At 41.0% G+C, this 83,736-nt stretch carries 76 protein-coding genes and 7 pseudogenes; 57 read left to right on the top strand and 26 right to left on the bottom strand.

All coding sequences use genetic code 11. From position 1 onward, the window contains the following. The first annotated feature begins 113 nt into the window (after positions 1–113). Positions 114–2,198 carry an Ig-like domain-containing protein gene (locus L2D08_RS17480; protein WP_242235653.1) on the top strand — a complete coding sequence of 695 codons (2,085 nt, stop codon included), beginning with the start codon at positions 114–116 and terminating at the stop codon, positions 2,196–2,198. 555 nt (positions 2,199–2,753) lie between these two features. Here the strand turns inward: L2D08_RS17480 and L2D08_RS17475 are convergent. Together L2D08_RS17475 and L2D08_RS17470 are read right to left on the bottom strand one after the other, a co-directional pair. Further along, on the bottom strand, positions 2,754–2,894 hold the full coding sequence (locus tag L2D08_RS17475) for a YolD-like family protein (protein ID WP_242235651.1): 141 nt from the start codon (positions 2,892–2,894) through the stop codon (positions 2,754–2,756). Between the two features lie 128 nt (positions 2,895–3,022). Then, positions 3,023–5,572 carry a leucine-rich repeat domain-containing protein gene (locus tag L2D08_RS17470; RefSeq protein WP_242235649.1) on the bottom strand — a complete coding sequence of 850 codons (2,550 nt, stop codon included), beginning with the start codon at positions 5,570–5,572 and terminating at the stop codon, positions 3,023–3,025. Between the two features lie 538 nt (positions 5,573–6,110). Between L2D08_RS17470 and L2D08_RS17465 the strand changes: the two are divergent. The 10 genes and pseudogenes from L2D08_RS17465 to L2D08_RS17420 form a co-directional block, all read left to right on the top strand. After that, positions 6,111–6,506, top strand: a pseudogene (locus L2D08_RS17465) (flagellin N-terminal helical domain-containing protein); the annotation flags it as partial. A 66-nt stretch (positions 6,507–6,572) separates the two neighbouring features. Continuing rightward, positions 6,573–7,556, top strand: coding sequence for a flagellin (locus L2D08_RS17460; RefSeq protein WP_309241402.1), 984 nt, complete (start codon positions 6,573–6,575; stop codon positions 7,554–7,556). 886 nt (positions 7,557–8,442) lie between these two features. Next, the gene (locus L2D08_RS17455) at positions 8,443–9,468 is read left to right on the top strand and encodes a Bug family tripartite tricarboxylate transporter substrate binding protein (RefSeq protein WP_242235647.1); all 1,026 of its coding nucleotides are present in this window, start codon (positions 8,443–8,445) and stop codon (positions 9,466–9,468) included. Between the two features lie 82 nt (positions 9,469–9,550). Next, positions 9,551–10,012: a tripartite tricarboxylate transporter TctB family protein gene (locus L2D08_RS17450; RefSeq protein ID WP_242235646.1), complete on the top strand. Its 462-nt coding sequence runs from the start codon at positions 9,551–9,553 to the stop codon at positions 10,010–10,012. Between the two features lie 10 nt (positions 10,013–10,022). Next, positions 10,023–11,549 (top strand): tripartite tricarboxylate transporter permease, encoded by a 1,527-nt coding sequence (locus tag L2D08_RS17445; RefSeq protein ID WP_242235643.1) that lies wholly within the window; start codon positions 10,023–10,025, stop codon positions 11,547–11,549. 19 nt (positions 11,550–11,568) lie between these two features. Then, complete coding sequence (locus L2D08_RS17440; RefSeq protein WP_375337610.1) at positions 11,569–12,204, top strand: RraA family protein; 636 nt, start codon at positions 11,569–11,571, stop codon at positions 12,202–12,204. A 227-nt stretch (positions 12,205–12,431) separates the two neighbouring features. Continuing rightward, on the top strand, positions 12,432–12,599 hold the full coding sequence (locus L2D08_RS17435; RefSeq protein WP_242235641.1) for a hypothetical protein: 168 nt from the start codon (positions 12,432–12,434) through the stop codon (positions 12,597–12,599). Positions 12,600–12,722: 123 nt separating this feature from the next. Further along, positions 12,723–14,027 (top strand): CitMHS family transporter, encoded by a 1,305-nt coding sequence (locus L2D08_RS17430; RefSeq protein ID WP_242235640.1) that lies wholly within the window; start codon positions 12,723–12,725, stop codon positions 14,025–14,027. A gap of 351 nt (positions 14,028–14,378) precedes the next feature. Continuing rightward, entirely contained in the window at positions 14,379–14,864 is a 486-nt protein-coding gene (locus tag L2D08_RS17425; RefSeq protein ID WP_242235638.1) for a C40 family peptidase, read from the top strand. 52 nt (positions 14,865–14,916) lie between these two features. Continuing rightward, positions 14,917–15,090: pseudogene (locus L2D08_RS17420) on the top strand (transposase); the annotation flags it as partial. A gap of 161 nt (positions 15,091–15,251) precedes the next feature. On the opposite strand, the gene L2D08_RS17415 reads toward L2D08_RS17420, so the two are convergent. Continuing rightward, positions 15,252–16,115, bottom strand: a complete 864-nt coding sequence (locus L2D08_RS17415; protein WP_242235637.1) for a LysR family transcriptional regulator — start codon at positions 16,113–16,115, stop codon at positions 15,252–15,254. 168 nt (positions 16,116–16,283) lie between these two features. Between L2D08_RS17415 and acnA the strand changes: the two genes are divergently transcribed. Continuing rightward, positions 16,284–19,013: an aconitate hydratase AcnA gene (gene acnA, locus L2D08_RS17410; RefSeq protein ID WP_242235635.1), complete on the top strand. Its 2,730-nt coding sequence runs from the start codon at positions 16,284–16,286 to the stop codon at positions 19,011–19,013. Between the two features lie 63 nt (positions 19,014–19,076). Next, complete coding sequence (locus L2D08_RS17405; protein ID WP_255822013.1) at positions 19,077–19,328, top strand: HPr family phosphocarrier protein; 252 nt, start codon at positions 19,077–19,079, stop codon at positions 19,326–19,328. Positions 19,329–19,445: 117 nt separating this feature from the next. Here L2D08_RS17405 and L2D08_RS17400 read toward each other — a convergent pair whose 3' ends face one another. Continuing rightward, complete coding sequence (locus L2D08_RS17400; protein WP_242235633.1) at positions 19,446–20,324, bottom strand: LysR family transcriptional regulator; 879 nt, start codon at positions 20,322–20,324, stop codon at positions 19,446–19,448. A gap of 165 nt (positions 20,325–20,489) precedes the next feature. Here L2D08_RS17400 and L2D08_RS17395 point away from each other — a divergent pair, with 165 nt between their 5' ends. From L2D08_RS17395 to L2D08_RS17380, 4 genes are all read left to right on the top strand, one after another. Then, positions 20,490–21,176: an aspartate/glutamate racemase family protein gene (locus L2D08_RS17395; protein WP_242235631.1), complete on the top strand. Its 687-nt coding sequence runs from the start codon at positions 20,490–20,492 to the stop codon at positions 21,174–21,176. Beyond that, a complete protein-coding gene (locus tag L2D08_RS17390) occupies positions 21,169–22,617 on the top strand; it encodes an aldehyde dehydrogenase family protein (RefSeq protein WP_242235630.1) in 1,449 nt (482 codons plus the stop codon). The genes L2D08_RS17395 and L2D08_RS17390 overlap by 8 nt, the downstream gene beginning before the upstream one ends. 12 nt (positions 22,618–22,629) lie before the next feature. Continuing rightward, on the top strand, positions 22,630–23,811 hold the full coding sequence (locus tag L2D08_RS17385; protein WP_242235628.1) for an iron-containing alcohol dehydrogenase: 1,182 nt from the start codon (positions 22,630–22,632) through the stop codon (positions 23,809–23,811). Positions 23,812–23,875: 64 nt separating this feature from the next. Continuing rightward, positions 23,876–24,640, top strand: a complete 765-nt coding sequence (locus L2D08_RS17380) for an SDR family NAD(P)-dependent oxidoreductase (RefSeq protein WP_242235626.1) — start codon at positions 23,876–23,878, stop codon at positions 24,638–24,640. Positions 24,641–24,906: 266 nt separating this feature from the next. On the opposite strand, the gene yyaC is transcribed toward L2D08_RS17380, so the two are convergent. Continuing rightward, positions 24,907–25,416 (bottom strand): spore protease YyaC, encoded by a 510-nt coding sequence (gene yyaC / locus L2D08_RS17375; RefSeq protein WP_242235624.1) that lies wholly within the window; start codon positions 25,414–25,416, stop codon positions 24,907–24,909. A gap of 319 nt (positions 25,417–25,735) precedes the next feature. On the opposite strand from yyaC, the gene L2D08_RS17370 reads away from it, so the two are divergent. From L2D08_RS17370 to L2D08_RS17360, 3 genes and pseudogenes are all read left to right on the top strand, one after another. Further along, positions 25,736–26,755 (top strand): SDR family oxidoreductase, encoded by a 1,020-nt coding sequence (locus L2D08_RS17370; protein WP_242235622.1) that lies wholly within the window; start codon positions 25,736–25,738, stop codon positions 26,753–26,755. 31 nt (positions 26,756–26,786) lie between these two features. Next, positions 26,787–26,966: pseudogene (locus L2D08_RS17365) on the top strand (MFS transporter); the annotation flags it as partial. Positions 26,967–27,151: 185 nt separating this feature from the next. Continuing rightward, a complete protein-coding gene (locus L2D08_RS17360; protein WP_242235621.1) occupies positions 27,152–27,283 on the top strand; it encodes a GapA-binding peptide SR1P in 132 nt (43 codons plus the stop codon). A gap of 126 nt (positions 27,284–27,409) precedes the next feature. Here the strand turns inward: L2D08_RS17360 and L2D08_RS17355 are convergent, their stop codons facing one another. Further along, entirely contained in the window at positions 27,410–28,111 is a 702-nt protein-coding gene (locus tag L2D08_RS17355; RefSeq protein WP_242235659.1) for a FadR/GntR family transcriptional regulator, read from the bottom strand. A gap of 305 nt (positions 28,112–28,416) precedes the next feature. Here L2D08_RS17355 and L2D08_RS17350 point away from each other — a divergent pair, with 305 nt between their 5' ends. Both L2D08_RS17350 and L2D08_RS17345 read left to right on the top strand, forming a co-directional pair. Then, complete coding sequence (locus L2D08_RS17350; RefSeq protein WP_242235619.1) at positions 28,417–28,542, top strand: GapA-binding peptide SR1P; 126 nt, start codon at positions 28,417–28,419, stop codon at positions 28,540–28,542. A 167-nt stretch (positions 28,543–28,709) separates the two neighbouring features. Then, positions 28,710–29,089, top strand: a pseudogene (locus L2D08_RS17345) (RpiB/LacA/LacB family sugar-phosphate isomerase). Positions 29,090–29,284: 195 nt separating this feature from the next. Here the strand turns inward: L2D08_RS17345 and tpx are convergent. After that, positions 29,285–29,785, bottom strand: coding sequence for a thiol peroxidase (tpx, locus tag L2D08_RS17340; protein WP_242235617.1), 501 nt, complete (start codon positions 29,783–29,785; stop codon positions 29,285–29,287). 337 nt (positions 29,786–30,122) lie between these two features. Here tpx and L2D08_RS17335 point away from each other — a divergent pair, with 337 nt between their 5' ends. From L2D08_RS17335 to L2D08_RS17290, 11 genes are all read left to right on the top strand, one after another. Next, entirely contained in the window at positions 30,123–30,590 is a 468-nt protein-coding gene (locus tag L2D08_RS17335) for a spore coat protein (RefSeq protein ID WP_242235615.1), read from the top strand. Positions 30,591–30,625: 35 nt separating this feature from the next. Then, positions 30,626–31,057: a spore coat protein gene (locus L2D08_RS17330; RefSeq protein WP_242235614.1), complete on the top strand. Its 432-nt coding sequence runs from the start codon at positions 30,626–30,628 to the stop codon at positions 31,055–31,057. A gap of 31 nt (positions 31,058–31,088) precedes the next feature. Next, positions 31,089–31,316: a hypothetical protein gene (locus L2D08_RS17325; RefSeq protein WP_242235611.1), complete on the top strand. Its 228-nt coding sequence runs from the start codon at positions 31,089–31,091 to the stop codon at positions 31,314–31,316. Between the two features lie 396 nt (positions 31,317–31,712). After that, complete coding sequence (locus tag L2D08_RS17320) at positions 31,713–31,961, top strand: HPr family phosphocarrier protein (RefSeq protein ID WP_242235609.1); 249 nt, start codon at positions 31,713–31,715, stop codon at positions 31,959–31,961. A gap of 274 nt (positions 31,962–32,235) precedes the next feature. Further along, positions 32,236–33,600: a D-alanyl-D-alanine carboxypeptidase family protein gene (locus L2D08_RS17315; RefSeq protein WP_375337611.1), complete on the top strand. Its 1,365-nt coding sequence runs from the start codon at positions 32,236–32,238 to the stop codon at positions 33,598–33,600. Positions 33,601–33,722: 122 nt separating this feature from the next. After that, positions 33,723–33,959 (top strand): YgiT-type zinc finger protein, encoded by a 237-nt coding sequence (locus L2D08_RS24545; RefSeq protein WP_369335180.1) that lies wholly within the window; start codon positions 33,723–33,725, stop codon positions 33,957–33,959. Positions 33,960–34,104: 145 nt separating this feature from the next. Next, positions 34,105–34,305 carry a helix-turn-helix transcriptional regulator gene (locus L2D08_RS17310; RefSeq protein WP_242235605.1) on the top strand — a complete coding sequence of 67 codons (201 nt, stop codon included), beginning with the start codon at positions 34,105–34,107 and terminating at the stop codon, positions 34,303–34,305. A gap of 4 nt (positions 34,306–34,309) precedes the next feature. Beyond that, positions 34,310–34,750: a hypothetical protein gene (locus L2D08_RS17305; protein WP_242235604.1), complete on the top strand. Its 441-nt coding sequence runs from the start codon at positions 34,310–34,312 to the stop codon at positions 34,748–34,750. A 26-nt stretch (positions 34,751–34,776) separates the two neighbouring features. After that, complete coding sequence (locus tag L2D08_RS17300; protein WP_242235602.1) at positions 34,777–35,253, top strand: small multi-drug export protein; 477 nt, start codon at positions 34,777–34,779, stop codon at positions 35,251–35,253. Between the two features lie 503 nt (positions 35,254–35,756). After that, positions 35,757–37,229 carry a protein adenylyltransferase SelO gene (locus tag L2D08_RS17295; RefSeq protein WP_242235600.1) on the top strand — a complete coding sequence of 491 codons (1,473 nt, stop codon included), beginning with the start codon at positions 35,757–35,759 and terminating at the stop codon, positions 37,227–37,229. A 98-nt stretch (positions 37,230–37,327) separates the two neighbouring features. Continuing rightward, a complete protein-coding gene (locus L2D08_RS17290) occupies positions 37,328–37,741 on the top strand; it encodes a YflT domain-containing protein (RefSeq protein WP_242235598.1) in 414 nt (137 codons plus the stop codon). A gap of 131 nt (positions 37,742–37,872) precedes the next feature. Here L2D08_RS17290 and L2D08_RS17285 read toward each other — a convergent pair whose 3' ends face one another. Further along, positions 37,873–38,463, bottom strand: coding sequence for a zinc metalloprotease (locus L2D08_RS17285; protein ID WP_242235596.1), 591 nt, complete (start codon positions 38,461–38,463; stop codon positions 37,873–37,875). Positions 38,464–38,806: 343 nt separating this feature from the next. On the opposite strand from L2D08_RS17285, the gene L2D08_RS17280 reads away from it, so the two are divergent. Both L2D08_RS17280 and L2D08_RS17275 read left to right on the top strand, forming a co-directional pair. Then, complete coding sequence (locus tag L2D08_RS17280) at positions 38,807–39,946, top strand: NADH:flavin oxidoreductase (RefSeq protein WP_242235593.1); 1,140 nt, start codon at positions 38,807–38,809, stop codon at positions 39,944–39,946. 164 nt (positions 39,947–40,110) lie between these two features. After that, positions 40,111–40,881, top strand: coding sequence for an SDR family NAD(P)-dependent oxidoreductase (locus L2D08_RS17275; protein WP_242235591.1), 771 nt, complete (start codon positions 40,111–40,113; stop codon positions 40,879–40,881). Positions 40,882–40,944: 63 nt separating this feature from the next. On the opposite strand, the gene L2D08_RS17270 is transcribed toward L2D08_RS17275, so the two are convergent. Further along, entirely contained in the window at positions 40,945–41,559 is a 615-nt protein-coding gene (locus L2D08_RS17270) for a YczE/YyaS/YitT family protein (protein WP_242235589.1), read from the bottom strand. 11 nt (positions 41,560–41,570) lie between these two features. Next, a complete protein-coding gene (locus L2D08_RS17265; RefSeq protein ID WP_242235587.1) occupies positions 41,571–42,017 on the bottom strand; it encodes a GNAT family N-acetyltransferase in 447 nt (148 codons plus the stop codon). A gap of 126 nt (positions 42,018–42,143) precedes the next feature. Here L2D08_RS17265 and L2D08_RS17260 point away from each other — a divergent pair, with 126 nt between their 5' ends. Further along, complete coding sequence (locus L2D08_RS17260) at positions 42,144–42,596, top strand: MarR family winged helix-turn-helix transcriptional regulator (protein WP_242235585.1); 453 nt, start codon at positions 42,144–42,146, stop codon at positions 42,594–42,596. Between the two features lie 205 nt (positions 42,597–42,801). Next, positions 42,802–44,415: a PTS sugar transporter gene (locus tag L2D08_RS17255; RefSeq protein WP_242235583.1), complete on the top strand. Its 1,614-nt coding sequence runs from the start codon at positions 42,802–42,804 to the stop codon at positions 44,413–44,415. Between the two features lie 253 nt (positions 44,416–44,668). On the opposite strand, the gene ggt is transcribed toward L2D08_RS17255, so the two are convergent. The 3 genes from ggt to L2D08_RS17240 all read right to left on the bottom strand — a co-directional run bounded on the left by ggt (position 44,669) and on the right by L2D08_RS17240 (position 48,377). Beyond that, positions 44,669–46,750 (bottom strand): gamma-glutamyltransferase, encoded by a 2,082-nt coding sequence (ggt, locus tag L2D08_RS17250; protein WP_375337609.1) that lies wholly within the window; start codon positions 46,748–46,750, stop codon positions 44,669–44,671. A 191-nt stretch (positions 46,751–46,941) separates the two neighbouring features. Then, the gene (locus L2D08_RS17245) at positions 46,942–47,154 is read right to left on the bottom strand and encodes an STAS domain-containing protein (protein WP_242235582.1); all 213 of its coding nucleotides are present in this window, start codon (positions 47,152–47,154) and stop codon (positions 46,942–46,944) included. Between the two features lie 392 nt (positions 47,155–47,546). Continuing rightward, positions 47,547–48,377 carry an STAS domain-containing protein gene (locus L2D08_RS17240; protein WP_242235580.1) on the bottom strand — a complete coding sequence of 277 codons (831 nt, stop codon included), beginning with the start codon at positions 48,375–48,377 and terminating at the stop codon, positions 47,547–47,549. A 645-nt stretch (positions 48,378–49,022) separates the two neighbouring features. Here L2D08_RS17240 and L2D08_RS17235 point away from each other — a divergent pair. From L2D08_RS17235 to L2D08_RS17215, 5 genes and pseudogenes are all read left to right on the top strand, one after another. Then, on the top strand, positions 49,023–49,871 hold the full coding sequence (locus L2D08_RS17235) for an STAS domain-containing protein (RefSeq protein WP_242235577.1): 849 nt from the start codon (positions 49,023–49,025) through the stop codon (positions 49,869–49,871). Between the two features lie 187 nt (positions 49,872–50,058). Then, on the top strand, positions 50,059–50,682 hold the full coding sequence (locus L2D08_RS17230; RefSeq protein WP_242235575.1) for a LysE family translocator: 624 nt from the start codon (positions 50,059–50,061) through the stop codon (positions 50,680–50,682). 159 nt (positions 50,683–50,841) lie between these two features. Next, positions 50,842–51,870 (top strand): ROK family transcriptional regulator, encoded by a 1,029-nt coding sequence (locus tag L2D08_RS17225; protein ID WP_242235573.1) that lies wholly within the window; start codon positions 50,842–50,844, stop codon positions 51,868–51,870. A gap of 67 nt (positions 51,871–51,937) precedes the next feature. Beyond that, on the top strand, positions 51,938–52,567 hold the full coding sequence (locus L2D08_RS17220) for a DUF1349 domain-containing protein (RefSeq protein WP_242235571.1): 630 nt from the start codon (positions 51,938–51,940) through the stop codon (positions 52,565–52,567). Between the two features lie 50 nt (positions 52,568–52,617). After that, positions 52,618–53,000: pseudogene (locus L2D08_RS17215) on the top strand (VOC family protein). 371 nt (positions 53,001–53,371) lie between these two features. Here L2D08_RS17215 and L2D08_RS17210 read toward each other — a convergent pair. After that, positions 53,372–53,458, bottom strand: a pseudogene (locus tag L2D08_RS17210) (hypothetical protein); the annotation flags it as partial. Positions 53,459–53,845: 387 nt separating this feature from the next. Here L2D08_RS17210 and L2D08_RS17205 point away from each other — a divergent pair. Then, positions 53,846–54,082 carry a hypothetical protein gene (locus L2D08_RS17205; protein WP_242235569.1) on the top strand — a complete coding sequence of 79 codons (237 nt, stop codon included), beginning with the start codon at positions 53,846–53,848 and terminating at the stop codon, positions 54,080–54,082. A gap of 120 nt (positions 54,083–54,202) precedes the next feature. Then, entirely contained in the window at positions 54,203–55,057 is an 855-nt protein-coding gene (locus tag L2D08_RS17200; protein WP_242235567.1) for a YitT family protein, read from the top strand. Between the two features lie 283 nt (positions 55,058–55,340). On the opposite strand, the gene L2D08_RS17195 is transcribed toward L2D08_RS17200, so the two are convergent. Continuing rightward, complete coding sequence (locus L2D08_RS17195; protein ID WP_242235565.1) at positions 55,341–56,918, bottom strand: glycoside hydrolase family 10-like protein; 1,578 nt, start codon at positions 56,916–56,918, stop codon at positions 55,341–55,343. 272 nt (positions 56,919–57,190) lie between these two features. On the opposite strand from L2D08_RS17195, the gene L2D08_RS17190 reads away from it, so the two are divergent. The 7 genes from L2D08_RS17190 to xerS all read left to right on the top strand — a co-directional run bounded on the left by L2D08_RS17190 (position 57,191) and on the right by xerS (position 65,716). Further along, a complete protein-coding gene (locus L2D08_RS17190) occupies positions 57,191–57,505 on the top strand; it encodes a helix-turn-helix domain-containing protein (protein ID WP_242235562.1) in 315 nt (104 codons plus the stop codon). 996 nt (positions 57,506–58,501) lie between these two features. After that, on the top strand, positions 58,502–58,942 hold the full coding sequence (locus tag L2D08_RS17185; protein ID WP_242235560.1) for a CPBP family intramembrane glutamic endopeptidase: 441 nt from the start codon (positions 58,502–58,504) through the stop codon (positions 58,940–58,942). Positions 58,943–59,040: 98 nt separating this feature from the next. Next, positions 59,041–59,910, top strand: a complete 870-nt coding sequence (locus L2D08_RS17180) for an AraC family transcriptional regulator (protein WP_242235558.1) — start codon at positions 59,041–59,043, stop codon at positions 59,908–59,910. A gap of 357 nt (positions 59,911–60,267) precedes the next feature. Beyond that, positions 60,268–61,686 (top strand): sugar porter family MFS transporter, encoded by a 1,419-nt coding sequence (locus tag L2D08_RS17175; protein WP_242235655.1) that lies wholly within the window; start codon positions 60,268–60,270, stop codon positions 61,684–61,686. A gap of 89 nt (positions 61,687–61,775) precedes the next feature. Further along, positions 61,776–62,699, top strand: coding sequence for a sugar phosphate isomerase/epimerase family protein (locus tag L2D08_RS17170; RefSeq protein ID WP_242235556.1), 924 nt, complete (start codon positions 61,776–61,778; stop codon positions 62,697–62,699). Between the two features lie 30 nt (positions 62,700–62,729). Continuing rightward, on the top strand, positions 62,730–63,917 hold the full coding sequence (locus L2D08_RS17165) for a Gfo/Idh/MocA family protein (RefSeq protein WP_242235555.1): 1,188 nt from the start codon (positions 62,730–62,732) through the stop codon (positions 63,915–63,917). A 683-nt stretch (positions 63,918–64,600) separates the two neighbouring features. Beyond that, entirely contained in the window at positions 64,601–65,716 is a 1,116-nt protein-coding gene (gene xerS / locus L2D08_RS17160; RefSeq protein WP_242235552.1) for a tyrosine recombinase XerS, read from the top strand. A gap of 92 nt (positions 65,717–65,808) precedes the next feature. Here the strand turns inward: xerS and L2D08_RS17155 are convergent, their stop codons facing one another. The 3 genes from L2D08_RS17155 to L2D08_RS17145 form a co-directional block, all read right to left on the bottom strand. Then, positions 65,809–66,339: a methylated-DNA--[protein]-cysteine S-methyltransferase gene (locus L2D08_RS17155; RefSeq protein ID WP_242235550.1), complete on the bottom strand. Its 531-nt coding sequence runs from the start codon at positions 66,337–66,339 to the stop codon at positions 65,809–65,811. A 75-nt stretch (positions 66,340–66,414) separates the two neighbouring features. Next, the gene (locus L2D08_RS17150) at positions 66,415–66,870 is read right to left on the bottom strand and encodes a putative immunity protein (RefSeq protein WP_242235549.1); all 456 of its coding nucleotides are present in this window, start codon (positions 66,868–66,870) and stop codon (positions 66,415–66,417) included. 245 nt (positions 66,871–67,115) lie between these two features. Continuing rightward, on the bottom strand, positions 67,116–68,135 hold the full coding sequence (locus L2D08_RS17145; protein WP_242235547.1) for a glycine-rich domain-containing protein: 1,020 nt from the start codon (positions 68,133–68,135) through the stop codon (positions 67,116–67,118). 303 nt (positions 68,136–68,438) lie between these two features. On the opposite strand from L2D08_RS17145, the gene L2D08_RS17140 reads away from it, so the two are divergent. After that, positions 68,439–70,178 (top strand): glycoside hydrolase family 13 protein, encoded by a 1,740-nt coding sequence (locus tag L2D08_RS17140; RefSeq protein ID WP_242235545.1) that lies wholly within the window; start codon positions 68,439–68,441, stop codon positions 70,176–70,178. A 105-nt stretch (positions 70,179–70,283) separates the two neighbouring features. Here L2D08_RS17140 and L2D08_RS24330 read toward each other — a convergent pair whose 3' ends face one another. The 3 genes from L2D08_RS24330 to L2D08_RS17125 all read right to left on the bottom strand — a co-directional run bounded on the left by L2D08_RS24330 (position 70,284) and on the right by L2D08_RS17125 (position 74,679). Then, positions 70,284–71,099 (bottom strand): STAS domain-containing protein, encoded by an 816-nt coding sequence (locus L2D08_RS24330; RefSeq protein ID WP_242235543.1) that lies wholly within the window; start codon positions 71,097–71,099, stop codon positions 70,284–70,286. Between the two features lie 357 nt (positions 71,100–71,456). Then, positions 71,457–73,421, bottom strand: a complete 1,965-nt coding sequence (locus tag L2D08_RS17130; RefSeq protein ID WP_242235540.1) for a hypothetical protein — start codon at positions 73,419–73,421, stop codon at positions 71,457–71,459. A gap of 40 nt (positions 73,422–73,461) precedes the next feature. Next, complete coding sequence (locus L2D08_RS17125; RefSeq protein ID WP_242235538.1) at positions 73,462–74,679, bottom strand: ATP-grasp domain-containing protein; 1,218 nt, start codon at positions 74,677–74,679, stop codon at positions 73,462–73,464. A gap of 278 nt (positions 74,680–74,957) precedes the next feature. On the opposite strand from L2D08_RS17125, the gene L2D08_RS17120 reads away from it, so the two are divergent. The 3 genes from L2D08_RS17120 to L2D08_RS24325 all read left to right on the top strand — a co-directional run bounded on the left by L2D08_RS17120 (position 74,958) and on the right by L2D08_RS24325 (position 77,820). After that, complete coding sequence (locus L2D08_RS17120; protein WP_242235536.1) at positions 74,958–75,524, top strand: GNAT family N-acetyltransferase; 567 nt, start codon at positions 74,958–74,960, stop codon at positions 75,522–75,524. Between the two features lie 81 nt (positions 75,525–75,605). Then, positions 75,606–76,964 (top strand): alanine/glycine:cation symporter family protein, encoded by a 1,359-nt coding sequence (locus tag L2D08_RS17115; protein WP_242235534.1) that lies wholly within the window; start codon positions 75,606–75,608, stop codon positions 76,962–76,964. A gap of 37 nt (positions 76,965–77,001) precedes the next feature. Further along, positions 77,002–77,820 (top strand): SIR2 family protein, encoded by an 819-nt coding sequence (locus L2D08_RS24325; RefSeq protein WP_242235532.1) that lies wholly within the window; start codon positions 77,002–77,004, stop codon positions 77,818–77,820. A 131-nt stretch (positions 77,821–77,951) separates the two neighbouring features. Here the strand turns inward: L2D08_RS24325 and L2D08_RS17105 are convergent. From L2D08_RS17105 to L2D08_RS17095, 3 genes and pseudogenes are all read right to left on the bottom strand, one after another. After that, positions 77,952–78,161: pseudogene (locus L2D08_RS17105) on the bottom strand (His/Gly/Thr/Pro-type tRNA ligase C-terminal domain-containing protein); the annotation flags it as partial. Between the two features lie 414 nt (positions 78,162–78,575). After that, entirely contained in the window at positions 78,576–79,433 is an 858-nt protein-coding gene (locus L2D08_RS17100) for a metallophosphoesterase (protein ID WP_242235530.1), read from the bottom strand. A gap of 247 nt (positions 79,434–79,680) precedes the next feature. Continuing rightward, positions 79,681–80,259, bottom strand: a complete 579-nt coding sequence (locus L2D08_RS17095; protein WP_242235528.1) for a class I SAM-dependent methyltransferase — start codon at positions 80,257–80,259, stop codon at positions 79,681–79,683. 295 nt (positions 80,260–80,554) lie between these two features. Between L2D08_RS17095 and L2D08_RS17090 the strand changes: the two genes are divergently transcribed. Further along, positions 80,555–80,932 (top strand): hypothetical protein, encoded by a 378-nt coding sequence (locus L2D08_RS17090; protein WP_242235527.1) that lies wholly within the window; start codon positions 80,555–80,557, stop codon positions 80,930–80,932. 98 nt (positions 80,933–81,030) lie between these two features. Here the strand turns inward: L2D08_RS17090 and L2D08_RS17085 are convergent, their stop codons facing one another. Then, on the bottom strand, positions 81,031–81,831 hold the full coding sequence (locus tag L2D08_RS17085; RefSeq protein ID WP_242235525.1) for a GH25 family lysozyme: 801 nt from the start codon (positions 81,829–81,831) through the stop codon (positions 81,031–81,033). Positions 81,832–82,141: 310 nt separating this feature from the next. On the opposite strand from L2D08_RS17085, the gene L2D08_RS17080 reads away from it, so the two are divergent. Next, positions 82,142–82,525: a hypothetical protein gene (locus L2D08_RS17080; protein ID WP_242235523.1), complete on the top strand. Its 384-nt coding sequence runs from the start codon at positions 82,142–82,144 to the stop codon at positions 82,523–82,525. 98 nt (positions 82,526–82,623) lie between these two features. On the opposite strand, the gene L2D08_RS17075 is transcribed toward L2D08_RS17080, so the two are convergent. Next, a complete protein-coding gene (locus L2D08_RS17075; RefSeq protein ID WP_242235522.1) occupies positions 82,624–82,836 on the bottom strand; it encodes a hypothetical protein in 213 nt (70 codons plus the stop codon). Between the last annotated feature and the right edge of the window lie 900 nt (positions 82,837–83,736).

Below are 83,736 nucleotides of genomic sequence, written 5' to 3'. Positions count from 1 at the left end.
ACTAATATGTATATAACAATGGTAAAAAAGTATAAGCACCTATACTTGAAATGTAATAGTTACTTTCAAGTATCTATAAAATACCTTTTAGATTTGTGCGATGGAGGGATTATATGAAAAAGATTATTCGTCTATTTTTATTAGTTATGCTATTGCTTCCTTTTTCTACTTCAAATGAGTCGGTCTTTGCATATACAGATGACGAAACTGCTAAAAATTTAATAACTGAAGAGGTGTCTAACTCGGGACTAATGTCCAAAACAGGAATTACCGTAGGATCATACTCAATTCTAGGCACTCCCGATTTTTATACAGTTCGTTTCAGGGATACAGATGAAATTACAAATTGGTTAGTGTCTTTACACGCATCTAAGTTAATTCTTGAGGCGAGTATGGCAGGGGAGTCTCAAAAAACGTTTTGGGAAACCTTAGCCCCGCACCATCCAGTTGAGCATTTGCTAAAGTACGGCGCTCTTTCCCTGTATGAAGGAGATAATGGGTACGATTTAACAAATGCATCAATAATGCTTCCACTTGCTGATCAGTTAAAAAATATAGATCAAGATATAATTGAAGCTCTAGGAGAAGAATTCATTAGGCAAAAAATGCCTAGCCAAGAATTACTTTATAAAATTATTACTGGAAGCTATATGGAAATTGGAGAAGAGATTGGAAACTCTCTTAACATCGACTTTAACAGTTCAAATGAAATTCGTAATATCTTGGGCTTCATACTTGTTAAGTCGACTTGTCCTGATTATGAATGGAAGAACGGGATATTTTATTGTGAGGGTAATGAGTTTGCTAGAATGCATTTCACTGAGGTTGATGGAAAACAAAATGATATGGGCTTTATCCCCATAACCAATTTTGGTGCCCTTGATATACGATTTAATTCTGATCATAAATTCCCTGAAATAGGAAATGGAGCAGCGCCAGAATTTTCAGCAGATAATTTAAGATACTTTATTCTGGATGCTTATAATATACTGACAAACCGACAACCTGAAACGAAAATAAAAGCATATGTTCAAGAGGCAATGGAAGCTTATAAATTCAATAAATTTTTTCATGAATACGTGGATACTCATTTAACAGAGTATAAGGATAAGATTAAAATTAATAGCGAGTTAGGAAATAACGATCAGTTGTATAATAGTCAAACGGTCACCTTATATTATAAAGATACCATATTATTAAAGGAGGAAGTATTTCTAGCGCGTATTACTAAAATAAGCGAAGAAGATTGGGAGAAACATGAGCTTGATTCTTCGATTGGTCCTGATATTGTTGTTAAAAGAGGCAAATGGGTATATAAATGGACGGTCCCTGGTGAATATCCCTACCAGCTGTATAATCACCAAAGTACGGAGGCTCAGGAGTGGCTGGAAATATATAATGAGGTAGAAAAAATTATAGAAGAATCAGATGATTACGGAAAGGAAAAGGTGCTAGAGTGGGAGCCTAGGGACAATATTGCCTTTAATCACAACTGGACCATTAAATTTAATAATCAATTAGATGAAGCCACAATAAACAACGATAATATTTTTATTTTGCACAATCAGGAAAAAGTAAACGGCTTTAAAGTTTCTTTAAATGAGGATAAAAAATCAGTTAATATTGAACCACCTAAAGAAGGGTATATACCTGGAGAGACCTATTCTTTATATATTAGTACATCTGTTCACTCAGATACAAATAAAGACTTAAAGCAACCAGTTAAGATGGAATTTAAAATCGCAGAGTCGGATCAAAAAAGCTTAAACTATGTTTTAAAAAGACTACATGAAGGTTCTATAGAAATCAATTCATTAATTTTTAATCTAGGCGATCCTTATTTAAAAATAAAAAATTCGATTGATCACACGCCTTATGATTATTATTATCCTAACAATCAAACTCGGGGAATATCTGGGGCTTTTCATGAAGGATATGAGTATGCTTTTGAATTTAATCAGGAAGCACTTACAAATGTAACTGCTTATGTTCCCAACATAGTTATTCAAAATGAAAAAGAGTTGGAGCTAATATTAAATAAATATAAACCAGTAGATAAACAGGCTTATTTTAATCATTTAATTGAAACGAGAGTTTATCAAAAAGTGACTTACTATTTCTATGAAATAGGAGAATATAAATTGCGTATCAGTTATATAAACGATTCTAATCGAATATATTCTATTTCTATTCAGTAAAACTTGTCAAAGTTGAAGCACCTGAGGGAGGTTATGATCCAGGAAAAACGTATGTTATTTATGTAGATCGAGAAATTAAATCAGATTCAGGAAAAGTATTGAAACAGCCTGTAAAAATGGCGTTTACAATTACACCTTAAAAATTAAATTAGTCAAAGAAAGCACCTTTCGAAAAATGAAAGGTGTTTTTTTATGAAGAAAAAGTGATCGTACCTAGTCACAAATACTTTTTCGATATATCTTTAAAGTTTCCTTCGTTGATTACCTGTTCACCTGGCCGCGGCCAAGCACCGCAATATAAATGCACAACACTGTGCATCTGAGTGATGCCTACATGATCCGTCTCCTGAATTTCCTCCTGGCAAAAAGGACACAACATAACGATCTTCTCTTTTTTCTTCCACGTATAATCAGCGCCTTTACGGATAAGATAACAGGCAGCCTTTTAATCTGTAAAATCACGATAAATCAATCAGCATCTTTTCCACAGTAAGAGCCATCTGTAAGGTATAATCGGCCATTTTGAGGCTGAAGGGAAGTTACGACTCCTATTCATTATATATAAGAAAGACCAAATGTAGTCACCTGTAGCTCAATCATCCGCTGCTCATGGTAAGACTCCATTACAATTCGTTGTATTTCTTCCAGTGCCTGTTCATCCAAATAAAGAGGGGCGCTTCTTTTTCTTCTTTTCATTTTAATTCAGGACACAGTTTAGTAGGATTGGATTAGTAAATAAAATGTAAAAGATTGTGCTACTATCTAGATTTATATATAAAAAAGAACCGTCTAAATAAGACGATTCTTTAAAAGGAAGAAGCTAATTAATAAAATACAATAACTCCTCTTTCTTTAAGGTCATTTATAATTTCTAGTGCGGTTTGATCCAAGGGATTTTGTTCTAAATAAAGGTATTTCAAATTCCATAAACCTTCTAATGCATTAATATCTGATATTTGATTTCGATTTAATAAAAGTTGCTCTATTTTCTTTAAGTTTTTCAGTGAATTAGTATTGGTAACCTGTGAGTGAACCAAAGTAAGGCTTTGTAAATTTGTTAAGTTCGCCAACGCGTCAATATTTTTGATTTGTGGTCCAAATAAAGTCAAGTCCGTTAAATTGGTTAAACTAGCCAAAGGATTAAGATCTGCTACGTAATTTCCGAACAAGTCAAGCTCCGTCAGATTTTTTAAGTTTGCTAGTGCCTCGACATTTGAAATTAAGTTTTCCCTTAAATCGAGATTTGTCAAATTTGTTAAGCCAGCCAAGGCGCTAATATCAGAAATTTGGTTTCTGGATAAATAAAGCTCTTTTAAATTGTGTAAGCTCGCCAACGCGCTGATGTCTAAGGGTCCAGAATGATACAAATCGAGTATCTTTAAATTTTTTGCAAATTCTAATCCTTTTAAATCGGTAATATCTGCATAGCGTGCCTCCAATTCCTCTATCTCCAACATATCTTCTTTTGTGATGTCCCCAGTTGGCTTCGACAGCTTTTCTCGGATAAGAGCTTCAAGATTTGGATCAGGAAAAGTGACGATAGGAGAATCTTTTTCAAGGACATGAATAGCCAGCGAAGCGGATTTTGTTATATCTCCGTATTTGTATGTTGCTTCAATGGTTGCTTTCTTATTGTTTAGGCCTGGTTTTACTCGTATCTCTCCGATTGGTGAAACCGTTACGTCTTCGTCACTTGATGAAAATGTAACGTCTCTTGTAACGTCTCTCCTGTCTGAAGCACTTTTGGTTAAATTAAAAATATCAGCGAAGACTTGTGTTTTTTTTGTCTCTCCACTTTCAATTTCCATAGTATCTGCCTCGAATGCAAGCGATTGGAGAAAATTACAATTATTAAGTTCAAATAGTTTAAGCTTAAAACCTGCTATATTTTTCTTCCATATTGTTAATTTGTCCCACTGTAGCTTGAAATAAAAGTCATCGAAAAAACCAGTTTCACCAGCAGCACACCACCCTAAATTCGTCATTTCCTCGTCCAAATTGGAGTAGACAGATCCTGTGATTGCACTGGCATTACTGTAAACACCAAAGTCGTTAGATAGACTCGCGAATTTTACTAAAAGATAAGAAGCACTAAGAGAAGCCCTTATGCCGTACTTTAATTCAAGAGTAAAAGATCCTTTAGTAGAGAAATCTATTTTCTCAGTTTCAAAAGAGTGGATTGGTTTAATATCATTATTATCTTTAATGACACCCACTTCAACTTTTGCAGTATTGGCCATTGTAGCATTTACACTACCGATACCTCCTACTATAACAACTGTGCTGATTGAGCCATCCAGTGTTAGCCCCGGTAATTGTGGAATTGGTACCTTTAACTTTCCCATTGGTAAACTTATCTCTTCAAACGTCTTTACAGGAATCGCTCCACCACCTTCGAGTTCAAGTGTCAACTTAGAAACAACGGTGGTCTCTAATGTAAAAGAAAAATTGTCTTTATTAATTCCTGTAAAATCCATTTTGAAATCTGGATTTAATATTGGATTTTGAAGTTCAATAGACCCGTTTAAGAATAACAATTGACCTTCAAGCGTAATAGGAAAGTCATTGAATGAATATTCAAGACCACTGACCGGGTCACCGCTCGCTTGGCTTTGTCGTGTAAAATCCTTTACGGTTATTTGTTTTGGCAGAGAGTCTTTTTCAATAAACTCAGATGTGACAGGTATAGAATCAGTAAATTCAAAAAGGTCTACCATATCTTCTAAATATGGAACAGAAGTAGTGACAATTAACTTTCCATTTTTTTCTTCAACATTCTCTACTTTACGAGCTAGTCCTTCGGGATATTCTTCATTTGGTTCAATAGTGATTACATCTCCTGACTGCACCAAAGTGTTTTCTTTTAGCTCCAGTGTCCCGCCATTTTCGCCAGGATTTGTTGCTATTAGACCAGAAGATTCCAAAATAGAATTTAAAGCAATCTTATTTATGTCTGGGCTTTCTTCAATATTTGCTATGCGTTCTCCAGCAACCATAAAAGTTTTTGTTACAGGGGTAGGCAACGTACGGCCTTTTGAATTTTTTACATTTTTTATATGTAATGTGTAGATGTTACTTGGTATGTAACCTCCTGTAGGTGGTTGCACGACTATCTGGTTTTCACTATCTCCTAAAGAAACTTCTGTGTCTATTTTTATTTTATTTTCGTCTTCTACATAAACTGTTGTGCTGTTTACACTATCAGGATCAAGGAACGAATTAAAAGTAACAGTCCATACTTTGTCGGTTACTATTCCGGCTGAGTTCTCAAATTCTGTTGTCTTTAGTTCTTCAGCCCTCACTTCACTAGAGACATACGGTAAATAATAACTCATTAAAAAAATACAGATAAAAAAAACTATCTTTTGTTTCATTTTATAACTCCTTCTTTAAAAATTACATCAATCCATATAGTATCATTGACCTATGAACATATACTACATATTTTTTTGAAAAGCTAAATTTTTCTATAGATCATATATTTTGAGAGGATTCCGGAACAATTGCGGAGAAGAAGAGAAGGTTTGGTGAAAAGTAAAAACAGAGTCATTTTACATATACCGAATAGGGAAGTCCAAACGTGTTCAGCGTAAGTTTCTATTTGTTCAGAAAAGAGTAACCCTCATCATTTCAGTATGCCGCGATCTTCATATAATTTCTTCACTAAGATCACTCCTTATAATAGGAATGTACGTTCTTGTTTGGTTATTGGTGATTGGAATAAATCATATTAGTAAATGTAAAAGAAAAAATAGTTGCAGAATTAATTTTCGGGAAAAAATTTTCTGTAGGTCTTTAAAGTGGAAGTATTTAGTCGATGTTATATAAAGGAGTGTATTGACACCAATTTACGAGGGGTGAAAAGGCTTTTCAACCGATAAAAGAATAGGCGACTTTAAGGAGACGTGACAAGTGAGAATCAACCATAACATTCAAGTATTAAATTCATATAGAAATTTATCTGCAAACCAAACTAGCTTATCAAAAACACTAGAAAAGCTGTTTTCAGGGCTGCGTATTAATCGGGCTGCTGATGATGCAGCTGGTTTAACGATCTCACAAAAAATGAGAGGGCAGATTAGAGGATTAGATCAAGCAGCACGGAACATACTTGATGGGATTTCTTTAGTGTAGACAGCTGAAGGCGGCCTAGCTAATATTCAAGAAATGTTACAGCGTGCGAGGGAGCTGACTGTTCAGGCTGCAAACGGGACATTGACTATGCAGGATCGTGAATCGATTCAAATGGAAATTGATGAAATAAAAAAGGGAATTGATTCGATTGCCAATGAGACACAATTTAATTCCATTGAATTGCTACGGCCTCCCAAGCTGACAGCACCTCCTTCACCGGGTGAAATAGGCGATCAGCCAGTGGATATCGTCTTTTTTATTGATGATTCGGGGACTATGCAGGAAGAGATCGATGAGGTAGTGGAAGGTATTTCAGACTTTGTTAGTGGCCTGTCCCAGTATGGTGATGTAAAAGTGGCAACAGTAAGTACAGTTCATTCAGGAAGGACGCTTCCTTTAACATCGGATGTAGCGGTGATTCAAGAACATTTAAAAGAAAATCATCAAGCAATGGACGGAACGAATTATGCTTATCAAAGGATGACTACATATACACTGAATGGTTCGCAAGCAAGTGAAATCGAATATCGAAACGATTCTAAGAAGATATTTGTTTTGTTGACGGATACTTCTGATGAAGGGTCAGTTCAAACTGAACCGGAAGTCAAACAAACATTAGAGGATAATGATATTTATTCATATGTTTTTGGGATAGATATCTCTATCGGATCATCTACTAATACTTTTAGTTATTCCGATCGGTATGATGATTTTGCGAATGAAATTTTTATTCCGGCTTCTTCAGATGAAATCGCCAGCAACATTTCTCCTGGCCTTGTCGATAAGATAGTGGAAGATGCAGGATTGGGAGGGGAGCAAGAATTAGTATTTGAGCCGGTCATTCTTCAGGTGGGACCAAACAGTGGTGATCAATTCACGATACATTTATTTGATGCACGGACACAAAATCTTCAAATTGATGATGTCTCTGTAACCTCGGAGGGAAAAATTGGTGAAGCCCTGGGAAAGTGGGATCAGGCCTTGAATACAATTCAATCTGAGCGAAGCAAGTTTGGGGCTTATCAAAATGCATTGGAATATGTTCATACAAACGTTTCAAATTCCGGTGAAAATGCTACAGCCTCTGAATCACGTATATCAGATGCAGATATGGCATTAGAGATGACGGAATTTACGAAACGGAATATTCTAATACAATCCGGGCAAGCAATGCTGGCACAATCGAATCAATTACCTCAAGGTATACTGGAATTGTTGAAATAGAGACTAAGGCTAGAGTAGTCTTCGCAGAGTTGCTTGAGTGATGACCAAAATTTTGTCCAAGCAATGACCAAAATTTTTGGTTATAAGATTCTTTAAAATAATGAGGAGTTTTAAGCAGCTGTTGGTATAGAGGGATTTTGAAGATAAGATTGTTTAAGAATTTATGGCAGTATGTGTTCCGCACACAAGTACACCCTTGGAAGTGCGAATAGTACATCTAAATATACTAAGATGAACAACCCCTTAAGTATTGACTTTAAGGGATTGTTTTGTTTTTAAAAAAACTAGCTTCTTTTTATCATAAAGTCGCGATAAATCAAGCAATTACCATCTGCAAATTCGATTCTAAAAACGTTTTTTATACAGAATAAAAAAAGAGTCCATGTAAGGACCCTTTTTTTAGAGCGCCTGTCCTGAGTTTAAATGTCCCCCACACGTTCCCCCAGAATAATGGGGGAGGATACAGAAAACCACAAAGCACAAGTTAAGTCAGAATTCTAATGAACCTTGATATAGCAATGTTTTTCGGCTCTTTCTTAGATATTTTACAAGCCATAATAAATTAGAATATGTAATCATGAATTATCACTATTTTTCAAAGGATTTATGAATCGAGTACACTTTAATCAGAGAAAACAAATCTTCATTTGCAAAAAAAATGAAAGCGTTATCTCGATAATTGAAGGGAGGTTTGTTCTACGCTACGATCCCCAATAGAGATCGATTGAAAGAATAGTCAGGTGAGCCTGGCTCTCTTCAAAACTTAAGAGAGAAAGAAGTGTACCGGGGGAGGAATGAGCGTTTCAAATCAAGTCCATCGCTTTTAGAAACAGAATAAAAGAACCGAAAAGATTTACTGATTATTCTGATAGACAGGGGGATTTTGATGAAAAAGTTGATGGTACCTATTCTAGCTGCGGCTTTAACGCTGGGAACGGCCGCCTGCAGTAATAGTGGAGGAGAAAAAGCTGCCGGTGGTCAGGGCGGATCAGGCAGCAGCTATCCGGAAAAAGCGATAAGCTTTTCTGTTCCATCCGGTGCAGGAGGCGGGCTTGATACAACAGGAAGGGCGCTGGGCAACCTTTTTTCTTCTGAAGGAATTGTAGACAGTACCATTACCGTTGAAAATAATCCGGGCGGCGGACAGGTTGTCGGCACAGTTGATTTTGCCAATAAAGACAAAGGGAATGACTACCGGCTGCTCATTGCATCTACACCCTTTATTTTGAATCACATTAAGAAAGAAGGAAACAGCCCGGTGTCTTTCCGGGACATTACGCCGATTGCCCGGCTGGTGACAGAATACGATGTACTGGCAGTCCCGGCAGATTCTAAATATGACACATTGGAGGCTTTATTTGCGGACTTGAAAAAAGATCCAAAGTCTATTTCATTTGCGGGCGGTTCTGGTCCGGGCTCTTTTGACCACTTAAATGCCATTTATCCGGCCATGAAAGCCGGCGTAGATGTCAAAGCGCTTAAGTATATTTCCTTTGATGGCGGTGGAGAGGCGCTTACTTCTCTGCTTGGCGGAAACGCTGACGTTATTTCTTCTGATGTCTCTTCTGTAAATGAGTATGTAAAAGCCGATAAAGTGAAAATTTTAGGCATTTCCGCTCCTGAACGCCTGGAAGGAGAATTTGCAGAGATTCCAACGTACAAAGAGCAGGGCATAGACGCAGAATTAACCAACTGGCGCGGTATTTACGGGCCGGCTGATATGTCAGAAGATGCGAAAGCCTACTGGGAAGAAAAAGTAGCCCAGCTAGTAGATACAGAAGCCTGGAAGAAAGAACTTGAAAAGCAGGGCTGGCAGGATGGCTATATGGCATCGGAGGACTTTATCAAGCTGATGGAAGAAGAAGAAGCGATGTATAAAGAGATTTACGAAGATCTCGGCATGGCAAAATAATGTTCCTCAAACAGGAGAAAAGCAGCGGCATGATATTTCTTGATGAGCTGCTGCTTTTTTCCGAGGCAGGGAGGGGAAAACAATGAGCAAAACATTTGACCGCTATACAGGCATTTTGTTTTTGGCGATCGGCGCCATGTTTGTAGTTGAAAGCTTTAAACTTTCTCAAAGTGCCTATGGCAGTGAAATTGGTCCGAATATTTTTCCGATGTCTTTAGGCATTGCCCTAATCTTGCTGAGCATTCGTCTTGTTTATGAAACGTTTCGCTACACAGAAGTGAAAAATAGCGGTACGAAACTGGATTATAAGCGGTTTGGCATTATCCTGGCTGCGGCTATTTTATATGCCGCACTTTTAGAAACACTTGGATATGTGATCACTACTTTCTTGTTTTTGCTCATTGGTTTCCAGACGATGCAGAGAGGAAAGGTTTGGGTATCTGTTTTGATTGCCGGAGTATTCTCACTAGGCGTTTACTATTTGTTTGTTGTACTTCTGCAAGGTTCACTGCCGCCATTTCCATCATGGATGAGTTTCAGTTAGGAGGGGTTAGATGGGCACGCTGGATTACTTACTGCAGGGTTTTGCAACAGCCCTGCAATGGCATAATCTTTTATTCGCTTTTTTCGGAGTGTTGATTGGAACGGCTGTTGGCGTTCTTCCTGGGATTGGCCCGATGAGCGGAATCGCTCTTTTAATGCCGATTACCGCATCCATTACAAGCGGACTTCCTGCTGAAGCAGCAGCCACAAGCTCTATTATTTTACTGGCCGGCGTGTACTACGGCGCCATGTATGGCGGTTCTACTACATCTATTCTCTTGAACACGCCAGGTGAATCATCCTCGGTTGTCACGACACTTGATGGGCATCAAATGGCTAAAAACGGCCGGGCGGGAATCGCTTTGGCTATTTGTGCAATCGGCTCTTTTGCTGCCGGATTAATCGCTTTGATCGGTCTGATTTTGCTGGCTAATCCGCTGGCCAGTATTGCGTTAAAATTTGGCCCGGCTGAATATACGTCTCTTATGCTGCTTGGCCTCCTGGCTGTAAGCGGCCTTGGCGGTAAATCTATAACGAAAGCTCTGATGATGACTGTCTTCGGCCTGCTTCTGGCGACAATTGGCATCGACTCTGTATCGGGTGTGACCCGTTTTACATATGACATGCCGGTTCTTTATTCTGGATTAGAATTCTTAACGATCGCAGTTGGTCTTTTTGCGGTAGGAGAAGTGTTTAAAGCCATTTTAGAGCGAGAAAGTAATGATGGTGAAATCGCCAAAATTACGCGGATCATCCCGACTAAACAGGATTTAAAAGACAGCTCTCTTCCGATTGCACGGGGATCGGTTTTAGGATTTTTCATCGGCGTTCTGCCTGGTGCAGGAGCCACTCTTGCTTCATTCTTTTCTTACATTATGGAAAAGAAATTAAGCAAAAATCCTAAGAAGTTCGGGACAGGTGCCATTGAAGGAGTAGCGGCCCCGGAATCTGCAAACAATGCAGCGGCCGGAGGGGCCATTGTTCCCCTGCTCACGCTCGGTATTCCAGGATCCGGTTCCACAGCGATTTTAATGAGTGCGTTTATTATGTTTAATATTACCCCGGGCCCGCTTCTTTTTGAAGAACACCCGGATGTTGCCTGGGGATTGATTGCCAGCATGTTTGTCGGAAATGCGATTCTGCTAATCTTAAATCTGCCTATGGTCAAAGTGTTTGCCAAAGTAGTCGAAACACCTGCCAAATATTTGATTCCGTTAATCATCGGCTTTTCTTTCTTTGGCGTTTACGCAGTCCAGTTTTCTGTTTTTGATTTAGGCCTGCTGATTGCCTGCGGAGTATCCGGCTATTTTCTTTCAAAAAATGACTTTCCGATTGCCCCTCTTGTACTGGGATTGGTATTAGGGCCGATGATTGAAAATAATTTACGGAGAGCGCTGACGCTGTCTAATGGCGATGTGATGATTTTCTTCCAAAAACCGCTTTCCCTGGCTTTTATTATTGTCGGGATTTTATGGATTTTAACTCCTCTGTTTTTAAAACTGAGAGGGAAGAAATTGATTTTAAATGAAGAAGGATAAATAAAGGAGAGAGAGACAAATGACTGTTGAAAACCAAGTGAAAATGAATATTGTGGAGCAATTTGAGGACATCCCAACAACTTGTATTTCAGATGCACTGCAGGGGATGAACAATTTATCATCAGCGATTCAGCCGCTTAAAGAAGAGTACCGTGTTGCCGGGCGGGCTTTTACAGTGAAAATGCCGGTTGGGGATAATTTAGTCGTACTGAAAGCCATCAGAGAAGCAAAACCAGGTGATGTTTTAGTGATTGATGCAAAAGGAGACACATATAGGGCGATAGCAGGCGACTTTATTGTCGGGATGGCGCAGACACTTGGCATTAAAGGCATCATCGTAGATGGCGTAATTCGGGATGTAGTCGGCATCAAAGAATTAAATTACCCCGTTTTCTGCAAAGGGACAACCATTGCTGCAAGCGGAAAAGCAGGGCAGGGAGAAATCAATGTGCCGATTTCCTGCGGCGGTGTAACGATTCAGCCAGGTGATATTATTGTGGGAGACGCGGATGGCGTCACTGTTATTCCACAGGAAGCAGAAGAAGAAGTGTTAAAACAATCGATAGAAAAAGCAGACAAAGATATTAAACGAGCTCAAAAAGTATCAGGCAACAGAGAAGAAATTCTTGCGTATTTAGATCGCTTCTTATCATAAGAAAACAGGCCGAAACTGGCCTGTTTTTCTTTTTAATGACAGAACAGCCTGCTGCATGTGTGTCAATATTTTTATGATTAGCTGTTTCACCTTAAAAATAAGAAAATGACTGTCTTTGTAAAACGTCGTTTTACAGAATGGCATGAAGGGATTAAATAATGAGGCGGTCAGAATGGGTTAAAACGCCGGAATAAACTATGATCAATGGAAATTGGTGATGCTTCACTATGAAAAATCGCTATTTTTACAGAGAAGCGCCATTCAGTATGATAGAAACAAGCCTGCTTGATGCAAAAACAAAAGAGGAAAAGGGGGCAAAAACGAACAAAAACGTCACAAAAGAAGGTGGAAAATGGTACATAGAGCTGGAATCATCCAGTTTCAAGTTCAGATGAAGCAGCCATTTAACAGAATAAAAGACTTGCAAACAATGAATGAAGGGTCAAGGGCAGCTTGTTTCAAAGCAGGATGGTGTGCAAGTTGTTGTAAGCGTATACAAAGATAATAGGAGGGATTGGATGGTTTCGTTATTGGGTTTTGTTATGATGCTGGTGTTTATTATTTTGATCGTTACTCGAAAGATGTCAGCTTTACTCGCTTTAATTGTGGTGCCTTTGTTTTTTGCGATCATTGGCGGTTTCGGAAAAGAATTGGGCCCCATGATACTGGAAGGGCTTAGCGGGGTAGCGCCGACAGGGATTATGCTCATGTTTGCGGTTATGTATTTTGGCATTATGATAGATGCCGGCTTGTTTGAACCGCTTATCAAGAAAATATTAGCCATCGTTAAAGGAGATCCTTTAAAAATTGTCATCGGAACAGCGGTTCTTTCTGCCCTTGTTGCCTTTGACGGTGATGGGACAACTACTTATATTATAACCGTTTCAGCGATGCTGCCTCTTTATACGTACCTTGGGATGAACCCGCTTATTTTAACCTGTGTATCCATGATGGCTTTTGGGGTGATGAATATGCTGCCGTGGGGAGGGCCAACGGCAAGAGCTGTAAGCGCATTAAATTTAGATGCGAATGATGTGTTTCTTCCTCTTGTTCCAATCATGGCGGCAGGTTTGGGTTGGGTGTTTTTTACAGCATATGTGCTGGGGAAAAAAGAACGCACCAGACTTGGAATCCTGGATTTGGATATGTCGAAGCTTCCGCTGCAGTTTCAGGAGGAAGCAGCTACTGTAGTAGATTCAGAGTTAAAACGGCCCAAGCTAATCTGGTTTAATTTTCTTCTTACGCTGTCGTTAATCACAGCGCTGGTTATAGGGATTCTTCCTCTGCCTGTTCTGTTTCTAATTGGGTTTGCTTTGGCACTGTTAGTAAATTATCCAAACCTTGAAATTCAAAAAAAAGTATTGGCTTCTCATTCTGACAGTGTCCTAATTGTAGTTGCGTTAATTTTTGCTTCAGGCGTTTTCACAGGTATTCTTTCTGGGACGCATATGGTGGATGAAATGGCGAACAGCCTCATATCCATTATCCCTGAAGAACTTGGCTCGTCTTTCGCTTTAATAACTGCGATCACCAGTATGCCTTTAACATATGTCATGGCAAATGATCCATATTATTTTGGTGTAGTACCTATTATTGCGCAAACCGCGGCAGCGTACGGGGTGGAACCGGTTGAAATTGCCAGAGCATCCGTGCTCGGCCAGCCGCTTCACGCCATGAGCCCGCTTATTGCTTCCACTCATCTGTTAGTCGGAATGGCAAAAGTAGATTTTGGAGAGCACCAGAAATTTATTTTAAAGTGGGCAGTCGGAACTTGTGTGGTCATGATTATTGCAGCACTATTAACAGGGGCAATTTCTATGTAAATACCCGGTTGCTGCTACTTTTGTTCACATAAAAAACAGGCCAGTTTCTCTGGCCTGTTCAGAGTGTAGACAAACCCTGTTTTCGAAAAGAACTTCTACGAAAATGGGGATTTCTTCTTTTTGTTTTAGCTTATTTAGTTGGCTTCTGACTAAAACAACACAAAATCATGATCGCTCATTCAATATTAAAAAAGACTGTCTCTTTCTTAAGAGGCAGTCCTATTTATAAAAAAACATACATTTGTATAAAATAATCTATTATGGTAAAAATTTCATAATTGAGTCATGTAACTGAATCAAGCGTAATATATTTACTTTTGTAGTTGATTTTTATTTAAGGGAGGAAAACAGTTGAGCCCTGGTGTAGCGAGTCCAAAGTGGGTAGTGAAAGTTTTGGCAATTTTTTCGATGGTGGCAGCATTTCTCTTCGGTTCAAGCTCGGCATTTGCGACAATTAACTATGGGGAAGAAGTATCAGCCACAGCTGAAAGATACGTAGGAAGCCCGTTTAAATACGGTGGAACAACACCAAAAGGATTTGACGCGAGCGGATTTACTCAATACGCATACAAAACAGCAGCGACAAAAATGAAAATTCCGCGCACAAGTGTAGAACAGTATAAACTAGGAAAAGCTGTTAGCCAAGAAAACTTGCAACTTGGGGATTTAGTTTTCTACGCGACATCGGGCAAAAAAGGAAAAGTTTCTTTTGTGGCGATTTATAGAGGAGATGGCAAGTTTGTCGGGGCTACATCAAAAGGTGTGAAAATCGTGAAAATGAGCGATAAATACTGGAAAGACCGTTATGTGGGAGCCAAGCGGATCATCAAAAAATAAACGTTCTTCATAAAAGCTTTATCCATCCTTATTGAATACAAATTAAATAGTGAAAAAGAAGGAGCCCATCGAGCGTGTCTTTGCCGACGCGAAGGAAAAGCATGGCATGCGATGGACAACCCTGAGGGAACTTAAAAAATTGTCCATGCAGGCGATGCTGACTTTTGCTGCCATGAATTTGAAGAAGCTGGCCTGCTGGACATGGAAAGGTCTAGCAGCAGCCTAAAAATAGGCACTCGGCGATATGCACAATTCCTGCTTATTTTGCAGTTAATTTTTGAGAAAACCTCATTGAAATTTGAAAAGGGACTTGGAATGGGGGCATTCCGAGTCCCTTTTGTCTACAGTCTGAACAGGCCAGTTTTTCTGGCCTGTTTTTTTTAGTTCTTAATAAGTGACATGCTGCTTAATAAAATCAGCAAATGCTTTTACGACGTTTAATTCTTCAGCTTCTGGATGATACACCATCCACGTTTTTTGTGTCAGTGCCTGTCCGTCTTTGGTGTGAAGCGGAATTTTGTAAATAGGATCCGTTTCATTAAAAAATAAAGAAGGCAGTATGGCATAACCTAAACCATTTAACACCATTTCCTTGCATGTATCAGCCCGGTCTACCGTGATGCCAATTGAAGGCGGGTGTGAGTAGTGCTCAGCCCACCAATTATCTGTCATATGTTTATAAAGCTGGTCCGTTTGATAATCAATCCTGGCCAGATGAGGCAGATCTTCGAGTGTGACCGGCTCATTGGAAAACACACATAGATTTTCTTCAAACAGCTGCTCTTTGTGGCCGGGCCAGTTGTATTCGCCGCGGATAAAGCCAATATGGATATCATGATTGTAAGCAAGCTGGTAGATCTGCCTGCTATAGGCGGTTTCAATTTGAAATTCAACGTCCGGATACTGTTCCTTAAATTGTTTTAACCAGCCAGGGAGTTTGTATTTGCTGATAAAGTTTGAAACACCAATCCGAAGTGTGCCGGCCACAATATGGTTAAAATTATCAACTTCTTCTTTAATTTCACGAAATGTACCTAAAAGTTCTTCAGCACGTTTTGCTAAATATTCTCCTTCAGGCGTAAACTGTACGCCTTTAATGCCCCGGTTTACAATTTTAACCCCAAATTCCGTTTCAATCTGCTTCAGCCGTTTCGTCAAGGTTGGCTGGGCGATAAAAAGGGTTTGTCCTGCTTTCGTAATGCTTTTTTCATGAAAAAGTGTATGTAAAATTAACCAGTCCCGATCGTCCATATGTGTCCTCCTTTTTCTAAAACATATCATACCCTTTATGGTTTCTAAAGAAGAAAGATGGAAATCGTTCATGTTTAACTATGAAAAAATGCTATTTTTTCGAAAAGAAACGATTCAGTATGATAGAGATAAGCTAATTTCTATTTAGAACAGAAAAGGGGAAACGGCATGGAGAAAAAAGGATATATCGAGCCAGTCAGCCTGAAAGTAAATGAAAACGAATACAAGTATTATCCCATTCATCAATTAGACAATCAAAAGTTTCAGCATATAGCAAGACTCCCTTATTCCATCAAGGTACTGCTGGAAGCGGCCATCCGTACATTCGATGGAACCTCCATAACGGAAGAGCATATCCGGAAGCTGGCGGACTGGACAGTGGAAAGAGAACCGAATGAAGAAGTTCCTTTTAAACCTGTACGTATCTTATTGCATGATACAACAGGGCTTCCGGCCATTGTGGATTTAGCCGCTATGCGTGAAACGATGAAGCGCTCAGGGGGAAATGTTTCGGCTGTCAATCCTTTGATTCCAGTTGATCTAGTCGTGGATCATTCGGTAACCGTTGATTATTTTGCCCGGCCAGATGCACTAGAGCTCAATGAGAAAGTGAACATGGAGCGCAATGGTGAGCGGTTTCGTTTCCTGCGCTGGGCACAGCAGGCATTTGAGAACGTGAACATTATCCCGCCTTCTTCCGGCATCATGCACCAAATTAACATGGAGTATTTGTCCACTGTTACGGCCAAAAAGAGTGAAGAGGGGCAGACCGTTATTTATCCTGATTCACTTGTTGGAACAGACTCTCACACGACCATGATAAATGGCCTTGGGATTGTGGCATGGGGAGTAGGCGGTATAGAAGCGGAAGCAGCGATGCTTGGACAGCCTTTGTATTTTGCCATACCGGAAGTGGTCGGCTTCCGGCTGACCGGATCACTTCCAGAAGGAACAACATCCACAGATCTTGCTCTAACCATTACAAACATTCTTCGTCAAAAAGGCGTGGTTGGAAAGTTTGTAGAGTTTTTTGGTGACGGCGTGCGTTCTATGAGCGTAGCTGACCGCGCCACTGTTGCGAATATGGCGCCAGAATACGGAGCTACAATGGGCTTTTTCCCCGTAGACGAGCAGACGATTCATTACCTGCGGCTGATCGGCCGCGAGGAGGAGCAGGTCAATCTTGTTGAAGCGTATTACAAAGCTCAGGGCATGTTTATGGAAAAAGACAGCGAAGATCCGGATTATCCTGAAGTGATTGAGCTGGATTTATCGACTGTTGTCCCTTCTTTAGCTGGACCGAAACGGCCGCAGGACCGGATCAGCTTAACAGACATGAAAGAAAAGTACCGGGAAATCATCCGCAAGCCAGTAACCGAGGGCGGCTATGGTGTTACCGGGGAAGCGCTGAAAAAAGAAGTTCCGGTTACGCATGAAAGCGGGGAAACGTCCGTTATAGAAAATGGCTCCGTCGTGCTGGCAGCTATTACAAGCTGCACCAATACGTCCAATCCAACCGTGCTTATGATGGCAGGGCTGCTTGCGAAAAGGGCAGTTGAGAAGGGATTGTCTAAGCCTGCTTTTGTAAAAAGTTCCTTAACGCCAGGATCACGTGTAGTCACCGATTATCTTCAGGAATCAGGGCTGCTTCCATATTTAGAAAAACTGGGCTTTCACATTGCCGGGTATGGATGTGCCACCTGCATCGGCAACTCAGGGCCGCTTCCTGCTGAAGTAAGCGAAGCGATCAGCCAGCACGACTTGACGGTAGCAGGCGTTCTGTCAGGAAACCGTAATTTTGAAGGCCGTGTTCATCCTGAGATCAAAGCCAATTATCTGGCTTCACCACCTTTAGTTGTTGCTTATGCACTGGCTGGTACCGTTGATATTGACTTTGCAACAGAGCCTATTGGGCATGACTCCAGCAATCAGCCTGTGTATCTGCGTGATATTTGGCCGTCTTTAGCGGATACACAAAAATGGCTTGGGGATGCCCTGCGGCCCGAGCTGTTTCAAATGAGGTATCAAAATATACTCAAAGCCAATGAAAGATGGAACGGATTAGAGATTCCGGAAGGGCCGCTTTTTGACTGGGAGGAATCTTCAACCTACGTGCAGGAGCCGCCATTCTTAAAAGACCTGACTGCCGAGCCAGGAAATATCGCTGATTTCCAGCATGCCCGTGCGATAGCCGTATTAGGGCACTCGGTCACAACAGATCATCTGTCGCCGTCTGGCGTAGTGCCAGCTAACAGTACGGCCGGTTTATATTTAAAAAGCCGTGGTGTGAAGCCGAGAGATTTGAATTCTTATCCTTCACGGCGCGGCAATCACCAAGTCATGATTCGGGGAGCGCTGGCTAATCATCGAATCCGCAACTACCTGGTTCCCGGCTCAGAAGGGGGCGTAACGAAATACTTGCCGAGCGGGGAAGTCATGTCGATGTATGAGGCGTCGCTAAAATACAAAAAAGATCATACGCCACTGTTTATTGTCGCCGGAAAAGAATACGGCACAGGCAGTTCCCGTGACTGGGCGGCGAAAGGTACAGCACTGCTCGGTGTTAAAGCGGTGATTGCCGAAAGTTTTGAACGTATTCACCGCAGCAACCTGGTTGGAATGGGTGTGCTTCCTCTTCAGTTTGAGAACGGGGAAAACGTGGAATCTTTAGGGATTGAAGGAACAGAAATCTTTCAAACAATCGGCTTATCAGACGAGATTCAGCCCGGGCAAAAGATTAGAATTAAAGCAATAGGCGAAAACGGAAAAGCTTTTGAATTTAATGTATTTGTGCGGCTGGACAATATTGTAGATGTCGAATATTACCGGCACGGGGGCATTATGCAAAAAGTCATCCGGCAATTAATAAACCATACATCCACGCTAACTGTGAAATAAAGCAAGTAATCTGTTCGACTGCAATTATTGATGTGAAAATGACTATTTGAAGGAGGAGAAAGCATGGAAATAAGCAATACATTTGCCGAATTTGTTGTGGCAATTAATAAAACAGCACAAGAATTCCAATCCAGCATTGTCATTAAAACTGATCGTAAAAGTTTTGATGCAAAGAGTATTCTTGGGCTGACGTATTCTATTCTAGGCTCCAAAACCTTTGAACTTGAAATTCATGGGCCGGATGAAGATGAAGCGAAAAAAGCGATGACCTATGTATTTCATCAGCATAATGTACCTGTATGCGTGAATGAATGACAGAAAAGCTCCTGGCACTGATCAGGAGCTTTTCTGTGCCCAATAGAAAAAGGAATAAAAGTAGTGAATAATAAAGGTTTTATTTAGAATGAGTGGTTTAATTAACTAGCAATTTTTTTATTTTTCTTCGGAAGTCATTAAACCATACATTTGGACAAAATCAACAAACTCCTTTACTAAGGCCAGTTCTGTTAACTCCTCACGGTATAACATACGTGTTTTCCAAATAACAGGAGAATCGTTTTGGTCCATTAAAACAACTTTTTGCAAAAGGTCGTGTTCCTCTAATACAATACTGGGTGCGATACAGTAGCCAAACCCATTCAGCACCATTCTTTTGGCTATTTCTACATTATCAACATCCATATGATTGATAGGCGGTTTAGAAAAATGAGCCTTCCACCAATTTTCAATCACCATATTTAATGCCGGATCTGTTTGGTAAACAACTCTTCTCATAGAAGGAAGCTCTTCTAAAGCGATTTTTTGAGAAGAGAGAACACAAATATGCTCTTCTGAGATCGTAATGCTTTTGTTTGGCCATGTATGATTTCCTCTTACAATCCCGATATGTGCTTCCTGTTTATAAACCGTTTGAATCACATCGTGATTAACGCCTGTTGTCACATGAAACTCAACTTGAGGAAATTTTTCATGAAAGGCTTTAAGCAGCTGAGGCAGGCGGTAAAAAGCGAAGGTCCTGGATACACTTAACCGCAAAGTTCCTTTTACTTCACCGCCTTTATTCTGAAGCTGTTCCTCTATTTTCTGTTCTTCCTTTAACATAGCGGCAGCATGCTTAACCAATAATTCTCCTTCTTCCGTAAAATCAACACCTTTTCTCCCACGATAAAAAAGTTTAATATTAAATTCTTTCTCAATCTGCTGGAGCCGATAAGTTAAGGTTGGCTGTGCCATATACAGCCGTTCCGCTGCTTTGGTAATATTTTTTTCATTGTAAACCATTTGTAAAATAATCCAGTCTTTTGTTCCCATCCTATTTCCCGCCTTATCATCGAAAAAATCTATGATTCTTTATAAAAAATAAATATTTTATTAATTAATCTAACTATAATATATTTATCGTACAGCAAGTAAGTAAACTTTTTAAAAATTTTTTATCATCTTTGTAAGCGAATTCAAGGGAGGGAGGGAGTAGAGATGCAGGAGAAGGAATACCAAATTGGTCTGATACACGCAACCATGAATTCCGTACAGCCGATTTTGGAAGCTTTTCGCGAGCATGCGCCCGATGTCACGATTGTGAACTTTATGGATGAAAGTTTGATTTTCGAATTAAATGAAACGAATACAGTAACGAAAGATATGGTCAGGCGGCTGCTGAATCTAGCCCAGAAAGCAGTCGATTATGGAGTAGACGGCATATTGCTGACCTGCTCATCTTTTACGCCGGCAGTAGCTCAAATCAGCCATCTATTTGAAGTTCCCATGTTAAGTGCGGATTTGAGTATGTTGGAGAGAGCCGTAGAGATTGGAAGCCGGATCGGTGTGATTGCTACAGTGGCAGCGGCGGGACCGACCACTACAGGACTTTTAGAAGGAATTGCTGCAAAGCATGGAAAAGAGGTTTCTATTAAAACGGTTATTATTCCTGAAGCTTTCGAAGCTCTCCAGAAGCGGAATCAAACTAAGCACGATCAGTTGATTCATCAGAAAGCGGAAGAGTTGGCGTTAGAATGCGACGTTATTCTTTTTGCCCAATTTTCTATGGCTAGAGCATTGAAAACATTAAAAGCAAAACCAAAGCCAATCTTAACCAGCCCTGAAATAAGCGTAAAAGCGATTATTGATGAAGTATCCAAAAAGGAGGCCGTTTTAAATGATTAAAACTGAAATGATGCATGTAACATCCTTAATCGAAGGAGATCCTATCAGTCGAGCGGAAGGGAAAACGGCTAATGTCATTAGCCCATTTAACGGTGAAGTAGTAGGAAAAGTGAGTCTGGCATCTGCAGAAGATGCAGAAAGGGCGATCCAGTCGGCTCATCGTGTTTTTCATGAAACAATGAAAAAAATGCCGGCTTACCAGCGTGCTGATATTTTACGTAAAACCGCTGGTTTACTGGAAGAGCAGACAGAAGAATTTGCACGCATTCTCGTATTAGAAGCAGGAAAGCCGATCCGGGATGGCCGCGGAGAAGTAGGGAGAGCTGTACAGGTTCTTCGCTTTGCAGCGGATGAGGCGAAGAAAATCGAAGGAGAACTCGTTCCAATGGATGCAGCTGTTGGAGGGGAGAATCGGATAGGCATGGTGCGCCGCCTGCCAATCGGAGTGGTATCTGCGATTACACCGTTTAATTTCCCGCTCAACCTTGCTTTACATAAACTAGCTCCAGCTTTTGCAGCAGGAAATACTGTTGTGTTAAAACCAGCAGGCAAAACGCCGCTTTCCGCTTTCATGCTTGTAAAGCTTTTTGAAGAAGCTGGACTGCCGAAAGGTGCACTGAACCTAGTAATTGGAAACGGATCAGAAGTTGGCGACATTCTGGTAAAAGATTCACGTGTCAGCAAAATTACATTCACAGGAAGCCCGGCTGTAGGAATTAATCTTCGTCAAAAAGCAGGATTGAAAAAAGTAACGCTTGAACTGGGATCGAATTCACCAAACATTATTTTTGAGGATGGGGACGTCAAAGCGGCGGCTGCTGGGCTGGTACGGGGGGCTTTTGCATTCTCAGGCCAGGTGTGTATTTCGGCGCAGCGCATTTATGTGCAAAAAGGGGTTTACCAAGAGTTCCTGGATCAGTATGTATCTGCTGTTAAAGCGTTAACTCTTGGAGATCCAGCTGACGAATCAACAGATATCGGGCCAATGATCAGTGAAAAAGAAGCAATTCGCGCCTATAGCTGGATTCAGGAAGCGGTAAAAGCAGGGGCAAGGCTGGCAACAGGCGGCAACCGGGAAGGCACGCTGCTTGAGCCAACTATTCTTGTTGATGTGAAACCGGATATGAAAGTGGTTTGCGAAGAAACGTTTGCTCCAATCGTATCTGTGATTTCATTTGAAACAGAAGAAGAAGTAATTGAAATGGCAAACGACTCCGTATTTGGCCTCCAAGCAGGGGTATTTACAAGCGATATTAATCGTGCGATGCGTGTAGCAGAAAGCCTTGAAACAGGAGGCGTTTGGATCAATGAAACGTCTACCTACCGCCAGGACAACTATCCTTATGGCGGCGTAAAGCTGAGTGGTGTTGGAAAAGAAGGCGTTAAATATGCGATCGACGATATGACAGAAATTAAATTCATTGGAATTAAACTGGGCTAAGGGGGAAAAAACATGGCAACTTCATATTTTCGTACAGCAGGTACACTTATTACAGGACCAGGCTCTATTGCTGAAGTAGGGGAGCAGGCTAAGAAATTAAAAGCAACAAAAGTAATTATTGTAACGGATAAAATTATCCGTGAAACAGGTCTGTTGTCTAAAGTAACAGAACCACTGGCTGCGGCTGGCCTGGAAGCAGATATCGTTGATGATGTGGTGCCGGAACCGCCATTTGAAAATCTAGAGCAGTTGGCTGCCCAAATCGAAGGAAAAGGCTATGACCTGCTTGTAGGTGTAGGAGGCGGCAGTGCACTTGATATTACGAAGGTGCTTTCCATCATGTTAACAAATAAAGAAGATGTGCGCGATTTTGTCGGCATTGACAAAGTAAAGAATCCGGGAGTTCCTACAGTTCTAGTACCGACTACAGCCGGAACTGGCTCGGAAGTAACGTATAATGCTATTTTTACAGATACACGAGACAAAGTAAAAAAAGGAATTGTCAGCCCATACCTGCTTCCAAGTGTAGCCATTGTAGATGCTGAATTGACATTGACTGTCCCTCCAGCGGTTACGGCGGCTACTGGAATGGATGCGTTAGTGCATGCTGTAGAATCTTATACGGCCATTCGTGCCGGAGAACTAACAGACGGCATCGCTTTGCAGGCGATCAAGCTGATTTCACGTTCTATTCGTAAAGCTGTGTATAACGGAAAAGACCCGAAAGCGCGCGAAGATATGGCAATGGGCAGCCTTCTGGCAGGGATCTCTCTTGGAAATGCGGGAGTTGGGGCAGTTCATGCACTGGCATATCCACTTGGCGGTAAATTCAAAGTGCCGCATGGTATTGCCAACTCGCTCCTGCTGCCGTATGTCATGAAGTACAATGTAGTGGCGGACTTGGAAAAATTTGCGGAGGTAGCAGAAGCGTTAGGGGAAAATATTGAAGGATTATCGCTTCGTGAAGCAGCAGACCGTGCTGTTGCAGCGCTTGCCCAGCTGTCCCAGGATGTTGGCATTCCTTCCAGCCTGAAAGAAGTGGGCGTAACAGCTTCGGATATTCCAGCTTTGGCGGAAGAAGCAAGCAAAGTTGATCGTCTGTTGAACAACAATCCAAGATGGCTGACAGTAAAAGAAATCCAGAAGATTTATGAGGAAGCACACGGCGCTGTTGAAGAACCATCACATGCTTGATATGCTCCGTTAAACATACACGTCCAGATTCATTGAACTAAATGAATCAGCAGGAGGCAAAATCATGAGTTATTTTTCAGAACTAAAAAACAAAAAAGTAGTCATTGTCGGTGGAAGCAAGGGAATTGGCAAAAGTATTGCCCTTGCCTTCGCTGAGTTAGGCTCAGACGTTATCATTACTGGCAGAAACGAGCAGGATCTTCAAGAAGCAGCAGCGGAACTGCAACAGCACAATCCTCGATGTTCGTATTTAACAGGGGATATCCAGGATGTCCAGCAAATTTATGAAATGATCGACCTTGCCCATGAACGTCTCGGCCGGATTGATGTGTTGGTGAATAATGCAGGCATTAATATTGCAAAGCCGTCATTAGAAGTGACAGAAGAAGACTGGGACCGGGTGCTCGATACGAATTTAAAAGGCACCTTCTTTTGTACCCAGCGGGCCGGCAAATATATGATTGAGCAGGGACACGCCGGCAAAATCATTAATATTGTGTCCCAGATGGCATTTGTTGGCTACATCAAACGTGCAGCCTACTGCTCCAGTAAAGGCGGAGCGGTACAGCTGACAAAAGCTTTGGCGGTTGAATGGGCTCAGCATCAGATCAAAGTAAATGCGGTAGCTCCGACATTTATTGAAACAGATTTCACCAAAGCGATGTTTGAGGATCCTGACTTCCACCAGGATGTACTGAACCGGATACCGCTTGGTTCATTAGCGAAGCCCAATGATGTCACGGGGGCGGTTCTATTCCTGGCTTCTGACATGGCGAGTTTTATTACAGGTGAAACGATCCGTGTAGACGGCGGCTGGACAGCTATATAAGTAAAAGAGATTTATATAGTGGGACTGGATAGTCTTCTGATTTTGGATGCCTCCTTGATTTACAAAATAAGAACATTTTAAATTACAGCATGCTCTACTATTGTAATATTCCCGGAATGTTAGGAAAGCGGCAGTGGGCGAAGAAAAAGCAAAATTGGCGATGGCAAATGTATTCTGGAAACACAGTCTCTGCCGGTTGAAGTAATATAAATGTAAATGAAAAAAGTGTAGACCATCTGGAGATCTGCACTTTTTTGCGTTCGTGTTTAAAAAGATGCCGATTCATTTTCAATGCTAGAGAGCTGAGTAGCATTTATTAAAATGGATGTTGTTCTTTTTGCTAATCTCATCACTGTATCTAACCTTGTGTTATTTAAAGAATGTACGGGAAAAAAAGGGTCTAAATGATTGACGACTGCTTTAAGATGATAATCACCAACTTCCGGCAGCGTTTGATGAACAGCATTTCCCGGGCAGAAAGATCCCTCATTAAAATAAATGGATTCAATCTGATGGGGATCACCTAAACAGGCATCAATGGCAAAAATAAGTGAATCCAGCTTCTTTTTTTGAATTTCTTTTAAAACGATTTTTAAATTCTGGGCATGTACCGGTTCGCTGAGTGTGCCAAAAACCTGATAGGGAATAAGATGTTCTTTTAGCATCGTACCGACTAAAGGGCCAAAAGAATCTCCTGTAGACCGATCAGAGCCAATACATAAAAAAACAGGCTCTTTAGAGGATAAGCGAAGTGTATGTGCGATTTGTTTCGACATCTCTGCGGTCTCCTCACCGGTTTTGGTTATAAAACGAACTGTTTTTTTGTGCCGCTGAACGGCTTTTCTGTTTTTAAAAGGATACATCTGCACGCCCCCTTTTAGCTGATTACTTATTTAAGGTATAAGGATATTCAGATAGCTTTAGTATACCCGTTTTTCTTGTCAGTTACTTTTATATGATTACAGACAATTTGAGAGAAAGAGGCTAGAAGGGATTAAACGAATTAATTCGATTGCCAATGCCTGCCTTGCCCATTCAAAGTCTGCTTTGTTAAAATTTACTATGTAAACTGTTCTATAAAGAAGGAGTGAGGAAATGAAGGCGTTATTTATTGGAGGAACCGGGACAATCAGCAGTGCCGTTTCAAAGCGTGTCGTGGAAAAAGGATGGGACTTATACCTTTTAAACAGGGGGAATCGTTTGGATCAAGTACCTGAAGGCGCAACGGTTATCAAAGGAGATATCCAAGACGAAAAAGCGGTTGCCGAACTCATCAAGGATTTCCATTTCGATGTAGTTGCGGACTTTATCGCTTTTAAGCCAGAGCATATTGAACGTGATATAAGGCTATTTACAAACAAAACGAAGCAGTTTATTTTTATTAGCTCCGCTTCCGCTTATCAAAAACCACTTTCTTATTATCGAACAAGTGAAAGTACACCATTAAGCAACCCGTACTGGGAGTATTCACAGGATAAAATCGCTTGTGAAGAGGTGTTGATGGCGGAATACCGCAACAATCAGTTTCCGGTCACAATCGTGCGCCCGAGTCATACATATGGAGAACAAAAGGTACCGGTAGCCTTTTATGGGAAAAATGGCAGCTGGCAGGTTGTAGAACGCATCCGACAAGGAAAGCCGGTCATTATTCATGGTGACGGTACGTCGCTTTGGACATTAACGCATAACACCGATTTTGCTAAAGCATTTGTCGGACTGATGGCCAATCAAGGGGCTATAGGGGAAGCAGTTCATATTACATCGGACGAGGCGCTTCCCTGGAACAAAATTTATGACTGTATTGGGGCCGTTTTTAATGTGGAAGTGAAAAAAATCCATGTAGCGACTGATTTCCTCGTTGGCTGCCGGCCGGATCTAGAAGGGCCATTACTCGGGGATAAGGCTGGCTGCGCTGTATTTGACAACGGCAAAATCAAAAGACTTGTCCCAGATTTCATCGCAACGAAACGGTTCGATGAAGGAGTCAGGGAAGCGATTGAACATATTTTAGCCCATCCGGAACTGCAAAAGACCGACGAGGAATTTGACCGTTTCTGTGACAGGCTGATTGAAGCTCAACAAATAGCTTTAAGCACATTTAAACAGTCATTCTAGAAGATACAAGAAATATAGGAAAGCATCAGGAAACTGGCTTGGTATGGCCGGCTGGCAATGGCTGTTTATTTTAGAAGCGATTTCAGCGCTTATTCTCGGTGTTATTGCATTTTTCTACCTGGATGACAAAATAGAGGATGTAAAATGGCTGAATAGAGATGAGAGGCAGTGGCTTATCGACATCACAACAAAAGAAAAAGAAAGAAAACAAACTTATCTGCAAAGACCTTGAAACGATCGATCAGGCATCCATAAACAAACAAGATGATTATCAATTGCTTAAAATGCTTTTACACTGAAAATGAAACTGTTTAACTTAAGAAAACGTTCAGTATTCTAAAAGGCCTTCTTAAATAAGAGGAATAGAGACGGTGAATAGTGGTAAAGGAGTTAAAAGTGAAGCAAGATACGGCTGTATGCCAGGTTTGTGAAGAAGTGATCGATACAGCTCATAGTCCTGAAGGTGTTAAAGTGTTATATGGAATGTGTCCGATATGCTCGGGATTAGAAAACCAAAAAGAAGCGTAACATGCAAAGCAAAAGGCGTATATCAACAGGCAGCAAGCCTGTCGATATACGCTTTTATTTTGTTTGCTCTTATAAAAAGAAGAAGCGCTTTTAACAAGGCACTTCAAATAACCAGATCATTAAAGCTCAGCTTTTCCAATAGCGGTCATATAAATTTTGCATATGGGTGGTCATGCGCTCTACTGCTTCTTTTTCATTGCGATCCTCGATCGCTTGAATAAGCAGTTTATGTTCTTGGAAGTTCACTTCTTGATAATCTGAACGGGTAACGGTCCGGTCCCGAATAAACTGCCACATTTCCTGCTGCTTCATTGCACTCGTAATGGAAGACATAAACGTGATAAATAAATCATTATGCGATGCTTTAGCAATGCCCATATGTAGTTGCTCGTCCGTTTCGGGAACATAGATGCCAGAACGCGTTTCATCTTCCATTTTTTTAATCGTCTGTTTTAGTTCCTCTATATCCTCGTCTGTCGCTCTTAAAGCAGCAAACTTGATAATTAATGGCTCGATATTCATTCTCGCTTCTACGATATCCTCTGGAGATACTGACTCAAGGGATTGTGAATTTCCATTTGTGATATGCGTGCTTTTCACAAATACCCCTTCTCCCTGGCGGGAGTAAATGATACCATTCATTTCCAAAGCACTAAGAGCTTGTCTGACAGGTGCACGGCTAACGCCGAACTGGGCGCACAATTCTCTTTCTGAAGGAAGTTTATCTCCAACTTTAAAAGAGCCTGCCTGAATTTCCGCAAGAATTTGGTTGTAAATTTGAATATATAATTTTTTACTGGATACAGGATTGAAATTAATAAAAATCACTTCTTTCAATGGTTATTAGTTGTCATACAAGTACTATTATTATATACTTTTCCCTTTTGGAGAGCAAAATAATTATGGGATTATTGAATAAGAAGGCATTAAAAAGAGAGAGTGAAACAGCTTTTTCCTGCTCTCAAGAAAGGGGATAAATCGCTTTGGTCAATAATAAAATAAAACTTACCAGAAAAAATCATGGCATCATGAAAGCCTTATCAAGACAGTCGACAGGTCTTTGATGTTTAGTTATACTTTAATTGTGGTAATCATAGTATACAAGTATACAAGTCATGAGAGGAGGGAATAAAATGGGAACTTTAATTTGCCACACTTGTAATGCCACAATTGATCACTTTGAGGATGAAAAAGTTACGTTTCTTTATTCTAATTGCGAATGTGAGAACTGCAGCCAGAACAATGGAGATAACGAATGAATAGAAAAAAGCAGTGGGCAGAATTGTTTTTTTGATAGTTAATGAAAGGGATTACAAAAGCAGGATTGGCTTCTAAAAGCCAATCCTGCTATAAAGGTGAAAGAAACGAAAGTACACATAATGAGACAGCCAGTTAAGAAAAAACCATTTTATGGGGAGAGAATTAGATGAAAATCGTCATTGCATCTAACCATGGAGGAATAACGATTCGAAAAGAGATCGCTGCTCTTCTAGAAGAAATGCAGATAAAATATATTGACTTAGGGTGTGGCGGCGGGGCATTTTAGTATGCGGAACGGGTATAGGCATGGGTATTGCGGCTATTAAAATAAAAGGAATCCGCTGTGCCCTTGTACAAGATACCTTCAGTGCCAGAGCGACACGGGAACATAATAACTCAATTATGCTGGCAATGGGTGAACGGGTTATTGGTCCAGGGCTGACCCGCGATATTATGAGGATTTGGCTCAAAACGCCTTTTGAATCGGGAAGACGGTATGAAAATCGTGTAAATAAAATTGAGGAAATGGAACAGGTCTGGCCTTAAATAAAAATTCACAGAAAGATATTAATCTTTCTTTCTAAAATAAAAAAGCAGGTTAGCCTTTAGCGGTTACCCTGCTTTTTTGTACTGATGCAAAGGCTGCTGAGCTTTATACAATAAAGTGCTGATTTTGAAATAAAGATTTAGTTAAAACGAAAAACCGCTTGGGCATTTGCCCAAGCCAGTTTTTTTGTACCATTAATCAGCAGATTTTGCTGCCTTGATGGCTGCTTCGTAGTTCGGATGATTAGTCGCTTCAGGAACATATTCTACATAAATAACTTTATCATTTGAATCCAATACGAAAACAGAACGCGTCAGCAGACGAAGTTCCTCAATGCCAACACCATAGTTTTGAGCGAAAGAGAAATCACGGTGGTCTGACAAAGTTTTAACATTTTCAAGACCAGCTGCTGCGCACCATCTGCTTTGGGCAAATGGAAGGTCAGCTGAAATGGTCAGCACCTCAACGTTCGCCAGGTTTGCCGCTTCTTCATTAAACCGGCGTGTTTGAGCATCACAAACGCCTGTATCAATAGATGGTACTACGCTTATAATTCGTACCTTGCCGCTTGTATCAGCCAGGGAAATCTCAGAAAGATCATTTGCCAATACAGTAAAATCAGGTGCTTGATCCCCTGCTTTCACTTCATTTCCAGTTAGTGTAATAGGGCTTCCTTTAAACGTTACATTTGCCATGAATGATTCCCTCCAACTTATGTAAGATATATTTATTATAACAGGTTGTATACTTGTCATACAAGAGAAACTTTGTTAGATGCCTAAATTAAAAGATTAGATTTTCGCTTTAATATAAAAGAATTTTAATGATTTTTAAGAAGGGTTTTTTTGTTTTAAAAAGCTGGTTAAACGACCATAAGAGCGGTTTATTAAAGAGTATCCGTCATCATTCATCTTTTAAAAGCGACTATATAGGGCGCTTTTTTATTTTTTTAGAACTAGTTACATATGCCGCTACCGCACGAACGATTGGATCATACAGTACTGTATAACATGAAAAAGGAGGGTTGATAATATGTCAAGAAGTCAAAGAGAAGAAAACGAGGATAAGAAGCAAAAACGCAAGTCGCGTGAAGACAGAGGGCGAGAAGAGAGAGAGCGGAATGACGACGCAGAAGTTGTACAGGACGGCTTTCAAAAATCAGTGATGGAACAAGAGTCTGACGAACTCGTATGGATTAAAGACTCTTGCAACGTTGAGGTACGCTCGACTGATACACAGGCAGCTGTATCTCTCCAAGTAGGCTTGCAACTGGCTATTGCGCTCGTTGTCAGCATCACAATTGGCGATTCAGATGAAGGTCAGTCGGTCGCCCAAGAGCTGTTCCAGCAGTTTGATTCTGAGCAGACGAACAAGCAGAAGATCTTCGTTAAAAACTCAAAAGATGTCACAATCACAACAACAGACACAGATCTGGCTGTGAACATCCAGGCGCTTCTACAACTGCTTGTTGCTCTAGTTGTAAAACTAGATGTGCTGTAATGAGAGTTTAGTAAAAAATGAAAGAGGTGAAGAACATGAGTGAGAAAAAATGGAGAGCGCTGGATCACTGTGATGACAACAATGGTAAAAACGGTGCAGAGGTTTTGCAGGAAGGTGACCAATTCGTATCAAACGAGCAAAAATCGTTTGAATGGATTATCGTAAAAGATTCCGAGGATGTAGATGTACAGACAACAGACACACAAGCAGCCGTATCCCTTCAGCTGGGTATCCAGGCAGCGATTGCTGTTGTCCTAAGCATCACAGTTGGCGATTCAGATCAAAGCAAATCTGTGCTTCAAGACCTTAAACAATTCATTAAAACAAAGCAAAAAAATACGCAAAAAACAGTTGTTGAAGGCTCTAAGCATGTAAAAGTGACCACAACTGACACAGACTTGGCTGTGAACATCCAGGCACTGCTGCAAATTCTTGTAGCAATCGTTGTAAAACTAGATGTTCTTTAATAGATAAACCAGTTTAGAGAGGGGAGAAGGTATGGATACGAAAGGTAAAGACCTGGTTGAACAATTGCGTAAAATGAACGAGAAATCTCTCCAAAATCTGGTGAAAGATTCTCGCCAAAAACGCAATAACAAGAAACTAAAAGAAGATTTTAAGAAAAGCCAGGCGCAGGCATTAGAAGAGCTGAAAAAGAAAAATGCTCCAGCAACAGATTCAAAGAATACTACTTTACAAAGCATGCTGGACAAATTATTCGAATAATTTGTAAGTGATATACTAGAATGTACCTAGTTGTGAAGGTTTAGCTAAATTTCTTCAATTCTCCTTACTAGAAAAAGAAAAAGGAAATTGAATGTATACAACAAGTGAAGCACGCTACTGCTAAAAACACCCTGCCTGAGCAAAACAAGCGGGGTGTTTAACGTGATTGCTATTTCCTGTTGGGTTTCAAGAAATACGGAAAAGAATCAAAATTCATTAGATTGTCACCCATTCAGTCCTGATTCGTATACCATTAAAAGTGAATCGTGTTATACTAATTTGTACCAATACAAAGTATGATCTATTATTCAAATTTCAGCCGTTGGATGACATTGTACATAAAGCAGCCGCGGGGTATGATTGAAAACAGACTACACTTCAAAAGGATGATCTTACATGTTACTAGACAAATCAAGAGCACAGGTTGTTGTAGAAATTAACCAGACAGCCAGCAAATTCAAATCAAGTATTGTGATTATGACAGATAACCAAACAATCGACGCTAAAAGTATTCTCGGCCTGACATACAGTATTTTAAATTCAAAATCATTTAAACTAGAAATTCACGGACCCGATGAGGAAGAAGCAAAAGTAGCAATGTCGAGTGTATTTTGGAAACACAGCCTGCCGGTTGAAGTAGTATAAATAAAATATTTGTAAAAAGTGCAACCCTTTAATGGTTTGCACTTTTCTTTTTGCCCGAAGTTTAAAAGACAGGGTTAAAGTAAAAAAATAAATTTCACTTTGTGCAAAATTCAAAACAACTTCTTTTTAAGTTTCTAAAAAAATGAATAGGTTCTTTCTTTTCTATTTTTACTTCCTATTTTAAAATAGAAAACGGTGTAAAAAATCGTTCACTGTTTATGTGTTGATAATAAGAAAGAAGGTTTATTTTTTGGAAAAATGTCGTTGCTTCTCTATGAAATTTATAAAAAATGAAAAAGCTGTCTTTAAAAAAATAACTGCCAGTACATTCATTACAAGTATGCTGATTCTGCCAGTAACTCCGTTTTCCTCTCCTGCCGAAATTTCCGCTGTGGCAGCTGAAGAAACCAACGATACGGCTTCTGCAAAAGCAGACAGTGTTCCATCTGCTGATTCGCTGAACCTGCATCTTAAATCAGCTGTACTTATGGAGCCGACAACGGGAAAAGTCCTTTTATCGGTAAACGCTGATACAGCTTATGCGCCGGCCAGCATGACAAAAATGATGACTGAGTATATTGTGATGGACAAAGTAAAAAAAGGAGAAATAAGCTGGAATGATACCGTAACGGTGAAAGCAAATGCGGATCAAACAATTGGTGCCAGTGTACACCTGGCCGAAGGTGAACAGCACACCGTAAAAGAGCTGTACACAGCGATGGCCCTGCATTCTGCGAACGATGCAGCAGTTGCCCTTGCTGAATTTGCAGCCGGCTCGGAAGCCGAGTTCGTCAAGCTGATGAACGAAGAAGCGAAACGGATGGGAATGACGAAAACCCATTATATCAATGCGACAGGGCTGGACCGGTCTGATATGCCAGCTGCATTCCGTCCGGCCGAAGAAAAAGAAACAAAAATGTCAGCAATGGATGTAGCAAAGCTTGTCCAGCATATTATCCAGGATCAGCCAGAATTCAGCGACTTTACGTCTCTTCAAACCTATCAATTCCGCGAAACTGATGCGGAGCCTCTCGTGAATTCAGACTGGATGCTTGAAGCCAATAAAAATGATCCAGAGCTGAAGAAATATGCTTATGAAGGGCTTGATGGATTAAAAACAGGTTATACGACCAATGCCGGTTATTGTTTTGCAGGAACAGCGGAACGCGACGGTATGCGCCTGATCAGTGTGGTAATGGGCGCAGAAACAATGGGCAGCCGCTTTACTGAAACGAAAAAAGTGCTCGATTATGGATTTGATCATTTTGAAGTCCAACAGGTCGTAGCCGCTAAAAGTTCCGCACAGGAAGAAAAAGCGCCCGTACTGGATGGAAAAGAAACAGAGGTTTCGGTTGTACCTGACCAAACGATACATTTTGTGGTGCCAAAAGGTGTAAAGGCGCCCAATTTGGTTGCGGAAACAGACTTTTTAAATGAAGATTTAACTGCTCCCCTTAAAGAAGGGATCAAAGCAGGAACGGTTACCTACACATACCGCATTAACGGGGTAGAAGGTGCCCAGACTCAAACGGTTAACCTTGTTACGTCAGAAGAAGTAGAAAAAGCAGGGTGGCTCCGTTTAATGTTCCGTTCAATGGGTCATTTTTCGGCAGGCATTTTTTCTGATGCAAATGAATAATTTATATCGATGCTTCTTCCGTTTTCTATAAGAAAACCAGTTTTAAAAATGTTGTTTTCAGATCGAACCAGAGATGATATAGTAGTTAAAATACAGAGATTATTATATGGGGGTAGCAAAGGGTGTTAGCGAGTTGTAATTATTGTCATCATGGAGTTTTGTTGCCGTCTCTGGATATTGCCTGCCTTTACTATAAAGGACGAACATTGTTTATTCACAACGTGCCATATGGTCACTGTACCCATTGCGGAAACAGAGATTATGATTCTTTGCAAGCGAGCAGAGTACAGGCCTTGGAAGCATTTGAACAATACGGAATCACATCTATTGATTTCGTTCAAAGTCCTGAAAGAATATAGATTAACAAAAAGAACCGACAAATTTATTTTGTTGGTTCTTTTTTTGTACGAAAAGCAATGATATATAACATAATGCAAATGATCATTTACATTATGTTATATATCATTTACACTAAAATAAAATAGCGATGGAAGGAATATGGGGATGTTAGAAAACCGAGTACGTGAACTTCGTGCACGTTTCAAATGGACACAGCAGGACTTGGCCGATGCAATCGGAGCTACCCGCCAGACTATTGGCCTGATCGAAAAAGGAGATTATGCACCTTCAGTGATTTTAGCTTTGAAAATCTCTAAAGCATTTAACGTACCGGTCGAAGAAATTTTTCATTTAAAGGAGATGTAACTTCGTGCTACCAAACATTCTGCGTTCACCGTTTGTCCCGATGACCTTGTTAGTTCTAATTATGATATTTCTGATTTTGTCATTGTCAGGTCCCGATTCTGTACAGCAGGGGTTAGCAAGATACAGCTTTTTGGGATTTACCTGTTTATTATTTCTATGGATTTCTTTGATCCGGCTGAATAACCGCAAAAACCCTCAAAATCGGATTCATTCCTGGGGAGTAATCCCGCCGGAATTTCGAGAAATGGATGAAGGGCAGCAATGGGTAACGTTCAAGGCCTGCCGTAATGTGTATATCTATTACACTTACGCATTGCCGGCAGCAGCTATATTTTGTTTTGTGTTTTTTAAGTGGCCCATTGCTCCTTTGCTGGCTATAGGTGTTCTTGGATTAGGACAGTATTTGGTGTATTGGTTAACGATCCGGAAGCTAAATCATTTTTAACTGAATTGCTAAGGAGCTGAATGACGATGTTAGAGTGGGCTCAAGAAGCAAATGCTATATGGCAGTATGTTGTTTTGTTTTTGCTGGGGGCAGCACCATGGATGGATGTATCCATCATTGTGCCACTCGGTGTTTTATGGGGGCTATCACCTGTGGGAGTTGGTTTAACAGCTTTTATAGGGAATTTCCTGTTAATCGCCCTGCTTGGCCTATTTTTTAAGCAAATTGCAGAGTGGAGAACAGCAAGAAAGCAAAAGAAAGGGATAATGAGCCCTACCAAAAGAGAAACCCGGTCAAGGGAAATATGGGATAAGTATGGTATCCCAGGCTTAGCTCTGCTGGCACCTATCCTTGTTGGAACCGATATTGCTGCAATACTGGCCCTGACACTTGGGTCTTCAAAAATCGTCGTCGTAGGCTGGATGACTGTCAGTTTAGCGTTATGGACTATTGTATTTGTAGTTGCTTCTATGTATGGTTTTAGTTTTTTAAATGTTATGTAAAAACTAAATGGGCATCAGTCAATGTAATCATGAACCATTCTGGGCAAGTTACTCATTAATATTTAAAATAAGCAAATTAGAAATATGAACATTCCCTCACGGCTATGGAACAGGCATTGAAAAGAAATAATATCGAAAATTAACCTAAGTATGAGTGGTAAGCCAATTTTCGTAAAAATTGGCTTTTTTATTGTGTTGTTCGCTAGATACGATTTTCGTTTTCAAAATAATATGCCTAAAGTATTTTTAATAATACATTGTGTGCAAAATTCAAAAAAATATCCAAAAACAATCAGCCAACAAAAAACTATAAAATCAGCTTTTATTCCAAACCGCCATTCATTATACCATTTAAAAGCTTGATCAATGGCTACAAAGGGTATAAGAAAATGATTAGAGCAAACATTAATCATGCTTGTAACACGATAAAATAAAGTGCATTGTTTAAATGGGGCGAAAAAGGAAACCACATAATAAAAGACACAAAAAGAAAAGGGGATACGATGATAAAGGAAAACAAATCAACCCAAACAGGCTGGAACTTTGACAACAGTTATACTCGTCTGCCAAAAGCATTTTTCTCTGCTATTGATGTAAATCCTGTACGTTCGCCAAAGCTTGTTGTTCTGAATGATTCACTGGCTGCCTCTCTTGGACTGGATGCACAGGAGCTCAAAAAAGCAGAAGAGGTAGAAGTGTTAGCCGGTAATCGGGTCCCTGAAGGCGGCGCAAAAATTGCGCAGGCATATGCAGGTCATCAGTTTGGGCACTTCACCATGCTGGGGGATGGCCGTGCATTACTTGTTGGTGAACAGATTACACCTGCTGGTGACCGTTTTGACATTCAGCTTAAAGGTTCAGGCCGAACACCTTATTCACGCGGAGGCGACGGCCGGGCAGCACTGGGTCCGATGCTGCGTGAATACATTATCAGCGAAGCAATGTATGCGCTCGGAATTCCGACTACCCGCAGCCTGTCTGTTGTAACAACAGGTGAAATCGTTAACCGCGAAACCGGACTAACAGGTGCCGTCATGACCCGTGTAGCGGCGAGCCACCTGCGTGTTGGCACTTTTGAATTCGCGGCTCAATGGGGTTCCGGGGAAGACTTGCGCAGCCTGGCTGATTACACCATTGCGCGCCATTATCCTCATATTGAGGCAAATGAAGACCGATATCTTTCACTGCTTCGTGAATTAATTAAGCGTCAGGCTGCTTTAATAGCCAAATGGCAGCTGGTCGGTTTTATTCATGGAGTTATGAATACCGACAATATGACCATCAGTGGAGAAACCATTGATTACGGCCCCTGTGCTTTTATGGACGTATATGATCCAGAGACCGTCTTCAGCTCTATTGACATTCATGGCCGTTATGCCTATAAAAATCAGCCGCCGATCGGTGGCTGGAACCTGGCACGATTCGCTGAAACGCTCCTGCCGCTTCTGCATCAAGACCAGGATGAAGCTGTCAACCTCGCTCAAAAAGAACTGACGGGTTATCTTGAGATTTACCGCTCGAACTGGCTGGCAGGAATGAGAGCCAAACTAGGTATCCTAAATGAAGAAGCTGGGGATGAAGCGCTTATTGAAGAACTTCTCAGCCTGATGCATAAATATCGTGCAGATTATACGAATACGTTCCGTGCCCTAACATCTGATGAGCGGGAAGATACGGATCTGTTTAAAGCACCGGAATTTACCGAATGGCAAAAACGCTGGCACGAGAGACTGGACAGACAGCCGGAATCTAAAGAGGCTTCGCAGCAAGTAATGCGTAACAATAATCCGGCTGTGATACCGCGGAATCATCGGGTAGAAGCCGCCTTAGAAGCGGCGGGGCAGGGCGATTACAGTGTGATGGAAAAGCTGGTGAAGGCTCTTTCTCAGCCATATACTCATTCCCCTGAACAGGCGGAATATGCGTGTCTTCCGGAGCCGACTTTACGACCTTACCGCACTTTCTGCGGAACCTGATGAGAAAAGCTTTTTGCATGTTCAACTTAAGATCGGTTCAAAATAAGGATGCCTTTAGAAAAGGCATCCTTATTTTAAGTTTAAGGAGAATATGGCTGATGGAAGAGAAAAAATTTATATATGTGTATTATGATGAAGACGATTTGTTGTGGAAAATCAATGCTTTAAAAGAAGAAGGCTATAAGGAAGAGAATATGTACGTTATCGTAAAGGATAAAGAAGAGATCCTGATGACAAAAGGGCAGATGGATATCAATGTGGAGTCAGCCGGCCTTCAATCCTGGAGGGATCGCTTTGCCGCATTCCTGTTAGGAGAAAAGCCTGTTCGTGATGCTTTGCTTCGTATAGGGCTGTCTACAGGAATGTGTGAGGAAGAAGCAGAGAAACATTATACAGATGTTATTACCGGCGGCATGCTGCTTTATGTGGATACAAATCCGCAAAACAACAGTGAGCAATTTCAGCCGGCAAGCCAACACACTGGTCAGAATCTGGAGGATTATTCAATTTGAACCAGAGAATAAAGAAAAAGCCTGGATGAGCCTTATACTTATTCAGGCAAATATAATAAGCAGCCAGTCCTGGTCAAAGCATTTATTTATGTTTGTTCTGATCCTTAAAATCTGCTGCTCACTCCGCCTGTTTACTTTGCTCTATGATCCTGCTGCTGCTCTTTTTTTATTTCTTCAATTTTTTTCATCTTTTGTTGGTATTGTTCTTCTACTTCCTTTGTAGCAGGGATAAGCGGTTCCTGGTTATAATCCATTCTTCTGCCATAACGAACCATTTCGTAAATAATATAACCATTGTTTGGTTTCCCATTGACCGTCTTCATCGGCACCATATCAAATAAAACATAATAAAAAGCATAAAAAATAAACCGGTCCCAAAATGTGGCATATGATTGCCAATAGCCATTTGCTAAAAGCGAATTAATGGTTAAGGCAGCAATGATGTTTATTAAAATGGGGCCTGCGTATACACAAACATAAACCCATCTATTTTCTTTAGTTAAGGAGTCATAAGAAAACCAGCTGTACAGATGATAATATTTTCTGACGTCAAATAGTCCGATTTTAAATAATCGAGGGCCTGAACCGATTGTAATTCTTGGATTTTGAACTCCGAAGAGGGCACTAACAATGAGGTACCCTAACTCACGCAATAGTATGACCGCTGGCAAAATAATAAAAGCTGAAACAACTAACGATAGTAGGTCGGATAATCCGAACATTGAACATTCACCTTGGTTTCTTGCTGTAGTTTATGTCTTTATTTAACAGCTACCCCTCTTTAAGGTGAACAAACCGCTTTTTTCTTCCCGGATATTTTCAGCCGCAAAATCTACACCTTTTAGTTCTTATGCCAAGTTCTTCTTTTTGACTTGCTGGCTAACCTAATGAGCAGCGAATCATACGCGATCGGCTGTTCCAAGGACCAGGTTTTGTTTAGTTGATAGTAAAATGTGAAAAAGGAGACATAGGTGTTTTTAAAGATGCCATCTAAAACGAAAAGTGAAAGTTTAAGGATGGAATGAACATAATAGGGTTGTGCAAATACAGAAAGGGGTTTTAACAATGCCTGATACAAACATTTTATTTCAAAAAGTGAAACTGGGAAGTATAGAATTGGAAAACCGGGTAAGCGTAGCGCCTATGACACGTACGAGTGCAACACCTGAAGGGCTTGCGACAGGTCAAATGGCTTCTTACTATACATCATTTGCCCATGGCGGTTTCGGCCTCATTATTACAGAGGGGATTTACCCGGATCAAAAATACAGCCAAGGTTATTTCAATCAGCCTGGCATCACAGATGAAGAGCAAACAGCAGCCTGGAAGAAAGTAGTCGACTCTGTTCACCAGGCCGGTGCTAAAATCTTTGCCCAGCTGATGCATGCAGGTGCGCTTTCTCAAGGAAATCGTTTTGTGGAAGGCTCAATCGGTCCTTCTTCAATCCAGCCTAAAGGGGAACAAATGGAGTTCTACGGAGGAAGCGGCTCATTTCCGAAACCAAAAGAAGCCTCAAAAGAAGATATTCAGGACGTCATTAAAGGGTTCACAGAAGCGGCAGTAAGGGCAAAAACAGCTGGATTTGATGGAGTCGAAATTCACGGAGCCAACGGCTATATCCTGGATCAATTTTTAACGGACTATACGAACCAGCGTACAGATGAGTACGGCGGTTCGATTGAAAACCGAGTGCGCCTGCTTGTTGAGGTGTCCAATGCTGTCCGGAAAGCGGTTGGAGAAGATTTTACCGTAGGCATCCGGATCTCGCAAGGAAAAGTGAATGATTACGAACATAAATGGGCGGAAAAAGAAAAAGAAGCCGAAATCATCTTCGGCCAATTGGGGAATGCTCCATTGGACTTCATTCATGTGACAGAATATGAAGCGTGGCAGCCGGCATTTCCGGAAGGAGAAGGAACCGCGGCTGTGGATTCTGCTTTTGGTGACGGCGGCCCTTCTTTAGCTGCCCTGGCTAAAAAATATGGAAAACAGCCTGTTATTGCAAATGGACATTTAGAAAAGCCGGAACTTGCTGTTAGTATTGTGGAAAAAGGAGAAGCTGATGTTGTTTCGCTCGGTAAAGGAGCTCTTGCGAATCATGACTGGGTCAAAAAAGTCAAAGAAGGAGAGCCATTAGCGGAATTTCAGCCAGAGAAAGTGTTAAGCCCTGATGCGAAAATTAAGGATTTTGAAGCAGAAGGATAAAGGAAGAACAATAAGAAATGATGATCTGAAAAGCTTAAGGTTTATGCCTTGCGGAACCGGGTGTTTCGTAAGGCGCCTCCTTTATGATTTGGATAAAAGTTCTCTGCAAGAAGGGAAATTCGGCAAATTAGCAGCCTCTTTTAAGGGCAGGAGGGATGAGTAGGATGCACGAATACTTTCATTTAAGCGGGAAAACAGCATTTGTGACAGGCGCGGGCAGAGGAATTGGCAGAACGCTTGCTGAAGGACTGGCAAACGCCGGTGCAGATCTTGTATTAGTAGCGAGAACCGAAAAGGAAGTAACGAGAGCGGCGGAAGAAATCACCAAAGAAACAGGCAGAAAAACGTTAGCAGTTGTATGTGATGTAACGAGCCGGGAATCCGTTCAAAAAGCGGTGGATCAAGCTCTTCATTCTTTCGGGAAAATTGATATCCTTGTTAACAATGCCGGAGCCAGTGTAAGAAAAACGAGCTTAGATTTGCTAGAGGAAGAGTGGGACCAGGTAATGGACGTTAATTTTAAATCGGTCTTTCTGGTATCCCAGGCAGTAGGGAAACATATGGTCAAACAGCAATACGGACGCATTGTGAATGTAGCTTCTGTTGCTTCGTCTCTTACGCTGTCATCGGGTACACCGTATGGACCAAGCAAAGCCGGTGTCGTTCAGTTAACCAGGCAGCTCGCCAATGAGTGGGCAGGAAAGGGTGTCACCGTAAATGCGATAAGCCCCTGGTTTTTTAAAACATCATTAAATGAACAGGCATTAGAAAACAAAGAGTTTCAAACACTTTTAGAACAAAGGACACCAATGAAAAGGCTGGGAAATTTAAAAGAACTGATCGCCCCGGTTCTAATGTTTTGCTCAGATGGAGCAAGTTACATCACCGGTCAAAATTTGTTTATAGACGGCGGAGTTACCAGTTATGCCTTTTAATGAGTGTAAAAAGAGCCGGTGAGGCTCTTTTTAAAAACATAAAGTAATCTCTTTATTTCTCATTTAAATGCCTGCCTGTTTAGAAGAAGGCTGTTTTAGCTTAAAGTCTATCAAAGCCATACAATAATGAAGTATAGGACCACCCAAACAAACAGCCAGTATCGTTCCAATACCAACAGGTCCTTGAAACAAAAGAGATAAAAAGAGGAAAAGAATATAGATGATTGTTTTCGTAAGCCATATGTTCATTTTGGTTAATTCACGGATAATAAGCATAAAGCGATCAACAGGGATAGGAGCAAAATCGGCACATAAATAAATGGCGGTGCCCATCCCTATTGTTAAAAGACCTATGCCAAAACCTAAAAATTTAGTAACCCATAACTCTGGCGTAGCGAAAGCATCCAGTAAAAAAAGCCACACATCAATGCTGATTCCTGTAATCACGGCCGTTAACAAGCCGGAAAACTCTGGTTTTTGTTTTTTTAACACCGAATTGCAGCCAATTAGGATAAAAGCAATGATTACTTCCCAACTTCCTACCGTCAACCCTAAATTGGCGGCTAGACCGACTAGCAGAGCATCAAAAGGAGACACGCCAAGGTTTGATTGTATCGTAAACGCAACACCAAGCGTGAGAATAAGGATTCCCGTTGTGTAATACATATACTTCGCCATTCTCAGACGCCTCATAGTGATTCAGCAAATAATTCTTTTTTCATTAGAAGATGGGGAATACCATCTTCCATAAAAACATCTGACGCAACATAATAGCCGAGTTTCTTATAAAAACCTTCTGCCTGTGTCTGGCCATGCAGTTTTACCTGAGATGTTTCCTGTTCCTTAGCGATCGTCTCTAACGCTCCTATGATTACTTTTCCGAGGCCGAATTGACGGTACGGTTTTAGTATACAAATTCTCTCCAGCTTACCGACGCCGCCTACCCATCTTATCCGCCCCGTCCCAACAGCTTTATCCTGATAGTAAACCAAGATATGCAGAGCGGATCCCTCAAGAGTATCAAATTCATCAAATTCGTCTTCTAAAGGTACTCCTTGTTCTTCAACAAACACTTCTTTCCTAATGGAAAAAGCTTTTTTTAATTCAATTTCTGATGTTATCTTTATTGCATCCATTTTTCTTCAGTCCTTTTCTAGATTTCTCAAAACGGTCCAGTCATAATACAGATATGACTTGTTATAATAAAAACTATAATGTATTTTTGTTGCAAATACAACAAAATTTTTAAAAGGGGTTTACATATGAGGGAAATTCTTCGGGAAATCGGCATGATTGCAAGAGCGCTCGATTCGATCAGCAATATTGAATTTAAAGAGTTTGACCTTACGAAAGGGCAGTATTTATACCTTATTCGAATTTGTGAAAAGCCGGGCATTATTCAGGAAAAAGTGGCTGAGATGATTAAAGTAGACCGTACCACAGCAGCGCGTGCAATTAAAAAATTAGAAGTTCAAGGTTTTATTGAGAAAAAAAACGATGATCAGAACAAAAAAATCAAGAGGCTGCATCCAACAAAAAAAGGCAAAGAGCTTTATCCCTTTTTAAAAAGAGAGGGGGATCACTCTAACAAAGTAGCTTTATCTGGGTTTTCAGAGAAGGAAGCTGAGGTCCTTCTTGACCTTCTCCAAAGGGTCAGAAAAAATGTAGAGGTTGATTGGGATTTTGTGAAAAAGGGGAACAAAAGAGAGTATTAACCACACCTATCCAGCCACTGAGCACGTAATGTATAAACGTAGGTAAATGAATTGAGAAAAGAATTTAAAATTCTTTTAATTTTTCAGAAAAAGAGTGTTATATTAAATAAATAAACATATTTATGTATTTTTATTCTTTTTTTATCAGTCTTTATTTTTTAAAAAAAGTAGATTTTTGCTCAGTGAATTATGGAGGGAGTGCGTTATGAAGAAGATTGCTATTATAGGAAGCAGCGGCGGGAATCTATACAATTTAGGCGGGAAGGACCCAGAAAAGCTGCTGCAGGAGATTATTACACAAAGCGATGCAGCAGGGCTAACCGTTTCTGCTGTTCAATTTATTGCTGCGGCCGAATCAATGGATTCTGTTAAAGAGACGACTAAAGCAAAAGTGTTTACCTTTGATAAACACGGAAAGCCGGCTGAAATGTTCCATGGACTTCTTGCAGAAGCCAATAAGGCAGCGGTGGAGCTGGATAAAGATATTGCCCAAAAAATTCGAAATGGGCATATAGATGGATTAATTTTAATGAGTGCTCATCCGGAGGGAACGAACAAACAGGCCATTGAAGCCGCTGTTGAAATGAAACTGCCTATTGTCGGTACAGGCGGTACATCTATGGCTATGATCGGTTCAAAAGGAGCCAACATTATAGCACAGTCGGGAACAACCGGAACAACAAGCCGGACGCGGGCTATTTCTTTTATTACTTCCTTATGTAAGATATGGGGAATAAAATACCAGCCTGTCATTGGTGCATCCAGTAAGAACCATTCCGCCCAGCAGGGAAATGTATTTAAAAGGATTAATATTCGCGGAATCATGGTTTCAGCCCTGCCTGGTTTTATCGCAATGGCTATTGTATTGGCCTTGAGCCAGATTCCGGGCCTCTCTGGCATGAAGGAAGTATTCGATGTGATGATTCAGGCACTTCCTGTAGTGGTGGCAGTGATAGCAGCTAAACAAGTTTCTGATTTAGATGAAGTATCCATCGTTTCCGGCGTAATTGCAGGAATTTTATCTGTAAATGGCGGCATTATCGGAGGAATTATTGGCGGTATTTTAGCTGGTATACTCGTTCAGTTTCTTTTTAACAAATGTATTCAATGGCGCTTTCCAATGACAACCGTTAATATTGTGGCCGGAGGATTTTCAGGATTAATTGCCGGGTTAATGGTGTACTACCTGCTTGCTCCGCTGGCTTTACAGATCGGTGACGGATTCAAGGCTGCTATCGAGTTGGCAATCAATTTCAATCCAATTCTTGCAGGAGTGGTAGCAGGCCTGCTGATCTGGCCAGCTATTTTAGGTGGTATTTATCATGCTGTTATTCTGCCTATTGTTTTACTGGAAATGGAGAAAACAGGTTCAAGCTTTTTAGGGGCCGTTGATATGGTAGGACTTGTTATGGTATCGGCTGGAATTAATTTAGCAAATGTGATTGCTCCAAGGGACAAGGGAGAAGCCGCGGCCGCAACTCCGGGGTTTTTGATCAATATGGGATTTGGCACCTTTGTAGAAGCCGCGTATCCTTTTATGTTTTCCAATAAAGCCGTGTTTGCAGGAGCAATTCTTTCAGCAGGGGCAGGGGGCGCCTTGGTCGGTATGTTTAATGTCCGCGGAACAGCTTATGTACCAACTTTTACAGCGCCGCTGTTAACCAATAACATGGCTGGTTTAATTATAGCGATGGCTGCTGCATTAATTTTGTCTTTTATCATAACGATTATTGCCAATAAAACAGCAGGCTTAATGAGAAAGAAGGAGAATACAGTAAAAGGTAAGATAGGGAATCAAAAATCTTATAAAGCAGAATAAAAAAAGAAAACCCCTTGTTAACGAATCATTGATAACAAAGGGTTTTTCTTTTTTTAATGATTTTAACTAATTACAATATGTGCAAAATTCAAATAATAATATAAAAAAACAACAACAATCAAACAAAGATGCAAAATCTCTATCCATTTACGTATAATCAACAAAAAAAGACCCCTGTCGATTTTTAAAAAAAGACAGGAGGTCATCATTTGGATTTGTAAAGATCAATCTGCTATTCCATAAAACGAAATCTTTAGTGGGTAATAATCTCGTCATCTTCATCATCATTTGGATTATCAATACCAGATAAGTCTTTTTGGAGAAGTACTTCTTTTGTTTCCTCGTTCCAAGTGACTTCATACCCAAGTGATTGTGCCACTTTTAAAACCGGCAAGTAAGAGCGCTTATGCGGTTTGTATGCATTTAAATCAGAAGAGTCAAGCGCACCTAAGCCAAGCAGCAGCTTATCTGACTGAATATACGGTGTACCATTTAACAGTTTCATTTGATCAGCAGTGTATGGATAAACCGCGCCATTCACTTTAAGGGTAAACGGCCCTTTTTTCTCTTCTTTTATCTCTTTTGGCTGTTTAGACGTGTAGGAGATAGCATCCACCCCTAGAACGGTTCCTTCTCTTGTATTGTCTGCCCCGCCATACATTTGGCCATTTTCGTAATCAAAAATCACTGCTTGTACGTTACCGATATTTTCGGGCTGTTCCTCAAAAATGTGTCCTTTCGCCATTAATTCCAATCTTGTATTCTGACTGATTCCCGATTCCCATCGTACCGTTGGATAGCCTGCTGAGTAAATGCGAGGCATTAAAATGGCTTCTTGAATCGGCATCTGGTGATCAATGACATTCATGATCGTTTCAGCCACTGACGCAATAATAGTTGGTCCTCCAGGGGATCCAAGGGCCATAAATGGCTGTCCGTCTTTTAACACAAGAGTAGGGGACATACTGCTTCTTGGCCGTTTGCCGGGTTCTACCTGGTTCACGCCGCCTGGAGCTGCATCAAAGTCTGTCATTTCATTATTCAGCATAAATCCATAGCCCGGAACCATGATGCCTGACCCAAATACCTGTTCAATCGTTGTAGTATATGAAACCATATTTCCCCATTTATCCATAACCGAAAAATGAGTGGTCTGCCCGGTTGGATTTGTTTCTTTTACCGTCACCTCAGCAGCCGGTTCCTTGTTTTCATACTTCCAAGGATCACCTTCTTTGACTACAGCTGTTGCTTTCAACGGGTTGATCAGCTTTCTTCTTTCTTCGATATATTGCTCATTTAAAAGTCCTTCCGATGGAACATCATAGAAATCTTCATCTGCCATATAAGCAGCACGATCTGCATAAGCAAGATGCATGGCTTCAATCAAATGATGAAGGTAGGCAGGAGAATTTACACCCATTTTTTGAACATCATAGCCTTCCATTAACTTTAAAATTTGGAGAACAGTTAAACCGCCTGAGCTTGGAGGAGCAGCACTGACCACATCATACCCCCGGTAATTTGCTTGCACGGGTTCCCGCTCTTTTACAGCATATTGCTCCAAATCTTCTGTTGTCATTGTTCCGCCGGTTTTCTGCACTTCTTGTACAAGCGCTTCTCCAATTCCACCTCCATAAAAAGCATCCGTTCCTTGCTGCTCGATCAGTTTAAAGGTTTTAGCCAGATCCCGCTGAATAAGAGTTTGTCCTTCTTTTAGTGGTTTTCCATTTGGTACAAACACATCTGCTGCCGTTTCATATTTTTGCAGTTTCTTTGCATTTTCAGCAATATACTGCGCCATCGACCAGTTTACTTTAATTCCATTTTCCGCCTGGTCAATAGCTGGGTCAATGACTTCAGACAATTCCATCGTTCCATACTCTTCAAGAGCCATTTTAAGCCCTTTTAATGTTCCTGGGACCGCTACCGCTTTACCAGTTGTATGACGTTCTTGAAAAGGTACAGGCTGTCCGTTTTGGTCTAGGAAAAGTTCAGGCGTTACATTTGCTGGGGCCATTTCCCGGCTGTCGATCATGGTAATGTTATTTTCAGCTTTGTTATATACCATCATAAAGCCGCCGCCGCCAATCCCTGACATCATTGGTTCCACGACATTCAGTGACAGCTGGATAGCCGCTGCCGCATCTATGGCATTCCCGCCTTGTTTCAAAATTTCTTTGCCGACTTCAGCGGCTAATGGGTGAGAGACAGATACAATTCCTTCTGTTGCTCCTTTTTTCATCGAATCATCTACACCCGGAACAGCTGCAGAAGCAGGGGTGATCATCATAAAAAAGCTTAATGTAGCGAAGGCACTTCTTTTTAGATATCTCATATATATCTCTCCTTTGTCCGTATTTGTCACTGACAGCTTTACGGAATAGTCCGAAAAACAGCCCTCTTTCCTAGTAAATAATTTACAAAATTTATTCCCTGCTTAGCTCTCTATATTAATCTATTTAACAATAGAGATGGATTCACCTGCATAAATAACCAATAAAAGTAAAAATTCGTCTTTTGCACTACTTATCCGCTAGGCGTATTGTAGGTCATTTTCCTGTGCGTTAATTTATAAGCGGAAATAGCATTTTTTAGCGTTCCTTTTACGTTAAGCTGGTCAAGAGGGACTCCTAAATTAATCCTCGGCAGGACAAGGCCGGGTTTTATACCCTTAAAGATCGCGTTAATGCCAATCAGGCCGAGCGACTGTTTCAGCTTAACCAGTTTATCTGTGTCCATTGTATCTACCTGAGAAATTCCAGATAAATCTAAAATCAGTCATTTTGTATACCTATATACAAATTAAAGGTTTGTTTAGGGAAAAAGCGATATTTCTCACCAGACACTTATAAAAAGCATAGTGAGCATCAAAAAAAGGACAAGCCGCGCTTTAAAAATATTGGTTATGATTTTGTTTTATAGCCGGAGGAAGTGTGGAAGAGAGAATCTGCAGTGAATAGACATTTGCAAGCTGCCAGGGCATTAAGTTATTCGATGAGAAAACAGTATAAGGCAAGCCCGCATTTGTGCGGCTTGCCTTATAGAATGGCGGACAAATCGCTGAAGGTTGGTTCTGTGTAATGTTCTGGTTTACCTACCGCAAGCGCTGCAGCCGGCAGAAAGGCTGATGCTTATAGCACTTTGGACATAGCAATCGCATTTTTTAAGGTGCCTTTTATATGAAGCTTGTTAATGGGGATCCCCAAGTTGACCATAGGTACAGCCAGTTCTGGTTTTATGCCTGTGAAGGTCAAAGAAATACCGATGATTGCAAGGGAGTCTTTTAACTGAAATAACGTATTAGCCGATATTGTATCGATACGAGGAACTCCTGATAAGTCTAAAATCAGCTCATCAATTTTTAAGTCTTTGCATTTAGGCAGTACATTTTCTAATATAATGCCGGCTCTTTCTTCATCCAATTCGCCGATTAAAGGGAGAATCGCTACTTGATCTGATAGAGCTACTACAGGAAAAGAAACTTCGTTAAAGGCTTTTTTGGCAGAGTCTATCCTCTGTTCGTAGAAATTGATATAGCCAGCATTATAAACAAGAAGGACTTGATCAAGAATATCCTCTATTAAGTAATGTACCTGGATCACGATAGAAGCTTTTGTTTGATCGATGTCGATTTTATTTTCAAGGTAGTTCCAGATGATTTTTTTATAAGAGCGAAGGGAGCGGATGAGCTCTTCTACCTGTATTCCTTGCTCAACAGCTGCTAGAGCCGTTTCCCTGGTCCAATCCGCTATTTCATCTGCTACACCGGGATCATGCTGATTTAAAACAGCTGTTCCAATCAATTTAATTAAGTGTGTCCGCCGCTGCGTCATCGTATCATTTGAAAGGCCGCCTTCATCAAGTAATGAATGGTACTCACTTTTTAAGACTTTGTTAATTTCTGCTGCTATCTCAGCACTATTATTTTGCAAGAGCTGTCCTGCTGTTTTAAAAAATGACATACTGGCAACCTGCCTCTCTGTTTTGGAAATTATTGAATACATATACAAGTAATTCAAATAATAAAGAAAACTTCTCTTAAAAACCATCTTTTCTTTTAAAAAATTTCCATTTAGGAGAAGCGGGGTCTCCGCATAATGAGCAGTATTACTAAGAAGGAAAGGTCATTGGTATAAGTGAAGTATTCAAATCGTCAATCGCGGCATTGTCTTTAGAAATAGATAAAGAAAGATATTTAGAACGCTGGAAGCAGAAAATAAATGCTAAAAAGCAATCTAGAGGAGCAGGTGCCCGAAACATTGAATAAGAAATTCATAAACTAATAAAAAAAGCGGCGTATTCAAAATCTCTTAAAAGCGGACTGCAATTAGCAGCCGCTTTTTTTTTGTAGATACACATACATAAGCGGGCTGCGTGTCTATCAATCAGGAAACAACAGCCGTTTGGCCCTTGTTTCCTTTAAAATGCAGGCTGCAACAGGTTTCAAATTGTTTCAAACAGGGTATGCTATATTTGTTTGAGCATGCTGTATTCAGCATCCCCTCTTACTTTTATTCCTGAAAAGCAAATTCATTTTTTTTGATTGATTGGCTTTTGTAGTAATATACATAAGAAAGATGTTAGCTAATAGAAGCGAGGATATTGAAATGACAGAAAGAGTAAATCCAGCCCTGGATATTCGTTTTCAAGATTTTGAAGAAGCGGCGGTCCGGGTTCTTCAAATCATGGCGGAATTCGTCCACGTAAATACGTTATTTATTGCCCGAAACGATGGCAAAACGAACCGCATGGTAAAGGTATTAAACAAAAGTGAAAAGCTTGTGAATGAAGGGGATGAACGCCCATTCCCCGAAGCGTATTGCAGCTTAAGTGTGGAGCATGGCGAACAGGTGCTTGTCATTCCAGACTTGAAACAGTATAAAGACACAAAAAACATGGATGTTACAGAGAAACTTGACGGTGGAGCGTTTATTGCGATTCCGATTAATTATAAAGACGGAAAAAACTACGGAACGATTTGCGGCCTTGATAGAGGAACTCAAACATTTACAGAAAAACAAATTAAGATGTTTGAGACGATGTCTGCTCTCTTATCGTACGTATTAGAGCTTGATTACACGAACAAGCAGTTATTTACCATATCGGCACCGGTGGTAAAGGTCGCAAAAGGGATTGCAATTTTGCCCGTTGTAGGTGACATCGATGAACAGCGTGCAGAAAGCATTATTGAAAAAGCGCTTTTTGAAAGCCGTAAATTAGGGCTCGAACGCCTCATTGTAGATTTGTCGGGCATTTTGCATATAAATAATACAGTCGTAGCCTCACTTTTAAAAATCTCCACAGTTTTAAAGCTGGTAGGTGTAGAATGCTCGGTGACCGGGTTGCGTCCTGACTTAGCTATGAAGGCCGTCCAAATGAACGCAGATCTAAAAGAAATGGTGTTTGAAAAAGACTTGGAAAAAGCACTGCAGAAAATTGGCTTCGAATTGAAGTGAAAACAAGCCCGCTTTCCACCGGCGGGCTTGTTTTCATTTTGTTCTTAGGATATATACTAAAAGAGAATAAACATTTCATATAGAAATTTTTAGGATTCTCGTAAAAACAGGCCGAGGATTCATGCCTTATTCTAATCTTATGCCGGAATAAAAGGGGAAAACTGAATAAAAGAAAGGGTTTTGAAAAGTGTCTTTGCTAATTATTATTTCTTTTTTAAGTACCGCTATTCTGCTTACGCTTATGCCTGGACCGGATAATTTATTTGTTTTGGCCCAAAGCATAGTTAAAGGGAAAAAAGCAGGAATCGCTACTGCTTTTGGGCTTTGTACCGGGCTGCTTGTCCATATTACAGCCGCTGCCGTCGGCATTTCAGCTCTTGTGTATCAATCCTCCGTTGCGTTCGCCCTGGTCAAGTATGCAGGGGCTGCTTACTTGCTGTATTTGGCTTATAAATCTTTCCGCGCTTCAGGATCCGGTTTTTCTCTCGGCGGGAATGATTCTTTAGGCTACAAAGCGCTTTATAAAAGAGGCATTATTATGAATGTGTTAAACCCAAAGGTTTCTCTCTTTTTTCTTGCTCTTTTCCCCCAGTTTATCGAGCATACGGCCGGCAGTGTTACTATGCAGATGATCGTTTATGGCTTTATTTTTCTGATCCAGGCCTTAATTCTATTTACACTTATCAGTGTGTTTGCCGGTAAAATCGGAGAATTCCTTCGTAAAAGCCCCTCCATGTCAAGAAAAATGAATATCATCCAAGGATCTATTTTTACTTTCATCGGTGTGAAAATAGCCTTCAGTCAAAAATAAGGAAGAGGAAGGATAATAATATCCTTCCTCTTCCTTATTTTACATGCTTTAAACCTCAGCCATAAAGTATCATTTGTGCTTAAAAAAAGGATGTGATACAGTATGGTCGAGAATTATTAAAGAAGTTTAATAAGCAGAAGGAAAAGAGAGGTGAGGATCATGAGCGAGATGTTTGCCACTCCAAAATCCATGAAAAAGGTCATTCTTTATCGCATTCGTAAAGCCTTATTGGAGATGGGAGGAGCGACCAAGGCAGAACTCAGCGAAAAGTTAAACATTAGTTTTCCGACCATCAGCAAGTTTCTCACGCAGATGGAAAAAGACGGAGAGCTGAAGCTGCTTGGCCTCGATGATTCGAGCGGCGGCCGTAGAGCGAAACGGTACGCATACAATCCTGAATTCCGGCTTGGTTTGGCCATTTTTTTGGAGAGGGAAGAAACCCACTACACGGTCTTCAATTGCCTCGGCGGGATCAAGAAACAAGGAAAAGCAGGCAGTGTTTTAGCGGGAGGTTTACCGATGCTGACCGTCTGCATAGAAGACATCATGCGCGAGTATCCCAAAATACGCGCGATGGCCATCGGCGTGCCTGGCTCGGTGGAGAACGGCCGCATTTTTTTTATACCGGGCTATGAACAGTTTCAGCAGGTTGACTTAAAAGAATATTATGAAACGCACTTTTCCATGCCTGTTGTGGTTGAGAATGATATGAACGCAGCGGTCCTCGGTTACCAGCGGGAGAAAACCACGCAAATCAATTCATCACTTATTTATTTGTATTTCGGACAAAACGGCCCAGGGGCTGGCATTCTGGTGAATGGGAATATTGTGCGTGGAAGCACATTTTTCTCCGGAGAAGTTTCCTTTATACCGCAGTATGATCACCGAAACTTTCAGGAAGCATTGGGAACAAATCGTTCTTCCGGTTATAGCGGTCAGCAGGTAGATGCTATTAGCCGCCTGGCGGCCGCGTTTGTTTCAATCCTTAATCCTCATGCCATTATATTTTACGAAGAAGAAGCTGATGAAGCTTTGATGGAACAGATTTTGGCCCAGACTGCAAAGTACGTTCCAGCGGAGCATCTTCCGAAATTGATTGTAAGTGACTTGAAACAGGATTACCTATATGGATTACAAAGTCTGGGGCTGGACTTAATCATCAATGAAACAGGGCTGTCTTCTATGTAATAAGAAACTCTTTTACAGAAATCAAACCTTCAATAGAAAGTGCCCTTATGGGAAAGGAGAAAACATAATGGACAGCCGAATGATATTGTTAGAAGAATTTAACCACAAAGACATAAACAAAGGACTTAAATGGTTTTCGCCTCCCCAGCATTGGAGTCATGATTCCGAATGTGCCACTTTCATGATCAGAACAGACAAGCAAACGGATTTTTGGCAGAAGACGCATTATGGATTCGAAGCTGATAATGGGCATTTTCTCTACTATGATGTAAACGAAGACTTTCGGTTAACGACGAAAGTGCATTCAAAACCCAAAAATCGCTATGACCAGGCTGGCTTAATGGTGAGATTCTCCAAAGATACATGGGTAAAAACGTCTATTGAGTTTATACCCGGCGGAAAGAGTAAGTTAGGGGCTGTGGTTACGAAGCAAGGATATTCTGATTGGTCCAGTCAGGCCTTTTCCCATGAAGACTTTTCTCTTTACTTCCGAATCACAAAAAAAGAAAACAACTTTTACGTTGAGTACTCAGTGGATGGTGATGTCTGGACTCAAATCAGAATGACCCATTTACCCGGAGCAACTCACGTCCAGGCTGGCATTTATGCCTGCAGCCCTCAGGGAGAAGGATACGAGGCAGCGTTTGACTTTATAAAAGTTGAAAAAGTCCATGATCAGACACCAGTATACGAGTAATGGAGAGAATCCAGCTATACTCATTAGGCATCAGGAAAGAGGTGAAAAAAGTGAAGATTGAGCATGTGGCAGTCTGGGTAAAAGACTTAGAGAAAATGAAAGCTTTCTAAGTTGATTATTTTGACGGAATATCAAACGAAAAGTACGTGAATCAGGCTAAAGGATTTGAGTGCTATTTTATTTCCTTTGGAAAGGGTACTGCAAGGCTCGAGATCATGCGGAAAACAGGGGTCGGTCAGCTCCAGGCTGAAAATATAATTGGATGGGCTCATGTGCCATTTTCAGTAGGAAGCAAAGAACAGGCAGACCAAAAAACGAAGCAGCTTCTGGGTGCTGGCTACGAAGCAGCTGGAACCCACGTGTTACGGGTGACGGCTACTATGAGAGGGTCGCTAAAGATCCAGAAGGAAACCTTATAGAGATCACTATCTGAAAAAAGCTGATGTTATAAGCACGTTTTAAGCTAATACACTATGGTGAACAAGTGAATAATTGAAATGGAACAAACAAAAGCCTGCTTTCAACCGAAAACAGTTTGCTGTAAGTAGAGCTATTTAATAGATCTCTAAAGAAAAACACGACAAGAGCAAGCTTGCCGTGTTTTTTGCTTTTTAGTTGTAAGGACAAATCGTAGTTTAAAGAAGCATCTTTCTATCAGCCGATAAATGAATCTCCTGCTGTTCTTTTTCAATCGCCTGTTTTTTCTTGATCTTCAGATGATAAATCGCATAGCAGGCCAGCATAAATGGAACCCCCATCCAGCCGACCTGTGCACACCGGGACCAGCATGGTCACTGACAGTTATCCAAGGCAGGCCATCGTTAAATGCATGACGAAGCCGGAGCCGATAACCCCTCCGAGTGAAATCATAAATAAGTGCCTGGTCCTCATGGTTCGTTTCAACTTTTGTTGATGATGTTCCTTTATGTATTCTCCTCCTATTTTAAATAAATTGTTTCCTCGCCTTTTATACTGCAATTCTGATGCCGGACAAATATTTTCATTTTTCAAGAAAAAAACGCCAGTATTTTTGGCGGATGTCATAAAAAATATTTGCATGCTGGTTGACCTGAAAGATGAGTGGTCCCTCATAATAGATAAAGCAAAGCGATGCAGCCCGCCAGGCACTTAAGAAGTAAGCAGCTTAGTACAAGAAAAATACCTTCTGTACAGTTGGCATGAAGATTGCATTCTAAAAGGTATGATTCATTTTAATGGAGGTGACCAGCACTAAAAGAGGAGGGGATAAAAGTTCCCCATAAAAATTTGAAGCCGTTAATGAAAGAAGAACACTGGTCAAGTAATGACTACAAAGTGAAAGGCGGCTCATCCGCTTACAAAGAAAGGGCGATTAAGATGTGGAATATTACAGTTTTTCTGCCAAACAAGATTTGTATGTATGAGTTTGAAACAAAACAGGAAGCAGAGGAGATGTATCAAGAAATCCATAAAGGCTCTAAAATCATTTCCGAAATCATCTACATGCAAGAGAGTAAAACAGCCGTTTCAGTTTGAATGTAAAGAAAAACGATTCATTTTTTCTGTTCTTTTAACAGGGGAAAACAGACTTTTTCACAGGTTAAACAAGCCGGCTCGTTTCCTTTATTTAATGAATCTGTGAAAGAGGTAGAGACAATGAAAAATTATTTGATAGAAATAACACTTATTATAATAGGTTCGTTCTTTTTTGCAGCTGGTGTTAATTTTTTTGCTATTCCAAATGAGCTGGGGGAAGGCGGCATTACCGGCATTTCTATGATCCTATATTATCTTTTTGAATGGTCTCCCGGCCTCACCACTCTTTTATTTAATGCTGTGCTTCTCGCTGCAGGATACAAGTTACTGGAAAGGAGAGTCACCTTTTACACGATTCTTTCGATTCTATTTACGTCCTTTTTTCTTCATTGGATTACAGGGATAGAAATGGTTTTTGATGAAAGCATTTTAGGAACCATTTTTGCCGGCGTATTTATTGGAATAGGGATCGGCCTTGTCCTGCGGGGAGGCGGCACAACAGGCGGATCGACCATTCTGGCCAAGTTTGCCAATCAGTATTTCGGCTGGGGCATGAGCACGGCCCTGCTTATTTTTGATTCCATCGTTGTCTTTTCATCCTATTTCGTAATAGGCGTTGAAAATACGATGTTCACGATTCTGTCTATTTATATCAGCACAAAAGTGATTGATTATATTATCGATGGGCTGAATATGCGAAAGGCGGTCACGGTTATCTCGAAAAAGGCTCCTCAGATTGCGGGGCAAATTAATGAGGAACTCGATAGAGGAGTTACGATTCTGCCGGCGCGAGGCCACTTTACGCAGGAATCCAGGGAAATCTTATATATTGTCATTAATAAGCAGGAGCTGTTTAAATTTAAAAAGATCGTCCATCACATTGATCCAAAAGCGTTTGTTGTGATTCATGATGTACGGGATGTGTTTGGGGAAGGGTTTAGTTATCCAAAGTCCGCATTAAAACAAAGTATGTAGCGCAACAAAAACAAAAGGGAGACTATGCGAAAGAATAGGAGCTTCCTTGCTCTGAAACGTTTGCCAATCATTTTGGCGGACGGAACGAAACAAAAAAGCTAATTTTCAAAGAGAAAGCCCGAATCAGGCGAAGAAGACCTAAAAAACCCGATCTTGAAAAAGCTTATTCCATGGCTTAAGCGCGACAGTAAGAGAACAGACATAAATAAAACCCTCTGTCCTGTTATCAGACAGAGGGTTTTGTGCGTTTGTTTAAAGGTGTATGCCCATCCGCACGATATTTTTATTCTTTTACAACAAAAGCATCCTTGCTTTCTATACCAGTGGCAGATAAAGACTTTACGCCATATGTGTAGGTTCGGTCCGAACGCGCTGATTTATCCAAAAATACGGCTTTGCCCTTTGTATTGTATACAATATCTACAATATTACGCGCATCATCATAAGATCCCAGTGTTTTGCCTGTAAAACGATAAATCACGTATTTACGCGGCTGTTTGCCGGCCTGGTCCTGAATCACAATTTTTCTGCCTGCTGCTTCTTTCTTTACTTGTACGGATGTCGGCTTTACAGGCTGCGATGCATCTTTCCAGGAAGCCGCCGGCGTAAGGGAAGGGTACCTATACAGCTGCTGTTTTACAATCGTTGCATAGCCAAGTGAATTTTTCTTCCAGCTTTTCAGCGAAAAGTGCATTTGCCCTTTTGTCATTCGGTCTGCCCGGTTAGAAACAATTTGATTGGGCAGCTCCATTTTGTTTTTCCATGCCGGATCAGAGTCCTGTCCAACTTTATAATCGGCTACTCCGATATAAAAGTTTACCGGATGTGTTTTTGCATATACTTTTACTTCATTGCTCCACCAGTTGAGAAGCGTCCCGTATTGGGCAGCAGCTAATTTTTTCGACCAATAAATTTGCGGCGTAATATAATCGACTGTTCCTTCTTTGATCCATGTACGCGTATCCGCATATAAATCATCATAATTATTTACGCCAGCTTTTGTAGCACTTCCTGTTTTATCGATCGATTGATTGCGCCAGACGCCAAATGGTGAAATACCGAACTGGACATATGGTTTTGTCGTTTTAACCGTAGAATAAACCTTTTTAACAAGCTGATTCACATTATTTCTGCGCCAGTCTTCTATTTTCTTAAAGGACTTTCCATACTTTTTAAAAGCAGCCTGGTCTGGAAAGGTTTCATTTTTAATCCTATAAGGATAAAAGTAGTCATCCATGTGGATGGCATCTACATCATAATTTTGCACCAGCTCTTTAACAGACGATACGAGATAGTCTTGTACTTCCGGAAGGCCGGGATTTAAATAGTACTGCTTGCCGTATTTCACGACCCAGCCAGGGTGTTTGCGTGCCGCATTTTGAGATGACAAGTTTTTCAGCGTTTCACCCGGCATGGTCACCCGGTACGGATTAATCCACGCATGAAGCTCCATTCCGCGGCTGTGAGCTTCTGTAATCATAATTTGCAGCGGGTCATATCCCGGGCTTGTCCCTTGCTTTTTCCCTGTGATATACGCTGACCAAGGAGCCAGCTTAGAAGAGTACCAGGCATCACTGGTCGGCTTTACCTGAAAAATAACTGTATTAAACTTGTTGGCTTTCAAGCTGTCTAATGTCTGCCGGGCCCAAGTGGTATACTGGGTTTTATTCATTCCTGCTTTTACATCACTGTTTTGAACAGATGCAATCCATACCGCCCGCATTTCTCTTTTTGGTGGTGCAGACTCCGCTGCATGAGAAAGCGACGGGATGAGAGACATACATAAAACAAATGTTAATATCCACACGAGCCAGCTGCATTTTTTCACTCTCACATATTTCTTTCTATCTTTAAACAACATTATTCTAACTTGTTCCTCCATCCATCCTTTTTTTAGTGATATCGACAAATTCTTTGGAAAATGAAGTATTTTTTTAAAATAATGTCGGTGAATAAGCTTCTTTTTTACCTAAAAAGTTCCACTATACAGTTATTTTTAGTTTTTTGTGTCTGTTTTTTATAGATAAACCGTTTTTGCACCAAATCACTAAAACTATATACAAAAAATACCGATAGAAGAGATAGAATACAAAAATAGGGCGTGATACCTATAAATTGAACGGGGGCGCAGTAATGATTTACATCGAACAGCAAATGTCTAAACGCTATGCAAATCAAGATCATCAGCTGAAAAAAGAAGAAGACGTAGAACAATTAATTGCCCAAAATATTATTCGCCGGAGAAAAAAGCTTGGCCTTACGCAAAAGCAGATGGCCGATCAGCTGAATACACAGCAAAGTGTCGTATCAAGAATTGAAACAGGAAACCATAATTTAACCATTGCGAATCTAAAAGGAATTGCCCAGGTCCTCGAAACAGATGTCAGTTCCTTAGTGGCAAGGGAAACAGGACTGGCGCACAAACGATACAAACTTATTAAAAGGTGAAAAGCCGAGTTGGCACTGGTGCATAGAACAAAAAATAAGTGAATGTTTTTTCCTTACTTTCTTTGAAAACAAAGGCAGCCTTTCCTATAGAATGATATAATAAAAGAACAATAGAACAGGTTTTCTCAATGGTGGTCGGCAAAATCCCCTTTACAGAAAGGGGGTGGCGCTGTGACAACTTTCGAATCACTCATGTTTGCGGTTAGTTTTGCAAGCCTCATTGTAGCGATTTTGTCATTTAACCAAAAAAAATAATCCACCATTGAGTTGAGCGCTCTGGTGGATTATCCCCTTAGACTGCTGACTCCCCATAAGGGAAGCCTGCTATTGGTAGGCCGATTTGATGTTACCAGCATCGAATCGGCTTTTTTAATATAGCTGTTTGTTACCTTCAGTATACACAATCTTTTGAGAAAAGAAAAATAGAATACGCTTTTCTTTCCTCTGTGCGGAGCGTAACTGCCTCGGCAGCTGAAAAAAGAGGAAGCTGGGTAATCAATCCCGCTGCTTTCGATTAAAATAGGACTGAGCGGCTTTTTTATGGCTTTCTATACTTCCTAAATATAAAATTCACCCGCAAGCCTGGTTCAATCCGCTATAACATATATATAAAGATAATCTGCAAGGGAGGAGAACGGTATACATAATGCCTTTTTGAGAAATATCATTTTATTATCCTTATTTGTCTCTCTTCTTGTTTTCATACAGCTTCACAATTATTGGGGTATTGGGCTGTGGGCCGCTGCTGCTGTTTATTGTTTCGCGGTATTCGATCAAGCAGCGAAAAGGTTTATTGTCACAACCCTTTTATTTGGGATCGGTTTTTATGCATACCTAATGTCAGCTCCTCAATGGGCGGAACAGTTTCAACTAAGGGAGCTGCAGATATTACTCAATAGAGGATCATTGGTTTTCATTCTGATTCCCTTGTTCTGTTTATCTTTTTTTTCTCAGGCTCCTTTTATAAAGTATATGAGAAAACCAAGGTGGCAGGAATTGATTTATTTTCCGTTTATCTGGTCAGGGTTTCACCAAACAAGCATCAAAGTCTTTTTAATCATTGCCATAGTGGTCAATACTGCTTCCCTGGCACCCTTTATGGCTCGAAATGGCTGGGGTTATTTTGAAGAAATCTGGCTTCTGTTGCTTGTCTTTTCCATTACAAACGCTTTGCTTGAAGAACTCATCTGGAGAGGAGCGCTGCTAAGCCGCTTTTCAGAACAACTAGGTGAGAAATGGGCTGTTGTCATAACAAGCATAGGCTTTGGCTTGCAGCACTACTCCCTTGGCATTCCTTGGGCAGTATGTATTGCTTTTTCTATCGGGGGCGTGTTTTATGGAGGCATTACCGTTAAATCTGGAAGTATCATTCCCTCCTTGATTTGGCATCTTGTTTTAAATGTACTGATGGTTTCGAGTGGTTTGATTTTAAAATAAAGATAGCTTAAGAAGTTTGTCGGGGTGATCTTCGTAAAAAAGTTGACATGCTGTAACTTGATATTAGGTCAGTACGTTTGTTTTAAAGGAGAAGTATCATGAATGTGAGTACTGCTATTGATAAATTGCAAAAAAGGTGTATTTACCTGAATGGAAAGAATGTCTCATTTCACGTCCATTCCTGGGGGGCGCATCCTAATCATCCAGATAATCCAATTCATAAACACTCCTTTTTTGAGATCTGTTATGTGTTTGACGGAACAGGTCTTTATGTTGAAGACGATCAAATTTATCCACTGCAAAAAGGTGTGTTCTTCTGTTCACGCCCGGAAAAACTGCATAGAATTCATAAAGGAAAAAACCTTTCGCTGTTCTGGGTTGGTTTTGAAGTAGATTTGTCGTCTTCAACGGAAAAAGGAGTTTCTTTTTTTAAAAATCTTTCTGAAACGAAAAATATACTTATTCAGGATGCAGAAGATTCGCCGGCGGCTCTCTTATTAACAACATTAATGAAACATGGGAATATATCCTGTCCAACCGACATTTTGAACGCCCTTAGTCATTCATTGTTACTTTCACTTCAGACATTATTTTGCGGAGATGATGAGGAAGAGGACGAAAGTGATAGCAATAATGAAACAAAAGGACGGATGCTGGTCAACCAGGCTCAATTATTTATTAGAGACAATTTAAACAGGCCGCTTTCGATAAAGGATGTGGCGCAATATCTGCATATATCAACCCGGCACCTATCCCGCTTATTTACTCATCATTTAGGGGTATCCTATACGGCTTTTATACGCCAAGAACGCATTAACGCGGCAGCAGAGATGCTTCGGATGACGAATCTGGACATTAAAACGATCTCCGAGCAATACTGTTTTTCATCAGTCCATTATTTTACTCGTGTGTTTCAAGAAGAAACGGGTTTAACACCGGGAAAATACAGAAAACAAGCCAGCCTCTAAAAACTTTTAGAGGCCTCTTTTTATTTTTCGTGTCCTTAAATTATAAAAATTTAGTCTTTTCAGGACAAATACTTTGTAAGCGCTTTTCATTATACTCAATTTAAGTTAAGCACTTACACATTCCAGAAAAGGAGGGAACTTTAGAAACACGGCCTTTACATCCAAGGTACATAATGGAAAAGTGGTTGGGAGATTTTTCTGTCTTCCAAATGCAAACAAGACAGGCAGTTGCCTGATGCATAAACAGATGATTACATATGTTGATGGATCTGAAAATAAGCCAGAGCAAATTCTCAGGTGAAAGAGCATCTACTACAACGCAGCCTATGGAGGTGGTTATACATGAGTAATCAAGTAATGAGGAAATCCATCAATCACAAAATGTATTTACAAATTATTATGGTTTCCGCAACATTTGGAGGGCTTCTTTTCGGGTATGACACGGGTGTAATCAATGGTGCTTTACCTTTTATGGAAAGGCCTGATCAGCTTAATCTCACACCGGTTACAGAAGGGCTTGTAACGAGTTCACTCCTGTTAGGAGCAGCATTTGGCGCCCTGATATGCGGAAGATTAGCAGATCGCTATGGACGCCGCAAAATGATTCTAAATCTATCCTTTTTATTCTTGCTGGCATCGCTTGGCACTGCATTTGCTCCCGATGTTTCCATCATGGTTGTCTTTCGATTTTTACTTGGTCTTGCTGTTGGAGGAGCTTCGTCTATGGTCCCGGCCTTTTTAGCAGAAATGGCACCTCATGAAAAAAGGGGCCGAATGGTGACGATGAATGAATTTATGATTGTGGGCGGGCAATTACTAGCTTACATCTTCAATGCCATTCTTGGTATCACAATGGCGGATACCGGACATGTTTGGCGGTATATGCTTGTTCTTTGTGCTATTCCGGCTTTCATCTTATTTGTTAGTATGCTCGTTGTGCCAGAAAGTCCGCGGTGGCTGGCTTCAAAAGGAAAAAATACGGAAGCGCTGCGTGTCCTTAAACAAATACGAGATGAAAAACGGGCGAAAGCGGAATTTCAAGAAATTGAAACAGCCGTAAAAAAAGATTCAGAGTTTGAAAAAGCTTCTTTAAAAGACTTTTCCGCTCCATGGCTGCGCCGTATCTTGCTTATTGGGATTGGAATTGCCGCAGTGAATCAAATTACAGGTGTTAATTCTATCATGTATTATGGAACGCAAATTCTTGAAGAATCAGGCTTCGGCACAAAAGCAGCCTTAATCGCGAACATTGCGAATGGCCTTATTTCAGTCATTGCAGTCGTAGTCGGTATTTGGCTGGTTGGGAAGGTGAACCGGCGTCCCATGTTGATCATTGGTTTATCTGGAACCACAACTGCCCTTTTCCTTATCGCCATCTTCTCTATGGTACTCGATGGATCTGCTGCCCTTCCGTATATTGTACTTTCTTTAACCGTTCTGTTCCTCGCATTTATGCAGGGCTGTGTGGGACCGGTGACATGGTTAGTCATTGCAGAAATATTTCCACAAAGGTTAAGAGGTCTTGGTTCTGGTATCAGTATCTTTTTCCTCTGGATTATCAACTTTGTGATTGGTTTTGCTTTTCCGGTATTGCTAAGCTCTGTCGGTTTATCGGCTACATTCTTTGTTTTCGTAGCTCTAGGTTTATTAGGAATCGGGTTCGTATATAAATTTATGCCGGAGACAAATGGGCGTACACTTGAAGAGCTGGAAGAACTTTTCCGCTCGCAATCTAATAAAGGCGATAAAAGGGATTCGATTGTTAAGGCAAGATAATAATAACTGTTTATTTTAAAAAGATAATTGAAAGCGCTTCTAATTATAGAGATCTTTTCATTAGGAACGAGTAAGAGGAGGATTTTAGCATGGGAATTAAAATTGCAGGAGCGCCGTGCTGCTGGGGAGTGGACGATCCGAAAAATCCATATCTTCCGCCATGGGAACGAGTGTTACATGAAGCATCGCAGGCAGGCTACAAAGGCATTGAACTTGGTCCGTATGGATATATTCCAATGGATATTGAGCGGGTACAGGCAGAGCTGTCTAAAAACGATTTAAACATCATTGCGGGGACCATTTTTGATGATTTGGTATCACCTTCTAACTTAGAGAACTTATTGCACCAGGTAGACGATATTTGTTCTCTGATCACTAAACTTCCATTGTCACCCTCAGAAGAAGGACAGAAGTTTCCGACTCCTTATCTGGTGATCATTGACTGGGGACATGAGGAAAGGGATTACAAGGCAGGTAAGCCGGATGAAGCACAGCGACTATCTTCTGATGCCTGGAATACAATGATGACACATATACGGGCACTTGCCGATCGCGCCTGGACAAAATATGGTGTCCGTTCTGTTATTCATCCTCATGCGGGCGGCTACATTGAATTTGAAGATGAAATTAAACAGCTGCTAGAAGATATCCCTTATGAAACAGCCGGCCTTTGCCTGGATACGGGCCACCTTTATTACTCCAAAATGGATCCTTATCAGTGGATTCAAGACTATGCAGACCGATTAGACTACATTCATTTTAAAGATATTAACCTCGACATTTACAACGAAGTGATGGGTGAGCATATCCGTTTCTTTGAAGCGTGTGCCAAAGGCGTTATGTGCCCGATTGGACAAGGCATCATTGATTACAACTCCATTCACAAGCTACTAAAAGAAATTGGCTACCAAGGTTATATCACGATTGAGCAGGAACGGGATCCCCGCAATGCAGATACAAGTCTGCGGGATGTAAAACAAAGTGTCGACTATTTAAAAAGTGTAGGTTATTAACGAAAACATAGAAGAAGGGGAGTATGACAAATGATTAACGGTGAAAAAGTAATTCAGCAACCAATCCGCTGGGCGATGGTAGGAGGCGGGCGTGGAAGTCAAATCGGTTATATTCACCGCTCAGCTGCATTGCGTGATCACAATTTTGAACTTGTTGCGGGTGCTTTTGATATTAATGCAGAACGCGGCAAGGACTTTGGGGTGAACTTGCACGTTTCTCCAGAGCGCTGCTATCCAGACTATAAAGCGATGTTTGAAGAAGAGGCAAAACGTGAGGACGGCATTCAAGCGGTTTCTATCGCTACGCCGAACGGCACGCATTACGCGATCTCTAAAGCAGCCCTTGAAGCAGGCCTGCATGTGATCTGTGAAAAGCCGCTTTGCTTTACGACGGAAGAAGCATTGGAACTTGAAGCGTTAGCCAAAGCAAAGAATCGCGTTGTCGGAATTACATACGGTTATTCCGGCCACCAAATGATCGAGCAGGCGCGCCAGTTAATTGCAAACGGTGAGTTAGGCGAAATTAGAATTGTGAATATGCAGTTTGCCCACGGCTTTCATTCGGGAGAAGTGGAAGAGCAAAATGCCAGCACCAAATGGCGTGTTGATCCTAAAATGGCAGGGCCGAGCTATGTACTTGGCGATTTAGGCACACATCCTTTATTCTTGTCAGAAGTCATGCTGCCAAACATGAAAATCAAAAAGTTAATGTGCACACGCCAGAGCTTTGTCAAAAGCCGTGCGCCACTTGAGGATAACGCTTACACGATCATGGAATATGAAAATGGCGCAGTGGGTACAGTCTGGTCTTCCGCTGTGAATGCAGGTTCGATGCATGGACAGAAAATACGAGTGATTGGTTCTAAAGCAAGTATTGAATGGTGGGATGAACAGCCAAACCAGCTTCGTTTTGAAGTCCAGGGGCAGCCTGTACAGATTTTAGAGCGCGGAATGGACTACCTGTATCCACAAGCATTAGCAGACGACCGGATTGGCGGCGGCCATCCTGAAGGGTTATTTGAAGCATGGTCGAATCTTTATACTCGTTTTGCTAGAGCGATGACAGCACTGGACAACGGAGAAGGGCTGAATGACGTCTGGTATCCAGGAATTGAAGCGGGTGTAGAAGGTGTTCGCTGGGTAGAGAATTGTGTGCGCTCTGCTGATAATGGTTCTGTCTGGGTTGACTACCAGCATGAACTAAGCCCATCCATATAAGAAAGTGAATAAAAAGCTGCCTGACAGTAGAAATGGACTTCAGGCAGCTTTTTTGCTGCTGTTTTAAAAAATCTAAGAATAAATTTGCACAGAAGGGAATAATTATTCATTTTTGCGTAAAATATTTATTTAGCACAAAGTTTGACCAAATTTAACCTTTGAGGATAAAAGTGAGGAACCTGGTTTTAAGGCAAGAGAACAGTGAACAATATAGTTTATGGGGTAGATATTGCATGAAAAGCCTTTTATCCCTCACAGCAGAAAAATTGCTGAGCTGTTGTATAAAATGATCTTGATCCTTAAATAAAATAAACGTGGTTCTTATATGAAAATCCAGCAGTCTGATTAAAAAACAATGTTTGAATCAAATTTATGCCGTTTTTCCTGTTTGCGAACAAATGTTTCACAAAGGCCGGAATCGTTAAATAACATGAACATGCTTAAAAGCTGTTTTTTTAGGATCTCTAAAGCATTTTATGTATCATTTGCTGCGCTCAGCCGGCTGAATGTGAATAGCTCATGAGTAAAATCATTTAAAGTAGAATCATTTAGCTTAAATAATTAAAAATATTTGCATGAAAAGCTGAATTTACCAAACGGTTTGGGTATAATAAATACACACTATCTTTTCTTAAAAATTGAATTTTACGCAAAGTTGAAATTGATCGAAAGAGGTTTGAAAAATGGCTAATACACGTCAGCATCAATTACACGAAAAAAAATTAGAAGAATTAATGAATATCATGCCGTTTTACGTGGTGGAATATGTGGATCAGAAGCTGGGCAGCCGGTCTCCTTCTACTCTTTTAAATTATGTACACGATTATAAGCTGTTTTTTGAATGGCTCATTGCAGAAGGCATTACAGACGTCAAAGAAATAAAAGATATACCTATGACCGTGCTCGAAACCCTTAAATTAGTAGAAGCACAAGGATTTATCCGCTTTCTGGAACGACGGGATATCCAAGTAAATAAACAGGATACGAAAAAAGCGGAAAAAGTATCGATTAATCGTAAAATCTCGGCACTTCGTTCTCTTTTTAAGTATTTAACGACGCAAACAGAAAATGAAGACGGCGAACCTTACTTTCACCGTAATGTTATGCTGAAAATTGAAGTCACCAAAGTAAAAGAAACCCTAAATGCCCGTGCTGCGCGCATTGCAACAAAAATCTTTCATCAGGATGATGATATTCGTTTCCTGGAATTCTTGAAGAACGACTATGAACAGGAACTGCCCGCTGATTCACGTAAGGTTGTTTATTTTAAGCGGGACAAGGAACGGGATATTGCCATTCTTTCACTGTTTCTTGGAAGCGGCATCCGGGTGAATGAGCTGTCTAATCTTCGCTTACGGGACGTGGACTTTGAAATGGGACAAATCAGCGTTTTGCGTAAAGGAAATAAGCGGGACATTGTTGCAGTCATTCCCCAGGCAATGGATGACGTAAAAGCTTATCTCGCCATTCGTAATGAGCGGTATCACGCAACCGGCGAAGATTATGAGTTCGTTTTTTTAACAAAGGTTAAAAATGAACCGCAGCCTCTCTCCAACCGGACCATTGAAGCGCTGGTGAAAAAGTATACGAAAGCATTTATGTCCAATAAATCGATGTCACCGCACAAACTGCGGCATACATTTGGTACAAATTTGATGGAAGAAACAAATGACATTCATCTGCTTATGATGCAGCTTGGCCACAGTACGACTTCGACCGCTGCACTTTATACAAATCCTGAGCAGGAAAAAGCACGTAAAGCCCTGAAAGAGTTAGGAGAAAAACGTAAAGAGCGTTAAGCGTTAGATGAATAAACAAGTGAAAGATTCGACCTTGAGGTTTGGGAATGGAACGTACCTGCATTCCAAGGGAGCCTCCTGCCTCGGCGGCTTTACAGGCGGGCTCCCGCATATTTTGCTTCTAATTGGAGTAAATACTGCTTTAACTCCAGGCCGCCCCTGTAGCCGGTCAATGCCCCGTTTTTTCCGATCACCCGGTGGCATGGAATGGTAATCAGCACGGGGTTTGCGCCAATTGCGGCTCCTACTGCCCGGACAGCAGCCGGCTTTCCAGCAAGCTTGGCAATATCCGAATACGAATAAGTTTCTCCATAAGGAATCTGCTTGAGCGCCTCCCATATTTGCAGCTGAAAAGGTGTCCCCCTTACATCAACAGGCAAATGAAAAGTGCGGATCGTTCCGGTAAAATAAGCATACAGTTCGTCCTGGTAAGGTTTTAAAGAACCGTGATCTTCTATAAGAACAGCCGCTGGGAACCGTTTATTCACCCATGCTTCAAGCTCTTCAAACGTCTGACCTGGTGATCCTATATAACAAAGCCCTTTCCCTGTTTTAGCTATATAAAGTGGTCCAAATTCATAATCGACTGTAGACCACTGGATCGCTTTTGCTTTCTTGTTCATCTTTCCCCGCCTCCTTTATCCCTATTATACAGATAAAAAAAACAAAGCGCTTCTTTAAAAGAAGCGCCAAACAACTTACATCTCTTTCTCTAAATCTAGCAAATACTTATACTGCCAGGCACGTTCATCAGCCACCGCTTCCGCATCAAAGTGGGTTGCATGAGCAATGGCCTTTACCGCATAGGTAGATGCATGGATTGCATGGCCAAATACATGAACGGTTGCGACGGCCTGGCCTGCTGCCCGTGCAGCAGCAGTCGCTGCCTTATCATCTGTTTGACGGGCCGCAGCATGAGCGGCAAATGAAGCTTTTCGAACTTCTCTCACTTTCATAGTTCCCTGCAGCCAGGCGCGTCCGGCTTCAATGGCCTCTCTTGGACGTCCGTCATGGGGGAACTTTCGTTCATAATACTGAATCACATGTTCTGCACAACCTAATGCCCAATGCACCGCGGTTGGATGGTCAATGCATCGAAGGTGTTCTTCGATCGTTTCTTTTATCTCTGTATCGACGAATCGCTGCTTTATCAAGGCAGTTTCCTCCTTTTATTTTATTGTTTTTTTGGGAGCTTTTATGTTAATCGATGGATTTCTTAGCAAGCTGTTTTCATCGCTTATTAAGAGAAGGGGTATACCTTTCTCTTCCTTGTCTGCTTTTATTTAAACATCTCTTATCCACATATTTATGGAAAAATTTGTGCATTGTATAAAAAAGCAGGTACCCATACCAGGGTTCCCTGCTTTTCATTGTATATTGGCTCCATCTCTGTCTTCGATTAAGAGCTTCCTCCACAGCTGCTTGAAGAACAGCTGGATCCGCTCCCGCTGTCAGAAGAGCAAGAAGAATCATTCCCTGAGTCGTGATGATCATAACGGTCGTCACGGTCATCCCTATCGTAATAACCGCCTGAACTCACGTAGTTATTATCTTCCGGTATAGGCTCATGCAGGGCCAGAATCGAATAGGACAGCAGCAAGACAGGTGTTTGATCCTCCGGCCGGGCCGCCATAATCGTTTTAGACCGTGTTTTTTGACGGCGGTCAACGTGTTCTTCTGCTTCTTCAAGAAGCTCTGCAAGCTTCTTCGTTAAGGCATAGATAAGAGGCTCATATTCTTCTGGCACTGCTTCAAACAGCTCTTGTTGAAGATATGTTTCCCGTTCCTTTCCTTTTGCATTCTGCCATTTTTCTACAAAGGATTTGCGAAGCAGTGTTTTTCCAAATGGACCTTGGATGGTTTCAGTGTAATCATGCTCCGTAAATAAAACTGAATATACCAATTCAAAAACAGCCCGCTCATGCTGTGATGCCCCTCTTGTTATTTTAGCTTTGTCAGTTGGAGTGTGGTGAATCATTGTACCATGAAATTGCTCGCAAAAAGCCGCATAATCCTTTGTAAACAAAATCATATCATGCCAAATGGCATCGACCTTTGCGCTGTACATCGGTACATTTTTCATGATGGCAGAAAGAATGAAAAAACGCTTTAATTCAAGCTGGTACCATGAAAACGACTCATCGGATACCATTCCTTTTTCGATCAACCGTGCTTTTACGGACACTTCGAGACTCCGGTTCCAGGCATGCTCCAGTTTTTCAGCTAACGGCTTGCCTTCCGGTATTTTTAAGCCAAGCGTCTGTTCCAGTTCAGAAGAAAGCGGCCTGTCTATTGCCGATCCCTTATAATTTCTTGCTTTCTGGCCGGAGCGCCTGCCAGGCGTGTTTTTTTCGCTGGCCTTCTTAATAATGATGCCGGCTATAATGGCTGCAATTACGAGGAAAAATACAACCTTCATTTCAATCCCTCCTTTTAACTCTCCCTGCTGTTTTTTCTCTGTTTGATCTGCTCTCTTATCTCGGTGTATAAAGGAAAAAAATGAAATAAATAGATTTTTTTCTGCAGGGCTTCTCTTCTATTGTATCATGCTCTTCTATTTGTTCATGTCTCCTTGGCTAAAAAGTTTAAAACATTGGTGATATGCCGGTATTTTTTTGCGGAAAAAGGATTAAAAGAAATAAAGGAAGGGAAAAGGCTAGATAAAATTCAGTGAAACAGTTCACACTACCTGAATACATAACTGTCTATGGAGGGATTTTTTATGTTAAAGGAAGCCATTTATCACCGGCCTAAAAACAATTTTGCTTATTCCTATGACGCGGATACCGTTCATATCCGCCTACGCTCCAAGAAAGGTGACCTCACACATGTATCATTGCTTCATGGAGATTCTTATATCCTTAAGGATGGTATATGGGTATATGACGAAGAAGATATGATTTTAGCTGGATCAGATATGCTGTTTGATTACTGGATGGCGGAAATTAAGCCTGCGCACCGCCGCCTTCTTTACGGATTTAAATGTGTCAGCGGGAATGAGACTGTTTATTACACAGAGCGTGGCTTTTTCGACCAGGCGCCGGAAAAAACAGCGAATTACTTTAACTTCCCATATATTAATCCGGCCGATATTTTCACTGCTCCCCGCTGGGTAAAAGATACGGTCTGGTATCAGATTTTCCCGGAACGGTTCGGCAATGGGGATCCACGCCTGGATCCTCCCAATACACAGCCATGGGGAGGCAAGCCGGAGATTGATAACTACTTTGGCGGCGACTTCCAGGGAGTCATTGACCACTTGGATTACCTGCAGGATCTCGGCATTACCGGTATTTACTTCACCCCTATTTTCAAAGCAAACACAAATCATAAATATGACACCATTGACTATCTTCAAATCGACCCGCAATTCGGTGATGAGGAATTGCTGAGAAAGCTCATTGATGAATGCCATCAAAGGGGCATTAAAGTGATGCTCGATGCAGTATTCAATCATAGCGGCTACTTTTTTGGTCCGTTTCAGGATGTGCTTGAAAAAGGTGAAGCATCGAAATACAAAGACTGGTTCCACATTCGAAAATTTCCGCTACAGGAAGGTGACAAGTTAAATTACGAAACCTTCAGCTTTGAAAAAAACATGCCAAAGCTTAACACCGAAAATCCGGAAGTAAAAAACTATTTGTTGAATGTTGCCTCTCATTGGGTAAAGAATTTTGATATAGACGGCTGGAGACTGGATGTGGCTGATGAAGTCGATCATGCTTTTTGGCGGGAGTTCCGCCGCACGGTAAAAGCAATAAAGCCGGATGTGTATATTCTGGGTGAAATCTGGCATGATGCCCTGCCATGGCTTCAGGGAGATCAGTTTGATGCGGCGATGAACTATCGCTTTGTCCATGCAATTGTAGACTTTTTCGCACAAAGAAAAATCACAGCCGAACAGTTTAAACAGGAAATTACCCATGTCTATCATTCTTATCCGATTCCTATCAATGAAGTTGCGTTTAACCTGCTTGGAAGCCATGATACGCCAAGACTTTTAACGGTTGCGTATGGCAATAAAGAAAGCGTCAAGCTGTCTTACTTGTTTGCTCTGTCTTCTCCGGGGTCTCCGTGTATTTATTACGGCGATGAAATTGGCTTAACAGGTGGACCAGATCCGGATTGCCGCAAATGTATGGTTTGGGATGAAGACAAGCAGGATCGCGATTTACGGGCCTTTATTCAAAAAGCAATTGCGCTGCGTAAACAAATACCGGCTTTTGGCAACAGCGGCAGCTTTGCGTTTGCGGATATTCATCCGGAGCTGATCAGCTACACGCGCGAAAATGAACAAGAAAAACTTTTGTTTTTGATTAATTCAAGCGATACACCGATACAAGCTGATGTGCCGGATGTCTTTATGAATGCTCAAAATGTGTGGACGGAAGAAACACATGATGAAAAGACCGTCACCATTCAGCCTCAGAACTTTATAATTTTGCATAAAACAATGAAGTAAGCAGTGTTTTGCTTTTCTAAACAGGCATATAAAAAACCGGTACACCTCCTTTTCCATTTCCATCAAAAGGGGACGTACCGGTTTTATTCTTTGTTATATATATGATTAACCCAGGCTCTCTAACGCCCTTTTTACGGTGGAAAACGTATCTGTACCTGAAAGCTCAAGCCCGCTTTTTACAACAATTTGAGCTAGGTCAGGACGAAGACCGGATGTGATGAGGTGAATACCCACTAACTTGAGCATCATGCCCAGCTGCTGAAGATAAGACGCCATCTTTACATCAATCTGGGAAAGGCCGGAAAAATCGACAATAAGATGATCGACCTCCATGTCTGACAGTCTAGGAAAAACGTGCTCTAGTATATAATTGGCCCGATAAGCATCCATTTCTCCTATAAGAGGGAGAATCACAATCCCTTCCCTTACAGGTATAATTGGTGCGGATAAGGCGGCCATTTCTTTTTTTGCCCGCTCTTTCTTTTCTTCATACAGCTGTTCAAATGCAAAAATGGTCTCATTTAAGCTGCTGTCCAGCATTTGGTTGATACGCTTAATGATCAAAACAATTTGTTCTAGTGACAACTGAAGCTTTTGTCCAATTTCCGTAAACATATCAGTTAAAACTTCCCGTGTTGGAGGGTACCGGACAGCCAAAAGAGAAACCCTGCCGCCTGAAGAAGTCTGCATATCTGCATTTTTTCGGCTCCATTCTATAAAGAAATCAGGAACGCATTTTTCTTCTTTTACAAAAGAATCCCCAAAAAACTGTAAGAATTCAAGGTACATTGTATATGCCTGCTCTTTTTCCCCGTCTGGAATCGTCAGTTCCAGCTTTGTAAGCACTTTTTCCACAACCTCAGTTGCTAATGCTTCTACGTTGTCAGTAATATAAGCCGAAAATTTTAAAAATGAACTCACTATGGCTTCCCCTTTTTCTCTATTACGTACTTTAACACATGTATTTCAATGCTTGTTCTATAAAAATCCCGCAGTACAAATCTATCTTCTGTTTTCATTCCACACGAATAAAAACCAAAAATAAACATCTTCCTAGTATTAAGTATCGGGTCATTTTCTTTATAATAAAGATGACTTTTTTCACAAATTAGCATCACTTATGATAAGGAATGTGCATTTATTATATAAAAAAAAGCCCGTTCTTACTAGGTTAATAAGAACCAGCGTTTTTTTGTGTTACTAAAAGAGCATGAAAAAACAGGTGCCTGACTAAAAGCACCTGTTTTAACATCCTTATTATGTTCATGGGAAAGTTTTTTAATCAAGCCATGTATATTGTTTGCCCCAGCTTTCTTTTGCAAGAGATGTGATTTCCTCAACGATCTCATCTTCTACTGCATAAGAATCTCCTTGTTCATAAGGATTATAATGAAAAGCATACATGCGTGCCGTAAATTGTGAAAACGGAAGAGACGCTTCCCCCTCCTGTTCTCCATGCCCTTTTACAGAAGGCTCAATGCCTTGTCCCCAATTTTGGCCGCTGTCATTATTAGGATTGTAAAAATAAATGCGGTACTCTCCTGCTTCGTCTGCAGCGACCCGCTGAATGGAAACCGCGTGAAGACCTAACAGCTCACCATGCACATTGGTAATATAAATACCTACTGGATTCGGATAAATCAATTCATACCCTTCGTTATAGCCAGGATGATGGGTAGAATAAAATAACCGGACAAAACCGGCGTAATCCGTTACCGCTCCGGTTGCAGGACTAATGATATTTGCAAATCCGCGCGGCACCCACTCTCCATAAAACTCGGGATTCACCCATTTATGGCCGTCTTCTCCGCGCAGAGCAGTCCGTTTCATCATTTCATTGTATATCTTGTCCAAATGGGGAACGAGAACCTTAGAAACGGGATCCAGTTCCTGATGAATTTCCGAAGCGACGCCTCCTTCAAGCGAAGAAGAGTGAAGGGGTTCCCCTTCGAAAATAATGTCCACATCATTGTCCCTTGCTCCCCGGGCAATAAATTCCAGAAGCTGGCCAGGGCCGTGCTGTGCCCAGAGGCTAAGCGCTCGTGCAGACTGGCAGGTCGGGTTCAATCCCTGCCCAATTCCTAAAGGCTGGCCAAGCACACTAAGCGTTCCGGCCAAAAGAACCGTATTCGCTGTTAAGCCTTCCCGTTTATTTTCGGGCGTAAGCAGGATTTGTTTTACTTCCGGATGAATATCAAGTTCAATCAGCCGGCGAATACTCGGAAGAAGCGGCTCCTGCGAAAGCAGTCCCCGGTCCAATACCTTCCCAAGCCCGTAAATAGATTGAGCTGTATGAGGGTGGATAGCGACCTGAATCATGTCATGGACAAGATTGGATTGAGCGTTTAAAATCGCTTCACCGGTTTCAGATAAAGAGAGGGCGGCTGGCAGAAGCTCTGATTTTACCCGATTTAAATGTCTTAGAAAAACAGCGTGATATGGAGAAACAAGCCCCGTACCCCTTACAGACCCGGCAAATGCTTCTGCTTCTTGTTTCAATTCCTCTTCTGACGCATTTTTTAAGCTTAAGCGGTATTCCCTAAAGCTGGACCATTCTTTGCTTAACGGACTTGGTGTCGTAATAGCCGACGAGTATGCCTGTAAAGACTGTTTAACTTCCTCACTAATATCACTTTCCATCATTTGTTTGGCCATCGTAATCATTTTTACAATGCGGTTAACCATGATCGGCCTTTGGACAGTCAGCCGATCAATTTCCGATACAATCTGATTGGCAATAGCCTGAAAAGAAAGTTCATCTCCTAAGAAGCGGAATAACCGTTCTGCCCGTTCAATATGTTCACCTGAACCAATTCTGGCTTCTTCTGTTTCTGGCGGAAAAAGAATATCTAAATTTAATGCCAGTACTTCGTTTAAAAATTCTTTCGCTTCCTGGGCGGACACTTCTTTATGCTCATACAATCCTTTGGCAATCGCGAGCATGCGCAGTTCACTAAGCAGCTCAACAATCGAATTGACGCCTTTTAGCTTTAAAGAGCCTCCGACAAAAGGGGGCTGGAGCTTTGATGCTTGCTCCCACGGACCTCCCTGGAAAACCCCTGCTTCATCAAATCGAGGGGCATAGCTGAATAATTGTTTAAGGCCATCATCGGTTCGTGCCAGATCGATGGCTTGTTGAAATACTTCTGTTTGGTACAAACTTTTAGCATAAGGTTTTGCCTGCCCCAGCGTATCAAGAGCTTGTTCAAATTTTGTCGGTGCCAGTTTGCTTTCAGCGTCCATTCTATATTCCTCCCTAACCGGTCTCCAAAATAAAAGTTTTTCAAAGATAGAAATTATAGGTTTCATATTTTTTCATTAAACCGCGCATTTCTTCACTGTCTTCCCCAAAGAAGAAAATAGTCCCGTAGTGATTGCCAAATCCAACCCGCTCCGCTACTTTGCTTGTAGCCGGGATAAACATATCATGCTTTTCAAAATAAGGATGCGATTTTAATTCTTCCGGCACTTCCAGGCGGTCGATAATTTTAACGCGTGGATAAACCATCAAGCTTCCAGCATACCCTTTAGCGGAAGTTACCTCTTCAGGAAAAAACGCTTCCAGCTCTTCTGCGGTTGTATCCGGGTCACTGCAAAGAACCTGGGCCTGGTATGCACTGAAACCGTATGCCCGCTCAATTAAATCAAAAATATGTCCCCCGGGGATCCGCGCTGCGACTTCTCCAAAATGAAGCGTGCCGTCAGGTGAAATGAAAAATTCCGGGTGGATCACTCCATATTTGATTTCAAAGGAAGCGACCAGCTTTTCAATTTCTTCCCGGATTCTAGGGCGCCATTCTTCTAGAGAAGGCGATGCAGGAACAAAATTAGAATGCCCTAATTGGACATATTCCGTAATGTTTAAGAAATAAACTTTCCCATTGTGAACAAACGCTTCACAGGAAAATTCCTGACCGTCTAAGTGGCTCTCCATTAAACAAGGAAAATCCTCCTGAGGGATCAGATCGATATCGGAAGCATCCCGTATAACCCGGTGGCCAACCGTGCCGGCTTTATTTAAAGGCTTTACATGAATAGGGTCATTGATATCCCCGTCTATTTTAATTAAAGCCTCGTTCACTCGTTTTAAAAAGCGGTACACATCTTCTTTTTGGTACGCTTCTTCAAATACCCCGACTTTGATGCCGGACATTTGCGCTTTTCGCTTCATAAGCCCTTTATCTCGAAGAAGAAGAGATCGATTGAAAACACGGGGATCATCCTGGAACCTCGCGTTTAAAGCACCTGCCCATTCAACCGTTTCTTCATAGATTGGAACCGCAAGCTTTACGCCTAAAGAATGCAGCTCTTTATATAGCTCCTCTGATTTTTCATTTAACCGCTCGAACTGCCAGCCGACAAACTGAATATCATTTTCTTTGGCAAACGGTTCAAATTCAGGCGGTCCTACTACAAGAAAAGGCCGGTCAAGCTTGTCTACCGCTTCAATGACAGGCAGACTCCACCCCAGAAGGGCTGTAACTTTTTTTTCATTTTCCATTTCTTCTTCCCATCCTTTGACTAAAAAATAACAAACAGGGGTACAATTCCCTATCTTACTATAAATCAAACTTTTTTGTCTGATTTTTGTTTATTTTCTAATATTTTATGGTACTAATTAATAGTTTAATATATGTAAGAGACAAATATTACAAAGGAGTAATACAATTACCCTTTTTTAAGCAAATTAAACTTTTTTTCAATTTTTTTGTTTATTTTCTACTTTTTTAAGGTAGTGATTAATAGTTTATATATGTATATGACAAAGGAGGAATGAAAATGAACACTTGGTATATGGCACTATCAGAATATTTTCCGGCAAATGAAATGAAATCAGAGGAGCATTTTGAGCGGCTTCTAAAAGACAAAGGCTGTTCCTACAAGATTGAAGAAGGTGCTGGCTATGTACTCGCTTATTTTGAACGGGAAGATTTTTTGTTTGTAGACTACGTACTCGTGCATAGTAATCACCGGAGCGCAGGTTTAGGAAGCCGAATCATGGACCAGTTAAAAAAGAAGAAAAAGCCTATCCTTCTTGAAGTAGAACCGGAGACGATTCATGAACCGGATACGATTAAACGGGTTCACTTTTACAAAAAAATCGGCTTTCAATGTATTGATCACATTCAATACGTGCGCAGGCACCCGGTCACTAAAGAACTGAGTGAAATGAAGCTTTATTGCTGGTCTACCGCACCAAAATCAGATAGATGGATAATAGAGAAGATGGCTGCTGTTTATCAGGAAGTTCATGCTTACCAATCAAAAGCTTTGTATGGGACACAGCCGCAGGAAATCAATGAAATTCTTATTCTACGGGAACATACATACAATCAGGCTAAATAAAAAGGGTTTTAACTATTTTTGCATCATTGTATGCGCTTAACATGTTGAGGCGCAAATGGACAGATTTGAGGAGGAAATAATTTGGAGAGTTTTGAGCAAATCGTCGCTTCGCTGTCAGGATGGATCTGGGGAGTGCCAATGATTATTTTATTATTAGGATGCGGCCTGATTTTAAATGTCCGGATTGGTTTTTTTCAGTTCCGGTACTTCCCTCACATTATGAAGCAGACATTTGGCAAAATGTTCTCGAAAGGGGATGCACCTGGTTCCGTTACGCCTTTTCAGGCTTCTACGTCTGCCCTGGCTTCCACAGTCGGAGCAGCCAATATTGTCGGTGTACCTCTTGCGATTGGGCTGGGCGGGCCTGGAGCCATTTTTTGGATGTGGCTCGTTGCGCTTATTGGCATGGGAACCAAATATTCAGAAGTGGTGCTCGGGTTAAAATACCGCACAAAAAATGAGGCCGGCGAGTGGACCGGCGGGCCTATGCATTATATTGAAAAGGGACTTGGCTGGAAACCGGTCGCCACCTTTTTTGCGTTTTTTCTTATGCTTGAAGTGATTGCAAGTACGATGGTCCAGTCTAATTCCCTGTCTACCACTGTCGAATCTTCCTTCGGTATTCCGCCGCTAGCAACAGGGATTGCAGTTTTGCTGGCTGTTGGTATCGTAACCTATGGGGGCATTAAACGAATCGGTTCTGTTACCGAAAAGTTTGTGCCGATCATGGTCGTTCTGTATTTAATTTGTTCAGGGCTTGTGCTGGCTGGAAATCTGTCTGAAATCCCAACAGCCTTTGGCTTAATTTTCTATCACGCTTTTACGCCTATTTCGGCTGCCGGAGGCTTTGCAGGTGCAACTGTTGCTGCTGCTATCCGCTGGGGGCTTGCCCGCGGTATTTACTCAAATGAAGCAGGCATGGGAACAGCGCCTATCGCCCATTCAACGGCTATGAACGATCATCCAGCCAAACAGGGCTTATGGGGCGTGTTCGAAGTGCTGGTGGATACCATTATTGTCTGTACAACAACCGCGCTCGTTGTTTTAACATCAGGTGCCTGGAAAGAAGTCGAAGCGAATGACGCTTCGACGATGGTAATCGAAGCATTTGCCACCGTTGTCGGTCATGGGGCTGCCGGTATAATTCTTTCCATATCTTTGTTCTTTTTCGTATTATCTACCGTACTGGTGGTTGTTTTTTACGGAGAAAAACAGGCGGAATATTTATTTGGGATTCAATTTTCCAAGCTGATGCGCGTTGTTTACTTAGTGGCTATTTTAGCCGGGGCTGTTGGGGCTCTAGAATTTATCTGGCAGTTCCTTGATTTAATGCTGGCATTAATTATTGTTCCGAATGTCATCGCTCTTGTGTTCTTAAGCAAAGAAGTTCGTGAAATAACAAAAGATTACATTAAAAAACATATTCAGGGGAAAAGCTAAAGTAACCCCGCTTGCCAGAAGAAAGGAGCCGTCAGAAGTGATAGAGGAGTTAGCCGCTGCAATCAAAAAGAAAAAAGCCATTTTGTTTGCCGGATCTGGCGTCTCTAAAAACTTGGGACTGCCGGATTACTCAGAAATGATTCACCAGATTGCTGAAAATCTCGGTTATGACCCAGATGAGTTTACAGCATGGGGAGATCGTGACTTTTTAACGCTGGCAGAGTATTATTGTTTAGAAAAAGGGTCACTGGGTGAACTGCGAAGCTGGATGGACCGAAAATGGCATAATCCAAAAATTGAGCTGGAGCATTCGGAGATCCACCGAATGCTGATTGAATTAAATTTCCCCTTAATTTATACAACCAATTTCGACCGCTGGCTTGAAGAAGCACATGACTTTTATGGAAGGCCATATACGAAAATTACCAATGTCGCGGATATCACTCAAATTGAGGAAGGAAAAACGCAGATTGTCAAATTTCACGGTGACTTTGACGATGACTCCTCTATCGTGCTAACAGAATCAAGTTTTTTCAAGAGACTCGATTTCGAAACGTCACTCGATATTAAGCTCCGGTCCGATTCGTTGGAGAAGTCACTGCTTTTTATCGGATACAGCCTTTCAGATATTAATATCCGTTATATGCTTTATAAACTGCATAACCAGTGGAAAATTTCTACGTATGAGCATTTAAGGCCGAAATCGTTTATCCTGCTGAACGAACCGAACCCTATTAAAGAAAAGATCCTAAAAGAAAGAGGCATTATCCCGATCATTTATCAAAATGAAAACCCTGGAAAAGCCCTGCATGCTTTTTTAACGGATTTACTCAAACTTGTCCGAGAAGAAGCATAAGCAAAGAAAGCGCCACTTGCTGCCCATTCAGAAGCGGCGCTTTTCTCTTTGTGAACCCGTGGAGATATAACTAGTTATACTCCATCCATACCGTTCAGAAGCCGGTTTTTCACTACTTCTTTTAAATGTTTCTATCCTGCGTTCCTTTGCCCGTAACACCGTACATTGACCGTTTGGCTGGCACACTCTTCATCTCCTACTACTAATGTGTACGGTATTTTCTTCATTTGTGCTTCTCTTATTTTATAGCCGAGTTTTTCTTCACGAGTATCCCCTTCCGCCCGTATACCGGCCTGCTGTAATTGCTGAATGATTTCTTTGGCAAATATTTGATGAACATCATTTAATGATTATTTATATAAAAAAACACACCCATCCCTAAGAAGGGACGAGTGTGTTTTTCCTCGTGGTTCCACCCAAATTCCCACCGCTCAAAAAGCAATGGCTTCAGTCAGTTTTATCGCACTGCTGCGGTACCGGTTCGACAGTACAGCTCCAAGGCGGTAAGTGATTTTGCTGCGCTGGGAAGCTTTCAGTCTTGGCTTCCCTCTCTATGAGCCGGTCAAAATCACTCATGTCCTTGTCATTGCCTGTATAGACTACAACACTTTATGTTATTTAATCGGGGATTAAAACGAGTCTGCCTTACAAGAAATTCAGATGTGTAACATACAAATGGCAGATGGCTAGTAAGATATCACAGCCACTTTATCATTCCCTTAATTGGAAATCAAGCGCCAAAAAAATCTTTAATATTATACGGCTGTCAAAGCCTTCTCATTTTCAGCAGTATTCAAGGATAGTTCGTGAAGAGTGATTTCAGGGCGGCTCCCTACTCTTATGTTAATAGAGGTTTGTCCCAATCCTTCACTTATATAAAGAGGTTTTTCATGATAGTAGTGCAGCCCTTTAATCATATCCATCCGCATCATCGTACGTCCCAGCTTTGCGAGATGGTATGGCTTGGGCCAGTAAATCTGACCGCCATGAAAATGGCCAGCTAAAAGATAATGGTATGCGTAACTCTCCATGCCAAGAACAATATTTGGATCATGAGTTAAAACAAGGCGGTATCCTTCTTTGACATCTGAAAATGATGCCTGCAAATCGCTTTTCTTTGTATGAAAGTCGTCCACTCCAATAATGTTGAGAGGTTTTCCTTCCACCAAAATGGTTTCATGTGCATTTTGAAGTGTTTTACACCCGTGCTTTTCCAATATATTTTTTAAAGAGTCAAAATCCGTTTTGCTTAAACGGTAATCATGGTTTCCGAATACAGCATACATACCATATTGAGGCTTCAAGCGGTTCAGCACATCTAAATAGGGAATTAATCGAGGGATACTTCGTTTTTTATCTAAAAAGTCTCCGGTGAGGGCAATAAGGTCTATTCTCTCGCCTGCCAGTTTGCTATAAAGCTGCTCAGGGGAAATAGAAATATTCTCAAGATGCATATCTGAAATGTGTAATACAGCCAGAGAGCTGGTTGAGTCAATGGAATCTATTGAAGACAAATGAATTTTTTTAAACGCCACTTTATGTGTATTCTTATAAGCCTTGTAAAAGAGGATCAGCGAAACGATAAACAATACAAACAACAACAATAACTTCATTCTATTTCACCTCCGCCTATCATTATAGAGGAATTTAGAATGAACTTTTACCGGTAATTCATGGGCTTTTATAATAATGTGAAAATGTTAGTGTAAAAGAAGCGTTATATAACAGTTAAGCAAGCTGACTATGTGCAGTGCAGTTCAGCTTGCTTAACTGTTCATAAAAGGAAGCGTTTATGTGAATCGCCGGGAATCAAGCAGGTGAACTGCAGATAAAGCCCATTTCCACTAAGGCTTCTAAACATCAGAGAAACGCTGTAAAGTATAATTCGTTATAAAGAAAGCATTTTTTAAACCTGCTGATCACATTGTAGCGAAAATGTTCTTTTGTGAAATAATCAAGATACTGTTCTTCCTTTTGAATATAATCCCCTTTATCGTTGGTTTTCATAAACCAATTACAGATCGGAGATGCATCACATAAGTAAGGTTCAATGACCACTACTTTTCCATTCGGTCTTAGAATGCGTTTGAATTCTTTAATGTAATGTCGAACCATGTCTGGCGGAATATGATGCAGAACCGCAATAATCAAAATGACATCAAAGCTGTTTTCTTCCACAGGGAGTTCATTGCCGCTAAATGCTTCAAATTGATAAGCCGCATACAGCCTTTTGGCAAAGTTAATCCTATTTGTGTCAGGATCTATGCCAACGTAATAATCAGGTGAACATAACGTGCAGTTCGCACCTGTACCCGCTCCGAAGTCCAGCACTTTCTGCCCCGTTAAATCAAAGTGCCGCTGAATGTTATTTTGAATATAAATTTTTGTAAACCATTTTGGCCGAACGAGCGAGTGATAAATTTTAGGGGATAATTGCACTTAAAACACCTGCACTTTTTTGGATTCACGTTCCATTACTGTTTGATTTCGTTCCACAGTATAAAAAACAATACAAACAACGTTCATTTCTAAAAAATACAAAGGGCCAGTATAGAAAGTACAGGGTGGTTTTCCTAACCGCCTGATGGGCCGTTATTAGATTGGGGAAAAACCCTTATTTTTATGTTTTTTAAAATCATCCATCTCATGCAAAAAATAATATCCATAATAATGATCCTTCTTTTTCACATACTACAAATGGTCCTTTTCAATGAATCATGAGGAGATGAAATGTGTGAACAACCGAAATAGTATGTTTAAATCTGTGTTGCCTATAGCTGCAACAGGTGTCGCTATCCTTGGCATCGTTAGAGGAATACGCAGCAGGTCTTTCCAGCCTTTCTTCCAGACGGTTTTAAGTTCTTTAATGGGAGCGGCTCCGCAAGGTATGATGGGTGGACAAACTGGGCAAAACACGACACAGCCTCTCCAAGGGATGATGAATAATCAAGGCGCTCAGCAGCAGCCAGCCAATCAACAAAACCCGCAAATTTCACAAAGTATGATGGGTGGACAGGCTGCACAAAACATGGCACAGCCTCCTCAGGGAACAATGAATAACCAGGGCTACTGGCAGCAGTCAGCTGTTCCTAAAAATTCAGCCCGTCACTGAACAAATAGAACAGACATTAAAACATACCGGCAGCGTACATGATGTAATGGCAAGAAAAGACGTATAGCCCCGGAGGGAGAACCAGGGCTTTTTTTGTGTTACTTATCTTCATGACGAATCTGGGGATTCAAACCGACTTTGCGGGCGATTAAATTTCGGCCGGCTTCTGCCGCTTCTCTGCTTAGGAAAGTGCCTGTCCATACCCTCTTGTCTTTCGGGAATGTGTGAAAACCAGTTACTTGCTTGATTGTATCTGCCGCTGCTTTTGCGCTTTCGTCAGTTGAGAACGTACCGGTGAAAATCCGGTATGTGCCTGGTGTCGAAGCCGCTGTAATGGTATTGAGGAAAAATGCTAATGTTTTGCCGCTGTTTAACCGGCTCAAATCAACAGGTCCAGACACCCCAGCAAGACGGCCATTATCGGTGTACTGCCACAAGTCACATGGGTAGTCCGGCTTTTGGCTGCTATAGCGGGGAAGCCAGACAAAGTCCGCATCTACCTGATCGGCATTAAATGCTTTGTATGTATGATGACCTGTATACAGCCCCACTTTTTTTGCGCCCAGGCGGCGTAATTCATCGAGGTAAGCCTGCGTGCCCGCTCTCATATCCTCCATCGTTTTTACTTCAACGTCCGCTATCCAAAAGAAAGCGTTTTTGTCGCCTCGGTTCCAAAAATCCTGCGCCTCCTTTTTCGCATCGTCTATAGAAACAAATCGGCAAAATGCATAATTGCCAAATGGAATGTTATTTGCTTTGCAGCCAGCCGTATTTTGGGAATAGGTTCGGTCCTGAACACTTGAGCCATCCTGCACCCGAAGAATCGCCAGATCCAATTCTTTTGCTGCAGCAGCCCAGTTAATAGTGCCTTGATGATGAGATATATCGACAATTTTCATCGTGTTTTACCACCTTTCCGGAATTAATTATACGCTGCTCTCTTCCAGCTATTCGAATCCCTCATAGAGCACTCGTAACCAAAACTTTAAACAGCTGTTCATACTTTTATTATTCCTGCTCACGCCAGTACTGCATACTTTCAAACGACTAAGGGTTAGGTTTACTATTCGTATGCGTAAAAAGGTGGAAATAACGTGAAAATCAAGACTACATGCAGGCATATATGATACATTTCTAATGTGTGTAAGTTAAGATTTATCCTAATAAAATATTTTTGCGGGAAGCTTATAAAAATACAGGAGGAACAATATGGGATATTTTAAAGCAAGAACCGCTGATAGGTTGAGGAATATATACAGTGTCATTATTGAATATACGGGAACAAAAGAATCATTGGTATCTTTGCCGCTCTCCACATCAAAGTTAATTTGGCAATATGATCACAGCCGCGGCTCTTCTTTTTTAACAGGTATGTTTAACAGAAGAAAAAGACCAGTGTTTTTGATTGATATAGTGGATACCGATCAAATAAGTGAGCGTATGCTGGAAGATAAACGTACGGCACTATACGAATTAAATGATTTACTGACCGATGGAATATACATTGAATTTAAAGATCCAAAAGAACAAACATTGTTCATGTTGGAAGCACCCCATGTCCTGAACAAGTGGGCTGCCCTTCAAAGAGTTTAATATACATAGCCTTTGGAGCTTAACAAAGCTGGAATACAAAAAAGCTGGACTGCAGGGCAGCCAGCTTTTTTCATATCATACTTTCTTTTGAGCAGCCATTAAGTGCAGCCTTCACACTCATAATAATTGTCTTTCAAATCTAATACCTTCAACAGGTCGCCAATCTCGATATCTTCTTCCTCTGTCATTTCGATATCTGCTACTCTGGCTTTGATCGCCTTATGAGCTGCTTCTTCATCAGGCATGGCTACGCTAAACTCGCCTTCAGTACCTGTTGATACTACTCGATAGGCAAACAAAAATCGTTTCATCGCTTGTTTGTCCCCCTTTCCTATATCCTGCTTTCCCATCATAAACGAAAACAAGTGAATAAGGAAAAGTTTTGACTTCGAAGCAAATCAATGAAACCATTTCACTGGGCACGTATATTTTTGTGAGCATTTCTTGTTTCAGAACAATTTTTACATCTTTTCACCATCATTTATGCTGTTTCATAGAATGACAAAAATAAACACTTTTGAACATAGTGTGAAGAGATAATGATTTTTCTACAAAATTAGCGCATTTTCGACAAAATAGACCTCTATCGAATATAAAAATGTCATGATATATTTGGAAAAACTCAATCTTTGTTGAAAAGAAGGGAGCCAAAGAAAAATATGTCCCCACACTTCATTTTTACCATGCTGAGAACGTTAGAAACATTTCCGACAACAGAGATATGTTTAACATTTTATAAGATAGATCAAACGCCTGCCATCAATGTTTGTTATGTAGACAAGTATTTTAAAGTATCATGCTTGAGGACATGCACTAGTAAATATTATCGTGATAAATCACCTGCGCTTTCCGCTATCAACAGGGCACTAAATCCACATGTTCAAGAGTCTTCAGCTTAATAGCATCACATTGGGATCTGCATTTTGCAAAACTCAGTCTTTATATAAGTTCTTACCCATTTCCGCCTTACTATTAACCCTTTATCGATCTCTTTCTTTTATTTTTTCAGCGAAATAGTAAATAAAAAAAATAATTGTTTGAAAAGTCTAATTATTGTTAATATTGTTAAAGAGCATTTTTCCCAAACGGAGCAGCTGATAACGGCTGCCCCGTTTTATTTTGAAAAAAACAAAGGGCTTCCGGTTTTATTTTTCGCTATTTATTTTCAAAAAAATTGCTCATTTTTAAAATATATTTAGTCTACTATATTG

It is taken from the genome of Domibacillus sp. PGB-M46 (assembly GCF_022668875.1).
Taxonomy (GTDB): domain Bacteria; phylum Bacillota; class Bacilli; order Bacillales; family Domibacillaceae; genus Domibacillus.
This window is presented reverse-complemented; position numbering and strand designations above follow the sequence as displayed.

Bases quoted from the DNA above. Each gene is read 5' to 3' on its own strand.
- L2D08_RS17480 (WP_242235653.1), top strand. From the start codon at position 114: ATGAAAAAGATTATTCGTCTATTTTTATTAGTTATGCTATTGCTTCCT.
- L2D08_RS17475 (WP_242235651.1), bottom strand. From the start codon at position 2,894: ATGAAAAGAAGAAAAAGAAGCGCCCCTCTTTATTTGGATGAACAGGCA.
- L2D08_RS17470 (WP_242235649.1), bottom strand. From the start codon at position 5,572: ATGAAACAAAAGATAGTTTTTTTTATCTGTATTTTTTTAATGAGTTAT.
- L2D08_RS17455 (WP_242235647.1), top strand. From the start codon at position 8,443: ATGAAAAAGTTGATGGTACCTATTCTAGCTGCGGCTTTAACGCTGGGA.
- L2D08_RS17450 (WP_242235646.1), top strand. From the start codon at position 9,551: ATGAGCAAAACATTTGACCGCTATACAGGCATTTTGTTTTTGGCGATC.
- L2D08_RS17445 (WP_242235643.1), top strand. From the start codon at position 10,023: ATGGGCACGCTGGATTACTTACTGCAGGGTTTTGCAACAGCCCTGCAA.
- L2D08_RS17440 (WP_375337610.1), top strand. From the start codon at position 11,569: ATGACTGTTGAAAACCAAGTGAAAATGAATATTGTGGAGCAATTTGAG.
- L2D08_RS17435 (WP_242235641.1), top strand. From the start codon at position 12,432: ATGAAAAATCGCTATTTTTACAGAGAAGCGCCATTCAGTATGATAGAA.
- L2D08_RS17430 (WP_242235640.1), top strand. From the start codon at position 12,723: ATGGTTTCGTTATTGGGTTTTGTTATGATGCTGGTGTTTATTATTTTG.
- L2D08_RS17415 (WP_242235637.1), bottom strand. From the start codon at position 16,115: ATGGACGATCGGGACTGGTTAATTTTACATACACTTTTTCATGAAAAA.
- acnA (WP_242235635.1), top strand. From the start codon at position 16,284: ATGGAGAAAAAAGGATATATCGAGCCAGTCAGCCTGAAAGTAAATGAA.
- L2D08_RS17405 (WP_255822013.1), top strand. From the start codon at position 19,077: ATGGAAATAAGCAATACATTTGCCGAATTTGTTGTGGCAATTAATAAA.
- L2D08_RS17400 (WP_242235633.1), bottom strand. From the start codon at position 20,324: ATGGGAACAAAAGACTGGATTATTTTACAAATGGTTTACAATGAAAAA.
- L2D08_RS17395 (WP_242235631.1), top strand. From the start codon at position 20,490: ATGCAGGAGAAGGAATACCAAATTGGTCTGATACACGCAACCATGAAT.
- L2D08_RS17390 (WP_242235630.1), top strand. From the start codon at position 21,169: ATGATTAAAACTGAAATGATGCATGTAACATCCTTAATCGAAGGAGAT.
- L2D08_RS17385 (WP_242235628.1), top strand. From the start codon at position 22,630: ATGGCAACTTCATATTTTCGTACAGCAGGTACACTTATTACAGGACCA.
- L2D08_RS17380 (WP_242235626.1), top strand. From the start codon at position 23,876: ATGAGTTATTTTTCAGAACTAAAAAACAAAAAAGTAGTCATTGTCGGT.
- yyaC (WP_242235624.1), bottom strand. From the start codon at position 25,416: ATGTCGAAACAAATCGCACATACACTTCGCTTATCCTCTAAAGAGCCT.
- L2D08_RS17370 (WP_242235622.1), top strand. From the start codon at position 25,736: ATGAAGGCGTTATTTATTGGAGGAACCGGGACAATCAGCAGTGCCGTT.
- L2D08_RS17350 (WP_242235619.1), top strand. From the start codon at position 28,417: ATGGGAACTTTAATTTGCCACACTTGTAATGCCACAATTGATCACTTT.
- tpx (WP_242235617.1), bottom strand. From the start codon at position 29,785: ATGGCAAATGTAACGTTTAAAGGAAGCCCTATTACACTAACTGGAAAT.
- L2D08_RS17335 (WP_242235615.1), top strand. From the start codon at position 30,123: ATGTCAAGAAGTCAAAGAGAAGAAAACGAGGATAAGAAGCAAAAACGC.
- L2D08_RS17330 (WP_242235614.1), top strand. From the start codon at position 30,626: ATGAGTGAGAAAAAATGGAGAGCGCTGGATCACTGTGATGACAACAAT.
- L2D08_RS17325 (WP_242235611.1), top strand. From the start codon at position 31,089: ATGGATACGAAAGGTAAAGACCTGGTTGAACAATTGCGTAAAATGAAC.
- L2D08_RS17320 (WP_242235609.1), top strand. From the start codon at position 31,713: ATGTTACTAGACAAATCAAGAGCACAGGTTGTTGTAGAAATTAACCAG.
- L2D08_RS17315 (WP_375337611.1), top strand. From the start codon at position 32,236: ATGAAATTTATAAAAAATGAAAAAGCTGTCTTTAAAAAAATAACTGCC.
- L2D08_RS17310 (WP_242235605.1), top strand. From the start codon at position 34,105: ATGTTAGAAAACCGAGTACGTGAACTTCGTGCACGTTTCAAATGGACA.
- L2D08_RS17300 (WP_242235602.1), top strand. From the start codon at position 34,777: ATGTTAGAGTGGGCTCAAGAAGCAAATGCTATATGGCAGTATGTTGTT.
- L2D08_RS17295 (WP_242235600.1), top strand. From the start codon at position 35,757: ATGATAAAGGAAAACAAATCAACCCAAACAGGCTGGAACTTTGACAAC.
- L2D08_RS17290 (WP_242235598.1), top strand. From the start codon at position 37,328: ATGGAAGAGAAAAAATTTATATATGTGTATTATGATGAAGACGATTTG.
- L2D08_RS17285 (WP_242235596.1), bottom strand. From the start codon at position 38,463: ATGTTCGGATTATCCGACCTACTATCGTTAGTTGTTTCAGCTTTTATT.
- L2D08_RS17280 (WP_242235593.1), top strand. From the start codon at position 38,807: ATGCCTGATACAAACATTTTATTTCAAAAAGTGAAACTGGGAAGTATA.
- L2D08_RS17275 (WP_242235591.1), top strand. From the start codon at position 40,111: ATGCACGAATACTTTCATTTAAGCGGGAAAACAGCATTTGTGACAGGC.
- L2D08_RS17270 (WP_242235589.1), bottom strand. From the start codon at position 41,559: ATGGCGAAGTATATGTATTACACAACGGGAATCCTTATTCTCACGCTT.
- L2D08_RS17265 (WP_242235587.1), bottom strand. From the start codon at position 42,017: ATGGATGCAATAAAGATAACATCAGAAATTGAATTAAAAAAAGCTTTT.
- L2D08_RS17260 (WP_242235585.1), top strand. From the start codon at position 42,144: ATGAGGGAAATTCTTCGGGAAATCGGCATGATTGCAAGAGCGCTCGAT.
- L2D08_RS17255 (WP_242235583.1), top strand. From the start codon at position 42,802: ATGAAGAAGATTGCTATTATAGGAAGCAGCGGCGGGAATCTATACAAT.
- ggt (WP_375337609.1), bottom strand. From the start codon at position 46,750: ATGAGATATCTAAAAAGAAGTGCCTTCGCTACATTAAGCTTTTTTATG.
- L2D08_RS17245 (WP_242235582.1), bottom strand. From the start codon at position 47,154: ATGGACACAGATAAACTGGTTAAGCTGAAACAGTCGCTCGGCCTGATT.
- L2D08_RS17240 (WP_242235580.1), bottom strand. From the start codon at position 48,377: ATGTCATTTTTTAAAACAGCAGGACAGCTCTTGCAAAATAATAGTGCT.
- L2D08_RS17235 (WP_242235577.1), top strand. From the start codon at position 49,023: ATGACAGAAAGAGTAAATCCAGCCCTGGATATTCGTTTTCAAGATTTT.
- L2D08_RS17225 (WP_242235573.1), top strand. From the start codon at position 50,842: ATGAGCGAGATGTTTGCCACTCCAAAATCCATGAAAAAGGTCATTCTT.
- L2D08_RS17220 (WP_242235571.1), top strand. From the start codon at position 51,938: ATGGACAGCCGAATGATATTGTTAGAAGAATTTAACCACAAAGACATA.
- L2D08_RS17205 (WP_242235569.1), top strand. From the start codon at position 53,846: ATGAAAGAAGAACACTGGTCAAGTAATGACTACAAAGTGAAAGGCGGC.
- L2D08_RS17200 (WP_242235567.1), top strand. From the start codon at position 54,203: ATGAAAAATTATTTGATAGAAATAACACTTATTATAATAGGTTCGTTC.
- L2D08_RS17195 (WP_242235565.1), bottom strand. From the start codon at position 56,918: ATGTTGTTTAAAGATAGAAAGAAATATGTGAGAGTGAAAAAATGCAGC.
- L2D08_RS17190 (WP_242235562.1), top strand. From the start codon at position 57,191: ATGATTTACATCGAACAGCAAATGTCTAAACGCTATGCAAATCAAGAT.
- L2D08_RS17180 (WP_242235558.1), top strand. From the start codon at position 59,041: ATGAATGTGAGTACTGCTATTGATAAATTGCAAAAAAGGTGTATTTAC.
- L2D08_RS17175 (WP_242235655.1), top strand. From the start codon at position 60,268: ATGAGGAAATCCATCAATCACAAAATGTATTTACAAATTATTATGGTT.
- L2D08_RS17170 (WP_242235556.1), top strand. From the start codon at position 61,776: ATGGGAATTAAAATTGCAGGAGCGCCGTGCTGCTGGGGAGTGGACGAT.
- L2D08_RS17165 (WP_242235555.1), top strand. From the start codon at position 62,730: ATGATTAACGGTGAAAAAGTAATTCAGCAACCAATCCGCTGGGCGATG.
- xerS (WP_242235552.1), top strand. From the start codon at position 64,601: ATGGCTAATACACGTCAGCATCAATTACACGAAAAAAAATTAGAAGAA.
- L2D08_RS17155 (WP_242235550.1), bottom strand. From the start codon at position 66,339: ATGAACAAGAAAGCAAAAGCGATCCAGTGGTCTACAGTCGATTATGAA.
- L2D08_RS17145 (WP_242235547.1), bottom strand. From the start codon at position 68,135: ATGAAGGTTGTATTTTTCCTCGTAATTGCAGCCATTATAGCCGGCATC.
- L2D08_RS17140 (WP_242235545.1), top strand. From the start codon at position 68,439: ATGTTAAAGGAAGCCATTTATCACCGGCCTAAAAACAATTTTGCTTAT.
- L2D08_RS17130 (WP_242235540.1), bottom strand. From the start codon at position 73,421: ATGGACGCTGAAAGCAAACTGGCACCGACAAAATTTGAACAAGCTCTT.
- L2D08_RS17125 (WP_242235538.1), bottom strand. From the start codon at position 74,679: ATGGAAAATGAAAAAAAAGTTACAGCCCTTCTGGGGTGGAGTCTGCCT.
- L2D08_RS17120 (WP_242235536.1), top strand. From the start codon at position 74,958: ATGAACACTTGGTATATGGCACTATCAGAATATTTTCCGGCAAATGAA.
- L2D08_RS17100 (WP_242235530.1), bottom strand. From the start codon at position 79,433: ATGAAGTTATTGTTGTTGTTTGTATTGTTTATCGTTTCGCTGATCCTC.
- L2D08_RS17085 (WP_242235525.1), bottom strand. From the start codon at position 81,831: ATGAAAATTGTCGATATATCTCATCATCAAGGCACTATTAACTGGGCT.
- L2D08_RS17080 (WP_242235523.1), top strand. From the start codon at position 82,142: ATGGGATATTTTAAAGCAAGAACCGCTGATAGGTTGAGGAATATATAC.
- L2D08_RS17075 (WP_242235522.1), bottom strand. From the start codon at position 82,836: ATGAAACGATTTTTGTTTGCCTATCGAGTAGTATCAACAGGTACTGAA.